110 protein-coding genes and 1 pseudogene (1 of these 111 running past the window's edge) are annotated in these 115,343 nt (G+C 55.1%); 68 read left to right on the plus strand and 43 right to left on the minus strand.

Going from position 1 to position 115,343, the window contains the following annotated elements:
- Positions 1-98: 98 nt before the first annotated feature.
- On the minus strand, positions 99-728 hold the full coding sequence (locus AMM48_RS17905; RefSeq protein WP_102785177.1) for a hypothetical protein: 630 nt from the start codon (positions 726-728) through the stop codon (positions 99-101).
- Between the two features lie 228 nt (positions 729-956).
- On the opposite strand from AMM48_RS17905, the gene AMM48_RS17910 reads away from it, so the two are divergent.
- The 15 genes from AMM48_RS17910 (at position 957) to AMM48_RS17980 (ending at position 13,040) form a co-directional block, all read left to right on the plus strand.
- The gene (locus tag AMM48_RS17910) at positions 957-1,772 is read left to right on the plus strand and encodes a phage capsid protein (protein WP_101302299.1); all 816 of its coding nucleotides are present in this window, start codon (positions 957-959) and stop codon (positions 1,770-1,772) included.
- 161 nt (positions 1,773-1,933) lie between these two features.
- A complete protein-coding gene (locus AMM48_RS17915; protein ID WP_101302301.1) occupies positions 1,934-2,209 on the plus strand; it encodes a hypothetical protein in 276 nt (91 codons plus the stop codon).
- 121 nt (positions 2,210-2,330) lie between these two features.
- Complete coding sequence (locus AMM48_RS17920) at positions 2,331-2,978, plus strand: tail fiber protein (protein ID WP_102785178.1); 648 nt, start codon at positions 2,331-2,333, stop codon at positions 2,976-2,978.
- Positions 2,979-3,070: 92 nt separating this feature from the next.
- Positions 3,071-3,586 (plus strand): tail fiber protein, encoded by a 516-nt coding sequence (locus tag AMM48_RS17925; protein ID WP_158246485.1) that lies wholly within the window; start codon positions 3,071-3,073, stop codon positions 3,584-3,586.
- Positions 3,587-3,638: 52 nt separating this feature from the next.
- A complete protein-coding gene (locus AMM48_RS17930) occupies positions 3,639-4,217 on the plus strand; it encodes a hypothetical protein (protein ID WP_102785292.1) in 579 nt (192 codons plus the stop codon).
- Positions 4,218-4,377: 160 nt separating this feature from the next.
- The gene (locus tag AMM48_RS17935) at positions 4,378-6,318 is read left to right on the plus strand and encodes a hypothetical protein (protein ID WP_102785180.1); all 1,941 of its coding nucleotides are present in this window, start codon (positions 4,378-4,380) and stop codon (positions 6,316-6,318) included.
- Entirely contained in the window at positions 6,318-6,767 is a 450-nt protein-coding gene (locus tag AMM48_RS17940; protein WP_102785181.1) for a hypothetical protein, read from the plus strand. Before AMM48_RS17935 ends, AMM48_RS17940 begins: the two co-directional genes overlap by 1 nt.
- A gap of 52 nt (positions 6,768-6,819) precedes the next feature.
- The gene (locus AMM48_RS17945) at positions 6,820-8,253 is read left to right on the plus strand and encodes a hypothetical protein (protein ID WP_102785182.1); all 1,434 of its coding nucleotides are present in this window, start codon (positions 6,820-6,822) and stop codon (positions 8,251-8,253) included.
- Between the two features lie 280 nt (positions 8,254-8,533).
- Entirely contained in the window at positions 8,534-9,631 is a 1,098-nt protein-coding gene (locus AMM48_RS17950; RefSeq protein WP_102785183.1) for a hypothetical protein, read from the plus strand.
- 36 nt (positions 9,632-9,667) lie between these two features.
- A complete protein-coding gene (locus tag AMM48_RS17955) occupies positions 9,668-9,994 on the plus strand; it encodes a hypothetical protein (RefSeq protein ID WP_102785184.1) in 327 nt (108 codons plus the stop codon).
- 59 nt (positions 9,995-10,053) lie between these two features.
- On the plus strand, positions 10,054-10,920 hold the full coding sequence (locus tag AMM48_RS17960) for a DUF2971 domain-containing protein (protein ID WP_102785185.1): 867 nt from the start codon (positions 10,054-10,056) through the stop codon (positions 10,918-10,920).
- 366 nt (positions 10,921-11,286) lie between these two features.
- Positions 11,287-11,700 carry an MbcA/ParS/Xre antitoxin family protein gene (locus tag AMM48_RS17965; RefSeq protein ID WP_102785186.1) on the plus strand — a complete coding sequence of 138 codons (414 nt, stop codon included), beginning with the start codon at positions 11,287-11,289 and terminating at the stop codon, positions 11,698-11,700.
- Positions 11,697-12,410 carry an RES family NAD+ phosphorylase gene (locus tag AMM48_RS17970; RefSeq protein ID WP_244271290.1) on the plus strand — a complete coding sequence of 238 codons (714 nt, stop codon included), beginning with the start codon at positions 11,697-11,699 and terminating at the stop codon, positions 12,408-12,410. Before AMM48_RS17965 ends, AMM48_RS17970 begins: the two co-directional genes overlap by 4 nt.
- 98 nt (positions 12,411-12,508) lie before the next feature.
- A complete protein-coding gene (locus tag AMM48_RS17975; protein ID WP_102785187.1) occupies positions 12,509-12,754 on the plus strand; it encodes a type II toxin-antitoxin system ParD family antitoxin in 246 nt (81 codons plus the stop codon).
- Positions 12,744-13,040, plus strand: coding sequence for a type II toxin-antitoxin system RelE/ParE family toxin (locus AMM48_RS17980; RefSeq protein WP_102785188.1), 297 nt, complete (start codon positions 12,744-12,746; stop codon positions 13,038-13,040). Before AMM48_RS17975 ends, AMM48_RS17980 begins: the two co-directional genes overlap by 11 nt.
- 97 nt (positions 13,041-13,137) lie before the next feature.
- On the opposite strand, the gene AMM48_RS17985 is transcribed toward AMM48_RS17980, so the two are convergent.
- Positions 13,138-13,584, minus strand: coding sequence for a hypothetical protein (locus AMM48_RS17985; RefSeq protein WP_102785189.1), 447 nt, complete (start codon positions 13,582-13,584; stop codon positions 13,138-13,140).
- Positions 13,585-13,720: 136 nt separating this feature from the next.
- Here AMM48_RS17985 and terL point away from each other — a divergent pair, with 136 nt between their 5' ends.
- The 5 genes from terL (at position 13,721) to AMM48_RS18010 (ending at position 17,217) form a co-directional block, all read left to right on the plus strand.
- Positions 13,721-15,214 (plus strand): phage terminase large subunit, encoded by a 1,494-nt coding sequence (terL, locus tag AMM48_RS17990; protein ID WP_102785190.1) that lies wholly within the window; start codon positions 13,721-13,723, stop codon positions 15,212-15,214.
- A gap of 283 nt (positions 15,215-15,497) precedes the next feature.
- A complete protein-coding gene (locus AMM48_RS17995; RefSeq protein ID WP_022732091.1) occupies positions 15,498-15,803 on the plus strand; it encodes a hypothetical protein in 306 nt (101 codons plus the stop codon).
- A 168-nt stretch (positions 15,804-15,971) separates the two neighbouring features.
- Complete coding sequence (locus AMM48_RS18000; RefSeq protein WP_022732092.1) at positions 15,972-16,265, plus strand: hypothetical protein; 294 nt, start codon at positions 15,972-15,974, stop codon at positions 16,263-16,265.
- On the plus strand, positions 16,262-16,714 hold the full coding sequence (locus AMM48_RS18005; protein ID WP_102785191.1) for a cell wall hydrolase: 453 nt from the start codon (positions 16,262-16,264) through the stop codon (positions 16,712-16,714). The genes AMM48_RS18000 and AMM48_RS18005 overlap by 4 nt, the downstream gene beginning before the upstream one ends.
- A 14-nt stretch (positions 16,715-16,728) precedes the next feature.
- Complete coding sequence (locus AMM48_RS18010; protein WP_102785192.1) at positions 16,729-17,217, plus strand: 3TM-type holin; 489 nt, start codon at positions 16,729-16,731, stop codon at positions 17,215-17,217.
- Between the two features lie 11 nt (positions 17,218-17,228).
- Here AMM48_RS18010 and AMM48_RS18015 read toward each other — a convergent pair whose 3' ends face one another.
- Positions 17,229-18,005 carry a hypothetical protein gene (locus tag AMM48_RS18015; RefSeq protein ID WP_102785193.1) on the minus strand — a complete coding sequence of 259 codons (777 nt, stop codon included), beginning with the start codon at positions 18,003-18,005 and terminating at the stop codon, positions 17,229-17,231.
- A gap of 285 nt (positions 18,006-18,290) precedes the next feature.
- Between AMM48_RS18015 and AMM48_RS18020 the strand changes: the two genes are divergently transcribed.
- The 4 genes from AMM48_RS18020 to AMM48_RS18035 all read left to right on the plus strand — a co-directional run bounded on the left by AMM48_RS18020 (position 18,291) and on the right by AMM48_RS18035 (position 20,557).
- The gene (locus AMM48_RS18020; protein ID WP_102785194.1) at positions 18,291-18,761 is read left to right on the plus strand and encodes a helix-turn-helix domain-containing protein; all 471 of its coding nucleotides are present in this window, start codon (positions 18,291-18,293) and stop codon (positions 18,759-18,761) included.
- Between the two features lie 6 nt (positions 18,762-18,767).
- Complete coding sequence (locus AMM48_RS18025) at positions 18,768-19,343, plus strand: PIN domain-containing protein (protein ID WP_102785195.1); 576 nt, start codon at positions 18,768-18,770, stop codon at positions 19,341-19,343.
- Positions 19,344-19,437: 94 nt separating this feature from the next.
- A complete protein-coding gene (locus AMM48_RS18030; protein WP_102785196.1) occupies positions 19,438-19,797 on the plus strand; it encodes a DUF952 domain-containing protein in 360 nt (119 codons plus the stop codon).
- 169 nt (positions 19,798-19,966) lie between these two features.
- Positions 19,967-20,557 carry an exopolysaccharide biosynthesis protein gene (locus tag AMM48_RS18035; protein ID WP_102785197.1) on the plus strand — a complete coding sequence of 197 codons (591 nt, stop codon included), beginning with the start codon at positions 19,967-19,969 and terminating at the stop codon, positions 20,555-20,557.
- A 16-nt stretch (positions 20,558-20,573) separates the two neighbouring features.
- Here the strand turns inward: AMM48_RS18035 and AMM48_RS18040 are convergent, their stop codons facing one another.
- Together AMM48_RS18040 and AMM48_RS18045 are read right to left on the minus strand one after the other, a co-directional pair.
- On the minus strand, positions 20,574-20,849 hold the full coding sequence (locus AMM48_RS18040; RefSeq protein WP_244271291.1) for a DUF1413 domain-containing protein: 276 nt from the start codon (positions 20,847-20,849) through the stop codon (positions 20,574-20,576).
- A gap of 69 nt (positions 20,850-20,918) precedes the next feature.
- Positions 20,919-22,034 (minus strand): NADH:flavin oxidoreductase, encoded by a 1,116-nt coding sequence (locus AMM48_RS18045; protein ID WP_102785198.1) that lies wholly within the window; start codon positions 22,032-22,034, stop codon positions 20,919-20,921.
- A gap of 202 nt (positions 22,035-22,236) precedes the next feature.
- On the opposite strand from AMM48_RS18045, the gene AMM48_RS18050 reads away from it, so the two are divergent.
- Positions 22,237-22,614, plus strand: a complete 378-nt coding sequence (locus AMM48_RS18050) for a helix-turn-helix domain-containing protein (protein ID WP_033368781.1) — start codon at positions 22,237-22,239, stop codon at positions 22,612-22,614.
- Between the two features lie 9 nt (positions 22,615-22,623).
- On the opposite strand, the gene AMM48_RS18055 is transcribed toward AMM48_RS18050, so the two are convergent.
- Both AMM48_RS18055 and AMM48_RS18060 read right to left on the minus strand, forming a co-directional pair.
- Positions 22,624-23,973, minus strand: coding sequence for a HipA domain-containing protein (locus AMM48_RS18055; protein ID WP_158246486.1), 1,350 nt, complete (start codon positions 23,971-23,973; stop codon positions 22,624-22,626).
- Positions 23,957-24,190 carry a helix-turn-helix domain-containing protein gene (locus AMM48_RS18060; protein ID WP_158246487.1) on the minus strand — a complete coding sequence of 78 codons (234 nt, stop codon included), beginning with the start codon at positions 24,188-24,190 and terminating at the stop codon, positions 23,957-23,959. Before AMM48_RS18060 ends, AMM48_RS18055 begins: the two co-directional genes overlap by 17 nt.
- Before the next feature lie 254 nt (positions 24,191-24,444).
- On the opposite strand from AMM48_RS18060, the pseudogene AMM48_RS18065 reads away from it, so the two are divergent.
- From AMM48_RS18065 to AMM48_RS18080, 4 genes and pseudogenes are all read left to right on the plus strand, one after another.
- A pseudogene (locus tag AMM48_RS18065) lies at positions 24,445-25,491 on the plus strand (quinone-dependent dihydroorotate dehydrogenase); the annotation flags it as partial.
- 403 nt (positions 25,492-25,894) lie between these two features.
- Positions 25,895-26,776 carry a TIGR01459 family HAD-type hydrolase gene (locus AMM48_RS18070; RefSeq protein ID WP_102785201.1) on the plus strand — a complete coding sequence of 294 codons (882 nt, stop codon included), beginning with the start codon at positions 25,895-25,897 and terminating at the stop codon, positions 26,774-26,776.
- An 81-nt stretch (positions 26,777-26,857) separates the two neighbouring features.
- The gene (locus AMM48_RS18075; RefSeq protein WP_146030426.1) at positions 26,858-27,355 is read left to right on the plus strand and encodes a hypothetical protein; all 498 of its coding nucleotides are present in this window, start codon (positions 26,858-26,860) and stop codon (positions 27,353-27,355) included.
- Complete coding sequence (locus AMM48_RS18080) at positions 27,336-27,530, plus strand: hypothetical protein (protein ID WP_102785203.1); 195 nt, start codon at positions 27,336-27,338, stop codon at positions 27,528-27,530. Before AMM48_RS18075 ends, AMM48_RS18080 begins: the two co-directional genes overlap by 20 nt.
- A gap of 209 nt (positions 27,531-27,739) precedes the next feature.
- Here the strand turns inward: AMM48_RS18080 and AMM48_RS18085 are convergent, their stop codons facing one another.
- Both AMM48_RS18085 and AMM48_RS18090 read right to left on the minus strand, forming a co-directional pair.
- Positions 27,740-28,621, minus strand: a complete 882-nt coding sequence (locus tag AMM48_RS18085; RefSeq protein WP_244271292.1) for a DMT family transporter — start codon at positions 28,619-28,621, stop codon at positions 27,740-27,742.
- Between the two features lie 60 nt (positions 28,622-28,681).
- On the minus strand, positions 28,682-29,611 hold the full coding sequence (locus AMM48_RS18090; RefSeq protein WP_181951590.1) for a LysR family transcriptional regulator: 930 nt from the start codon (positions 29,609-29,611) through the stop codon (positions 28,682-28,684).
- 106 nt (positions 29,612-29,717) lie between these two features.
- Between AMM48_RS18090 and AMM48_RS18095 the strand changes: the two genes are divergently transcribed.
- Complete coding sequence (locus AMM48_RS18095) at positions 29,718-30,566, plus strand: SDR family oxidoreductase (RefSeq protein WP_102785205.1); 849 nt, start codon at positions 29,718-29,720, stop codon at positions 30,564-30,566.
- A 94-nt stretch (positions 30,567-30,660) separates the two neighbouring features.
- Here the strand turns inward: AMM48_RS18095 and AMM48_RS18100 are convergent, their stop codons facing one another.
- Positions 30,661-31,515 (minus strand): D-amino-acid transaminase, encoded by an 855-nt coding sequence (locus tag AMM48_RS18100; protein WP_102785206.1) that lies wholly within the window; start codon positions 31,513-31,515, stop codon positions 30,661-30,663.
- 394 nt (positions 31,516-31,909) lie between these two features.
- On the opposite strand from AMM48_RS18100, the gene AMM48_RS18105 reads away from it, so the two are divergent.
- Positions 31,910-32,836 carry an arylamine N-acetyltransferase gene (locus tag AMM48_RS18105; RefSeq protein WP_198413559.1) on the plus strand — a complete coding sequence of 309 codons (927 nt, stop codon included), beginning with the start codon at positions 31,910-31,912 and terminating at the stop codon, positions 32,834-32,836.
- An 82-nt stretch (positions 32,837-32,918) separates the two neighbouring features.
- Here the strand turns inward: AMM48_RS18105 and AMM48_RS18110 are convergent, their stop codons facing one another.
- From AMM48_RS18110 to AMM48_RS18160, 11 genes are all read right to left on the minus strand, one after another.
- The gene (locus AMM48_RS18110) at positions 32,919-36,578 is read right to left on the minus strand and encodes an autotransporter domain-containing protein (protein ID WP_102785207.1); all 3,660 of its coding nucleotides are present in this window, start codon (positions 36,576-36,578) and stop codon (positions 32,919-32,921) included.
- Positions 36,579-37,047: 469 nt separating this feature from the next.
- Positions 37,048-37,569, minus strand: a complete 522-nt coding sequence (locus AMM48_RS18115; RefSeq protein ID WP_102785208.1) for a YfbU family protein — start codon at positions 37,567-37,569, stop codon at positions 37,048-37,050.
- 99 nt (positions 37,570-37,668) lie between these two features.
- On the minus strand, positions 37,669-38,790 hold the full coding sequence (gene ugpC / locus AMM48_RS18120; protein WP_102785209.1) for a sn-glycerol-3-phosphate ABC transporter ATP-binding protein UgpC: 1,122 nt from the start codon (positions 38,788-38,790) through the stop codon (positions 37,669-37,671).
- Between the two features lie 13 nt (positions 38,791-38,803).
- On the minus strand, positions 38,804-39,655 hold the full coding sequence (locus tag AMM48_RS18125; RefSeq protein WP_244271293.1) for a carbohydrate ABC transporter permease: 852 nt from the start codon (positions 39,653-39,655) through the stop codon (positions 38,804-38,806).
- A 12-nt stretch (positions 39,656-39,667) separates the two neighbouring features.
- A complete protein-coding gene (locus AMM48_RS18130) occupies positions 39,668-40,627 on the minus strand; it encodes a sugar ABC transporter permease (protein WP_102785210.1) in 960 nt (319 codons plus the stop codon).
- Positions 40,606-41,874: a sugar ABC transporter substrate-binding protein gene (locus AMM48_RS18135; protein WP_102785211.1), complete on the minus strand. Its 1,269-nt coding sequence runs from the start codon at positions 41,872-41,874 to the stop codon at positions 40,606-40,608. Before AMM48_RS18135 ends, AMM48_RS18130 begins: the two co-directional genes overlap by 22 nt.
- A gap of 49 nt (positions 41,875-41,923) precedes the next feature.
- Positions 41,924-43,123, minus strand: a complete 1,200-nt coding sequence (locus AMM48_RS18140) for a PLP-dependent transferase (protein WP_244271294.1) — start codon at positions 43,121-43,123, stop codon at positions 41,924-41,926.
- Positions 43,107-43,829 (minus strand): FadR/GntR family transcriptional regulator, encoded by a 723-nt coding sequence (locus AMM48_RS18145; RefSeq protein WP_022732118.1) that lies wholly within the window; start codon positions 43,827-43,829, stop codon positions 43,107-43,109. Before AMM48_RS18145 ends, AMM48_RS18140 begins: the two co-directional genes overlap by 17 nt.
- Before the next feature lie 318 nt (positions 43,830-44,147).
- A complete protein-coding gene (locus tag AMM48_RS18150) occupies positions 44,148-44,882 on the minus strand; it encodes a transporter substrate-binding domain-containing protein (RefSeq protein ID WP_244271295.1) in 735 nt (244 codons plus the stop codon).
- Between the two features lie 236 nt (positions 44,883-45,118).
- Entirely contained in the window at positions 45,119-45,913 is a 795-nt protein-coding gene (locus AMM48_RS18155) for an alpha/beta fold hydrolase (protein ID WP_198413560.1), read from the minus strand.
- Positions 45,914-46,190: 277 nt separating this feature from the next.
- Positions 46,191-46,568: a c-type cytochrome gene (locus tag AMM48_RS18160; RefSeq protein ID WP_022732122.1), complete on the minus strand. Its 378-nt coding sequence runs from the start codon at positions 46,566-46,568 to the stop codon at positions 46,191-46,193.
- A gap of 193 nt (positions 46,569-46,761) precedes the next feature.
- On the opposite strand from AMM48_RS18160, the gene AMM48_RS18165 reads away from it, so the two are divergent.
- The 3 genes from AMM48_RS18165 (at position 46,762) to AMM48_RS18175 (ending at position 51,273) form a co-directional block, all read left to right on the plus strand.
- Positions 46,762-47,277: a sigma-70 family RNA polymerase sigma factor gene (locus tag AMM48_RS18165; RefSeq protein ID WP_028791521.1), complete on the plus strand. Its 516-nt coding sequence runs from the start codon at positions 46,762-46,764 to the stop codon at positions 47,275-47,277.
- A gap of 139 nt (positions 47,278-47,416) precedes the next feature.
- On the plus strand, positions 47,417-48,598 hold the full coding sequence (locus AMM48_RS18170; RefSeq protein WP_102785213.1) for a FecR domain-containing protein: 1,182 nt from the start codon (positions 47,417-47,419) through the stop codon (positions 48,596-48,598).
- Positions 48,599-48,852: 254 nt separating this feature from the next.
- Positions 48,853-51,273: a TonB-dependent siderophore receptor gene (locus AMM48_RS18175; RefSeq protein ID WP_102785214.1), complete on the plus strand. Its 2,421-nt coding sequence runs from the start codon at positions 48,853-48,855 to the stop codon at positions 51,271-51,273.
- A gap of 95 nt (positions 51,274-51,368) precedes the next feature.
- Here AMM48_RS18175 and AMM48_RS18180 read toward each other — a convergent pair whose 3' ends face one another.
- The 6 genes from AMM48_RS18180 to AMM48_RS18205 form a co-directional block, all read right to left on the minus strand.
- Positions 51,369-52,301 (minus strand): ABC transporter permease, encoded by a 933-nt coding sequence (locus tag AMM48_RS18180; RefSeq protein WP_198413561.1) that lies wholly within the window; start codon positions 52,299-52,301, stop codon positions 51,369-51,371.
- Positions 52,302-52,305: 4 nt separating this feature from the next.
- The gene (locus AMM48_RS18185; RefSeq protein ID WP_102785215.1) at positions 52,306-53,091 is read right to left on the minus strand and encodes an ABC transporter ATP-binding protein; all 786 of its coding nucleotides are present in this window, start codon (positions 53,089-53,091) and stop codon (positions 52,306-52,308) included.
- Positions 53,092-53,207: 116 nt separating this feature from the next.
- Positions 53,208-54,194, minus strand: a complete 987-nt coding sequence (locus AMM48_RS18190; protein ID WP_102785216.1) for an ABC transporter substrate-binding protein — start codon at positions 54,192-54,194, stop codon at positions 53,208-53,210.
- A gap of 118 nt (positions 54,195-54,312) precedes the next feature.
- On the minus strand, positions 54,313-54,708 hold the full coding sequence (locus AMM48_RS18195) for a VOC family protein (protein WP_244271296.1): 396 nt from the start codon (positions 54,706-54,708) through the stop codon (positions 54,313-54,315).
- Complete coding sequence (locus AMM48_RS18200) at positions 54,698-55,861, minus strand: hypothetical protein (RefSeq protein WP_102785218.1); 1,164 nt, start codon at positions 55,859-55,861, stop codon at positions 54,698-54,700. The genes AMM48_RS18195 and AMM48_RS18200 overlap by 11 nt, the downstream gene beginning before the upstream one ends.
- 238 nt (positions 55,862-56,099) lie before the next feature.
- Positions 56,100-56,768: a TetR/AcrR family transcriptional regulator gene (locus AMM48_RS18205; RefSeq protein ID WP_102785219.1), complete on the minus strand. Its 669-nt coding sequence runs from the start codon at positions 56,766-56,768 to the stop codon at positions 56,100-56,102.
- A 182-nt stretch (positions 56,769-56,950) separates the two neighbouring features.
- On the opposite strand from AMM48_RS18205, the gene AMM48_RS18210 reads away from it, so the two are divergent.
- On the plus strand, positions 56,951-58,105 hold the full coding sequence (locus AMM48_RS18210; RefSeq protein WP_240626417.1) for an efflux RND transporter periplasmic adaptor subunit: 1,155 nt from the start codon (positions 56,951-56,953) through the stop codon (positions 58,103-58,105).
- Between the two features lie 11 nt (positions 58,106-58,116).
- On the plus strand, positions 58,117-61,263 hold the full coding sequence (locus AMM48_RS18215) for an efflux RND transporter permease subunit (protein WP_102785220.1): 3,147 nt from the start codon (positions 58,117-58,119) through the stop codon (positions 61,261-61,263).
- 232 nt (positions 61,264-61,495) lie between these two features.
- On the opposite strand, the gene AMM48_RS18220 is transcribed toward AMM48_RS18215, so the two are convergent.
- Complete coding sequence (locus tag AMM48_RS18220) at positions 61,496-63,094, minus strand: FGGY-family carbohydrate kinase (RefSeq protein WP_102785221.1); 1,599 nt, start codon at positions 63,092-63,094, stop codon at positions 61,496-61,498.
- A 193-nt stretch (positions 63,095-63,287) separates the two neighbouring features.
- Here AMM48_RS18220 and AMM48_RS18225 point away from each other — a divergent pair, with 193 nt between their 5' ends.
- On the plus strand, positions 63,288-64,067 hold the full coding sequence (locus tag AMM48_RS18225; RefSeq protein ID WP_102785222.1) for an HAD family phosphatase: 780 nt from the start codon (positions 63,288-63,290) through the stop codon (positions 64,065-64,067).
- Between the two features lie 54 nt (positions 64,068-64,121).
- Here AMM48_RS18225 and AMM48_RS18230 read toward each other — a convergent pair whose 3' ends face one another.
- Positions 64,122-64,853 (minus strand): FadR/GntR family transcriptional regulator, encoded by a 732-nt coding sequence (locus tag AMM48_RS18230; RefSeq protein ID WP_102785223.1) that lies wholly within the window; start codon positions 64,851-64,853, stop codon positions 64,122-64,124.
- A gap of 163 nt (positions 64,854-65,016) precedes the next feature.
- Between AMM48_RS18230 and AMM48_RS18235 the strand changes: the two genes are divergently transcribed.
- From AMM48_RS18235 to AMM48_RS18245, 3 genes are all read left to right on the plus strand, one after another.
- Entirely contained in the window at positions 65,017-66,003 is a 987-nt protein-coding gene (locus AMM48_RS18235) for an aldose 1-epimerase (RefSeq protein WP_102785224.1), read from the plus strand.
- 95 nt (positions 66,004-66,098) lie between these two features.
- Positions 66,099-66,815 carry a FadR/GntR family transcriptional regulator gene (locus AMM48_RS18240; protein WP_102785225.1) on the plus strand — a complete coding sequence of 239 codons (717 nt, stop codon included), beginning with the start codon at positions 66,099-66,101 and terminating at the stop codon, positions 66,813-66,815.
- 230 nt (positions 66,816-67,045) lie between these two features.
- Positions 67,046-67,945: an SMP-30/gluconolactonase/LRE family protein gene (locus AMM48_RS18245; RefSeq protein ID WP_102785226.1), complete on the plus strand. Its 900-nt coding sequence runs from the start codon at positions 67,046-67,048 to the stop codon at positions 67,943-67,945.
- A gap of 97 nt (positions 67,946-68,042) precedes the next feature.
- Here AMM48_RS18245 and AMM48_RS18250 read toward each other — a convergent pair whose 3' ends face one another.
- Positions 68,043-68,807 (minus strand): fumarylacetoacetate hydrolase family protein, encoded by a 765-nt coding sequence (locus AMM48_RS18250; protein WP_102785227.1) that lies wholly within the window; start codon positions 68,805-68,807, stop codon positions 68,043-68,045.
- A gap of 292 nt (positions 68,808-69,099) precedes the next feature.
- Between AMM48_RS18250 and kdgD the strand changes: the two genes are divergently transcribed.
- The 9 genes from kdgD to AMM48_RS18295 all read left to right on the plus strand — a co-directional run bounded on the left by kdgD (position 69,100) and on the right by AMM48_RS18295 (position 78,921).
- A complete protein-coding gene (gene kdgD, locus AMM48_RS18255; RefSeq protein ID WP_102785228.1) occupies positions 69,100-70,026 on the plus strand; it encodes a 5-dehydro-4-deoxyglucarate dehydratase in 927 nt (308 codons plus the stop codon).
- Between the two features lie 254 nt (positions 70,027-70,280).
- Positions 70,281-71,273, plus strand: coding sequence for a TRAP transporter substrate-binding protein (locus AMM48_RS18260; protein WP_102785229.1), 993 nt, complete (start codon positions 70,281-70,283; stop codon positions 71,271-71,273).
- Positions 71,274-71,409: 136 nt separating this feature from the next.
- Positions 71,410-71,955, plus strand: a complete 546-nt coding sequence (locus tag AMM48_RS18265; protein WP_102785230.1) for a TRAP transporter small permease — start codon at positions 71,410-71,412, stop codon at positions 71,953-71,955.
- Positions 71,956-73,245 (plus strand): TRAP transporter large permease, encoded by a 1,290-nt coding sequence (locus tag AMM48_RS18270; protein ID WP_102785231.1) that lies wholly within the window; start codon positions 71,956-71,958, stop codon positions 73,243-73,245.
- A 34-nt stretch (positions 73,246-73,279) separates the two neighbouring features.
- Positions 73,280-74,074: an NAD(P)-dependent oxidoreductase gene (locus AMM48_RS18275; RefSeq protein WP_102785232.1), complete on the plus strand. Its 795-nt coding sequence runs from the start codon at positions 73,280-73,282 to the stop codon at positions 74,072-74,074.
- A gap of 157 nt (positions 74,075-74,231) precedes the next feature.
- Positions 74,232-74,756: a sigma-70 family RNA polymerase sigma factor gene (locus AMM48_RS18280; protein ID WP_102785233.1), complete on the plus strand. Its 525-nt coding sequence runs from the start codon at positions 74,232-74,234 to the stop codon at positions 74,754-74,756.
- A gap of 89 nt (positions 74,757-74,845) precedes the next feature.
- Positions 74,846-75,937, plus strand: a complete 1,092-nt coding sequence (locus AMM48_RS18285; protein ID WP_102785234.1) for a FecR domain-containing protein — start codon at positions 74,846-74,848, stop codon at positions 75,935-75,937.
- 100 nt (positions 75,938-76,037) lie between these two features.
- Positions 76,038-78,452 (plus strand): TonB-dependent receptor, encoded by a 2,415-nt coding sequence (locus tag AMM48_RS18290; RefSeq protein WP_244271297.1) that lies wholly within the window; start codon positions 76,038-76,040, stop codon positions 78,450-78,452.
- Between the two features lie 82 nt (positions 78,453-78,534).
- Positions 78,535-78,921, plus strand: coding sequence for a hypothetical protein (locus tag AMM48_RS18295; protein WP_244271298.1), 387 nt, complete (start codon positions 78,535-78,537; stop codon positions 78,919-78,921).
- A gap of 54 nt (positions 78,922-78,975) precedes the next feature.
- Here AMM48_RS18295 and fhuB read toward each other — a convergent pair whose 3' ends face one another.
- The 4 genes from fhuB to AMM48_RS18315 are packed head-to-tail and all read right to left on the minus strand — an operon-like array spanning position 78,976 to position 83,664.
- Entirely contained in the window at positions 78,976-80,997 is a 2,022-nt protein-coding gene (gene fhuB, locus AMM48_RS18300) for a Fe(3+)-hydroxamate ABC transporter permease FhuB (RefSeq protein ID WP_102785235.1), read from the minus strand.
- Positions 80,994-81,938 (minus strand): iron-siderophore ABC transporter substrate-binding protein, encoded by a 945-nt coding sequence (locus tag AMM48_RS18305; RefSeq protein ID WP_102785236.1) that lies wholly within the window; start codon positions 81,936-81,938, stop codon positions 80,994-80,996. Before AMM48_RS18305 ends, fhuB begins: the two co-directional genes overlap by 4 nt.
- A 3-nt stretch (positions 81,939-81,941) precedes the next feature.
- Positions 81,942-82,877, minus strand: coding sequence for an iron-siderophore ABC transporter substrate-binding protein (locus AMM48_RS18310; RefSeq protein WP_102785237.1), 936 nt, complete (start codon positions 82,875-82,877; stop codon positions 81,942-81,944).
- 10 nt (positions 82,878-82,887) lie between these two features.
- On the minus strand, positions 82,888-83,664 hold the full coding sequence (locus AMM48_RS18315) for an ABC transporter ATP-binding protein (RefSeq protein WP_102785303.1): 777 nt from the start codon (positions 83,662-83,664) through the stop codon (positions 82,888-82,890).
- 286 nt (positions 83,665-83,950) lie between these two features.
- Here AMM48_RS18315 and AMM48_RS18320 point away from each other — a divergent pair, with 286 nt between their 5' ends.
- Together AMM48_RS18320 and AMM48_RS18325 are read left to right on the plus strand one after the other, a co-directional pair.
- Positions 83,951-84,841, plus strand: a complete 891-nt coding sequence (locus AMM48_RS18320) for an SMP-30/gluconolactonase/LRE family protein (protein ID WP_102785238.1) — start codon at positions 83,951-83,953, stop codon at positions 84,839-84,841.
- A gap of 275 nt (positions 84,842-85,116) precedes the next feature.
- Entirely contained in the window at positions 85,117-86,682 is a 1,566-nt protein-coding gene (locus AMM48_RS18325) for a YbaY family lipoprotein (protein WP_102785239.1), read from the plus strand.
- 95 nt (positions 86,683-86,777) lie between these two features.
- On the opposite strand, the gene AMM48_RS18330 is transcribed toward AMM48_RS18325, so the two are convergent.
- Both AMM48_RS18330 and AMM48_RS18335 read right to left on the minus strand, forming a co-directional pair.
- Positions 86,778-87,284 (minus strand): N-acetyltransferase, encoded by a 507-nt coding sequence (locus tag AMM48_RS18330; RefSeq protein WP_102785240.1) that lies wholly within the window; start codon positions 87,282-87,284, stop codon positions 86,778-86,780.
- Positions 87,285-87,308: 24 nt separating this feature from the next.
- The gene (locus AMM48_RS18335) at positions 87,309-88,442 is read right to left on the minus strand and encodes a type III PLP-dependent enzyme (RefSeq protein ID WP_102785241.1); all 1,134 of its coding nucleotides are present in this window, start codon (positions 88,440-88,442) and stop codon (positions 87,309-87,311) included.
- Positions 88,443-89,024: 582 nt separating this feature from the next.
- Here AMM48_RS18335 and AMM48_RS18340 point away from each other — a divergent pair.
- The 3 genes from AMM48_RS18340 (at position 89,025) to AMM48_RS18350 (ending at position 91,418) form a co-directional block, all read left to right on the plus strand.
- Entirely contained in the window at positions 89,025-90,260 is a 1,236-nt protein-coding gene (locus AMM48_RS18340; RefSeq protein ID WP_102785242.1) for an SLC13 family permease, read from the plus strand.
- Between the two features lie 8 nt (positions 90,261-90,268).
- On the plus strand, positions 90,269-90,682 hold the full coding sequence (locus AMM48_RS18345) for a DUF3830 family protein (RefSeq protein ID WP_102785243.1): 414 nt from the start codon (positions 90,269-90,271) through the stop codon (positions 90,680-90,682).
- A 142-nt stretch (positions 90,683-90,824) separates the two neighbouring features.
- Positions 90,825-91,418: a VTT domain-containing protein gene (locus AMM48_RS18350; RefSeq protein ID WP_102785244.1), complete on the plus strand. Its 594-nt coding sequence runs from the start codon at positions 90,825-90,827 to the stop codon at positions 91,416-91,418.
- 66 nt (positions 91,419-91,484) lie between these two features.
- Here AMM48_RS18350 and AMM48_RS18355 read toward each other — a convergent pair whose 3' ends face one another.
- Positions 91,485-93,131 carry a U32 family peptidase C-terminal domain-containing protein gene (locus AMM48_RS18355; RefSeq protein WP_102785245.1) on the minus strand — a complete coding sequence of 549 codons (1,647 nt, stop codon included), beginning with the start codon at positions 93,129-93,131 and terminating at the stop codon, positions 91,485-91,487.
- Between the two features lie 205 nt (positions 93,132-93,336).
- The gene (locus tag AMM48_RS18360) at positions 93,337-94,119 is read right to left on the minus strand and encodes a DeoR/GlpR family DNA-binding transcription regulator (protein WP_102785246.1); all 783 of its coding nucleotides are present in this window, start codon (positions 94,117-94,119) and stop codon (positions 93,337-93,339) included.
- 89 nt (positions 94,120-94,208) lie between these two features.
- On the opposite strand from AMM48_RS18360, the gene AMM48_RS18365 reads away from it, so the two are divergent.
- The 5 genes from AMM48_RS18365 to AMM48_RS18385 all read left to right on the plus strand — a co-directional run bounded on the left by AMM48_RS18365 (position 94,209) and on the right by AMM48_RS18385 (position 98,843).
- Complete coding sequence (locus AMM48_RS18365) at positions 94,209-94,853, plus strand: TIGR00725 family protein (RefSeq protein WP_244271299.1); 645 nt, start codon at positions 94,209-94,211, stop codon at positions 94,851-94,853.
- Between the two features lie 172 nt (positions 94,854-95,025).
- Complete coding sequence (locus AMM48_RS18370; protein WP_102785247.1) at positions 95,026-95,811, plus strand: ABC transporter permease subunit; 786 nt, start codon at positions 95,026-95,028, stop codon at positions 95,809-95,811.
- Positions 95,811-96,854: an ABC transporter ATP-binding protein gene (locus AMM48_RS18375; protein ID WP_102785248.1), complete on the plus strand. Its 1,044-nt coding sequence runs from the start codon at positions 95,811-95,813 to the stop codon at positions 96,852-96,854. The genes AMM48_RS18370 and AMM48_RS18375 overlap by 1 nt, the downstream gene beginning before the upstream one ends.
- 19 nt (positions 96,855-96,873) lie before the next feature.
- Positions 96,874-97,944, plus strand: coding sequence for an extracellular solute-binding protein (locus tag AMM48_RS18380; protein ID WP_102785249.1), 1,071 nt, complete (start codon positions 96,874-96,876; stop codon positions 97,942-97,944).
- Between the two features lie 47 nt (positions 97,945-97,991).
- Positions 97,992-98,843 (plus strand): ABC transporter permease subunit, encoded by an 852-nt coding sequence (locus tag AMM48_RS18385; protein WP_102785250.1) that lies wholly within the window; start codon positions 97,992-97,994, stop codon positions 98,841-98,843.
- 87 nt (positions 98,844-98,930) lie between these two features.
- Here AMM48_RS18385 and AMM48_RS18390 read toward each other — a convergent pair whose 3' ends face one another.
- The 4 genes from AMM48_RS18390 to AMM48_RS18405 form a co-directional block, all read right to left on the minus strand.
- Entirely contained in the window at positions 98,931-100,451 is a 1,521-nt protein-coding gene (locus AMM48_RS18390) for an alanine/glycine:cation symporter family protein (RefSeq protein WP_198413562.1), read from the minus strand.
- 37 nt (positions 100,452-100,488) lie between these two features.
- Complete coding sequence (locus tag AMM48_RS18395; protein ID WP_022732168.1) at positions 100,489-100,923, minus strand: universal stress protein; 435 nt, start codon at positions 100,921-100,923, stop codon at positions 100,489-100,491.
- Between the two features lie 349 nt (positions 100,924-101,272).
- Positions 101,273-102,502: a M20 family metallo-hydrolase gene (locus AMM48_RS18400; RefSeq protein ID WP_102785251.1), complete on the minus strand. Its 1,230-nt coding sequence runs from the start codon at positions 102,500-102,502 to the stop codon at positions 101,273-101,275.
- Between the two features lie 13 nt (positions 102,503-102,515).
- Positions 102,516-103,181 carry a DUF1028 domain-containing protein gene (locus AMM48_RS18405; protein WP_102785252.1) on the minus strand — a complete coding sequence of 222 codons (666 nt, stop codon included), beginning with the start codon at positions 103,179-103,181 and terminating at the stop codon, positions 102,516-102,518.
- A 242-nt stretch (positions 103,182-103,423) separates the two neighbouring features.
- Between AMM48_RS18405 and AMM48_RS18410 the strand changes: the two genes are divergently transcribed.
- The 6 genes from AMM48_RS18410 to AMM48_RS18435 all read left to right on the plus strand — a co-directional run bounded on the left by AMM48_RS18410 (position 103,424) and on the right by AMM48_RS18435 (position 110,990).
- Positions 103,424-104,992, plus strand: a complete 1,569-nt coding sequence (locus AMM48_RS18410) for an ABC transporter substrate-binding protein (RefSeq protein ID WP_102785253.1) — start codon at positions 103,424-103,426, stop codon at positions 104,990-104,992.
- 77 nt (positions 104,993-105,069) lie between these two features.
- Positions 105,070-106,017: an ABC transporter permease gene (locus tag AMM48_RS18415; RefSeq protein WP_102785306.1), complete on the plus strand. Its 948-nt coding sequence runs from the start codon at positions 105,070-105,072 to the stop codon at positions 106,015-106,017.
- Entirely contained in the window at positions 106,014-107,963 is a 1,950-nt protein-coding gene (locus tag AMM48_RS18420) for a dipeptide/oligopeptide/nickel ABC transporter permease/ATP-binding protein (protein WP_102785254.1), read from the plus strand. Before AMM48_RS18415 ends, AMM48_RS18420 begins: the two co-directional genes overlap by 4 nt.
- Positions 107,956-108,957 (plus strand): oligopeptide/dipeptide ABC transporter ATP-binding protein, encoded by a 1,002-nt coding sequence (locus AMM48_RS18425; RefSeq protein WP_102785255.1) that lies wholly within the window; start codon positions 107,956-107,958, stop codon positions 108,955-108,957. The genes AMM48_RS18420 and AMM48_RS18425 overlap by 8 nt, the downstream gene beginning before the upstream one ends.
- 55 nt (positions 108,958-109,012) lie before the next feature.
- Positions 109,013-109,882, plus strand: coding sequence for an FCD domain-containing protein (locus AMM48_RS18430; RefSeq protein ID WP_102785256.1), 870 nt, complete (start codon positions 109,013-109,015; stop codon positions 109,880-109,882).
- A gap of 43 nt (positions 109,883-109,925) precedes the next feature.
- A complete protein-coding gene (locus AMM48_RS18435) occupies positions 109,926-110,990 on the plus strand; it encodes an osmoprotectant NAGGN system M42 family peptidase (protein WP_102785257.1) in 1,065 nt (354 codons plus the stop codon).
- On the opposite strand, the gene AMM48_RS18440 is transcribed toward AMM48_RS18435, so the two are convergent.
- Positions 110,981-111,397: an acyl-CoA thioesterase gene (locus AMM48_RS18440; RefSeq protein WP_102785258.1), complete on the minus strand. Its 417-nt coding sequence runs from the start codon at positions 111,395-111,397 to the stop codon at positions 110,981-110,983. The genes AMM48_RS18435 and AMM48_RS18440 overlap by 10 nt on opposite strands.
- A gap of 529 nt (positions 111,398-111,926) precedes the next feature.
- On the opposite strand from AMM48_RS18440, the gene AMM48_RS18445 reads away from it, so the two are divergent.
- The 3 genes in view from AMM48_RS18445 to AMM48_RS18455 are tightly spaced (at most 47 nt apart) and all read left to right on the plus strand, a layout consistent with a single transcriptional unit that may run on beyond the window.
- The gene (locus AMM48_RS18445; RefSeq protein WP_102785259.1) at positions 111,927-113,288 is read left to right on the plus strand and encodes an NAD(P)-dependent oxidoreductase; all 1,362 of its coding nucleotides are present in this window, start codon (positions 111,927-111,929) and stop codon (positions 113,286-113,288) included.
- A gap of 22 nt (positions 113,289-113,310) precedes the next feature.
- Entirely contained in the window at positions 113,311-114,588 is a 1,278-nt protein-coding gene (gene preA / locus AMM48_RS18450) for an NAD-dependent dihydropyrimidine dehydrogenase subunit PreA (protein WP_102785260.1), read from the plus strand.
- A 47-nt stretch (positions 114,589-114,635) separates the two neighbouring features.
- On the plus strand, positions 114,636-115,343 hold the 5' portion of the coding sequence (locus tag AMM48_RS18455) for a Zn-dependent hydrolase (RefSeq protein ID WP_102785261.1). Its footprint extends 570 nt past the window's final position; 708 of the gene's 1,278 nt are visible here — the first part of the coding sequence; its start codon is at positions 114,636-114,638; the stop codon falls past the right edge of the window.

Consider the following 115,343-nt stretch of genomic DNA (forward strand, 5'->3'; position numbering starts at 1 on the left):
CCGCGCTACTGGCGGGATCGCGATCCGGTGATTGTTGCCGAAGTACAGGCGGCATTTTCCCGCCTGCATGACTGAAGGATGCGGTTCAGGCAGCGACCTTAGTCGGCTTGCTTTTGTCCGCTGGCCTTAAGGTCGGGCAGGGGTTGATCAGCGGCGGTTGGATAGATCGATACCGGGATATACGCCTGCCCGTTTTGAAGGGCGGCATTGGTCATCAGCATAATGTCGCGCAGATCGTCACTTTCAAGCGGGATGCCCTGCTCGGTCGCACAGCCACCATTAAGGGCGAGGTCGGTTTTTGGGCCATCAGCCGCCCGATTGAGCATCACGGATGCATGTCCGTCACGGTTTAAAAGGATGTCCTTTGCGAGGATGCGGTAATCGCCGTGATAGGCGGAAAGATCGCCGTCGCGCACGACATCGCTGCAAAACGGATAGATTTCAAGCGGGCGGAAACGATCCGCGTCATGGACCCAAAGCGCGACCGCACCATTATCGGTCAGGATTTGCACCGCGACGGGCACCCCGGCGCTCACACCCAGTTTGCTGAGCTTGTTTTCAAGCCGGGCAGGAAGCGGTTCCTGTTCATCGGGTTGGCTGCCAAACAGCAGGCCGATCCGGTGGGTGACATTTTCAAAATAGGCCGGGATCGGGGTGAGAGGCAGCAGGAAATACGCAGCTGTACCGATCCCGATCAGGACAATCAAGGCAAACAGTTTTCCGCGCAACGTCAAGCTCCAACTCAAAATTCAAGGGGGTGGGCAACTGCCCGAAAAACACATCCGGTCTGCTTGAAACCCGACAGATCAAAATACCCCCGAAAAGTCCGGGGGCATCCATTGCACATAACAGCCAAACCTTGACCAAAAGATGACCGGATCGCGGTGGGAATATGACGTGCCTGAATGTCAGGTCACAGGATCAACCACAGGATCAACCAAAGGGGAAATAAACCAATGAGCGATACAATCGATCAAAGCTTTGTCGACCACTTTCAGGCCGATGTGCATCAGGCCTATCAACGCATGGGATCGAAACTGCGCAATACGGTACGGGTCAAAAACAGTGTGAAGGGGGCGACCACCGTTTTTCAGAAAGTCGGCAAGGGAACCGCCACCACCAAGGCGCGCCACGGCAAGGTGCCGGTGATGAATGTCGATCACGAGGCGGTGCGCTGTGATTTGCGCGATTACTATGCCGGGGACTGGGTTGATGCGCTTGATGAACTTAAAATCAACCATGATGAAAAGATGGTTTTGGCCAATGCCGGGGCCTATGCGCTGGGCCGTAAAACCGACGAGCTGATCATTAATGCCCTGACCACAGCCCCCGATATCCTGCCCCACAATACCGACGGCATGACGCTTGATAAGGTGATGATGGCGTTTGAGGGGCTTGGCGATCGCGATGTGCCCGATGACGGGCAGCGTTATGCGATTGTCGGCTGGAAACAATGGTCGGAACTGCTTTTGATCGACGCGTTTTCGCGCTCCGACTATGTCGGCGATGATGATTTGCCGTGGAAGGGAACGCAGGCCAAACGCTGGCTCGGCACGCTTTGGATGCCCCATTCGGGCCTGCCGGTGGCAAGCGGTATTCGGTCGTGCTTCTGGTATCACCGAACCGCAATCGGCCATGCCATTGGATCGGACGTGCAGTCCGACATCACCTGGCACGGCGATCACGCCGCCCACTTTGTCAACAATTCCATGAGCCAGGGCGCGACGCTTGTGGACGGCGATGGTGTGACCTGCTTGCAGGCGCAGGAATAACAGACGTTCCAAACTTTCAGTGAGCATGCGGCGCGAGACCCCCGCCTTCGCGGGGGTGACGCTGCGTAAGGCCGGTGCATGGAACGCATGTCATTCCCGCGAAGGCGGGAACCTCGACCCACAAGCTCACCCCAACATTGACCCAACAACAGGAGCCCCTCATGGCAGAAGGTTTCAAGGCCCGGAACCTAAGTGTTCTGGCCTATGCCAACGGTTTTACCCTTTGGCACTACATCACCCCGGATCTGGCAACCGATGTTGATACGTCGAACTATTTCGTTGATGCCCGCGACATGCTGCGCACCGGTGATTTCATCATCGCCAACACCAACCGCGACGCCACCATGTCAGGCGGCATGTTCGTGGTGGCAAGCTCTGGTGCAGCCGGTGTCGATGTCCGCGACATGACCGCGATTGGCACGGCCAATACGGACTGATCGGCGGCCATCTACCGCCACGTCCCAACCCCACAAGATTCCCGCGAAGGCGGGTGTCTTTTCCTGCCCCCGACAACATCCGTTGCCGGGGTTTTCTTTTGACCAACCAAGGAGACTGCCCATGCAGGGTTCAACCCCGGTGGACTGCGAAGTTCTGAACGTTATTCAGGGTGCAGGAATCTGGCCCGATTGCGAGGATAAAACCCAACTGCTTCAGGCGATCAATACCCTGATTTCCGGCGGCGGTTCTGGCGGTGGCAATACCGTCATCATCGGCAGCGAAATCGGCACCGTCTCAGCCTTCGCCATGCCAACCGCACCGGACGGCTGGCTTGTCTGTGACGGTTCGGCTGTGTCGCGCACCGAGTATGCTGATCTGTTTGCGACCATCGGTACGGTTTGGGGCCGTGGTGATGAAATCACCACCTTCAACCTTCCTGATCTGCGCGGTGAGTTCATCCGTGGTTTTGATGCGGGACGCGGTGTCGATGATGGGCGTGTGTTTGCATCCGCTCAGCTTGATCAGATGCAGCAGATTACGGGCAGTATTGGTGCGGTCAGCCGTTTCAACTCGCCTGAAGGAGTGTTTAGCTATACCTCTCAGGCAGGAACCACCGATGCGACTTCTGGGATTATCAATCAGGATAAGCTTCTGTTTGATAGCGCCAACTCTCCTGATGCCCGTGTCGGTGTCGAAACCCGCCCGCGCAACATCGCGATGACCTATGCGATCAAGGCATTTTATCCGACCGCTCCATCGGGTCAGTAAGTCGTCTAACCAAAATCTTTTTCATCTTCGTTCACCCCGGCGGGTTTGTCCTGCCGGGGTTTTTTATGCCCTACTGCATACAAGGACCAAACATGAGCGAAACAATTACGATCTGTTCTGAAACCGATATCAGTCAGTTTGCCGCGATTGCGGTGCCGACTGGTTCGGTGCTGCCGTTTGCCGGGGCTGTCGCACCGCAAAGCTATTTGCTGTGCGATGGTTCGGAAGTCAGCAAAGAAACCTATGCCGGGCTGTTTGCGGTGATTGGGGATACCTATGGTCAGGCAAGTGAGGAAACTGTCTTCAAGCTGCCTGATATGCGCGGTCGTGTCCCGGTTGGTGCCGGGCAGGGCGATGGTCTGACGGATCGCATTCTTGCGTCGTCTGATGGTACGGAAAAGCACCAGATGACCATCAGTGAAATGCCGAGCCATAGTCACGACCTTATCACGGTTGATGGGCGTGGATCGCTTTACGACTATCCGGTCCGTGAGGACCTTCAGGCTAGTATTGTTAATATGGCTAATCGCATCACTGCAACCGGCGGTGATCAGCCGCATAACAACATGCAGCCGTTTCTGGTGGTGAATTACATCATCAAGGTTTGATGATTTTCGGGGTCCGGTTTTGCCGGACCCCGTTTTTGTTTTGGGGGATCAAATGGCGTTAAGTGATGTGGCCCTGTGTGCCCGCGCGTTGGTGATGATCGGGACCGCGCCGATTTCATCGTTTGAAGAAGATGGTGCGGAGGCCGAAATTGCCCGGATGCTGTATCCCGTGATCCGCGATGGCATGTTGGCGGGGTATCCGTGGCGGTTTGCGGCCAAGGGGTGCTGGTTGGCGCAGGTGACGGCAGGGGAAACATCTGGCGGTTCGGGGGATGGATTAAGCCTGTTTGCCTTGCCGGGCGATTTTATCCGGTTGTTGTCGCTGGAAACGGACGGCGGCCGCGTCACGCGGTTTGAACTGCGTGATCGGGCGGTTTTGTGTGATGCGCAGTCCGCCCATCTGACCTATGTCGGGCGGTTGGCGGAGGCCAGTTTTCCGCCGTGGTTTGATCTGGCGCTGATTGCGCGGTTGGCCGCCGAGTTTTGTTTGCCGCTGACTGAAAGCAGCTCGCGGGCGGAGTATCTTTTTAAACGGTCCGAGGACCAGTTTCGCCAAGCGCGTTTGGCCGATGCGCAGCAATCGACCCCGCATGCGATTGATGATTTTTCGTTGATCGCGGCGCGGGGTTAGGGGCGGAACCTGTTGTGCGAGATTCCCGCCTTCGCGGGAATGACGGCTTTCCATGAGGTTATTTCTTTTAGGCACCGTCATCCCCGCGCAGGCGGGGATCTCGAGTCACATCTCAATAACCTGACTTAACCTGAGTTTGTTGTAATTACAGGAGCCCCATATGGCACGCCGCGTTTTAGAGAAAAACACCTTTTCCACCGGGGAACTGGCACCCGAATTGTGGGGGCGGAGTGACTTGAATGCCTATGCCAATGGGGCGGCGCGGTTGCATAATGTGTTTATCGAACCGTCTGGCGGGGTGAGGCGTCGGCCCGGTGTTCGGCTGGTTGATAAGTTGCCCGGTGCGGTGCGGTTGATCGCGTTCGAGTTCAATACCGAGCAGGCCTATATCCTGGCGTTTGGCGATTATGAGGGGCTGGTGTTTAAGGATGGCGTGGCGACGCACCGGTTTGAAACGCCGTTCGGGGTCGCGCACCATGATCTTTTGAACTGGACGCAAAGTGCCGATACGCTGCTGGTGGTTCATCCTGATGTGGCGCCGATGCGGTTGACCCGCACCAACGATGTGTCCAATCCGCAAACAGGTGGATGGGAAATGTCGAAATGGGCGTGGCGCGAAACGACCTATAGGACCCTTCATCCCTATTACAAATTTGGTGAACCGGCCTTGACTGTCACCCCGTCGGGGACAAGCGGCACGGTGACGATTACGGCCAATGCCGACCTGTTCGTGGCGGGCCATGTTGGGACTTTGTGGCGGATTGCCGGGATTGAGGGCGAAATCATCGCTGTTACCGATGCCCGCCATGCGACCATTACGCTGAAACAAAGCCTGCCAAATACCCATGAAACCAACGATTTCGAAGAACAGGCGTTTTCCGATGTCCGGGGCTGGCCGCGCAGCGTGACGTTTCATCAGGACCGCATGGTGATTGGCGGATCGCGTGATTTGCCCAACCGGTTGTGGATGTCGCGGTCGGGCGATTTGTTCAACTTTGATTTGGGCGAAGGGCTGGATGACGAGGCAATTGAGTTTGCCCTTCTGGCCGATCAGGTCAATGCGATCACCGGGGTGTTTGCCGGGCGGCATTTACAGGTGTTTACCAGCGGGTCGGAATGGATGGTGACCGGTGATCCATTGACCCCGGCCAATATTCAAATCACCCGCCAAACCCGGATCGGCAGCCAAAGTGCGCGTACCGTGCCGCTGGTTAATATTGACGGGGCGACGGTGTTTGCCGGACGGGGCGGGCGTGAAATTCGTGAATTCCTGTTTACCGATGTGGAGCAAGCCTATGGCTCGGCCGATCTGGCGTTATTGTCGCGTCATCTGGTCAACCAGCCAATGGATCAGGCCTATGACGCGGATCGGCGGTTGCTGCATGTGGTGATGGGTGATGGCAGCCTTGGCACCTTAACCCTGTATCGCAGTGAAAACATCACCGCATGGTCATCGCAATCGGTGCAAGACAGTGCGTTTCGCGCCGTGGCGGTGTCGGGCGGGGATGTCTATGTCGCGATCAAACGCGGGGAGGCGTATTTTCTGGGGGTGTTTGATGCAAATTCGGGCCTTGATCTGGCCATTGATCAGGCGCTTGAACCGGAGCAGGTGCCGCGTCGCCACTGGGGCCATCTTGATGCGCTGGACGGGGAAAGGGTGTCGGTGTGGGCTGGCAATCAGTTGATCCATGATCACCCCATTGGCGGAGGCACGGTGACGGTGCCCGATGCCGTGACGGCACTCAGTGTCGGCTTGCCCTTTACCCATGAAATTTCGGCCCTGCCACCGGCTGCATCGGATGGCACGCGCCCGCATGGCGGCAATGCGGTGCGGCTGATTTCGGCCACCTTGCGATTGCAGAAAACCGGGCAGCTTCGCATGGATACCGGGCGCGGATTGCGCGATGTGCGGTTGCCGGTTTCCACCGATGACGCGGATGATCAAGACGGACTTTATAGCGGTGATATCACGCTGCGCAGCCTTGGCTGGCGGCGCGGCAGCGGCGGGACAGTCAAAAGCGGATTATGGGCGATTGCCGGGGACCTTCCCCGGCCTTTTTTATTACTCGGCGTGGCAAGTGAGTTGGGGGTGAATGACTGATGGGTGGATTTTCATCAATTGTGCCAATGGCGGCATCGGCCTTACAAACCGGGCAGCAAATTTCGGCCAATCAGGCCCGGCAGCAAAGTGCCGTGGCCCAGACCGAAGCCCAACGAAAGGCCGATCTTGAGGCGATTGCCGCAACCAAGGCCGAACGCGATGTGGCGCGGGCCGAAGATCTGCGTGTTCGACAAGCCCGTGCGCGTGCGCGGCAAGGCGCATCTGGCCAGATGGCCGGGGGCAGTGGATCGGCCAGTGCGGTTCTGGCGGGATATGAAAAGGCGGCCCTTTCTGATGCCGCCCTTGACGATGCCGCGGCCACGCGCAAACGCAATCAGATCAATCAACGGGCCGACTGGCGCGAAAGGTCGCTGTTGCGATCAGCACAGGATGACACGGTGGCACGGTTAAGTGCGTGGTTTGCACGGCGTGATGGTTGGGGCAGCTAACCAACCATGCGGATCGGATTTCGGTAAATCAGGGGACGGAGGGATCAGGGATATGGGGGCGGTTTTCACCAATCAGGCCACAGCATCCATCGGCTATCAGGGCGATGGCGGGCGGCGGGATTTTCCATTTGGATTTGATGTGTTTGACGTCGGTGATGTGCAGGTATCGGTCAATGGCGCGGTTGTAACCACCGGGTTTCACATTGCGCTGGCCACGCATGACGATGCCATCGGCGGCACGGTGCGGTTTGAAACCCCGCCGGGTGTGGGGGTCGAGATCATTCTGGCCCGGATGCTGAAACTGCGGCGGCTCAGTGCCTATGGCAGTGTTGGTTCCCCACGCGGCGATGCGCTTGATCGCGATCTGGATTATCTGACCGCCGCCCTTGGCGATGTGGATCGGGCCCTTGGCGGGACGTTGCGGTTGGGTGCGCCCGATCTGGATCAGGCCAATATGACCCTGCCCGGTATTGCGCCGGGGCGGGCTTTGGTCTGGAACGATGCGGGAAACGGGTTATCCAATGGGCCAAAGGCCGATGAGATTGCCGGGGCCGGTCAAAACGCCGCCCTTGCGGGTGATGCCGCCAGCCGGGCCGAGGCCGCATTAAGCCGATGCGAAACCGCGCAAAAATCGTTTGTGCGTGCCGATGCTGGGGCGATGATCGACCTTGATTTTCGCAGCCAGAATTTGCTGGGCTGGGAGGATGAGCGCCGGATGCCGGTGATCGATGCGCCAACCAACCGCATCCTGGACATTCGCGAAACCGGATCGCTGGTGCGGCTGTCAAACGGCGCACGGGCAAGTTTGCCGGTGGCGACATTGGCGCGGAATGGCGTGCACTATCGGCTGTTTAATGGCGATGGCACGCAGGTGGATATCACGGCAGCCAGTGGCGATGTGATCACGCCGGTCAATGGGGCGGCGGATAGCGCGCTTTATCCCCTGCCAATCCGGGGCGATGTGGTCGATGTGATTTGTGATGGCGGGGATGGCGGGCGGTGGTTTGCCGTGCCGGTCCATGAAAACGGACCGATTGTAAAATTGCTACGCACCGCCGCACAGGACATGCCCGCCGGTGGGGCGTTTTTGATCGAATGGGATCAGGTGGTTGAGGACAGCCACAGCCTTTATGACAGCGCGCTTCATGGGGTTAGCAGCCTGCCGCCGGGGTTTTACCACGTTGATATCGGGGTGAAATTCCCGGTCACCGATGAGGTGGTGATGGTGAACCTGTATCTTGAGCGTCTGGCGGGGGCCAGTTCTGGTTCAGGTGCCGGGGTTTGGACGACCCATCTGCAATCCTCGGACATTACGGCCATTGGGACGGGCGCTTATCACACCTTGCGATTAAGTGGGGTGGCGCGGGTGAATGTCGGGGCGGCAAACGGCCTTCGGGTCCGGCTGGCGCACAGTGACGCGGCCACCCGCCAAATCAGCGAGAGCAATATCCTGACCTGGTTTCATCTGCATCGGATTGGTGGGTAGGGCTGTTTAAAATCCGTCGTTCGCGCGTCAGGGGGGAAACTTGAAATTTGGGCATGCGAGGCGCGAGGTTCCCGCCTTCGCGGGAATGACATTCGTTTCATGTCACCGTTTTACGTCCCCGTCATTCCCGCGCAGGCGGGAATCTCATGCCCTACGTGCCCAAACGTCGAGATTCCTACTTTCGCGGGCATGACGGGGACGTGCGGGTATCGGGCCGGGGGAACGCCAGAAACTGGCGATTTCCGATATTTTCAGTACTGAATATCAGGAGGAAACGCACATGGGATTGCGGTATCAGCCGCTTGCGGCCTGTATGAAATTTGCGCGCGCCAGCACCAAACTGATCCGGGGGATGGACGGCGTGCTGGCGACCCGGCCCATCGACGCGCCGGGCTATGAATATGATGCCCTTGGCCGGGCGCGGGGGCTTCTTATTGAGGGGGCGGCGACCAATAAGCTTCGCTATTCAACCGCATTTGACAATGTGCTGTGGGAAAAGAATGCCGGGATCAGCATCGGCCCCAGTGCGATTGCCGCGCCCGATGGAAGTGTGAGCGCGATGGCGCTTGATTTACCGGGCGGGGCGGACGGCATCTATCAGAATGTCGGGGATTTGACGGTGGGCGCGGTTTACAGCTTTGCCGTCTGGATGCGGGCCGTTTCGGGCACGGCTGATGTCACGCTTGGCGGGATTGATGGGGCATCGGCGCGTGGATTTATGCTTGATGAGACGTGGCAACGGGTGTCGGTGTCTGAGCCGGCATCGGGCACGACCCGATATCCGAAAATCAGCACGGCAGTTTCGGGAGTGCCGGCATCGGTGCTGATCTGGAATGCGCAGCTTGAAGCCGGGCCGGTTCCCACCAGCGATGTTATCAGTCATGGCATTCCCGCCGCCCGTGCGCCTGATGATGTGCGGCTTGATCCGGGGGACTGGTTTGCCCAAGGGACGGGGACGTTTGTGTTTGATCTGGAATTGCCGCCTGCGTGGGACGGCATTTGGCGGATCGTGCAGCTTTACTCAACCAGCCTGAATGATGATCACCTTGATCTTGGCTATGACAGTGATGCCGATCAGTTGCGGGTAAGCTTGCGCAAGGACGGGGTGGCGATTGTGACCCAGTCGCTTTATGGCACACTGACCCCCGGCACGCGGGTACGCATTGCGCTGGCGTGGGATGATGACGTGGTGGCGGTGGGGGTGAATGGCGGGGTGCTTAAAAGCCCGGATGGCTTTGCCATGCCGCGCACTTTTACCAACATTGTGCTGGGGTCTTACGATGGCGCGGACAAGCATTTAAACGGACATCTGCGCAATCTGGCCTATTGGCCCGAACGGTTGGCGGATGCGCGGCTTTTGGCGCTTTCAGACGTGTAATGCATTTTTTTCGCAAATTAACCCCATGGAGGTGTTTTGAAAAACGATCCAGTGGCGACGTTACGCGAAGACCTGTTGCGCGATTTGCCCGGTGATATCAAACGGGTGCGCAATGCTTATCGCCGGGCGGCACAGCAGGCTGCCCTTCTGCGCGATGCCAAGGATTTCACCGCCCATCAAACGGCGTGCAAGGCCGGGCTTGGGCATCTGGAATGCCTGATCAAGTTGTTGCGCTGGGCGTCGGATGGGGACAAGGGGGCCGATAGCCGGGCCGAGAAAGGCACAGCACGGACGGGGGAGGATGTGGATGTTGAGAAACTGATCAAGGAGGCACGGGGGGCGTTGGCGGCGCAAAAAGATTGATATTCAAGTAAATCAAAATTCCCTACTTTTAGAGGATAAAATTTAGGGGGAGATTGGTTTTGAAGCCGAACATCGAAATACCGAGCCGCCTGTACAAATACCGGGCATTCAGTGATCTGACTGTAAGAATGTTGTTATTGGATGAGCTTTTTTTTGCTGATCCAATAACTTTTAATGACCCATTGGATTCTAGGCCTTGTCTCGAACCAGACTTGAGCGAGGATAAACTTGATGAGTTGTTGGGAAAACTTCAACAGCAGCGTCGTGACGAGGAAGTTGAGAATGACCTAGATTATATAAATTTGAAAAAGCGGAGTGATGGGGAGGGTGAATCTTTAAAGCAAACAGTGAGAAGAGTATTTCAGGAGCATTTTGTTCGAAAAATAGAGGTTGAACTGATCAAAAGGTATGATGGAGGGATTTTTTGTTTATCTGAGCGTTTTGACAGCACATTGATGTGGAGCCATTACGGGGACCAGCACAAGGGTATCTGTCTTGGATATTCTGTCTCTGAAGCTGCCAAGAAAGATATTCATAAAGTCGATTACGAACAAAATGACAGATTGGTTAAAGCCAGTGATGTTGTGGCAATGTTGGCTGGTGACAGAGAAGCAGAGCAACGCATTGATCAAGCAGTTCTTTATCGTAAAGCTGCTGATTGGGAATACGAACAGGAATGGCGCCTGATCGGAAAACGAGGTCAGCAGAAAAACCCTCTTGATCTTGAAGAAGTGACCTTTGGCTTGAAATGCAGTGCCGAGGTCAAGGCTGTGTTGGTGAAGGCGATGAAAGGACGTTCACATCCGGTTCGGTTTTACGAAATGAAAGAAAAAGATTCATCGTTTACGCTTGAGAAATGCGACGTGAATTTAGAGAAACTGGAAAAATTTCCAGTCTGTAATCATCATGAAAGTGTGAGCCTTTAGCGAGATTCCGCAGTTGGGGCTGCTTACGATCATTAAATGAGTCGATGGTATCGACACATCCCACCGACGTGTCGAAATTTTCCGGTTTTATCGACATGACGTGACGTGCGGCTTGAGGTTGCGCGGTGAGATTGGCGTGTGTGGCGCGTCTGTCTGGATTCCCGCCGTTGCGGGAATGACGGTTTTTTGGGGTGGGGTTTCCACGCGTTAGGGGGCGGTTTTGTGGGAAGGGCTTTTCCATTGCTTCGTCACGCCCGCGCAGGCGGGAGCCATGGGGCTGCGGGCTCGGAGGCCAGTTTTGCCGCTATGAGGGGTGATTGCCATTTGGCATAAATATGCTATATATATGCCAAATGGAGGTGCGACATGGAATTCGCGATTGTGGAGCCGGTCGGGACGCGGCCCGATGTGGCGGCGATTACCGAGGATGAGGCGGCGGCATTGGCGCGGGCCACGGTTAATCTGTTTGGGGTTTGGGGCTTAAGCGATCAGGAAGCGCGCGTGTTGCTGGGCGATATGCCGGCCCGCACTTGGGCGCGGTGGAAGAAAAAGGATATCGGGCGGATTGATCGTGATTTGCGCACGCGTATGGCGATGCTGATCGGGATTCATAAGGGGTTGCGATACCTGTTTCGCGATCCGGCGCGGGGCTATGCCTGGGTCCGCAAGCCCAATGCGGCGTTTGGCGGTGCAAGCGCGCTTGAGATCATGATGCGCGGCGAGATTATGGATATTGTTGATGTTCGCAGTTACCTTGATGCGGAGCGTGGTGGTTGGTGAGTACGGCGAAAGAAGGTGGGGATGACATTCCGACCCGGCATGTTGCGTGGCCGCAGTGTATTCGGATGATCCGGTCGATCTATCCGCCGATTGACCTGTTTGAAGACATTGCCGATCCCGCCGACTGGGAAGCGTTGGCATCGGCGGAGGCCAAGATGAACCCGCGCATGCGCGAGAGCATTGGGACGCTGGCCAAGGTGCCGGTCGACCGCCGGGTATCGGGGCCGGGGGCGAGTTATGTGATGGCGCCGTTTGTCCATTGTTCGCCCTATCGTCCGGGGCGTTTTTCCGATGGCACATACGGGCTGTATTACGCGGGCGACAGCCGGTCGGTGGCGATTGCCGAAACCGTGCATCATCATGCGCGTACCATGCGCGCAACCGATGAAGCACCGGGCTGGACATCGCAGTTTCGCGAGTTGGTCGGCAAGATTGATCATGTGTTTGACGATGTGAGCGGGATGGCGGCATTGCTTGACCCGGATGATTACGCGGCCTCGCAAAAGTTTGGTGCCGAACGGCGGACGGCGGGATCGGACGGGCTTTATTGGCCCAGTGTGCGGTATGAGGGCGGCGCCTGCATTGCGGCGTTCTGGCCCGATGTGGTGCCGGTTCCTGTGCAGGGCGATCATTTTTCCTATCACTGGAACGGGGAGGCGGTCGATTACGTCCGCAACCTTGCCAGCGGGGAGACGTGGCGGGTGCTTTAGGCGGGGTGATTTGATATAGGGATTGAGGAACAAGGAATACCAATATATAATACATTTTGGTATTATGTGAACGAGTTTGGACCCTAAGGAGGTTCGTTATGGCACGCAATACATCGGTTTCGCTTGGGGACCATTTCACCGGTTTCATCGAAGGACAGGTCCAGTCGGGGCGTTATGGTTCGGCCAGTGATGTGGTGCGGGCGGGGTTGAGGTTGCTTGAAGAGCATGAGGTGAAAGTCCGTGCCTTACAGGATGCGCTTATAGAAGGCGAGAAATCGGGTGTTGCGACCTCGTTTGACGGCGAGGCATTTCTTGCGCGGATGAATGCCAGACATGGCGGGTAATCCGGAATATCGGATTACCGCCCGTGCGGAGGTCGATCTTGAAGAAATCTGGCTTTATACACAGCAGCGCTGGTCTGCGAGGCAGGCCGATACATACATTCGCGATTTTCTGAATGTCTTTGCCGAACTGGCAAGCGCAACGCGCATCGGGCAGAAATGCGATATTCGCGACGGATATTTCAAAATCGGCTCCGGGGCGCATGTGATTTATTACCGGCAGGCAGGTGACGCCATCGAGGTTGTCCGTATCCTGCATGGTCGGATGGATGTGAACCGGCATCTTTGATCGACATTTTCACGCTTGTTTGTTTCGGAAAAAGCAAGACAGCGGGCTTTGGTTGCTCGGCTGTCTTGCCGATCACCTGCTGTTTTGCAGGTGCTATTTAGTATGACAGTGTCACAAGGCTGCATTTGGCGTTTTTGCTGCCATCATAGTCATAAATGACCCTGAGAGGTTGACCGCCCGAGCTGAGAATAGGCAGATTGATCTGCCAGCGATTTGGGGTGCCTTCTGGTTTTGGGGTGCCCTTGCGGATTTCACTTTCGAGGTCTGACGGTGTGTTGATCCCGGCATCGGGACCACGTTGACGTACGCGTCCATAAAAATGAAATCCGTTATCTTGCCAATTGGCGGACAGCATTTTCGCCCATTGGTTGGGGGTAACGTTGTTCCAGAACTGGTCGGCAACGCTGCCGCTCAGCGAAAAGGTTGTCGGTGCGCAAAATTTGGGTGGAGCCGCATGGGCACTGCCCGCGCCGATGAATGCCATCGCCAGCACAGCCCAAAAGGCCGTCGGGATGAAGCGCCACGCAGAATGTGTCTTCTTCATTTAAGGGGTCTCCTTGGATATTGGAAAGTGTGCCGCCCCGTTTCAAACCGGTCTGGAGCGGGCATGCAGGACTGAAGACGCAGAGCGGTGTATGCAGTGATGAGTTAAACCGAAAATTCCAGAAAAGGAGCGACAGATGCCAATATCGGGCTTTGCCGAATTCGTCTGGATCTGGGATCGGATGCTGGGGCTTGGGGTGCCTGCCCATCATCGCAACATGGCCGACTGGCTGGAGGAATGCTGGATCACCGGGCGGCATGAGTTGTTGTTGATGGCGTTTCGCAGTTCGGGGAAATCAACACTGGTCGGGTTGTTTTGTGCGTGGCTTTTGTATCGTGATGCCAATGTGCGCATTCTGGTTCTGGCGGCCGATCTTGAGCTGGCGAAAAAGATGGTGCGCAACGTCAAACGCATTGTGGAGCGCCATCCGCTTCTGGCCGGGTTGGTGCCGGGCGGGGTTGCCGATTGGGGGACGGAGCGGTTTACAGTCAAGCGGGGTGCGGTATTGCGGGACCCGTCCATGCAGGCGGTCGGCATTGGTGGCAATATCACCGGATCGCGGGCGGACGTTGTGATTTGTGATGATGTTGAGGTGCCCAAAAACAGCGACACCGCCCATAAACGCGCCGAGCTGCGTGAAAAATTGAGTGAGATTTCCTATGTGCTGTCACCGGGTGGCACGCAGCTTTATGTTGGCACCCCGCACAGTTTTTATTCGATCTATGCCGATGAGGTGCGCCCGGAAACTGGCGAGGCCGCACCCTTTTTGAATGGTTTTTCACGGTTTGTGCTGCCCATCGTCAATAAGCACGGGGCGTCAAACTGGCCGGAACGGTTTGACGCAGGTGCCATTGCCGCGATTAAAGCCCGCACGACGGCACGGAAGTTTCAAAGCCAGATGATGCTTGAAATGGTGGCACCTGTCGCCGGGATGCTCGACCCCGCGAAACTGCACTTCTATGACGCGGCGCGTGAGATTGAGCATGCCAACGGGCGGCTTCGGCTGCGCATCGGGGATCGCAATATGGTGGCCTCGGCCTGTCATTTTGATCCCAGTTTTGGATCGGCAACCGGTGACGGGGCGGTGGTGGCGTGCGTTTATATCTGTGATCAGGGCGAATACTGGTTACATGATCTGGCGTGGCTGCGGGCGTCCGTTCTGCCAGAGGATACTGAGAATGCGCGCATGGATGAAGCCAGTCAGCTCTGTGCGCAGGTCGCGGCCTTTATGGCCGGGCATCATTTGCCGTCTGTGCGGGTGGAGACCAATGGCATCGGCCGGTTTTTGCCCAATATCCTGCGCCGCGAACTTAAATCAATCGGATGGGCGGCCAGCGTCGTAGAACATCATGAAAGTACCAATAAGGCGACCCGGATCGAGGATGCCTTTGGCGCGGTGTTGGGGGCCGGGTTGCTGCATGTCCATGACCCGGTCCGCAAGACGCCGTTTGTCCGCCAGATGCGCGAATGGCATCCCGACGGCAAGGATCATGATGACGGGCTGGATGCGGTGGCGGGCTGTATTTTAAGCGAGCCGGTGCGCCTGCCGAGGGTTGATATGCCGCTTAAACGCGCCGATTGGCGGGCATATGGGGGTATTTTCAATGCCGAAAACGCGTTCAATCCGTGAGCGAAGAAAAAACTTTCTCACAATGCCAAGTAGTTAGCGCCGTTGCGTATCACAAATGTGAGATATTCATGGAATTTTCAGATTTGATGCTTACGTTTATTATATCAAAGAATAGTATTGAGAAAAATTTACTATACTAAAGGTGAATTCAGTTAAGGCAGACAGCGGTCTGTCGCCGTAAGGCGGCCCCAATTCATTTTTTGATCAATTTGTTGATCAATTTAGCAGTGCAGGACACCAAGACGCCCCTTTTGGGCGCACCTGACTGCAAGGAGGCCTGACCATGTGGAAAACACTGAGCTTGATTGCCGTGGTGGCAGGTGCCGTTACGGTTGCATCCCCGGCCAATGCCGGGTCCCCGGTTTGCGGTGACCGTGCGAAAGTCATCGACAGCCTGAGTGCGAAATATTCCGAAGAACCGATTGCCGTGGGCGTCACGTCCAATGGCGGGGTGATCGAGGTGCTCAAGGCGCCCGATGGCCAAACCTGGACCATTTTGTTCACCTATCCGTCCGGCCCGAGTTGCCTTGTGGCATCTGGCGAGGCGTGGCAGGAACTGGAAGAAAAGATTAAAGGCCCGGCTGCCTGAGTGCGCTGTCCTCGTTAGAGTTTACCTCGGACCTCCCTTAAGGATGTTTTCTTGTCAGATGACCTCCTGAACTGACCCGCAAGCCGATTGGTTTGCGGGTCTTTTTTTGTCCGAACGCGACTTTCCTGATCCTGACCGATCCTGATTTCCCAAAAATATGAGGCCCCCATGACCCAACCTGTCGATGTGATCTGGTGGATCACGGCGGTCGAAATTCCGGCGGTGGCCAGCCTTTTCTGGCTGCACTGGCGCATGCGTTCGGAACTTCTGACCCGGATTGAACGCATGCGCAGCCGCCATGAAGGCGATGTTGGTGACCTACGCGACGGGTTGGCGGAATTCAAACTCGACGTTGCGCGCAATTACGTTTCGATCCCGTACCTCAAAGACATTGAAAAACGCCTGACCGGCCATCTTTTGCGGATTGAGGCCAAGCTTGAACACAAAGGATATTCCCAATGACGATGGATACTTTTGCCCCCCGAAATGATGTTGAAGCCCTGTCGGAGGCTGAAATTCTGGCGCGCACACTATACGGCGAAGCACGCGGCGAGGAGCTTGCCGGGATTGAGGCGGTGGCGTCCGTGATCCTCAACCGGGTGGCGTTCGCGCGGTCACGCGGGCGCTATTGGTGGGGCAATGACATCAAGGCGGTGTGCTTGAAACCGGGGCAGTTTTCCTGCTGGAACCAAGCCGATCCCAACCGCAAAAAGTTGCTCGCGGTCAACCCGCGCGACCGTGCGTACCGGCTGTGTAAACGCATTGCCAACCGCGCGGTGACGGGCGATTTGCCTGATGCGACCGAGGGGGCGACGCATTACCACACCCATGCGGTTGATCCCTATTGGGCGCGCGGCCATGTGCCGGTGGCCGAGATCGGCAACCATTTGTTTTATCGCGGCATTTCGTAAAAAGGAGCCCGCCCATGATCCCCGCATTGCTTGCCCAGATCGGCCTGCCGCTTTTGATCAAAGCGGTGGGTGCCGGGCTTGACCATATCGACAATCCGATTGCCAAAACGGCGGCGGATACCCTCAAACAGGTCGAAGACGCCGTGACCAAGGGGGATGTCACCCCAACGCAAATTCTTGAAGCCAACCGCCATACCGAACGCATGGCCGAAATTGAGCTGGCGCGCGATACCAAAACGCTCACATCCATCAACCGCACCATCCGCGCCGAAGTCGCCAGCGAAGATGCCTTTGTGCGCCGCTGGCGGCCGAGCTTTGGCTACGCCGTCGCGCTCACTTGGATCATGACCATGGGGGCGATTGCCTACGCCATTATCCTGACGCCGCTTCAAGCTCCGGCGATCATTGCGGCCTTGGTCAATACCAGCCCGATTTGGGGGATTGCGCTTGGTGTGCTTGGTGTGAGTGTTGTTAAGCGGAGTGCGGATAAGAGGTTGGGATAAGTCGGCGTGAACTAAAGTTCAACGATATGTTTCCCTGGAAGCTTTGCAAGCTCTCTCAAGGCGGAATCAAAGTCTGCTTCGCTATTTTGCTGCAGGTAATTCGTTGCTTTCCACTTTAACCACGATATCCATGGTTCATTAGATGTGAGATCGGCAGATCCTCTTAACAATAGATACTTGTCGATTACACGATTAGGAAATGGATAGTCGATCAGGAGATCGCGCAACACATTCTTTGCAATTTCATGATGTTCTGGGCTAAAGGTTTCTGCAAAACACACTTGAAAATCTCTTTCAATTCGCGTTTTGGTGAGGCTACTGTCCAGAGCTTTCAAGCCAGCGCGGGAAAGCCCATCATGCATCATCCAGTGGTCTGGATCGATGAACCAAGCTATCTTGGCGCAAAACGTGATTGTTGATCTTGAACCGATCCAAGCTTTCAACAGTTCTTGCATTTGGACAAAGACCGACAATCCTTCTGTACCCTCTGGAAGTGTATTGAGGAAGTCAGCTACGCTACTGTAGATATTCTCTATCTTCTGCGCTTTGACTTCCTTGCAGGGTTCCTGGGGTTGCAAGACAAGCGTTCGGCCGACGCTATAAAAGTTAGCAAAAAACTTTATGTCATATGAAGTTAGATTTCTCTGCAGTGCTTTTTGATAGAGGTACTCGTCGAAAAAATGCCATCCTCGATTGCAATCAAAGACCGCCCATAACCAAGCAGCACTATGCAAGTTCTCCGGGGTGGCGTTAAATGAGGATGTGCCGAGCTCTCGTATCGAAAACATTGTACGCTCATAATAGTGGTTTCCAAATATGCTGGAAGATTACTATGCGGGAGATGTTCTGGGGAAGTAATAATCGTGTTAGTTGTGTGCGTGGCCGCTTCATACAGCTATGCCCTTGAAGAATTAAAAAAGCATTGGCCTTTTGGTCGGCGTCATATTTCTATCGAATATTGCGTTGGTTTCGAATATTGCGTTTATGGTGTGCAGGCGTTATAAATACAGGCGTGCTTTCCTCCCTCTGGCAAAGGAGGGAGGGGGTAGAAAAGGATAAGCGGAGTTGGTGAAATGTCAGTCTTGAGGAAAGATGACTTTGGTCGGCGTTTGCCGACACAGGTCGAAAGTGCGACGGCGGACCAATTGCGCCAGATTATTGCCTCTCAGGCCAAGGAAGGTGAGGACACACACATCACCGTCACCTCGCCCGAAGGAAAGCCACAGACGATTGCCCTGACACCGGCATTGACCGCCAGCCTGATGGATTTGTTGCGGTTGGTTTCAGGGCGTCAGGGGTTTCAGATGGTCCCGTTAACGGCAGAACTAACCACCCAGCAGGCGGCAGATTTACTGAATGTATCGCGGCCTTATCTGATCAAGTTGCTGGAAGCGGGCAAAATCAAGTTCATCACCGTTGGCCGTCATCGCCGGATCAAGGCCGAGGACCTTTTTGCCTATAAGCATGAGCGCGATACGACACGGGATCAGGCGCTGTCTGATCTTGCCAAGGCGGATGCCGATCTTATCCTGCAGGGATATTAGGGGCATATGACATATCGGGCAGATCACTTTACAGCGCTGCTTGATGCCTGTGTTCTGGCCGGTGTGCTGAAGCGAAACCTGTTGCTGAGCCTTGCAGAAGCCGAATTGTTCCGTCCGCGCTGGAGTGCGCCGATCCTTGATGAGATGGAACGCGCAATTGATCGGATGACAAATGGACAGGCCGATACCGCACGGCAGCGCCAGCAGATGATTACGGCATTTGGGGAAGCCTGTGTTACAGGATTTGAAGTCTATATTCCGTCTGTTGACTTGCCTGATGCCAATGATCGTCATGTTGTGGCGGCAGCCATTTGCACCCATGCGCAGGTTGTGGTGACAGATAACCTCAAGGACTTTCCAGCGGCGGTGCTTGAAACGTACGGGATGGAGGTCAAATCAACAGATGATTTCATCGCCGATACAATCACGCTTCATGAGCAGACCGCCTTTGCGGCCTTAAAGAAAATGCGTGAAAGGTTCGCGAACCCGGCGCTTTCAACAGAGGCTATTATCAACGCCGCGGAAAGTCAGGGATTGCTCAATACAGCACTGTTGATGAAGCGGCATGAGGGATATTGGTAGCCTGTCTTGAGAATTATGGCGGTGATGTTGCAATTGGCCTTTTGGGGCAAAGCGCATATTGCGCAAACATGCGGCGCGTCCTACATTCCCCCTCATGACAAATACAACACATACCACGATTTACCGTGTCCTTGGATCGGACGAATGGGCGCAGGCCTTGTCTGCTGGCCAGTATGACGGTGCTGCGCACGATATTGCCGATGGCTTTATCCATTTTTCGACGGGCGATACGTTGGCCGCGACCCTTGCGCTGCATTATGCCGGGCGTGATCATTTAAAACTGCTGCGCGTGCCGGTCGCCCCGATTGCCGATAAGCTGAAATGGGAACCCGCCCGCGGTGGCACGTTGTTCCCGCATCTTTATGATGTGCTGTCGGTGGAATATGTTACGCGCGTTGATGACGTGCGGCTGGGCGATGACGGGGTGCATGTGCTGCCCGAAGAATTGCGTTAAGCCACCTTATTGCTGATACCGTCAGGGGTGGAACCAAACCACCCCGTCCGACGTTATCAGGATATGCGTATTTACCCTTTTTATAGCTGTTTTTATACCGGTGTCGGGCGTGCGCGCCTTGGAGCTACGATTGTGGCTGGTCCTGTCACGCCTTGGCGGAGCCTCCATCATGGATAAGCCCGATATCACATCGGTGCGCGAGATTGTCGCGCGCCTTGGCCAACGCGGCGGTGATGCCAGCATGGTATCGGTCGGCGATATGGTGTCGGAGTTCGGGCGGCGCAGTCATGGGCCGTCCTTGTTCCTGCCGGCCCTGATCGGGGTGTCGCCATTGTCGGGCATTCCGATGGTGCCAGCCTTTCTGGCGATTATTATCGCGCTTTTTTCCCTGCAAATCCTGTTGGGGCGTGATCACCTTTGGCTGCCTGACGTTATCACCCGGCGGCGCATCGCGGGGGAGCGTGTTCAGCACGCCATGGACCGGGTGACGCCAACGGCACAGCGCATGGACCGCTGGTTTGGCGGGCGGTTGGCCCATCTGACCGGGCCGGTTGGCATCCGGGTGGCGGCCCTTGTCTGTCTGATGCTGTCGTTCACCGTGCCGTTTTTTGAAATGGTGCCCTTTGCCGGGATTATCCCGATGATGGCGATTGCGGTGTTTGGTTTGGCGATTACGGTGCGTGACGGGGCGTTGATGGTTGGCGGGCTTGTACTGACCACCGGGGCGGTGGTGTTTCTGGGGCCGATGGTGTTGGGTTAGAGCTTAATCCAGGTCATCATCCGGCCCAGTGATAAAGCCGTCCGCCATCCTTTTTGCTGCCCGTATCGGTGACACCGGGCAGTTTGCCCGCCCGCACGGCATCCATGAAGGCATGGCCGAGCTTGACCTTATCGCCGATGTAAAGCTGGTCCCAGTTCGGACCATAAATTTCGGGGAAATGAAACGCGCCGGGGGTGCGGGTTTGCAAGGCGGATATGAGGGCATTGATATCAAGTTTTGGCATGGCCGGAAGGTAACATATCGGCAGGTCAACAGTGTTAATATTGCCCAAAAAGCAGCCCGCCGGTAAGTGGCGGGCTGTTTTCGGTTGATGTGGCAAATAGTTGCAGAAGGCTGCGGGTTACACCAGTTCGGCCAGGGTGGCGGGGTTGAAGTCTTCGAGACTGTCAAACGCGCCTTTTTGCACCTTGTTGGTCCACTGTGCATCAGAGATCAGCGCACGCCCGACCGCGATCAGGTCAAACTCACCCTTCTCCATGCGCTCGGTCAGGGCATCAAGACCGGCCTTTTCCGAGGCTTCGCCGGCAAACGCGCTCATGAAGTCCGATGACAGACCAACCGAGCCGACCGAAATGGTTGCCGCCCCGGTCAGTTTTTTGGCCCAACCGGCAAAGTTCAGGCCCTTTTCACCGTCAAGTTCCGGGAATTCCGGTTCCCAGAAACGGCGTTGCGATGCATGGATGATATCGACCCCGGCATCGACCAATGGGCCGAGCCAATCGGTCATTTCATCTGGCGTTGGGGCGAGGCGGACGGCAAAGTCCTGCTGTTTCCATTGGCTCACACGCAGGATGATCGGGAAATCTTCGCCAACGGCGGCGCGCATGGCGCTGACCACTTCGCGGGCAAAGGTCGATCGTTCCTTGATGGTTTTGCCACCAAACCGGTCGGTGCGCAAATTGGTGCCCGACCAGAAGAACTGATCAATCAGATAGCCGTGTGCGCCGTGGATTTCAAAGGTATCGAAGCCGGCATTTTTGGCATCAAGGGCGGCCTTGGCAAAGGCGGCAATGGTGTCGGCAATGTCGGAATCAGACATGGTGGCACCGCGTGGATTATCCGGCCCTTCCAGACCGGACGGGCTTTCGACCGGGGTTTGCGGGACCCATTCGGTCTGAAAACTTTTGACCGAACCGGTATGCCAGAGTTGTGGGCCCATTTTGCCACCAGCAGCATGCACGGCCTTGGCAACATTTTCCCAGCCAGCAATGGCTTTATCACCGTGGAAGAACGGAATGCCCGGATCATTGCGCGATGAAGGGCGGTCAATCACCGTACCTTCAGACAGGATCAGGCCAACGCCGCCTTCGGCGCGTTTGCGATAATATTCTGCGTTTGCAGTACCGGGAATGCCGCCTGGCGCCATGGAACGCGTCATCGGTGCCATGACGATACGGTTGGGCAGGGTCAGGGATTTCAGCGCAAAGGGCTGAAACAGAATGTCTGTGTTGCTCATCGGGAGTCTCCGAAACTATGAAAGTCTATGATGGAGACTAGATATATGATATATACTTGGTGTCAATGAGGCACCTTTATGAAACCAGGTATACTCAAGGAAACCACCGACCCGCTAACGGGTGGGGCATGTGGGACGCAAAGTACGGGGAAGAGGACCGGGAACAGGACCGGGAACAGGACCGGGAACAGGAAATGTGATGATGAAAGAATGTTCGATTGAAAAGTTTAGCGCCGACTGCCCGTCGCGCCTGTTGTTTGATCAGATTGCCGATAAATGGTCGATGATGATTTTGGCGGTGCTGGCCAAGGAGCCGCTCCGGTTTAACGCGATCAAACGCGGGCTTGAAGGCATCACGCAAAAGGCCCTGACGCAAACGCTGCGCAAGCTTGAGCGCAACGGTATCATCGCACGCCACGTGATCGCGACATCCCCGGTCGCCGTCGAATATGAAATCACCCCGCTTGGCCGCACCCTGATTGAGCCGTTCAAAGCACTTTATGCCTGGACCAATGATAACATGCCCGAGGTCGAAGCCGCGCGGGCGGCGTTTGATGCGCGGATGGGGGAGAAGGTTTAGGTCCTGACCTTAGGAACCCATGCCCCAGCCGCCGCCTTGTGCGATGTAGGTGTCGCGGGGTGTTTGTCTGACTGCGACATTGAGTATGTTGGCAAGGGTCGTGATATTTTGCGCGATCATATCCCGGCAGGCTTTTAAGCCGCTTCCTTCGAGTGTCTCCAGATTGTCTTCGATGGCCTGAAGAAGTCCGCCCAATTCATTGAAGTATCGGGTGCGGGATTTTTCGGTGCGCATGATGCGATTAAATCCGATCCCGGAAAGGAAGGCGGCGACATCAGATGGTGTCAGGTCCTCAATCCGTTTGGCCTGACCGATGTGGAACGAAAAATCATGGGTGACTGACTGGTCAAGGACCACCGGGACAATGTCATAGGCCGGGGCGAGGTGCGGTTTTTTGCCGAGAGATGGGTAAAGGATCGCATGATTTTTGGCATGATTGTCGGTATTGCCGACCACCAGATTGAAGATGGATAAAAGAACAAAATTCTGCCGCGAGATAAGCGGAACGTCGGTTTCACCAAGGATGTACGATACGCCCGCTGCGGAAAATTTGTGATCGTCATTGCCGTTGCGTTCATATTTCAGGGTCGGGGCCAGCGAGAGCGCCTGACAGAAATCTTCCTGATGAATGCGATAGATTTTTCCGTTTTCGATTTTGCGATCAAACCGTTCAATCAGAAGGGCCGTACCGCCAGAAACCTCAATCGGGTTCACATTTGCCACGGGCAGGGGCAAGACTTTGGATGCGAGTGTCATCAGGGCAGCTTCCTGATGAACAAGGGCCTCATCACCCTGTTTGGGGACTTTGAGAATATGCGTGGTCGGTGCGCCAGAGCCCGGTTTGGGCAGGCCAAATTGCCCGCTTTCAAGCCGTGTGACCGCGATCTTTCCCTGAACCCCGGCCAAGGGGGATGGATCATTTTGGCCGTCTGGAAGCCGTCGCCGGTCGCGCAGGTTGATCAGGATGTCATCAAGGTCTGTGTCTGAAACCCGATCATAATCACGGGCAATATCACCGGGCATTTTGGCCGGTTTTTCGCCCGCAGGGACGCAGGATATTGCACCGGGACAATCGCGGCCGACGTGATAAAGCAATCCGGCGATGTCATCACGGTCAATGCGGTGTTTTGCCATCACCTGTTCAAGGGAATTGTTTTCCTGCAACAGGTTGGCAAAGAAGCCGCGCGTTTTGTGATCGGTAAAATGTTGCTGTGAGGCGGGCAGCGAGATCGACAACTGGGTGTTCGTGCGCAGAGCATCATCGCTGTAGGCAAAGCCAAGCGATTTGTCGGCAGCGCCGTTAAGATGGCCGATGGGGGTATCGAGCCCTTCGAGATACACATCAAGCCGTGTGGTCATCAGATGCGTCCTCATACCTCAGTTTAAGGCCAAGTTCCCGGCAGACATCCAGCGCCAGACCAACATTGACGCCGGGCATGCCTTTTTCCAGCTCGCCAATCAGTTGCCGCGACACGCCCATCATCGACGCAAGATAGGCTTGTGTCATTTTCAATTGCTTTCGGCGTGCGCGAATGGCCGTGGCAAGGTCATGTGTATCTTTGATAAAGGCTGTCATGCTGCTGTCTAAAATGTCAGGAATATTTGACATTATGCGACAAATGACGGGAAAGTCAATAAATGTCAGGAATATCTGACAAATCTGTGAATTCTAGCGATTGTCCTAGAAATGTTAGGTATAGCTTACATTGCTGGGCAGGCAAGACGTGAAACAGGACATCTGCACAGCGTGGTTTTGCCATTGATCCTTGCTCCGTTCCCGTGCACAGCGTAAGAAAAGAGCAGGTATTTGCAAGCAAAGGGAGCCGTCGCGTGGGGTGGTATAAGTCACTGGTTTTGCCGATTGTCCGCTGGATCGATGCGGAGACCGCACATGGTCTGGCGATCTGGGCATTGAAAAACAATCTGGTGCCGCGCGCCGATGATGCAACCGATGCGACGCCAAGTCTTGAGACCGACGTGTTCGGGCGCAAATTTGCCAATCCTGTCGGGTTGGCGGCGGGTTTTGATAAAAACGGCGAAGTTCCCAATGCCGCGCTTTCACATGGGTTCGGTTTTGTTGAAATCGGATCGGTAACCCCGTTGGCCCAGCCGGGCAATCCCAAGCCGCGTCTTTTCCGACTTTATTCCGACCGCGCGGTGATCAACCGCATGGGGTTTAATAATGACGGGGCGGATGTTGTTGCCGCCCGACTTCGTAAACGCGCACGGCGCGGTGTGCTGGGGGCGAACCTTGGCAAAAACAAATATTCCGAAGATGCCGCGTCTGATTACGCCAAGGGGGTCGAAGCCCTTGGCCCCTATGCCGATTATCTGGTGATCAATGTTTCATCGCCCAATACGCCGGGACTGCGCGCATTGCAAGGCCGCGCGCCGCTTGAAAAGCTGCTGCGTGCGGTGCTTAAGGCGCGCGATAGCTTTGCCAAGGGGATTCCGGTCCTGCTGAAAGTCGCGCCGGATTTGACCGATGAGGATAAATCCGATATCGCGGCGGTGGTGATGAAGCTCAAGCTTGATGGCATGATTGTTTCAAACACGACGATTGACCGTCCGGTCGGGCTGAACAGCTATGATCAGGATGAAAAAGGTGGTCTTTCCGGCCCGCCGTTGATGACGCCATCGACCAAGGTTCTGGCCGATTTTTACCGTTTGACCGAGGGTAAAATTCCGCTGATCGGGGTCGGCGGGATAGCATCGGGCAAGGATGCCTATGAGAAGATCCTTAATGGTGCGTCGCTGGTACAGCTTTATTCCTCGCTGGTCTATCACGGGATCGATCTTGTGGCCGAGATCAAGGAAGACCTTGTGCGCCGGTTGCGCAAAGACGGCTTTGCCAATGTGAGTGACGCGGTCGGTGCGGCCTTCCCGGAAATTTCGGGCAAGGGCATTCCGGTCGATGAGGCGTTGGCGGCGAAGGAAGCCCACGCAGCCAAGAAAGTACAGGCAGAGACCGCGAGCAAGCCTGCGCAAGCGGCAAAACCAGCACAAACGGCCAACGAAACAAAGCCGAAGCAAGCTCCTAAAACACGCAAGCCTGCGCAAGCGGCGAAGCTACGTAAACCGGCGGCCACGACCAAGGCGCGTAAACCGGCAGCTTCCAAGACGGATACGGCGAAAGAATAAGCCTTGCTGTGAGGGGGCCGTCCTCGCCCTTACGGGGATGCACCACGTCACCATGCCCTGTGACCCTATCGTTGTCATGCCCGCGCAGGCGGGTATCCACCGGGACACCCTACTGTTTTTACTGAACTGGAAAATATGAATGCCGACCACGCCTTATAAAATGATCAATGGCCTTTCGGAAGTGATCGGCAATTACGATGCGGTGATCCTTGATCTTTGGGGCGTGGTGCATGATGGGGTGACACCGTATCCAAGCTCCATCCCGGCGATGGAAGCCCTTAAAAAGGCTGGTGTGCCGGTGGCGTTGTTGTCGAACGCGCCGCGCCGATCTTCGGTCGTGACCGCACGCATGGAAGATATGGGCATTGCGCGGGATTTATATGGTCCCGCCGTGGCCTCGGGCGAGATTGCCTATGCCCAGCTGGTTGCGCGGTCTGATCCCTGGTATGCCGAGCTTGGCCGTAAGGTGCTTATGGTTGGCCCGGTGCGTGATATGTCGATGTTTGAACAGCAGGATGTCGAGATCGTCAAAACGATTGAGGATGCCGACTGGGTGCTGGTCACCGGCCCGAACGACGATCATGATCCGGTGTCGAAATACGAAGACCTTTTGCATGCGCTTAAAGCCCGCGATTTGCCCATGCTGTGCCCGAACCCGGACCGTGAAGTGATCCGCGGCGGGGAACGCATCATTTGCGCAGGCGCGATTGCCGGACGGTACGAAGAACTTGGCGGCAATGTTCGCTGGGAAGGCAAGCCATTTGCCAGTGCCTATGATTTTTGCCTGCAAGCGTTTGATAAGGGCCCGGATGCCAAATTGCTGGTGGTGGGTGACAGCATTTCGACCGACATCACCGGGTCGAACAATGCCGGGCTTGATGTCGCCCTTGTCACCGGTGGTATCCATGCCGAAGAACTGGGTGCGCCGCGTGGAACGTTGCCCGATAAAGGCAAGCTGGATGCGCTTCTGGAGGCCACAGGGCGGCATATTACCTATGCGATGGGGGATTTCTGCTGGTGAGCTATGGCGTATCGGAATGATTTCGTCGACGTTCTGAAGTTATTGTCTCGTGCTTTCGATCTTGTTGAAAGTGAGGGGCACATGCGTCCGGTTATCGTGGGTGGTGCTGCTGTCGAACTGTATACTCAAGGGGCAATCGTTTCTGGCGATATTGATGTTGTGACCCCGTGGCAGGAGTCTTTTGAGAAGGCCTTGGAGCAGGTCGGGTTTGCGCGAAGTGTTGGCTTTGGGGCATTTGCACGTGGCTTTCAGCATGTTGAACTTGGTTTTGGCGTTGAGGTGGTTGGGCGTCAGCTTATGGAAGGCCATGCCGATCAGGACCGTGTGCTGATTGTGGACCTTGAAGAAGGAACAAATGTCAGCTTTCTGTCGATTGAAGATCTGATTGCTGATCGTATGGGGCAGTACAATGCTCCACCAAGCATGCGCCACGACATGCTGATGCAAGCTGCAGAATTGCTGAAACTTGCAGAAAACGTCGATAAGTCTTATCTTGATCAAAGGATCAATGATGAAACGGCTAGAGACTTCGGGCTGGCCTTTCTGGAAGAATATATCAATGCGCAGAACAACGCTTAAAGAGCTTGGAGAGTCCATTGAACGGAAAAAGGCCGAACTTGGCTATTCCGGGCAGGATTATGTTGTGCGTAATTCAGGGCAATACCGCACCGAAAGCAAACGGGCGCTGCTCAGAAATATTGAAGCGGCTGCTGCGGAGCGTGGCGAAGAACCGCCGTTCAAGGCCAATTACTGAGGCTGATTTTCAAGTGATGTCTGTTGTGCCCGCTTTCTGATGGAAGGCGGTTTTTTTGTTTTGGGGTGGAGCGTGTGGGGCGAGATCCCCGCTTTCGCGGGGATGACGGTGCCCGGAAGCATCCAGCTTTGCTTCACACCCGCGAAGGCGGGTGTCCCGATATTCGGGCACGTGCGCTGGGAAATGCTGCGTACATAGCTTGGCGGGCGTTAGCTTTGTGCTTCGACCTTGCTTTCGCGGAAGATGATGAAGATGCCGCTTGCGGTGATGATGGCGGCGCCAACAAAGGTCAGGGCATCGGGTGTTTCACCCCAGAAAAACCAGCCAAGCCCGGTGGCCCAGACGAGGGCGGTGTAGTCAAACGGGGCGACTGTGGGTGCCTCGGCAACGCGGAAGGCCTGTGTGATCAGGGTCATGCCGCCGGTGCCAAAAAATGCGATGGCGGCAAACAGCCAGAGGTCTTCGGCGCGGATCGGGGTCCAGAAGAAGGTGACGATGGATCCGGTCAGAATGGCGCTGGTGGCACTTAGGTACAAAAGCAGCGTCCACATGCTTTCGCGGGTATCGACAAAGCGGGCACTGAGCATCAAAAGCGCGTAGGTAAAGGCCGTCGCCACCGGCAGGAGGGAGACCAGCTCAAACGTTGCGGCACCGGGCCGGACAATCACCAACACCCCGACAAAGCCGATGACAACCGCGATCCAGCGTCGCCAGCCAACCGGGGCGATGAACAGGGCGGCAATGGCGGTGATGAACAGCGGGGCGACAAAGGCAATGGCGGTGGCCTCGGCCAGCCCCATGAGGTGGATGCTTGTAAAGAACAGAACCGTTGCGGTAATCCAGATCAAGCCGCGGAAGAAATGCAGGCCAATGCGATGGGATCGAAGGGCACGCCGCCCGCCCATTTTAAGCGCCAGGATCACGGCAAAGGGAAGGGCGATGACATTGCGCAGGAAAATGATCTGGATCGGGGAATAATGATCCATCAGGCTTTTGGCCAGCGCATCATTGATGCACAGCGCGGCCACCCCGGCACACATGAAAAGAATGCCGGTCAGGTTATGCTGGCGCTGATGTGCGTGTGTTTCCAAGGCCTGTTTCCCTGTGGTGCGGCCAGTTTTACTGGATTTATTTAAATTAGGGTCAGGACCCTAAACTTGTCTTTCCAGATAGCCTGTTTGCAACTCATGGTCGAGGGATTTCATCACGTCGATAAACGCGCGCAAGGGCGGCGGTACGCGCCGGTGATCGGGGTAATACAGGAAAAGTCCCGGAATTTCGGGTAGCCAGTCATCCAGTACGGTGACGAGTTCCCCGTCGGCAATGGCGCGCGCGGCATAGATTTCCGAAACATAGGCAATGCCCAGTCCCTGACGGGCGGCATCGACCATCAGATCATGACGATCAAGGGTCAGGGGACCCGAAACATCAATCGAGATTTCTTCGCCGCGCTTTTCAAAATCCCAGTGATAGATCTTGCCGCTGGGGAAGCGGTGGCGGATGCAGTCATGCGCGCGGAGGTCATCGGGGGTGTTGGGCGTGGTTCGTGATTTGAAATATTCCGGCGCGGCAACCGCGAGAAAGCGAAAGGGTGGACCAAACCGCACAGCAACCATATCAAGCGGTACGGTTTCGCCCAACCGCGCGCCAGCATCAAAGCCCGCTTCGACAATGTCGACCAACCGTCCTTCGGTCACCAGATCAATCGATACATCGGGGTAAAGGTTGCGCATTTCCGGGATAACGTGACGGGTCAATAACCGGGCCGCACCATCCGATGCGTTGATGCGCACTGTGCCCGATGGCCCACCAGTGCGAAAACTTTCAACCGCCGTCATGGCCTCTTCAATGTTCAGAACAGCCGGGCGCAACCGATCCAGAAGGCTTTCGCCCGCCTCGGTCAAAGAGACACTGCGTGTCGTGCGATGAAGCAAGCGAACATTCAGGTTCTTTTCCATGTTGCGCAGGGCGTGGCTGAGGGTCGAGGGCGCAACACCCAATTCATCGGCAGCGCGGCGGAAACTGCGATGCTCGGCAACGGCAATGAAAAACCGCATGTCGTTTAAGGACGGCTGGTTCATTGATGGCATATTTTCACTAACCCATCCAAATTAAGCTAGGTTATCACATCAGTCATTGGCTTCTATCTTTCGATCATGTTCAGAGCAAGAAAGAAAGGGTGCTGACATGACAAAGACTTGGCTTATTACCGGCGCGTCATCGGGCTTTGGCCGCGGGATGGCCGAACGGTTGCTTTCCCGGGGCGATCAGGTGATTGCAACTGTGCGCCGTCAGGGATCGCTTGATGATCTGGCTGCGCAGTATCATGACCGGTTGCGGGTTGTGTATCTGGATGTCACCGATACGGACGGGGTGCAGGCAGCGGTCAATCAGGCCTTTGCCGATTTCAAACGTATTGACGTGATTGTCAGCAATGCGGGATATGGCATTCTGGGGGCCGCCGAGGAAACCAGTATTGATCAGATGCGCGAGATCATTGAGACAAACCTGATGGGATCGATGGTGCTGATCAAGGCGGCCTTGCCGCATCTGCGCGCGCAAGGGTTCGGGCGCATTGTTCAGGTGTCGTCCGAAGGCGGGCAGATTGCTTATCCCGGGTTTAGCCTTTATCACGCAAGCAAATGGGGCATTGAGGGCTTTATTGAATCGCTTGCCAAAGAAGTTCAGCCCTTTGACATCGATTTCATGATTGTTGAACCGGGCCCGTCGCGAACGGCCTTTGTCGGGTCCATCGTTCTGCCCGATCCGATCAGCGATTATGACGGAACCCCCGCGCATGACCTTAAAGACGCGGCTTTTGGTGGCGGGTGGGTGATCAAGGGTGATCCGGACCGGATGGTGGATGCGATGATTACGGCTGCTGATGCACCGGTTATGCCGTTTCGACTGTTGCTGGGCAAGGATGCCTATGCCGGGGTGCATGGTGCCTTAAGCGAACGGTTGGCCGTGTTGGAAGCCGGCAGGGACGTGACAGAGGCCGCTGATTTTACCGAGGAAGAGCTTGCCGCGATGTAGGTGCTTTGTCGCTGCCTTGGCGTATGATCAAACACAAAACGCCGCCCGGCATGCACACGGGCGGCGTTTTCCGTTGGGACGGAAAGTCGGACGATCAGATCGCGGTGGCGCGGTTGGCGTCGATGTAAATTTCGCGCAGGCGTTTGGCAATCGGGCCGGGGACACCGTCGCCGATTTTCTTGCCATCAATTTCAGCAACCGGGCAGACAAAGGCCGAGGCCGAGGTTGAGAAGGCTTCTTTCGCGTTCTGCGCTTCTTCCAGGGTGAAGTGGCGTTCTTCGACTTTAAGCTGCAATTCCTCGGCACATTTCAGGACCGATGCGCGCGTGATGCCGTGCAGGATGTCGGTTGAAAGTTCGCGGGTGACGATGGTGTTATCCTGCGTCACGATATAGGCGTTGTTCGATGATCCTTCGGTGATGAAACCATCAAGGAGCATCCATGCATCATCGGCCCCCTTGGAGGCGGCTTCGGTTTTAAGAAGCGACGCATAAAGAAGCTGGGTCGTTTTGATGTCTGACCGGCGCCAGCGGATGTCGGGGAAGGTGACGATTTTCTGACCGCGTTCGGCCAGGGCCGATTTGATCAGCGATTTGGACTGGGTGAACATCACGATGGTTGCCGGGGTTTTCGGATCAATCGCGAAATCACGATCACCAGCCGAGCCACGCGACACCTGAAGGTAAATCAGGCCTTCGGTGATGTTGTTGAGCTTGACCAACTCGCGGTGGGCTTCAAGAAGCTGATCGATGTCGGGCTTGAATTCGAATTTCAGTTCCGAAAGCGAGCGTTGCAGGCGCGTCATATGGCCCTTGAAATCAATCAACTTGCCATCAAGGACCGAGGTCACTTCATACACGCCATCGGCAAACAGGAAGGATCGGTCAAAGATCGAAATCTTGGCTTCGGTTTCCGGCACGAACTGGCCGTTCACATAAACAGTACGCATGGCAAACTTCCCTGTTTGGGCGGCGGATTTTAATTATCCGCAGGTGATCGATGTAAGCGACGTTCCAGCGCAGACGCCCCCGTGGTTTTGCAACGTAAGGCGTGACCTTCTGTTCCGGCACTATTTAGGAAGTTAAATATCACAGTGCGGATCGGATTGTCGCGTGAAAGCTTTATATCTTGCGTGCAAAAGGTGGAAAGTTGCTTTGATGCGGCGCAGATGACGGGTCGATGCAATGATATGCATGGCAATCGGCCTTTATCGTCGCAGATTGTTCAATTTATGGATTGTTGGGTTCAGGCCCTAAAATTTTCTTTTGACCCTAACATAAGTTGAGGTTCTATCGTCCTGTTCCATGAGATGAAAAAACATCGTCAGTCAATGGAGCCTTGTGATGAATAATCCCCTGCCAATCGCTGCCAATAAAGTGCCGGTGCCCGGTGATCTCGACAGTCTGCAAAGCCGGATCAATGCGAGCTGGGCCATGCCGACCGGCCGACCCAAACAGGAAGTCGATCTTGACGCCTATTTCGCGCGGATCGGTTATGACGGGCCACGGGTGGCAACGCTTGAGGTTTTGCAAACCCTGCATGCCCTGCATCCGGCCAATATTCCGTTTGAGGCGATCGATGTGTTTAACGACAAACCGATCAGCATCGCACCGCAGAACATCGACCGAAAGCTGATCCATGACGGGCGCGGCGGATATTGTTTTGAGCATAATTCGTTGTTTGGTCGGGTGTTGCGCAGCCTTGGATTTGAGGTCGAAGGTCTGGCCGGGCGGGTTTTGTGGGGCTTTGGCCCAAATGACATGCCGCGCCCGCGCTGCCATATGGCCAACCGGGTGATGATTGACGGCGACGCATGGCTGGCCGATGTCGGGCTGGGCGGATGTGTGCCAACGGCACCGTTGATGCTGGACATTGCAACGCCGCAAGTCACCCCGCATGACACATACCGGGTGATCAAGGGGAAACATAGTTATCGGGTGGAACTGGAACGTGGCGGGGTCTGGAAAGCGGTCCATGAGATTGATTACGCCCCGGTGGCCGACATCGATTACGAGGTCATGAACTGGTATGCGTCCGATCACCCCGACAGCGGGTTTTGCAAAACCCTGATGGTCGCACGTTCAGCCCCGTTTGCGCGGTTTACCTTGCTCAATAACCGTCTGACCATCCGGCTGGTGACGGGCGAGGAGGAGCAACATACCCTAAGCGTGGGCGATATTTCGCAAACGCTAAAAGACATCTTTGGGATCGAGCCAGACCCGGCATGGCGCTGTGCCTTTGCAAGATTGGTCAATCACAGTCACGGATAAACGACTGTGCGGTGTTTATACCGTCTGTGAATGATCAGGGGCGGGGCGTTTAAGGCGCTCCGCCCCATGATTTTGTCGATGTTTAAAACGCCACCCGGAACCCGGCGGCGAAGGCGTGTTCGGTGCGGGTTTCCGAGAGGGATGGTTGATAGTCGGCGTAAAGGCTCCATCCGTCTTCATCGGCAAGGGCAAAGCCGAGATTGCCGGTCAGGGTATCGCGGTCGGTTTCGCTGCCCGTGACGTTAAAGGAAGATGTCCCGGCAAAGGCAAGCGTGGTGCTGTTACTCGTCGGGCCAAGATGGTGGTCCCAGCCGAGGCGAAATTGCGGGATCATTGTTTTGCCGTTGCCGGTTTCAAACAGGCCCGCCATGCGCAGGCCAAGACGGGCGGTGCCGGTCAGGTCGCTGTTGGCTTCGCGTGACAGGTTGGCCGATCCGGCCCCGGTTTCATTGAAACTGTCTTGATCGTTCCAGAGAACACCCAGCCCGCCATAGGGCGCAATCCGCCAGTTGCGGGCAAGGTCAAACCAGCGTGCCAGTTCAAGATTGGCATTGAGCGCATTGTCGGTGTAATCCGCGGTTGCCGTCCGATTGATGCCGCCAAAATCAAGATTACGGTGGCTGTCATTTGCCGTTCGGGTCCAGCCGGCTTGTCCCGAAAGCTGCACATCGCGGCCAAGATCGTGTGTGCCGTAAAATCCGGCCATGAGATTGTTGCTATCAAGGGTGGCGTTCCGCCCGGACTGTTGATTTTGGGCGTCGGCATATCCGAAATAGACCCCCAGAATGGTGGTGTCGGAAAGCTGTGTGTCAAAGCCGCCAACCATGCCGGTCCATTGGTAATCGGTGGTGTCGGCATTGCCGTCCCCGTCGATCCGGCCGGTTGCTCCGATGGCCTGAAGCCAGATGGCGGATGCGGCCTGTGATGCATTTTCCGAGCCCAGCGAGAGCATGTTTGCGTCACTGGCATATGTTTGACTGTCACTTGCCATCGGGCCGGAACGGGCAAAGCCGGTCAGTGCAGCGGGGGACAGGGTGCTGGCGGCGACAAGCGATCCGCTGGTGGTTTGGGCAATGTTGCGGCTGCGGTTCAGGTCGGCAAGGCGTGCGCCGATCTGGCCGGTGGTCTGATGGGTGATGCGGCCATTCAAGGCGGGGGCGGCGGCGAAGATATCGCCCGACAGCTGTTGAAAGGCGTGCTGTGCCCCGGCATTCGTCAGGCCGAGAATGGCGTTGCTGATGGTGGTCCCGTCCGTGCCTGAAAGGTTGCCGATCTGACCGGCGACGGCTTTTTGATTGGGGGTTGTGGCAATATCGGTAAAGCCGTTGGCGTTGCGCGAAAGGGTTAGGGTGACATCATTGCCGGTGTCGCCCGTGGTCGAATGGGTGGCGTCATAGAAAGCGAGCTTGTTGTCGATGGTTGCAAAATCGCCGGTAATCGCGTCAACACCATCATTTTCAATGATGGTGTAATTATACGTACTTTGACCGGAGAAATTGTTGCCCGATATTCCGGTGATGCGCAGTGTGGCACCGGTGATATCGACCGTGCCATTGACGATTACTTTGTCGGCATTGCCCGCATCATCGACCTCTATCGCCAGGATCGCCCCGTTGCCCAGCACGTAATTGCCATTGACCGTTTGTGTGCCAATCGAATTGCCCGGCGCATGAATGCCGCCGGATTGGACTGTGACGTCATTGGTGGTGCCGGTGCCGCCAAGGGTCGCGCCGCTTTGAACGGTGGCAGCGGAGCTGATCGAGCCATTGACCGCAAGGGTGCCCGCCGAGATGGTCGTGGTACCGGTATAGGTGTTGGCGCCACTAAGCGTCACGGTGCCGGTGCCGGTTTTGGCAAGTGCCCCGGTCCCGGCCAGAACGGTACTGATGGTGCCCGACTGGGTCGCGAAAGTGCCCGATGATGACAATGTGCCGTTTGACACGGTTGCGCCATTGATCGTGATGGTGCCGGTGCGGGTCTGTGTTGTCGTGCCGAGATCAAGCGTGCCGCCATTCAGGTTAAGTGCGCCTGCGGCATCCCCGAGTGTTCCCGATCCTGACAGGGTTAATGTTCCCGCCGAAAGAGTTGTCGCGCCGGTATAGGTGTTGGCAGCACTCAGTGTGACGGTGCCGGTACCGGTTTTGGTCAGCGCGCCAGTTCCGGCCAGAACGGCACTGATGGTGCCCGACTGGGTCGCAAACGTTCCTGATGATGACAATGTGCCGTTTGACACGGTCGCGCCATTGAGTGTGATGGTGCCGGTCCGGGTCTGTGTCGTCGTACCGAGATCAAGCGTGCCGCCGGTCAGGTTAAGTGCGCCTGCGGCATTTCCGAGTGTTCCCGATCCCGACAGGGATAACGTGCCCGCCGAAAGGTTTGTTGCGCCGGAATAGCTGTTGGCGGCACTGAGTGTCAGGGTGCCTGCGCCGTTTTTGGTCAGTGCCCAACTGCCGGTGCCGCCCGATCCAGCCTGATCGGTGATGGTATTGGCAAGGGTTTGCGTGTTGCCGGTATCGGGATTGAAGGTCAGGGTGCCGCTGCCTTGCAGGAAAACACCGTCGCCAAAGGCAGAGCCGTCCTCGGCCGTGCCCGCCGCACCGGTTCCGCCGGTTCCGCCGGTGACGGTGTTGTTATTGACGGTCAGGGTTCCGGCGATGGTCAGGGTTGCGCCATCCATGACAAAGATGGCGCCCCCGGCACCAAGCCCACCACCCCCGGCCGCCTGAGAGGTGGTACCGCTTGATACACCGTCGCCAGCACCAAATCCGCCCTGACCGACACTGGCGACGCTGCCAAGGCCGCCACCCCCGCCGCCGCCGCCAAAGCCGCCATCGCCCCGGAATGCGCCACCCCCGCCGCCAAAACCGCCATTGCCGGCTTTGCTGCCGCCGCCCCCAAAACCGCCATCGGGGTCGGCGGAAAGCGAGCCATCGATGCCGTTGATACCACCTCCGGCCGGGTTCTCGGCGGAACCGCCGCCGCCGCCATTGTTGCCACCCGTACCGCCACCGCCACCTAAATTGGCGCCATCCCCACCGGCACCTTCGCCCTGGGCGATCCCGTCACCACCATTGCCCCCATTTGATCCACCGGTTGCCCCGCTGCCAAGGCCACCGCCACCGCCGGCGTTGCCACTGACAACCGCGCCGCCATCACCCCCCATGCCGCCGCCGCCGCCGGTGACCCCACTTGCGGTTTGTGCGCCGCCATCACCGCCGGTTGCGGCGTTGTTTTGCGCGACAAGATTGCTGATGGTGACAGTCGCCCCGTCCTTGACGAACAGCGCCCCGCCAAGCCCGGCGCCGCCACCTGCAGCCTGACCGGCATCGCCGCCCGAAGCAACGGCGTTTTCAATGGTCAGGTCGTTGATTGCCACGGTGCCGGAATACACAAACAGGCCGCGATACGCGTTATTGCCACTGAGCGTATTACCATTGCCGTTCAGCGTGATGTTGCTGTTTAGCGCGTTCAGATCGCCGCTGGTCAGCGTGATGGTGCCCAGACCATTTTGGACATCGATGGTGTTGGTACCGCCCGCAGCGTTGGCATCAAAAATCGCCTGACGCAGGGAACCGGCACCGCTGTCGGCGGTGTTGGTGACATTGAACGTTGCGGCCTGTGCCGATCTTGTTGGTGTGGTGGATAACAGGATCAGGAGAACAAGGCAGCATCGGGCGTGCGCGGGGACACCGCGCCAGCAGGAGAATTGTCCTGTCAGCCAGGAGGGGGGATGCGGATCCATATGACAGCACGCCTTGGGTCATGAGATTGAATGTTTCCCATTCTCTTGGGTGGTTTCTGTGAAGGCCACAACTGGCAATCTGGGGTGGGCGACTTTCTTGTGCGTAAAGTGGATATCGGGTGACACAAAGTGGATATTCATCAGGGTTTATTAATATAAAAAGACCCTTTGCCCGACGGAATCAGCGCCCCGATTTGGCATCAGCTTCGCGGGTCCGTTCACCAAGACGGAACAGAAGATCGGCAATGCTTTCGGGGGTGAGGGGCATTCAGGCATGGTCAGATCGCCCTGCGACAGGCAAATGCCTTTGGGTCGTGCTTCTTGCGGGTTTTTAACAAACCAGCGTTGACCTAAGGGGTGCTGTGGATGATGGGCGGGGCGTTTATCGCACCCCGCCCTAAATTTGATGAAAGGTGTTGTCTGCGATTTGAGCGCCACCAATCGCATGGCGTGTGAACTTACTAGGGGCTTACTGCAGAATCTCTATAAGGGCATTCTTGTTTAGTACACCAGAGTGCAAATTGGCCGCAAAAGGCTTGTAACGCTCTTGAATCGCTTTATGCTTTTGAAGAGAAATCATATGAGAGTTGATGTCTCTTCCCTTGAAAAGGGCAAAGCGGTGAAGATCATCAATCAAGAACAAGGCCGCCGAATAATGCTCGCTCTCATTGTTCCCATCAAATCCACCAAAAACTGGCTTTCTGCCGTATACAGCATCTACTTCTTTCTTTTCTTCGTTTGAAAGACGTTGATAGCTGTTTTCTATGACGAGCCAAGCCGTGAGAATGCCTGACGTTTCATGAACATACTCAGGAGTAGAAAGCTCTTCGTCAGAGATGAAATTGGCGTACTCCCATGCCAGCGCCCACTCATGCCTGTTTATTACGGCGCTCTTGATCAATTTCGTGTCGATTTCGCCGGACTTCACCGTGGCTTCGTGAATTTCAGCAAGCATTAGCATCATAAGTTTTTCAGCGCCGGTCATAGCCATCTTTGATCTCCCTTAACTTGAATTAGAGAATGGTGATCAATGGTGGTGTTTCTGTCAAAGTAAATATCCTTTAAATTGTTATTCGATTGATGCGGCTATTTACTCAGTCAGGGGCGCGTGCGGTTCGATAACCGGGGGCAGGCGCAATTCGGACTTGGTGTCAAAGACATGCACTTTTTCCATGTCAAAGCTGACGTGAATGGTGCTGTCGACGGCATAGTCCGGGCGGTCCATGGTGAAAATCTTGATCGGTTTGTCCGCCAGTGTGGCATGGACAAGGGTCGAAAGACCCATCGGTTCGATCAGATCGACACGGGCGGCTAAACCCGAATTGGCATCAGATACGATGGTGATGTGTTCGGGCCGTGCGCCAAGGGTGACGGCCTGATGGGTTGTCGCCCCGCGTGCGGGCAGAACCGCAACCAATGATCCATCGGATAAACGAATAGCTGCACCATCAGCGCCATTATCGTCCTTGGTTTCATAAGTGCCTTCGAGGAAGTTCATGGCAGGCGAGCCGATGAAGCTGGCGACGAAGATGTTGGCGGGGTGGTCATAGATTTCGACCGGGCTTCCGACCTGCTGAATGATGCCGTCATGCATGGCGACAATCCGGTCGGCCATGGTCATGGCTTCGATCTGATCATGGGTGACATAAACCGACGTCGCACCAAGCCGACGGTGCAGTTTGCGGATTTCGGTGCGCATTTGTTCGCGCAGGCGCGCATCAAGGTTTGATAACGGTTCATCAAACAAAAACGCCTGCGGTTTGCGGACAATCGCGCGCCCCATGGCAACACGTTGGCGCTGCCCACCCGAAAGTGCCTTGGGGCGTCGTTCAAGCAATGCGCTGAGCCCCAGGATATCGGCGACATTGGTGATGGCGTCAGCGATTTTTTCCTTGGCGGTTTTGCGCAAGGTGAGCGCGTAGCTCATATTTTCGGCCACCGACATATGCGGATAGAGCGCATAGGACTGAAACACCATGGCGATGTCGCGGTCTTTCGGTTGCAGGTCGTTGACGACATTGCCAGCGATTGAGATATCGCCAGATGTGATGTCTTCCAGCCCGGCGATCATGCGCAAAAGCGTTGATTTTCCACAGCCCGACGGGCCGACAAGGACGATGAATTCACCGTCGCTGATGTCAAGATCAATGCCGTGCAGCACATCAACCGCACCGTAACTTTTGCGGGCATTTGCAATTTCAATAGAAGCCATAAAAGTTGTCCTCTTATCCTTTGACCGCACCTGCTGTCAGGCCCTGCACCAGATAACGCTGGATCAGCAGGAAGAACAGACAGGCGGGAATAAGTGCCAGCACACCAGCAGCCATCATCTGGCCGAAATCGACGCTGAATTTCGAAACGAATGACAAAAGACCAACCGGGAAGGTCGATGCGGACTCACTGCTGACCAGCATCAGGGCGAACAAAAGTTCGCTCCAGGCGGCGGTGAAGACAAAGCCAAGGGTTGCCGCCACACCGGGAAGGGTCAGCGGCAAAATGATCGCGCGGAAGGCTTCGAACCGGGTGTTGCCATCAATCATCGCGGCTTCTTCGAGATCCTTGGGGATACCATCAAAGAACGACTGCATCAGGAAGGTGGCAAACGGCACGTTAAAGGCCGTATAGACAATGATCAGCCCGGTCAGGCTGTCGGTCAGGCCAAGCGGGGCCAGAGTTTTAAAGATCGGCGCGATCAGCATGACCAGCGGGAACATCTGGGTGATCAGCATCAGGGCGACAATGATCACCTTGCCGCGAAAGGCAAAACGCGAAAACGCATAACCAGTCAGGGCGGCGATTACGGTTGTCACCGCAGCCGTTGTGCCCGCGACAATCACCGAATTCATGAAATAGTGGGGGAAGTTGCTTTGGGTCAGAACGAATGTGTAATTGTCCCACGTGGTGCGTGACGGCCACATCCGAACACCTTCGGTATAGAGGATGTCGTTTGGCGTCACGGACACCTTAAGCAACCAGTAAAGCGGAAACAGCGCAAAGATCACAAAGGCGGCAATCATCAGATAATGACTGCCCCAATAGAGCATTTTGCGCGTTGATGTGTGTCCGGTCAGGGTCATTTGGGGATTTCCCTAGTTATCTGAGTGCGTCATGGCACGACGCAGCGCAATCACGCTGAGCGCATAGGCCAGCAACAAGACCAGAAGGACGGCGGCAATCGCCGAGGCATAGCCAAAATCAAGGCGGCGGAAGGCTTGTGTGAAGATGTAAGAGGCAACAATCTGGGTGGAATCAGCCGGGCCGCCCTTGGTCATGACGACAATCAAATCGGCGAAATTGGCAATCCAGATGGTGCGTAGCATCAAGGTGATCGCGATGGTGGGCGCGAGGAAGGGTAAAGTGATGCTGATAAACTGCTGGCGCGTGGTTGCGCCATCAATTGAGGCGGCCTCGTACAATTCCTTGGGAATGGATTGCAGGGCGGCCAGCATGGTGATGGCAAAGAACGGAATGCCAAACCAGATGTTGGCAATGATCGGGCCCCACATCGCAAGATCAGGGTCCGACAGGATGTTGTAAGGTTCGGCCATCAGGCCAAGCGATGTCATCCAGTGGGGCAAGGGACCGACCACCGGGTTAAACATCCATGCCCAGTTGAGCCCCGACAGAAACGTCGGCACCGCCCACGGCAGAAACACAAGGGCCTGAATGAGACCACGGCCCAAAAAGGCGCGGTTGAGCAGAAGGGCCAGAATAAGACCAAGGCCAAACTGAAACACCAGTGATCCGAACGTCCACCATGCGGTGTTGGCCAAGGCACCCAAAAACGCCTGATCAGACATCAGGGTTTGGAAATGGGCCATGCCGACAAAGCCGCCGCTAAACGGATTGAGGATACGGATGTCGCGGAAGGCATAGCTTAGGCCCAGGATCAGCGGCATCAACATGACCGCAATGATCAGAACCAGTGCCGGCGAGACATAAAGATAGGGTTCGATGATACCGGAAAGTTTTTTGGAGAAGCCCCCCCGTCTTTCGACGGGGAGTTTTCCGGTTTGCGTTGCCAAAGTCACTGCTTTGCCTGCATCCATTTTTGCTGTGCGGCGGTCAGATATTCTGCCCACTGATTGGCGAGTTCTTCAGGTGTAATCCGGCCGAGCATGGCTTCCTGACTGGTGCGAATGACCAGACTGTCCTTAAAGAAGGCGAATTCTTCAAGGTGGGTCGGCATGACGGTCGGATGGACATCGGGGTCAGACAGTTCGGCAAACCAGCCTTCGAACTGCGGGCTGGCAAAGAACGGATCGCTTTCGGCACCATCATGGATCGGAAGGGCACCGATGCGTTTGTTCCACGCAAGGTTGCTTTCCTTGGATTCAAGATGGGCAATCAGATCCCATGCTTCGTCCTTATTTTCGCTGTTGGCAAACATTGACCAACCGGCATAGCCAATGGTCGGGAATGCCTTGCCTGATGGGCCTTTGGGCATGGTGGTGACACCAAAGTCCTCTTCCTTCATGCGGCTTGAAATCGCAATCAGCGCATCGGGGTCCTGATCAAGCATCGCACAGGTGCCCGAATAGAAACCGGCAACGATTTCGTTAAAGCCCCAGTTCAGGCTGTCTTTTGGGGCCAGACCGTCCTTGTAAATATCCACCAGATATTCAAGGCCGTCCTGCCAGCCATCAGAATTAAAGGTGCTTTGACCGTCTTCGGTAAAGAATTCGTTCGAGCCCGCCGCCGTTGCGCCAAACATCACCCAGCCATTTAAGCCCCCCGGACCACCACGCATGCAGTAGCCGGACTTGCCGGGCAGGGCGGAAACCTTTTGGGCGGCGTCGCGGAAATCTTCAAGGGTGACCGGAATGTCGGTCACACCGGCTTCCTTGAACAGTTTTTTGTTATAGAACATCGCACGCAGATAGAAGCCATAAGGCAGCATATAGGCGGTGTCGTCGGCAGAGCGGGCAAACTCAAGCGCGCGGTCATTAAGCGTTTTGCCACCTTCCCAGTCCTTGATATAGGGCTCAAGGCTTTCAAGTGCGCCATTGTTGGCATAAAGGGTCAGCCACGTATCGGGCATTTCAACGATGTCGGGGGTTTGCCCGGCGGAAACCATGGTGGCGAATTTTTCAAATGCCTGTCCCCATGGTAGGGAGGTGATTTCAACCGTCACGCCGGGGTGGGCTTCTTCGTATTGTGCCACAAGGGTTTTGAGCGTTTCGGTGCGTTCCGGGCTGGTGATGACTTCGACCAGCTTTAAGGTTGTGTCGGCATATGCCTGACCTGTCAGTACAATTGAGGTCACACCTGCCAGTAGCGTTGTTTTCCAGTTCATTGTGAAGTTCCCTGTTTTTTTAAACGTTTGGTGTTCTTCTGCCTTGGTATTACTTCAGGCTCGCCTCGATTGCGGTGGCCAGATCAGACCAGAGGTCTTCGGTACTTTCGAGGCCGATGTGCAGACGGACCAGATTTTCCGGCACGCCAAAGCGCATCGCCGAATTGGGTCCGCCTACTTGCGCCCGCGTTACCAACGCGGGGACAATCAGGCTTTCGTGTCCGCCCCATGACACGCCGATCTTGAAAAAGCGCAGCGCATCAACAAAGGTCGGGATATCGACCTTTGGCGAAAACTCGAATGAGAAAAGTCCGGACGATCCACGCAACCCCGGTGCGGGTGGGGTCATCAGTCCGGGGTAGTGAACTGCGGTAACCTGTGGGTGGTCGGCAAGGTTCTGGGCAATGATCAGGGCGGAGCGTTGATGTTCGCGCATACGGGCCGGAAGGGTGCGCAAGCCGCGCAACAACAGCCAGCTGTCAAACGCAGATAATTTCGCGCCCAGATAAGGCAGGACGTTGGACCGGACTCGCCCGATGAATTCGTTTGAGCCGGCAATGACGCCTGCGACCACGTCGCTGTGCCCGCCAAGGTATTTTGAGGCGGAATGAATGACCACGTCACAGCCAAGGGTTGCTGGCTGACAAAAGATGGGGGATGCCCAACTGTTGTCGATCATGGAAACCGCACCATGATCGCGGGCGGCGTCACATAGCGCCTTGATGTCATGGGTGTGGAAGGTCCAGCTGGTCGGGCTTTCAAGATATAGGATCTTGGCACCGGGAAGGGTGGCGCGCACCGCATCAATATCGCGACCATCGACATACTCGACGGTGACATTCATGTCGCGCAGGAACATTTCAAAAAACCGATAGGCATCGGGATAGCAATGTTCGACCGAGACAATCCGATCACCGGGTTTGACGACCGATAGCACGGCTGACGAGATGGCGGCCATGCCACTGGCAAGGCCAAGGGCGTCTTCGGTTTTTTCAAGGGCGGCGATTTTGTCTTCGAAGGCGCGCACGGTCGGGTTTAGGCCGCGCGAATAGACCGGGCGGATTTTGCGCCCGGCATAGGTTTCGATCATCTCGGCGCAATTTTCGAAGGTAAACAACGAGTTTTGGAAAATCGGTGGCACGACCGCATTGGCAAAGTGGCTTTCGTCATAGGCGACGACACTTTCTGGGGCGGTGACGGGTGCCATGACGGGGGCTTTGGGCGTGGTGGAATTATTGTTGTTCTTCATCAGACATTCTCACGATATCGCGTTCGACGATTTCAAGGATGGCAAGGGTTTGCTGGCGGGCGTCTTCGGCGTTGCCTGCAACAATCGCGTCAAACAGCATGCGGTGAAATTCAAACGATTCACCGGCGAAATCAGGACGGTTGAACGGCTGGGCAAAGAAGCTTTCGAATGCTTCGCGCATCTGGCCCAGAAGTTGTTCAAACAGCGGGTTCCCCGACGCCTTATAGATCGACAGGTGAAAAACCAGATCGGCCTGACCGGCGGTGCCGAACTCAAGATGTTCGGCCTCCATCGCGTCAAGGGCAGTGCGCATTTCGGCGATGTCGTCGGGAGTGGCGCGTTTGGCGGCCAGCATGCTGGCTTCGACCTCCAACCCGCGGCGGACTTCAAGGGTCTGTAAAAGCCCGTCGCGCTGGGTGGCGATGGAGAGCGGCATATACAGGGTTTTTTCAGAAACCGGGCGTTTGAGATAGGTGCCCGAGCCGCGCTTGATTTCGACAATGCCGAGCGCCTGCATATGGCCGATGGCCTCGCGGATGCTGGACCGACCGACTTTCAACCCGGCCATTAATTCGCGTTCCGGGGGCAGTTGATCGCCGGGTTTTAAATCTGACTGCACGATGAAGTGCGTCAGGGATTCAAGGATCGCATCGCGACGCCCTGAGGTTTGTATGGGTCGAATAGTGGCACCTGCCGATTGCGACACATCACACCTTTATCTGATTTCCAAATCGTCTGATCGTCCATTTATCTGGTCAGTTATCAGACGTCAGACCAATTTTGGGATTGAATCGGTTCAAGTCAAGAAAGAATTCAATTTCGGGGGATGTTTTGCAACCGCGAATGGGGACGATCCGGCTTTATCCGGGCGTTTGCGGTTTCGGTGACCGGGCATGACTTTGCACTGCATCCTGCGCGGTATGCGCCGACAGTTTGGTCAAATATCAGCGGATATGGTTGAGAATCGGTGCAGGGATGGGGGCAGTTGACTAAGACCGGCAGCATTGATTAAGGCTGCCTGCCTTTAAAAGCTTAGCACCAGCCCATGCTTGTTAATCAGTTCTGCAAAGGTCCCATTGTTCTTGATTTTCGCGAGTGCGGCGTTGAAGCGCACCAGAAGGTTTGCATTATCGGGATAGTTCTTTGACGCCATAACATGCAAGGGCGCACTGGAAATCAGCGGTTTTTTAAGCGTATAGAAGTTCTCGGCGACCTTGGCCGGGAACAGCTTTTTGATCAAATACCACCCAATTGTACTGGGCAGCGGGGTGAGATCAATCCGGCCGAGCTGCAGGCGTTTGATGTTCTGTTCTTCTGAATGGACGTAATCAACATCCAGACCGGCCTCGGTAAACATCGGGACGTAATAATATCCCTGAATGCCGCCGATGGTCCAACCGTCAAGATCGCTTAGATTTTGATAGGAGATCTGCGGTGCTTCGCCCTTGGGATCATAGGCGAAAAACTTGGCGTCACTAAAATAGATCGGGTCGGAAAAGTCATAGATTTTGTCGCGCTCTTCATTTCGGGTATAGGGAATTGCGCCCCATGCTTCATGGTTTTGAACGGCTTGCGCGCAGCGTTGCCATGGAAGATAGCGAAATTCAAACGTCACACCCATCTGGTCGCCGATTTGCTTGAACAGATCGGGCAGAAAGCTGTGTTTCTGATCCTTCAGGATAAAAGGCGGATAGTCGTCATTGGTTGCGATCACCAGTATTTCTTTGGCGCTCAGTGTGCGGATGGCACAAAAAGTCACCAGTAAAATTGCCAGTAATCTGCAAGCATATGTAAACCTTGGGTGCGGTGTCATCTATGACATATGGGCAAGTTTAACGCATTTATTAGGGGGATGCGCCGGGGATGTCCGAAACGTGGTGGTATCAGCAGTTGCACCGGCAGCTTCGTGCAAAAAAAAGCGCGCCGCATCAGGAATGCAGCGCGCAGTGGGGCATCGTTGAGGGAGGCGGGAGGTATCAAGTAAAGTGTTGCTGATCAGTTGGCGGTTGCGGCCTCAACGATCAGGTCGGCGACGGCTTTGGGGTTGGAGACCATGACGACATGGGATGCGCCGTCAATGACAACCGTTTTTTTCGAATTGGCGCGTTCAGCCATGAATTCCATGGCGGCCGGCGGGATGATTTTGTCAGCCGTGCCAAAGATGTGGAACGAGGGGATGTCTTTCCATGCGGCATCGCCAGACGGTTCGTTGAGCGCAAAGTCAGTGACCGGGCGTTGGGCGACGGCCATCAGGCGGGCCTTGTCGGCCGGGACGTCGGCGGCGAACTGGGCATGAAACTTGGTCGGTTCGATGTACAGATCATTCACACCATTTCCCAGTGGAACCGGGGCGGCCAGGGCCTCGCCCAATGTGCCACCGGGGAATTTTGCCGCCAGTTCACCAATCGTTTCACCCTTTACCGGGGCGAAAGAGGCGACATAAACCAGTGATTTGACATTGGTGGCACCCTTTGCGGCATTGGTGATGACCGGGCCGCCATAAGAATGACCAACCAGAACAACATCACCGGCAATGCTATCGGCCAAGGACCGGGTATAGGCAGCATCGCCAGATACACTGCGCAGCGGGTTGGCAAGGCTGATGACCTGATAGCCTTCGTCTTGAAGGATCGGTGTAACACCATCCCAGCTGTCGGAGGCGGCAAATGCACCATGAACCAGAACAATGGTTGGTTTGGCGTCTTTGTCGGCGGCGAACGCCGGGGCCGGTGCGACCATCAGGCCCGCACCGATGGCTGCTGCTTTGGCCAGATTTTTCAGATTGAACATTTCATCTCTCCTTGTGCCGGGGAGCCGGGGGTCGGCTGCGCTGGCGGTCTGTTGTTGCGATGAATGGTTTGTAGCGATGAAATAATGATCGGGCAATAGTAAATCGTGTACGATTTAATTATGCGCGATCACATCAGCGTGAAGACGCGGAAAAGACGCGTCAACGCCCCGGTTGGCTTGCCCGGGGCGTCATCAAGGGTAAAAGCCGATTGGGAGAGGATTTGGCCGATGACCAATGTTTGCGACGTCGGTGCCGCCGGACGACCCGGCAGGCTGTTTACTTGGCGTTGGCCGCGTCGGTCAGGCTTTCGAAGTAAACCAGAAGATCGGCGATGCTTTCAGGGGTGAGGGTAAATTCCGGCATGGTCAGATCGTCATGCGATACGGAAATGCCTTCGGCCAATGCTTCTTCAAGGTTTTCAAGCGGCCAGCGTTGCCCGAAACTTGCCAGTGCCGGGGCGTCGGTGATGGCCGGATCGGGCAGCGGGTCGCCTTCGAATTTGGTGTGGCAGCGCAGGCAGGTCTGTTCGGCAATGGATTGACCGCGCACCACATCGCCATGTGCTTCGCCCTTGCGCGACATATAATCGCCAACACCCCAAAGGCCTGCGGCGACAACGCCGGTGGCCAGAATGACAAGGCTGATTTTTTGCAACGGTGGTTCCCCCGGATGGTTGTTTCTTGTTTGATCCGTTCTTCTATAGCAGAGCATTGTAACCAATTCCCTAAGCTGAGCGTTTCATTTGTGATGGGGAATTAATAGATATTGATAATCAGTCTCATTTTCGGTAAGTCTCGTATCGCTGCCGGTTCAGGCAGTGATTGCGTCGCCCAAAGGAAGATGCGGCTTGGCCGGAAATTCACCATCCTTAACCCTGTTTATGCGTCAGCGCTCGGCGCTTGTGAGCTATGCCAGTACGATCATCGGCAACCGTGTACAGGCCGAAGATCTGGTGCAGGAAGCATGGCTGCGCTTTGATGAGGCGTCGAAAGGAAGATTCCTTGAGGATGCGACCGGATATCTGTACCGGATCGTGCGGAACTTGGCACTGGATAGCAAACGCAGTGCGGCGCGCGAACGCAGTGTAACCGGTGGCGCGGACTATGACATCGCGGTGCAGACGTCTGCGGCCGACAGTCCCGATCCGGAAACCATCGCGCTTTATAAGGACGACTACGCCAAGGTGATGCAGGCCATGGCAGAATTGCCCGACCGAACCCGCATTGCCTGCGAAATGCATCGTTTTGGCGGGGCCAAACTGCGTGAAATTGCACTGTTTTTAGATGTCTCGGTTCCCTTGGCCCATAAACTTGTGGCAGAAGGCATTGATCATTGTCGCGAACGACTGGGGGGATGGCCATGACGCGCAACTATGACCATCGCCGGGTTTTCGGCGTGAAAGGCAATTGGCCTTCATCCATTTGGGGATATGGCGTGACAAAGGTGTCGGGGAAAAATGCCGCAATGGGGCCGGTTGTGCAGAGCCTAGCAAAGGTAACGTGATGGCAGGAACGCGCGAGCCAGCCAGCGAACGGGTGGCACAAGACGCAACCGATTGGTTGATCCTGTTGCAGGATGCACCCGATGATGCGGACCTGCGCGCGCGGTTTGATGATTGGTATGCGCAAAGTCCAGCCCATCAGAGTGCCTGGGACTCAACCCAAAAGACGGCCCGATTGATGGGGCAGGTGACCGCGCAGCAGATGACATCTTCGCGCAATGGTACCGCGGATGATCCCGCCGATTGGCAGCGTTTTTTGCATGACACGCGGGCACATGACGTTTTGACCGGACAGGATAGCCACCCAGTTCGTGCGGCCAGTTCGGCCCATCGTTCCGATACAGAAAATACGGTTGCCGGGCCTGAAATACAGGATGCGCCCGTCGAAAATACCGTGCCGGGGACTGCGGCAAAGGTTGTTCAGGCACAGGGGCGTTTTGCCCGTCGTGGCAATGGGTCTTGGCGCGGTATTGGTCTTGGCGGGCTGGCGGTGGCGGCATCGTTGTTTGCCGCCCTGTTTGGTCCGAAAATTGCCACCCAGTTACAGGCCGATTACAGTACGGGCACCGGGCAGATCAACACAATCACCCTTGCCGATAACAGCCGGGTGACGCTTGCGCCGGAAAGTGCCCTTCGTGTGACGTTCGAAAATGGCGTGCGGGCGGTTGAATTGCTGGATGGCGAAGCCTTTTTTGATGTAACGCCAGACCCATCGCGCCCGTTTAAGGTTGCGGCTCGTTTGGCCGATGTCACCGTGCTTGGCACTGGATTTGATGTGTCCGAGGGGGCCGGGGTGACACAGGTTGCCGTCGAACATGGCCGGGTGCGGGTGGATAACGCCGCCCATCTTGTCGCACATTCGGAATTTCTGGAGCCGGGGCAAAGTTTACAGGTGCGCGGCGATGGAAATGTTCTGCGCGGCGATACGCCAACAGGTCAGGTGGCGGCATGGCGCAATCATCAACTGATTGCGCAGGATCAGCCGCTTGGCGATGTGGTTGATCGTCTTCGAGGGTACTTCAAGGGCGCAATCATCATCAGCGATGAAGCCCTTGCCGGGCAGGCTGTTACCGGGGTGTATCGCCTGACCGATCCGGTCTTGGCCTTGCGCGCAATTGCGCGTGCGCAAAACGCGGTGGTGCGTGAAGTAACGCCGTGGGTTTTGGTTGTATCCCCGTCATAAGCAAAAATCATCTGAGCCGTGCTGTCTATCTCGTGACGGAAAAGGCAATAAAACCGCCTTTTCACCAATGAGGCGAGACTCTTTCCCCCGGTTCGAGCCGCAGGATTTTGCCGGTTTTCCCAGAAAAGAGTGATTTTCCGAAAGTTTTTTTGAAAAATCCATATCCCCGGTCGTTTTGTTTTGTGTGCGAAATTGAGAAGCGTTTGCATTCTCAATTTAGGTAAGGCATATGATGTGAAACCGGAGACAAAAGAATGACGAATGGGGGAGCAACCACGATGCGCAATCGTGGTCGCGTGGCGCTTGTCGCGAGTGCTTTGATGATGACGACGGCATTGGTGCCAGTATTGTTGGCAACGCCAGTGATGGCACAGCAGGCCGGTCAGAATAGCCTTGAGAACCAGCATGAATTTGACATTCCTGCCCAGTCGCTGACCCGGGCACTGGCGCAGTTTGGCGTGCAGTCGGGGTTGCAGGTGACGGTGGATGGCGCGTTGGTGCGAGGTCTTGAGGGCCGCGCGGTTACCGGCACCATGCGGGCGGATACAGCGCTTGAAGTGCTGCTCGGCGGGACGGGGCTGAATTATGATGTGACCGGCGATGGTACGGTGGTGATCGAAGCGCTTCAGACCGGGGCTGCGGCCGATGGTGAGGTGCTTGACCCGGTGCGGGTTGAGGCAACCGGGGTTGAGCTTTCAGGTCCGAATGATGCAATCACCGACAGTTTCGTTGCCAATCGCAGCCGCACGGCATCCAAAACCGATACGCCGGTTTTAGATGATTCTGCGGCGGTGTCGGTGGTCACGCAGAAGGAACTGGAAACCCGCAATGTACAGGATGTGCAGCAGGCTGTTGCCTACACAGCAGGCGTGCAGGCGGGCGAATATGGCTCGGACGTGCGATATGATTATGTACGCCTGAGAGGGTTCTATTCATTGCTTTCGACGTACCGCGATGGATTGTCGTCGCGTACCTATAACTTCACGACAGCACGTCAGGAACCTTATGGCCTGCAGCAGGTTGATATCCTGAAAGGGTCAACCTCCAGCCTGTTTGGCATGAATGGACCCGGTGGTCTGGTCAATCTGGTGACGAAACGTCCAGAAGATGAAGCCAGTGGCGAGGTCTTTACCACGTTTGGCGAAAATCATCTGCGCGGTGGCGGTGATGTGACCGGCCCGGTTGCCGAAGACAGCAACTGGACCTATCGCCTGACCGGGCTTTGGCAGGATGCCGAACGTGCTCAGGATTATTCGCAGGATGACCGGATTTATATAGCTCCCGCCTTTACCTATGCGCCCAAGGCCGGAACGGAACTGACGTTGCTGACCAGCTACAGCAAACGCGAAAGCAATCTGGGCTATGGTTATCCGATCGGAATTGAAACAAGTCGGGACACTTTTTTCGGTGAACCGGATTTTAACAACTTCGATACCGAAGAAACCAATCTCGGGTACGAGTTTTCACACCAGATTACCGACAAACTCGAATTCCGGCAGAACGCGCGATATACACGTGTCAATCTGGATTACGAGACGGTGTATCTTAATGATACTACCCCTCTAGGTGACCGATATGCCTTTGCGGTTTATGGTGAGCTTGACCGGTTTGCCATCGACAACCAGATGCAGTATGACACTGCGATCCATGACAATCTCGACAGCAAGACATTGGTGGGGATTGATTACAATCGCGATCAGAATAACGAGAGATCCCGCAACGGGACGGCAACAGCCATTGATCCGTATAATCCAGTTTATTGCGGGATTGGCTGCATCAACTTCACCAGCAGTTCGGAAACCGAAATTACTCAGGCAGCATATGGTCTTTATGCGCAGGAACAACTGACCATTGCGGATGACTGGATCGCGACGGTTGGTGGACGTTTCGATTATGTCCAAAGCGATACGGATACGATCAGTAGCGGTACAACGACTGAGCGTGATGATCACAAATATACGTCGCGTTTAGGGATGACCTACAAGGCAACCGATGAAGTGTCGATTTACGGCAACTATTCGGAATCCTTCCAGCCAGTTTATTCTAACCTGGCATCTCGTCCAGAGGGCGTAAAGCCGCAGGAGGGCACGCAGTACGAGGTCGGCGTGAAATATCAACCTGCTGAGATGGATGCGCTGTTCACGGTGGCCCTGTTTGACTTGACGCAGGAAAACGTATCACAGTCACAGCTAAGCGGTGGGAGTTACGTCTATAAGCAGATTGGTGAAATCAACTCACGCGGGGCCGAATTCGAAGGCAAGGTGTCGCTTGATGACCGTACCAACCTCACACTGGCCTATACCTATCTTGATGCAGAAATCAAAGATGATGTTGTGACGGCGAACATTGGCAACCGGCCGGAAATGGTGCCTGAGCATACGGCCTCTGCCTGGATTGATCATACGATCCCCGAACATGGTGTATTTGGCGATTTAACCTTTGGCGGTGGTTTGCGCTTCGTCGGGGCGCGTTATGGTGATAGCGCCAATGACGTTCCTATCGGGTCGCACACGGTTGCCGATGCGATGGTAAGCTACATGGTGACCGACAATGTTAGTGTTGCGGTCAATGCCACCAACCTGTTTGACCGAGAGTATATATCGTCCAATACGTTTGGCAGCCGGTATTACGGCGATGGCCGGACGGTTCTGGCGACGCTGAAATACAGCTGGTAAGTCGATATCAAGTTAAAGCAAACGGCCGCCCCGATTGTGCAAGATTATGCATGCGGGCGGCCGTTTGTCGTATGTGTTTGATGTTCTTGCGAAACCTATTCGCGGAATTTTTCACGGGCCGGGGTGCCACCGGCACCGCGCCCGCGTTTCAGGCTGGGCAGGGCCAGCATGGCCAGAACGAAAAGGCCTGTGGCCAATTTCAAATCGGGTGGGGGCATGCCCGCCGCCAGACACAGCGACACCAGCTGATAATAAATGATCGCGCCGACAAATGGGGCGAGCAACTGACGCCAGACCGATTGTTTGCCAACAACCGCCTCGCCGATCATCAGGGCCGCAAGGCCATTGATCAGGATGCCAAGGCCCATATTCACATCGGAAAAGCCCTGTGCCTGCACCATCAATGCGCCACTTGTGGCGGAAAATCCACTGGCAAGGCCGACACCGATAATGGTCGATACCCAGACCGAAATGCCCTGTGCCTCGGCCATCGCCGGGTTGGAGCCAACCGCACGCAATGCGGTGCCCTTTTCGGTTTTAAAGAACCAGTTGAGTGCGAGAAATACGCCCGCCCCAATCAGCCCGGCGATGATGATTTTGCTAACCGGGAAGCCCGGTGTGACAAAGGGTGCCCAGTTGTAAACCGTGTCAGAGCCAAAGATCGACAGGTTGGATTTGCCCATGATGCGCAGATTGATGCTGTAGAGCATCGTCATCATCAAGATCCCGGCAAGCAGGGTATGGATGCGAAACCGCAGATGAATAAGCGCTGTACAGCACCCGGCCAAAAAACCACACGCAAGGGCAGCAACAATCGCCAATGCCGGATTAACCCCGGCGGCAATCAAAACCCCGCAGACACAACCGCCCAGCGGATAGGCGCCTTCGCTGGTGAGATCGGGGAATTGCAGGGTGCGGAACGGGATCATGATCCCCATCACCACAAAGGCCAGAATAAAGCTTTGCGAGAGTGTGACTGGCACCAACGCCACGTAACTTGTGAAGGTCGAGGATATGAATTCCATCATGATCTTATGCTCCCGCCCCCAACATCATGGCGTCGGTCTTGACCGCAAAATGATCCACCAGTTTTGCCACGGTGACATTGGCTTTTTCGTCGCCGCCGATTTCCAGTTTGACGCGCCCGGCATCAAGCATGATCACCCGATGGCCGTAATCAACCGCGTGGGCCATATTGTGCGTCACCATCAATGTCGTCAGTTTAAAGGTATCAACGGCGCGCACGGTGGCCTGCATCACAAGATCAGCCGTGCGCGGATCAAGTGCGGCGGTATGTTCATCAAGCAACAATAAATCGGGCGATCCACCGACCGCCATGATCAGGGACAGTGATTGACGCTGCCCGCCCGAAAGCAATTCCACCTTGGTGTCGAGCCGGTTTTCAAGGCCGAGACCAAGGGCGGCAAGGCGGTCCTTATAGTCCGACAGACGTTTGGCATTCAGCCCGCGCGACAGGGTGCGTTTGGAACTGCGCAAATCCGCCAGTAGCATGTTTTCCGCAACGGTCATGCTGGCCGCGGTGCCCAGCATCGGGTCCTGAAACACGCGTGCGATGCGTTTGGCGCGCAGATGGACCGGCGTGTTGGTGACGTCATCGCCGTTAATGGCGATTTGGCCGCTATCAAGGGGGAGTGCGCCTGACACGGCATTGAGCATGGTGCTTTTTCCGGCCCCGTTTGAGCCGATGACAACCCCGAATTCCCCGGTTTGTAGGGTCAGGTCAAGGTTATCAAGTGCGACTTTTTCATCCGGTTGACCGGCATAAAAGACTTTTCGTGCAGATCGGATTTCAAGCATCCGTCTTCTCCTTGGGGCATTGTGCCGTCATTCGCGATGGCATAATGCCCGAATGTCATTGGCGCCGACGGGGGCGGACCCTTGCGGCGCCAATGGGTGTTCACGTCAGGGCGAAATTATTCGACAATGCAGCCGCAATCGTCAAACGATGCCGGGATTTCGATCCCGAAGGCGGCGGCAGCAGATTTTGAAATCATCGGCGCGTGGGTTTCATAGGTCGGGGCGGACGGCGGAATGTCTGCCGGTGATTTGCCGTTGAGGATTTCCGCGGCAATTTTACCTGCATTCAGGCCAACTTGCCCATAATCGACCGAGAAACTGGCCGGGACGGTGCCGTTGGCAACCGCGGAGCTGTCAGAATTGACAATCGGAACACCGATCTGGCGGGCAGCAGCCGACACGGCTGCAATCGCAGGCTGGATCAGGTTGGATGCCGGGGTATAGATGACATCGGCCTTACCCGCGACCGATGTGATGCGTTGCAAGATGTCATTGACGTTATCAATGCCAACCGAAACGACGCTAAAACCGGCGGCCGGTGCGAGTTCTTTGACCTTTTCAAGCAGGGCAACGTCGTTGGCCTCACCCGGGTTGTAGGGGATGGCAAGACGTTTGGCATCGGGCAGGAGTTTGCGGGTGAATTCGAGAACTGCTGCGATGTCCTGTAGATCCGAAGCGCCGGTCATGTTGGTGTCACCAGCGTCCCACGACGGGACAAGCTTGGCAGCAACCGGGTCGGTTACGGCGGAAAATACGATGGGAATGTCTGAACCGGCCAAAATCTGTTTGGCGATCTGGGAAACCGGGGTGGTTACGGTATAGATCAGTTTTGGATTTTCGGCCTGCAACTTCGTGATCATCTGGGGCACCAGAGATGCGTCAAAGTTGGTGTGGCTTTCGGAATAGGTGACATCGGTGCCTTCGACAAAGCCGTTTTCGGCCATGGCTTCCTTAAAGCCCGCAATCGCGGCATTGAGCTGCGGATGCTCGCCAAAGTTGGCGATGCCGACCTTGATGGTGTCGGCCGATGCGCTGCTGATTGATGCAAAAAGGCTACCGGCGACGACCAGTCCGGAAAGGAGGCCGGTTTTATTGATCTTCATTCTGAGAAACTCCCTGATTTGCGTGGACCGGCACTTTTGGTGGCCAGTCTCGTCTGCGGATCATGCGAAGTTCCGGTGGGGGCGTCAACAAGATGTATGATTGAAATGCGCTTACACGTTACGCAAACGCCCGGCTTGAGATCGAAACCGAATTGCCCGCCGGGTCTTTCATGTTGGCAAAGCAATAGCCGTCTGCCTGATGGAGTGGCCCGACCTTGATGCCGCGTTCCAGCAAATTACTGCGGGTATGTTCGACGTCGCGCACGTCAAATACCAGCTTGATCAGCGACTGGCCGTTGCGCTGTCCCTTTCCCGCCTGATGGAGCATCAGGATGAGACCGCCATCAGGTGCGATCAGTTCAAGAATTCGATCCCCGTCTTTTTGGGAGGGCTGATAGCCAAAGTGATCGGCATAGAACTGCGCCATCGCATCAATATTCTTGCAATAGATCACAATGCGGTTGCATGGGCCGGGCGAGAACGGGGGCATGGTGGGCTCTGTCTTAACCACCATTTGGCGCCTGATAGACCGTAACACCATTCACCACAATGCGGCCATCGGCCAGAAGCCGCGTGCCATACTGCGTCGTGCCGCCGGGGCCTGGTTCGCCCGATGCCAGTCCATTGACGGCAAATGGAACAAGCGCGCCCAGAAGGGTCGGGCTTTCAGGGGTGCCAATCAAATTTTGCAAAAGGTCCTTGCCCAGAAGGTTGAAGTCCATTTCGCCGGTAAAGCCATATCGGGCGGCATGTTGGGCCAGAAGTTCACCTGTGCCAAGTGCCTCAAGACCGCGTGATTCAATATAAAATTCATCGATTTTGACCGGGGCACCATTATCGGCGGCCTTTTGCCAAAGCGCATTGCCGATTTGCTTGCGGGCCATACGCGGGGCGGTGCCGGTCAGCATATCAAGGAAGCCTTTTTCAATGATCGGCTTGGCCTCGGTCCAGGGCAGGCCTTCGCTGCTGCTTTTGATGCGCACGGTGCGCGGCTGCAAAAGGCTGGGCAGCCATAAGCCATCATGGGCGTAATCAAGGTGGGTTTCACCGTTGTCGCCGGGATAGACAATCAGGCTGGCGGCCTTGGACGAGCCGCGCTTTTCCCGGTTTGCCCCGGTCCATTCCGCACTTTGCCACGAAACACGGGCTTGTTGGGGCAGCCATTGCAGCACAAGGCCGTTCATCAGCCAGTGTTTGCGCGTGACCGGTTCATCACCAATCAAAAAGTCGGCAAACCCGTCAAAGGTTACCGGGGCATTTTTCACGGTGTCCCAGCGAAGATACCCACCGGCATTGCGCATGGTGAGATCGCGTTGGTCCGAGGTTGCCTCGGCATTCATTTTTGCGCGTTCGGGCAGTTTGATGTCCAGATCGACCTGATTGGCCTGATCTGTGTCACGGACAGTGACATGGACGCCATTCATGCTTAGCGTTCGCGGAGTGGAATAGCCGCTCAGGCCCAGCGAGATGTCATCATAGGTCAGCGCTGCGGCACCATCGGATGTGAGCGTGGCATCCGACAGGGTTGCTGAAATGCCGCTTTGCATCAGGATGGCATCCATGACATCGCGTGCTTTATCGGTGGTGATGGCCTGTGCCTGCACTGTTAAGGCAGGCAGGGAAAGTGCCCATAAGCCAATCAATGAAAAAGCCGTACGAATGCGCATGCAGATATCTCCGTTGCGGGCCCGTTGCCGGGGTTTGCAGGGCTGGCGTGGCATGAAGGGTGTCCATACCGGCCCAAAAGCGTTGCCCTAACGTTTACCTCAATTTTGGTAATCATAGGGCAGATATTGCGCAACGGATCACTCTAACTGACAGGATGCTGACAGGATGCTGACAGGATGCTGTCAGGAGGGGGGCTTTAGGATCGGGGATATCAAGTCGCTGACCAGCAGGGGATGGTCAGTTTTTATCATCCGCTGTTTTGCGGTAATTTTCACTGCCGACACCACATAAGAAGACCTCAACCGCACGTAAAACGCGTTTTTCGATCTCGGCGTTACTATATGTTGGGGGATCAATCATTTTGAGGATCTGTTTTTGCCAGTCGCCAATGATCATCGCATTGAACAATTCGGCATCGTGAACCGGATCATCAACCACAATGTGACCAAGGTCATGTTGGCGTCGCAGATACCGGGACAGGCGTGCCCGCGTGCTATCGGGGCCGACTTTCATAAACTTCTCAACCAAAGGTATAAAATGTTGGCCTTCAGAAAACAGAATCTGCGTGAAGCGAATGGCTTCCTCGGTTAGTATCTTTTTGGCCAGTTTTTTACCGAAGTCTGTCAGGGCGTCACGGGGAGGGAGATCGGATTCAAGCGAAATATGAAGCTCTGCGGAAAACTCGATGCATTGCTCTTCCATCACGGCAGCGAGCAAGCCATCCTTTCCGCCAAAAGCTTCGTACACAGTGGTGCGCGAACCGCCAGAACGGGAAATAACGTCATTAAGCGTCACACCAGAGAACCCTTTTTCAAGGAGGAGTTCCCATGCCGCGTCCATCATGGCACGGCGGCGTGCAGACCTTCTAGAGGACTGGTTTTCTTGCTTTTCCGATGTTTCTTTCATCGTTTCCAATTCGTTTGTTATTGGCTCTTGATCGTGCAGTGCACAATGTGTACTGTACCGTACAGTATTTTGAAATGCAACGGCAAAGCGCGTGGTATGCTTTGCTGACGGGACTTAGAAGGAACAGCAATTTGTCCATGCGAACTTGTTTAAAATTTGCGAGCGTCGCAGCGCTTACCCTTATGGTAGCTGCTTGTAGCGAGCAAAATGAAGGTGGTCAGCAACAGGCCAATGCGCAACCGCAGGCAACACCGGTTGGCACCGTAACCCTTGAAGCGCAGACTGTCGGGCTGGTCGAAGAAATGCCGGGCCGTACCGTTGCTTTCCGTAAGGCGGACATCCGTCCGCAGGTTGATGGCATCATCAAGGAGCGCAACTTTACCGAAGGCGGTATCGTTGAAGCCGGCCAGCAACTTTATATGATTGATCAGGATGTTTATCTGGCCCGGGTTGATGCCGCACAGGCAGAACTTTCGCGCCAGCGTGCAAGTCTTGATCAGGCTGTTAAAACCCGTACGCGCTATGACCCGCTGGTGAAATCCCAGGCGGTCAGCCGTCAGACCTATGACGACGCGGTTTCCGCCGAGGCACAGGGCAAGGCCGCAGTTGCGTCCGCCCGTGCGGAGCTTGAACAGGCCCGGATTGATCTTGCATACACGACGGTGACCGCACCGATTTCCGGTCAGATCAGTTCATCGGATTATTCCGAAGGCTCGTTGGTGACCGCCAATCAGGCCGCCAAACTGACCACGATTACCCAGCTTGATCCGATTTATGTCGATGTGACGCAGGCCGGTGGCCGTCTGCTTAAAATCAAGCAGGCTGTCAAAAACGGCCGGATCAAGGGTGTCGATGCCGGTAATATCGAAGTGTCACTGATCATTGATGCGACCGGTGCGGAATATCCGCAAAAAGGAACTTTGCAGTTTTCTGACGTAACGGTGAATGAAACCACCGGCACCGTTCGGTTGCGCGCAGTCTTCCCGAACCCGGATGGCACACTTCTGCCGGGCATGTTTGTTCGTGGTCAGGTGCGTCAGGGGCGTCTTGAAGGGGCCTTCCTCGTCCCGCAGAAAGCTGTGATGCGCCGTCCTGATGGCACGGCATATTCTTATGTCGCTGTCGATGGAAAAGTCGTGTCAAAGGACCTTCAGATCGAACAATCGCAGGGTGAAAACTGGCTGGTTTCTGCTGGTCTGGAAGATGGCGATCAACTGATTGTTGACGGTATCCAACGCATTGGACCGGGTGCCGCTGTCGCGCCGCAGCCGGTCGAGACTGCCGCCGACGATGGATCGGCTAAACCCGCCGATGACACCGCCAAAGCCGCCGAATAGGGACGTATTCAATGGCAAAATTCTTTATTGACCGCCCTGTCTTCGCCTGGGTTATCGCCTTGGTGATTATGTTGGCGGGGGGACTTTCGTTGTGGCAATTGCCCATCGAGCAGTACCCGTCTATTGCACCGCCATCTGTCGAGATTTCGGCAAACTATCCGGGTGCGTCCGCCGAGACAGTCGAAAACACGGTCACACAGGTGATCGAACAGCAGATGAACGGCATCGATTATCTGCGGTATATGTCTTCGAACTCATCGGCCAACGGTCAGGCGTCTATTTCACTGACGTTTGAACCCGAAGCAGACCCCGATATCGCACAGGTTCAAGTGCAGAACAAACTGCAAGGGGCGATGTCGTCGCTGCCAAGCGAAGTGCAGCAGCAGGGTGTCACGGTTACCAAATCATCGGGATCGTTCCTGATGGTTGTTGGCTTTGTATCGGGCGACGGGTCGATGTCGGCTGAAGATCTGTCTGACTTTGTGGTCTCCACGGTCGAAGATCCGCTTGCCCGTGTGAATGGTGTTGGCTCGGTTCAGGTGTTTGGCGCACAGCACGCGATGCGCGTCTGGCTCGATCCGAACAAGATGATTTCCTATAACATGACGGTTTCGGACGTCAGTTCGGCAATCCAGTCGCAGAACACCGAAGTCACCGCCGGTCAGATTGGCGGTGCGCCGTCCGTCCCCGGTCAGCAGATCAACGCGACCATCACCGCACAAAGCAAACTGCAAACGGTTGATGAATTCGCCAACATCCTGCTGAAGGTCAATACCGATGGATCGCAGGTGCGTCTTGGCGACGTTGCCCGCATTGAAATCGGTGGCGAAAGCTATGAGGTTGTTGCGCGCTACAATGCGCAGTCCGCAACCGGTATCGGGATCAACCTTGCTACCGGTTCCAATGCCCTTGATACCGCCGAGGCCGTCAAAGCCCGTTTGGCAGAACTCAAACCGTTCTTCCCGGCGGGTGTCGAAATTGTCTATCCGTACGACACCACCCCGTTCGTCGAAGTATCGATCGAGGAGGTGGTTCGCACCCTGTTTGAGGCGATTGTTCTCGTCTTCCTGGTGATGTTCCTGTTCCTGCAAAACTGGCGGGCAACCCTGATCCCGACGATTGCGGTGCCGGTGGTTTTGCTGGGTACGTTCGGTATTCTTGCTGCGTTTGGCTATTCGATCAACACGCTGACCATGTTTGCCATGGTTCTGGCCATCGGCCTTCTGGTCGATGACGCGATTGTTGTGGTCGAAAACGTCGAACGTGTGATGCATGAAGACGGGCTTCCGCCGCGCGAAGCAACGCGGAAATCCATGAGTCAGATTACCGGTGCCTTGATTGGTATCGCGCTGGTTCTCTCAGCCGTGTTTGTACCGATGGCATTCTTTGCCGGGTCTACGGGGGCGATTTATCGCCAATTCTCCATCACGATTGTGTCGGCTATGGCACTGTCGGTTGTGGTGGCAATTGTTCTGACACCGGCATTGTGTGCGACGATGCTTAAACCATCGCACGCGGATCCGAGCGCAAAGAAAGGTCCGTTTGGCTGGTTTAACCGTGGCTTTGATAAGACCAACCGGTTCTATCAGGGCAGTGTAGACCATGTCGTGCACCGCAAATGGCGCTATCTGTTTGTCTATGTCATTCTGGTTGGTGGTCTGGCGGCGTTGTTCATGCGCCTGCCCGGATCGTTCCTTCCTGAAGAAGATCAGGGCATCATGTTCTCGATGGTTCAGCTTCCCGCTGGTGCCTCGCAGGAACGTACGGTTGGCGTGCTCAAAAAGCTCGAAACCCACTTCATGGAAGCGGAAAAGGAAAACGTCAACGGTATCTTCACCGTTGCAGGCTTCTCGTTCGCCGGGAGTGGTCAGAACGCCGGTATTGCCTTTGTCAACATGAAGGACTGGTCGGAACGTACGCGTCCTGATCAGGCTGTTGGTGCGGTGATTGGCCGTGCCTATGGTGCGTTTGCTCAAATCCGTGAGGCAATGGTGTTTGCCTTTGCGCCGCCGGCCATTGTTGAACTTGGCACGGCAAACGGCTTTGACCTGCAGCTTGTTGATCGTGGCGGTATTGGCCATGACGCCCTGATGGCGGCCCGAAACCAGCTTCTGGGGATGGCGGCACAGGATCCGCGCGTTGTGGGTGTTCGTCCGAACGGCCTCAATGACATGCCGCAGTTCAAGATCAATATTGATCAGGAAAAGGCAAGTGCGCTTAACGTTGATCTGGCCGATGTGAACCGTACGCTGGCAGCAGCGTGGGGGTCGAGCTACGTCAACGACTTCATCGAAAACGGTCGGATCAAAAAGGTCTATATGCAGGCAGATGCGAAATACCGCATGATGCCGGAAGATCTTGATTTCTGGTACGTCCGCAACGGCTTGGGCGAAATGGTGCCGATCTCGGCATTCTCGTCGACCCAGTGGGATTATGGCTCACCCCGTCTTGAACGTTTTAACGGCTTGTCGTCGCTGAACATTCAGGGATCGGCACCTCCGGGTGTGGCATCGGGCGATGCGATGCTGGCGATGGAAGAAATGGTTGCCAAGCTTCCGGGCGGTATCGGCCTTGAGTGGCAGGGACTGTCCTATGAGGAACGCGAAGCAGGCGAGCAGGGACCGGCATTGTATGCGCTGTCGATGATTGTCGTCTTCCTGTGCTTGGCTGCTTTGTATGAAAGCTGGGCAATCCCGATTTCCGTGATGATGGTCGTGCCTTTGGGCGTTCTTGGTGCCGTGATCGCAGCCTTGCTGCGTGGGTTGCCAGATGACGTTTATTTCCAGGTTGCGATCCTGACCACGATTGGTTTGTCGGCCAAGAACGCCATCCTGATTGTCGAGTTCGCCCGCGAACTTTACGATCAGGGCATGGGGCTTCTTGAGGCAACGGTCGAAGCCGCACGTCAGCGTCTGCGTCCGATCATCATGACGTCGATGGCCTTTACACTTGGTGTTGTGCCATTGGCGATCAGTACCGGTGCGGGTGCGGCTGCGCGTGTTGCAGTTGGCACCGGGGTGCTGGGCGGGATGATTGCGGCGACGTTGCTTGCGATCTTCTTCGTGCCGCTGTTCTTCGTGCTGATTGTCGGGACCTTTGCCAAAAGCCGTTCGAAACGCGGTGATGTCAAGGCTGCCCACGAACATCCGGCTGAATAAAATTCAGGGCCGGTCTTATTAAGACCGGCCCTGAAAGGCATCGCGCCGTGACGGTGCAGATATTTAAATCTGCATGATCCCCCGACCCCGCCGTTGCGCGTGCGAAAGAAAGGGCCGATGCAAACGCATCGGCCCTTTTGTTTTGACCCTATCCAAAAGAGCCGTCAAGCAGCTTTTGGATAGGCCGGAGGATCAATGAGCAACCCGTGGGGCCTAATACCCCGGATTTACTTTAGTTTTTACTGATTTCGTCAAGTGCCTGACGCTGGGTGTGCATCATGTGGAAAATGGCGTATCGACGGTCATGGTCCGCCTTGGCCGTTGGGTCGGGGGCGTAGGATGTTTCGTTGCCCGCCATTTTGCGTGCCGCCTTTGCAAGGCCGTCGATGCCATCGGCATCATCAAGCGCACCCGCCGCCAGCATGGCCGACCCCAGCAATACAGGTTCCTGACAATCAGACATCACAACCGTGCATCCGGTGACATCGGCATAAAGTTTGACCAGAACGGCACTTGCCGTATGTCCGCCGCTTAGGTGGATGTGGGTGATGTCATATCCGGTGTCATTTAGCGCATCGATGATGTGGCGCGTACCATAGGCAATCGCACAGGCGGTTGCCCAATACAGCTTTAAAAAGCTTTCTTCGCTTTGATCAAGTGTCAGCCCGGAAATCACGCCAAGTGCTTCGGGGTCGGCCAGTGGCGACCGGTTGCCATGAAAATCAGGCAAAACATGAAGTCGCGGCGCCAGATCGGTTTGATGCCCCATCATCGGCAACAGCTTTTCACCGGCCAGCTTATGCGCGTCTCGGCCCATGTCATGGGAAAACGGATGCATCGCAACAATGTGGTCAAGTAACGCGCCCGTGGCCGACTGCCCGCCTTCGTTCAGCCAAAGCCCCGGTGCAATCGCACCAAAATACGGCCCCCAGACGCCTTTAATAAAGCGCGGTTCGGATGATAGTGCCATGTGGCAGGTTGATGTACCGGCAATCATCGCAAAATGCTGATCAAGGTTGCCATCAAGATATTCGCCAAGTGTGCCAAGTGCACCGGCATGGGCATCAATCAATCCGGCCCCAACCACGCAATTTGTCGTCAGACCAAGATCATTCGCACCTTGTTGCGACAGCGTGCCGATCCGGTCGCCAACCGCAAGCGCCTTGGTATCGATCCCGGTTTTTTTGTTGAAATCATCAAGGCCAATAACCGACAGAAAGTCACGATCCCAAGGATCATCCTGATGGGCAAGGTGGGTCCATTTGCACGTTACTGTACAACATGACCGCGCGGTGTTGCCGGTTGCGCGAAATGACAGGAAATCGGCCAGATCATAGGCCGCACCCATCTTGTTCCAGTGATCAGGGTGGTGGCGTTTAAGCCACATCAGTTTGGGCACTTCCATTTCCGGGGACATGGTGCCACCGATATATTCAAGGACCCGTGACCCGGTGGCGGTGCATTCCTCAGCCTCGCGCACCGCACGGTGATCCATCCAGACAATGACATCCCAGTTATCTGGCCCATTCGGGGTCACGCCAAGCGGGCGGTTGTCCTGATCGCGGACGACCAGTGAACAGGTCGCATCAAACCCGATGGCGGCAATCTGGTCGGCGGAGGAGGCCGATTGGGCCATGGCATCACGAACCGATTGGCAGACGGATTGCCAGATATTTTCCGAATCCTGTTCGACAAAATCGGGCTTTGGACGGTTCATGGCAATCGGGTGGGCTGCACTTCCAAGCAGCTTGCCATTGGTATCAAAGACACCTGCGCGCGCACTTCCGGTGCCAACATCCACACCAATAAAACGGGTTTCGTTGTGGCTCATGTGGGTCTTTTTCCTCCGCTTTTCCCGGCTGACAGACGTTTTGACGGCCGCCGGTTATTCTTTTGGTTTGGCATTTGGCAGCTGATTTGATCAAAAGTTCAGTTAATGGTCAAATGTTCATTTTTGTTGACGGTTAATCGGATCATTCGATAGGCTGATGGCAATCATATAAATGTAACAAGCCAGGTTTAACATGGCCTCAGAAAATGAGACTGGAAACGGTACTGGAAACGAGACTGTAAACGATCAGGCAAGTGGATCTGTTCCTTCGGGGGCAGCGATCCGAGAGCTGTTTGCTGATTGTGATGCCGTTCTGTTTGATTGCGACGGCGTTCTTGTCAACAGCGAGCCGATCTCGCTTGCGACACTTGTCGATGTGCTTGCCCATTTTGGCGCGCCATTGACATTGGCGGAAGTCGCCGCCCGCTTTACCGGGCGGTCAAGTTCAGCCCCGATTGATCATATTCGCGATGAAACCGGCAAGGACATTCGCGATCAGTTCAAGCCGTTTTACTATGACCTGCTGTTTGCCCGCTATGATCATGAACTTGTTAAAATCGACGGGATTGATAGCGTTCTGGCGGCGTTGAAAAAACGTCAGCTTGGATTTTGCATTTCATCAAGCAGTTCCATCGAACGTCTGGGAAAAACCATGGATGTCACCGGACTTGGTCCGTGGTTTGACGGGCGGATTTACAGTGCCGACTTTGTTGCCAACGGCAAACCGGCACCGGACCTGTTTTTATATGCCGCCGATGACATGGGGTATGCTCCCAATCAGGCTATTGTTGTTGAAGATTCCGTTGCCGGTGTGACGGCGGCCGTTGCTGCGGGCATGAAATGCATCGGCTTTGTTGGCGGTGGCCATTATGCCGATGATCGGGCAAGGGCAGCCACCCGGCTTTATGACGCCGGGGCGGATATTGTGCTGTCCGATATGATGGAACTTTCCAATGCCCTTGGTGAAGCTTAACTGCGCTATCTGAAGCTACCCCATTCCTGAGCACTTGGATTTGGGAGTGCAGCCTTATCGCTGGGTCAGAAGTTTCTGATAGCGGGTTTGGCTTTGGCTAAGATGGGCGCGCATTGCTTTGCGCGCACTGTCATCATCACGCGTTGCAATGGCATCATAGATGCAGCGATGCTCCCCCAATATCATCTGCATATAGTTTTTCTGATCTTCGACTTCGGGCGGGCGGCGGCGAAGCTGCGCGCGCGGGATGGTTTTGTCGCCAAGATGTTCAAGAAACTCGGCATAACGGCGGTTGTTGGTGGCCGCGGCAATCGCACGGTGGAATTCAAAATCGGCCAGTTCCGTTGGTTCGCCCCGGGTGGCGGCATCTTCCATCTTTTGCATGGCTTCATAGATTTTTGCCTGCTGTGCGGCCGAGCTTCGGGTGCAGGCAAGGCCAGCGGCCTCGATCTCGACCGCCATGCGCAGTTCGAGGACTTCGAGAACGTCAGATACCTGTGCGTAGTCGACTGCAAAAATCGATTTGTCATCGCCACGCGGTTCGGGGGAGAGGACAAACACACCGGCCCCTTGGCGCGGTTCAAGCAATCCATCGGCCTTAAGTGCCGCGATGGCTTCGCGGACCACGGTTCGGCTGACGCCAAATGTCTGGGTCAGGACCGGTTCGGTCGGCAGTTTGCTGCCCGGTTCGCGCTGGCCGCTTTCAATTTCATGGCGCAGGCTTGCAATGACCTTTTCGGTCAGCGAAACTTTGCGGGGCGTGTTTGACGCACGGGTCTTGTTCATTTTGCGTGTCCGGTAAATCCGGTGTAAAGACAACCGGATGTAAAATGACGGTCTGACGTTAATCTTTGCTTGGCGTGATTTGTTTTACCATCTTCAAATAGTCGAACGTTGTTGGTGATGTAAAGTCATCATATGATTTTTAAACAGAATAAAGGCATTTGCCATGTCCAAAAGGGACGCGCCGGAATATCGTTGGAACAGTGGACCTTTCCAGATCGGGATCGTGCCACAAGGTGGTGCGATATCGCGGATCGACTGGGTGCGTCCCGATGGTAATGGCACGATCAACCTGTTGCGTCCGGTCACCGATCAGGCGCTTAAATCTGGAAACCCGTCTTCTTTGGGCTGTTTCCCGATGGTGCCCTTTGCCAATCGACTGGCATTTTCGCAGTTTGAATTTGATGGCCGGATTGTCAATGTCCCGGCCAACCGCCCGCCCAGCCCGCATGCCATTCACGGGTTTGGTCGTGGATCAGAGTGGAAAATCGAACGCCCGACCGTCGATACCTTGCGGCTCAATCACAAGCATGACGATCCCAGCAGCGGGTTTGTCTATGTTGCCTGGCAGGAGTTCAAAGTCACGCAGGACGATGTGACGATTGAAATCGGTGTGCGTCATCTTGGCCGAACGCCCATGCCCTATGGCATCGGATTGCACCCGTGGTTCCCCGGTGGCGAGGACGCATCGGTCGCATTTGTCGCGGCTGATTGTTTTTCCACTGACGACGATATGTTGCCGACCACACGCACCGTGATCGACCTTGGTCGGGATTTCTCCGACGGTAAAATGATCCGCCATCATATGGGGCTGGATGTGCATTATTCCGGCTGGGAGGGCGAGGCCGAAATGATGTGGGATAATGCGGGGTATCGTTTGCATCTGTCGGCCAGTGACAGTTTATCTAACCTGCAATTTTACATCCCCGAAGACGGCAAGACATTCTGTGTCGAGCCGGTATCACATGTGCCCAATGTCCATAATCATCCCGAATTCAAGGAACTTGGCGATGTGATGGTTCTTGATAAAAATGAAACATTGATTGGTGCTATGACACTGACCCCAAGCCTGATTGAACGTCCCGACAGTGGTCTTGTTGATGACGATGATATCGGTGTTGCGCCAAACCGTGATTATTCACTGGTGGATTGATCGGTACGAACGGCCCTTTACCCGCCTGTCATTTGCCGATAAAACTTACAAGTGAAAATGACAAGATAACAAGTTCAATAGGGGTGGTTCGGGGGATGAACGGTTTGCAACTCAAACTTCAAAAGCGTGAAAAACTTGCAGACCAGCTTTATGGTCAGATCTTGGAACAGATTGTTTCTGGCAATCTGGGCGAGGGGACCAAGCTTCCGTCCGAGAACGAGATTTGCGCATCCTTTGGCGTGTCGCGCCCGGTTGTGCGCGAAGCCTTGCGCAAGCTCCAGTCGGACGGGTTGGTGTATGCCCGCCAAGGGGTCGGATCATTTGTCAAACGCCGCCCCCCGCAAGGGTTGATCGACTTTGGTGGCGTCAGTGATGTTGCAGGGTTGTTGCGCTGTTTTGAAGCCCGCATTGCGATTGAGGGCACCACGGCGCGCATGGCGGCCAACCGTGCCAGCCTGCGCCATCATCGTGACATTCAGAACGCCTTGAAAATGCTTGAAGATGGCATCGCCGCAGGCGATATCGCCGACAAGGCCGATCTTGATTTTCACATGACGATTGCGCGCGCCAGCGGCAATGAAATCTTTGTCACCATTCTCACATCCCTGCATGACGTCATGAGCAAAAGTATGATGGTGGCGTTGAACATCACGCGCGGTGGATCGAAAGAACGTGCGCAAAAAGTGCTCAATGAACATCGTCAGATTTATGATGCGATTGTCGGTGGGGATGGCGATAGTGCCGAGCTTTTGATGCGCTATCATTTGCATCAGGCCCGCCAGCGCGTCACCGATCACGCCCGCGATATTTAGGCGACATTTCGCCGCGCAACACGGGCTGGATATCTTAGAAAATCAGGTCGTATATTATGTTTCGCGGCGTCAAAAGCACGGTGCGCGACGGCAAACTGCGGTCTGTTTTTTCCGTCCGGCTTGTTAGCTCCCCTGTAAATAAAAATTGCTAATTTTGTTGACAAGCTCGGGGTGCCCCGGCAAACCGGATGGCGTCAATGTGATATGATGAATTTCCGGGGAGGGAACAGATGTCAGGTGTAACTGGCGGGCTCAACGAGCCGCGCATTCTGCTTGATGAGACATTTACACTGGGCGAATGCCCGAACTGGGACGCTGCGAATAACCGGCTGTATTGGACTGACATCCTTGATGGTGCGCTTCATGCGCTTGATGTCGAAACCGGCGCGCGCAAGACGTGGAAGTTCGAAAGTGAACTGGGCTGTTTTGGTTTGACCGATCAGGGCCGCATCATCGTCGCACTGCGCAAGGATATCATTTTCCTTGATCCGCAGACGGATGTGCGCACGCCACTGGCGCGGATCGAGGATGGCATTCACAGCCGCACCAACGATGGCAAGATCGGCCCGGACGGGGCGTTCTGGGTTGGGACGATGGATGACAATGCTGACAAGCAGGCGATTGCATCGCTCTATCGCATCACCGCCGATGGCACCGTTGACGAGAAAATCACAGGTTTCAAGATTTCCAACGGTCTTGCATGGTCGCCGGATGGCGCAAAAATGTACCATTCGGACTCCCGTGGTCCATGGGTCAATCGCTGGGACTTTGATGCGAAGACCGGCGCAATTGCCAATTGTGAGCGGTATCTTGATCTTGATGATACGCTGGGGCGTCCGGACGGTGGTGCTGTTGATATGGAAGGTTGCTATTGGTCGGCGGGTGTGTCGGCAGGTAACCTGAACCGGTTTGCCCCGGATGGCACATTGTTGCTGTCAATCGCGATGCCGATGCCCAACCCGACCATGCCGTGCTTTGGCGGGCCGGATATGAAAACGCTCTATGTCACCAGCCATCAGGAAAATTACAGCGCGGAAAAACGTGCGGAGTTCCCCGATGCGGGCAAGATCGTGACATTGCGTGTTGATGTGCCGGGTGTGCCGGTGCATCGCTTTGTTGAGGCAAGCTAAAACGCCAGCGCGCAAGACGTGCAAAGATATCAAAATAAAAGGCCATGCAGGCAATGCTGCATGGCCTTTGTCGGTTCTGTGTGCGGTTCTGAAATAATCAGACTTTTGCAATCTCGGCTGTGACCGTTCCCAACCCGTCAAAGATGGCTTCGATTTTGCCATGCGGGCTGATGGTTGGAGTGGCACAGGCGCCGGTTGTGATGACATCGCCGGGTTTCAGCGCCTTACCACGTTTGGCAAGGAAGTTCACAAGATATGCCAAGCCATTAAAGATTTCCGGCCAGGCAGCGGGATCGCTGTTGGTCGCAAGGATTTCGCCGTTGCTTTTGGTGGTGACGGTGCCGCCGATAAAGTTCATATCGCGCCAGTTTTCAATTTCCGCACCCAGCACGAAATAGCCGGTTGAGTTCAAATCAGCCAGAGTTTGCATTGGGTTTTGTTTTTCATGAAAGCGCCGGTCGGCGATCTCAATCGCCAGATGCACGCTTTTGATGTGATCAAGGATGCTGTCTGGCGTGGTGCCTGCTGCGGGGCTACTTGCCATGACCACGGCAATTTCCGCTTCGATGTTGGGGAAATGCAGGTCGTTGGTGGTCAGATACGCACCGTCGCCAAGGATACGCCCATCGAGCAGCGGGCCAATCAGCGGGCCGTCACTTCCGATTTTTTCCTGTGCCGCGCGGGTGGCGACGGCAATTTTCCAGCCGGCCTGTTTGGCGCCGGTCTGTTTCAGGGTTTCATTCTGAATGTCATAGGCCGCGTCAAAACAGTCGGGGGCAAGATCGGCTGGCAACGGATCAATCAGTTGGTGCGCGGTAAAGGCGGTGGCAAGGATGCGGCTTGCCTCGGTGATGTTGGTCATTCCAGTTGTTCTCGCTGTTTTCGCTGTTTCTTCAGGGCGTTGCGGGGTGACGGAGCTTAAAGGGAATCGACCTCAAAGTCATCATACCAATTTATCCGATTCGGGCGATTAACGGTAAAATTTCAGTCATCATACCAAAGTAGAATGGCCCTAAACCCGCTGAAAATACCGCAAATTTCAAGGTATTCTGCGTTGGAATAGATATCTTGGTAATATGTTTGACAAAGTAATATGATGAATTTATAGATTCGTCATAGTTATTACGCCGTATTAAAGAATTGAAGGACCGTTGATGCATTATCTTGAGATGAAAAAGGCGATTGGCGCCGGGTTATTATCCTTTCCGGTGACGCCTTTTGACGCGCAGGGCGCGCTTGATCTTGCGACCTATCGCGAACATGTCGGCTGGTTGTCGCAATTCCCGGCAACGGCATTGTTTGCCGCAGGCGGCACCGGGGAATTCTTTTCCCTGACCCCGGCCGAGGTTGTTGAAACTGTTCGTGCGGCCAAGGAAGTTGCCGGTGATACACCGATCATTGCCGGGTGCGGTTATGGCACGGCGATGGCGGTTGAACTCGCACAGGCATGTGAAAAGGCCGGTGCGGACGGATTGCTGTTGTTGCCGCAATATCTGATCGGGGCCGAACAGATCGGTATGTATGAACGGGTCAAGGCGGTCTGTGATGCGGTCGATATCGGGGTGATTGTCTATAACCGCGATAATTCGATCCTTTCGGCTGAGACGCTTTCGAAGTTGTGCGATGTCTGTCCGAACCTTGTCGGGTTCAAGGACGGTCACGGCAACATCGAAATGGTGACTAAGGTCTGCACCACGATGGGCGATCGTCTGTCTTATATCGGTGGGATGCCGACCGCAGAAGTTTTTGCCAAGGCCTATAAGGCAGCGGGCATGACGACCTATTCATCGGCAATTTTCAATTTTCTGCCGCAACAGGCGCTGGAATTCTATGACGCATTGACGCGTGATGACCATGCCACCATGGACCGGATCACGATGGATTTCTTCTATCCGTATCTTGATATCCGTAACCGTGGACGGGGCTATGCCGTTTCAATCGTCAAGGCGGGCATGCGCGTCATCGGGCGCGATACCGGTCCGGTGCGCAGTCCATTGACGGACCTGAGCGTCGAAGAACACGACATGCTGGCGGAGGTCATCCGCAAGGCGTTTGGCGATGGGGCTTTGCGCGCGGCCTAGGTCAGGGGCGGGTCCGTTGGTTTAACGGGCCCTTCCTGTTATCCCGGCAGGTGGTTCTGTCGGGGTAGCTATTTGTGACACCACAATAACAATCGGTGCGCAGGAAACGACGGCGGGACTATTAGACTAGTTGTTAATTAACCTTGGACTTGTCGTTACAAGTGACAAATTGTAAGGTTCGCTAACAACAAAAGTTCCTTTTAGGGAAAACAAGGCTTTAACGTACCACGACAAAAAGTCACGGGAGGACTCCAATGAACAACTTTTTGAAAACCACGACTCTTACGATTGCGGCAGCGGCCGTATCGGTCGCACTTGCATCCGGTGCACAGGCCAAAGAATGGCGCGGCTGGAACATTCATCCGCCAGAATATCCGGTTTCGACTGGCATGGAAGAATTTGCCAAGATCATCAATGAAAAATCCGGTGGCGACCTTGAAGCCAAGGTTTACCACGGCGGCGTTCTGGGCGATCAGCCTGATGCGATCCAGCAGGTGCGTCTTGGTGGTCTGGACTGGGCTGTATTCAATCTCGGCCCGCTGGGTGAAGTGGCTCCCGAAGCAAACGTTGTTTCGCTGCCTTTCATCTTTAAAAACGTCGATGCCATGCACAAAGTCATGGACGGTCCGGCTGGTCAGCAGATTGCCGATGGCCTGATCGAAGCTGGCTTGCAGCCGCTCGGCTGGTATGATTCAGGTGCACGTTCGTTCTATAACACCAAGCACCCGATCAACACGCCAGAAGACCTTAAAGGCCTTAAATTCCGTGTGATGAGCAACGATCTGTATGTTCAGATGGTCGCAGCCCTTGGTGGCAACGCAACCCCGATGGCATACGGCGAAGTTTACCAGTCGCTGAAAACCGGTGTGATTGACGGGGCGGAAAACAACTATCCGTCCTATGACAGCTCGGGCCATTTTGAGGCAGCGAAATACTACTCAGTTACCCAGCACCTGATCCTGCCGGAGTGCCTGTGCATCAATAAGGCGCTTTATGACAGCCTGTCGGACGATGAAAAGAAAATCGTCCAAGAAGCAGCAGATGCATCGGTAACGGTACAGCGTGCTGCCTGGGCAGAACGTGCTGAACAGTCCAAGCAGAAAGTCATTGATGCCGGTATCGAAGTCAACGAAATCGCTGACAAAGCGGCTTTCCAGGATGCAATGCAGCCTGTCTATGACGACTTTGCCAAAGCAAATCCGGATCTGGCCGATCTGGTCAAAGCCATTCAGGATGCGCAGAAATAAACCATATGTTTAAAAGCGGGGCGGCGATAACATCGTCGCCCTTCTTTGTTTTTCCTGGCTGCTGACCTTTGGTTTATTCTATTTCTGATTAATCACAATTGGGTGCAGACCCTAATCACATTCTGGCGGCGCATACATGTTTTCCAGTTTCACTAATTTGATGGACCGTCTGGGCGGTGGCATTGCCGGGGTTTTAAACCTGATCGGCGGTCTGGCCCTTGTTGCGTTGATCCCAAGTTTTGCCTGGCTTGTTTTCGGGCGCTATGTCCTTAACGAAACACCGACCTGGGTCGAACAGTTTTCGCTGATCCTGATTGTCCTGATCACTTTTCCGGTGGCGGCTGCTGGCATGCGCGATAACAGCCATTTATCCGTGTCGTTCTTTCGCGATGCCCTGCCGTCAAAGATCGCGGCGATTGTTGCGGGCATAAGCTATGCCGCGATGGCGTGGTTTGGCTATTGGATGTTGATGGGCGGGATGGATCTTGTGGCCTTTAACTGGGCCAAGAAAATGCCGATCATTCACATTTCCGATGGCTGGCGATCCGTTCCGATGGCCGTGTGCGGGGCGGGGATTGTCTTTTACAGTGTGGTCCATATCCTCAAGATCATTGCCCGTTGGAAAGCCATTTCCAAAGCCGAATTTTACCACGATGATTTGCTTAATAAGGACGCTGAATAAATGGGCATGACCATTCTTCTGGGCCTTTTTGCCATTGGTATTATCATTGGCATGCCCGTTGCCATCGCACTTGGCATTGCTGCCCTTGGGGCATTCTTCTTTGAAGGGCTGCCAACCCTGATTGCGTTTCAGCGGATCGGGTCTGGCGTCAGTGCTTTTTCGCTTTTGGCCATTCCGTTCTTTATCTTTGCCGGGGAGCTGATGCTTCATGGCGGGATTGCCAACCGGCTGGTGCAGTTTGCCACAGCATTGGTCGGCAGCCGCCGGGGCGGCCTTGGCATTGTGAACGTGTTTTCATCGATGCTGTTTGGTGGTATTTCGGGCTCAGCCGTTGCCGATACCTCCGCCCTTGGCTCGATCCTTATTCCGGTGATGAAAAAGGAAGGCTACCGCGCCGATTACGCGGTCAACGTGACGGTCACATCCTCCATCGCCGGGATCATGATCCCGCCCAGCCACAATATGATCCTTTATGCGGTGGCCGCTGGTGGGGGCATTTCAATTTCCAAGCTGTTCATGGCTGGTGTGGTGCCGGGCATTATCATGTGTGTGTTGCTGGGCTTGGCGACGTGGCTTGTCGCGATCAAGCATGGTTATCCGTCACAACCATTCCCCGGCTGGTCGGTGGTTTGGCGCACAGCGGTGCGTGCCATTCCGGGCTTCTTTACCGCCGTGATCATTGTCGGGGGTGTCTTAAGCGGTGTGTTCACCGTGACGGAATCGGGGGCCATCGGGGTTGCCTATGCGCTGATTATTACCGGCTTTGTCTACCGTGAACTGAGTTGGGACGGGTTTATTGCCGCCGTCAAACAATCGGCCAAGACCACATCGCTTGTGATGTTGCTGGTCGGCTGTGCCTCGGCCTATGGCTATATGCTGGCGTTTTACCGCGTACCTGATGAGTTGGCCTATGCCATCACGGCGATCACGGACAATCCGATCATGGTCCTGTTGATGATCAATGTCATGTTGCTTGTGGCGGGCATGATCATGGATATGGCGGCCCTGATCCTGATCTGTACGCCGATCTTCCTGCCACTTGCGATGCAGTTTGGCATGGACCCGATCCAGTTTGGCATGGTGCTGATGATGAACTTGGGCCTTGGCCTGTGCACCCCGCCTGTTGGGTCTTGCCTGTTTGTCGGCTGTGCCATTGGCGGGGTTAAAATCGAACACGCGGTGCGCTCGATCTGGCCATTTTATCTGGCGATCCTGACGGCCCTGATCCTGACAACCTATATTCCGGCGATTTCATTGACCTTGCCCAACCTTGTGTTTGGCAGCAATTGATCGCGGATCAAGACGCATATCAAAGAGGAATACGATGAAACGTTTGCTGATTACCGGAGCCGCCGGCAACCTTGGTAAAATCTGCCGCGAAGGCCTTAAAGGCTATGCCGATGTCATTCGCCTGTCGGACCTCGCCCCGATGGACCCGGCTGGCCCGAACGAGGAAGTCGTTCAGTGTGACCTTGCCGACCGTGCCGCGGTGCATGAACTGACCAAGGATGTCGATGGTATCGTTCATCTGGGTGGCATTTCAATCGAGGCCGCGTTTGATGACCTGCTTCAGGCCAATTTGCTGGGCACCTATAACCTCTATGAAGGGGCGCGCAAGAATGGCAAACCCCGCATCCTGTTTGCCAGTTCAAACCATGCCATTGGCTTTCACAAGCGTACCACCAAACTTGATGAGGCCTCCGAACAGCGCCCCGATAGCCTGTATGGCGTGACCAAATGCTATGGCGAGGCACTGGCGAGTTACTATAACGACAAGTTTGATGTGGAAACCGTGTCGCTTCGTATCGGCTCGTGCTTTGAAAAACCACGTAATCGCCGGATGCTGTCAACCTGGATGAGCCCGCGTGACTTTATGTCGCTGATAAAGGCGGTATTTGATGCACCGATGACCGGCCATCTGGTGATGTATGGCGTTTCAAACAACGCATCCAAATGGTGGAGCAACGACCACGCCGCATTTTTGGGATGGAACCCCCAAGACAGCTCCGAGCAGTTCCGTGCGGAAATTGAAGCTGCCTCTGAGGCCGAAGACCGTCATGACCCGGCAGTGATTTATCAAGGTGGACCATTTGCCTCGGCAGGTCATTTCGAAGACTGAGGTGAGAAAAAGGTCCAATCATCTGATTTGGTAAGATGCCCGAAAGGCCCGCACGTGCGGGCCTTTCATCTTTGGGATTGACGATTGTTTCTCATCGACTATAACCGTCATTGAAAATGATAACCGTTATCATTATTGATTATGCCGGTGTATGAGTATGGCGGCCAGTGACCGTTTCTGGGATGGAATTTACCAACAATATCATCCGCGTCTTCTGCGTCAGGTTGAAAAATACCTGCCCACGCGTGAGGAAAGTCAGGACGTGTTGCAGGATCTTTATGTGCAATTGCGCCGCCGGGATGTTGACCCCAAAGAAGTCGAAAACCCGCCGGCCTATTTGATGCGTATGGCAACCAATCTGGCGATTGATGTTCTGCGCCGGAAAAGCCGCAACCCGCTGGAATTTAGCGATCCTGCCTACATCGCCGAGATGAAGGGCAGCGGTGATCTTTACGCGACACCCGAACAAATCAGTTCAGATCGTCAACGACTTGATATCATTGCAATGGCGGTTGAAAGTTTGCCGCCACGCTGTCGCGAAGCGTTTCTTTTCTGCAAACGCGACCATCTGACCCCGGCCGAGGCGGCAGAAAAGCTTGGGGTTAGTCGTAATATGGTGGAAAAGCATTTGCGAACTGCGTTAAAGCATTGTCGGGAAGTCTTGGCGCGTCATGAGAATTAGGGGATTGTTCCTCGATATCCTCATTTCCCCGTTCCGAACGTCATTTAACCAATAAGACACTTTATCAAAGGCCGGGCCGCAAAATTGCCATGACAGAATTCCGTTATCCCGACGATTGCACATCTGACAAAGACATTGCCGATTTTTGGGCCGTCCGGTTTGACGGCGGTGATCTTGACCGCGCCGAACAGGTTGCGTTTGATCACTGGCTGGCGGCATCGCCACAAAATTTGGGGTTGCTCGACCGGGCGCGCCAAACATGGCGCAGTATGGAAATAGTGGCCGCCGACGCCAAAGGCCCTGCCGGGCCGCTTGCGGTTGATCAAAACCGATCATCACATAACCTGTCAAAAGATATGCCGCGTGCGCTTGATCAAACTGATCTTGATGGCATTCGCGATGATCTTGAACGCCTTGGTGCTCTTGGCGGTGGGCCGGGACGGTTGCCGGGCATGCGTCCGGTAAACCGGAAATTCAGACCTGTCCTGGCGGTGGCGACCTTGATGGTGATTGTCGCATTGTTTGTTTTTGGGGCGGTGCGCCCTGATCCCGACCTGATGGCGGAAAAGTCGGCCAATGCCATTTCGCAAATCCATGACTTGCCCGACGGGTCGCAAATCTGGATGGAGCCGGGCACACGGTTAAACATCGATTATACGCCGGAGTTCCGCGATATCACGGTGCTGCAGGGTGGTATTTATATCAAGGTGGCAAAGGACGCATCACGTCCGCTTCGCGTTGGTGTCGGTGATCTGGTGGCGCGTGCGGTGGGTACGGAATTTGCCGCGTCAAACTGGGCGGGTCATCCACGGGTCGAGGTCCGCGAAGGTGTGGTTGATGTTCTAAGCGGCGACCTTCGGTTGGCGCAACTGTCCGCCGGACACGCCGCATGGCAGGGCACACAGGGCGATATGCGCTATGGCGCTTATAGCATTGATCGGTTGGCCGCATGGCGCAATGGGCGATGGATCGCAGAAGACATGCCACTTGAAGAACTTCTGGCAAAAATCACCCCCCTGATCGCCGATGAAACTTATGTTCTTGATCCGCTTTTGGATGATGTCTATGTCACCGGCAGCTTTGACCTCAACAAACCGCAAAGTGCGATTGCCGCAGTGCTCGGTGCTTACGCACTTAAAAAGCAATCCTTCCCGGGTGGCTTCGAAATAATTTCAAAATAATTTCAAAAAAATAGCATAACCGACATCCTCAAAACCCGTCCCCATGCGTCATGAGGATAATAGTGAGTTGCATTATTATTTCTGGCCTTGGGGAAAACGCGTGAAAAACACGAAAATGACAAAAGCACGCATGCTGGGTACCAGTGCGCTGGTTGCCGCCGTGCTGGGGATTTCAACACCAAACGCATCTGCGCAATCTGGTGCAAGCACACCGCAAGTGGTGGCGATCACTGCTGGGGATCTACGGTCGTCACTTGATCAATTGACTGGGCAGTTCGGTCTTCAACTGATTGTTCAGGGCAACCTTTCGGGGCTTAACAGCCCGTCGGTCAGCGGGGAGTTCAACGCACAAGCCGCCCTGACGGCTTTGCTGGCAGGGTCCGGGCATAGCTTTGAATTCATTACCGAAGACAGCGTGCGGGTTTTCCCACTGGCGGCACAGCAAACAGATAGCTCGATGGTCCTTCCTGACATCGTCGTAAGTGCCACGCGGTCGCGCCGTTCCATCACATCGATGTCGCCATCCGTTGTGGTGATTGGTCGCGATCAGATTGACGCCCAACTGGCGAAAACAAGCGACATCACCAACGTCATTCGCAATTCCGTGCCGGGCTTCATGTTTGATGATCAAAGCCTGATTGGCAGTACCGAAACATTCCGGGGGCGCGATGTTCAGGTGCTGGTCGACGGGATTTCGCGCAATACGCCGCTTCGTAATTCAAGCCGCATTCTGTCGATGATTGATGTCGCCCAGATCGAAAGCATCGAAGTCATTCCCGGTTCAAACGCGATGAACGGCGATGGTGCCACGGGGGCAACCATCAACATCATCACCAAAACCGGCGAGGCCGGGGTAAACACCTTTTCGATCGATGGCCATATCAAGGCCTTTACCGAGGATGTTGGTGACAGTTTTGCCCCATCCCTGACCCTGTCGGGAAGTGGCGGCGTTGGTGCGGTGGATTATGCCGCCAGCATCACCGGGGCCAAATCGGAAAACTATTACGATGGCTATGGTAATCAAATGCCGTCCGACGCAATGCTGGGGCAGGGCGGTTTTGACAACGCCGAGGATCTCAATATTTTTGCAAAAACCGGCCTGACGTTGGCTGATGGGCATCGCCTGTTTCTGTCGGGCGAAGTTGTTCGGTTTCGTCAGGACATTGAATATTATCCTGATCTGGCCACCGATCCGATTTCAGTTGATTATAACGCGCCGTATAATGCCCAGCCGCTTGAGGATGAAAGCCAGTATTTCACCGCCGGATATGAATATGACTTTGGCAAGCTTGGCGTTGGCGATCTTAAGCTGTTTTACAATGACAGCTATAAACAGGCCGCGAGCGCGCAATATCACGCGACCTATAACTTTGCACTGGTGGCACTGCCCGGTAACCCCGCAACCGAAGACCCGCTGGGTCAGTCGCTGATCGATACGGTGAAAACTGGGGTGAAACTTTCGACTGATACGTCGCTTGATATGATCTATGACGGCATGACGGTTAGTTGGGGCGGGGACCTGACATATGATGATGTCAAATACCGCACGGTCAGTGGGCGCGATATTGGCGCGCCGATGACGCAGGATGGCAAAGCGGTCTTTGCGCAATTGTCTGCACCGGTGACCGAATATCTCGATCTGTCGGGTGGGGTGCGCTATGAAAAATATGATCTGACGGTCAAGGATTTCACCCGCCCGAACTATATGCGCTATGTCGGCGGTGTCGGGCAGGCCTATTTCGGAACAGCCGATTTTGTTGGCGGCAACACGACCTATGATGCGGTGACCTATAATGCATCGGCAGTGGTGCACTGGACTGATAAAATTGATACCTCGCTGAGCTATAGCGAAGGTTTCTCTGTTCCTGATGTCGGGGCCTATACCCGCCGGGCCGGACTGACCGGCATTCCGCTTGATTTCGCCGATATCGATGTTGAGGCGTCCAAGGTCAAAACCTATGAACTGGCCGCACGCTATGCCGGGACCGATTTTCGCACCACCGGTGCTGTTTACATGAGTACGAATGAGCGCGGTGATAACTTTGATTCGTCAACCAACAAGCTCAGTCAGGAAAAAGAACGCATTCTTGGCGCCGAACTCAGTGCCGAATACGACATCAGCGAAGACACCTTTGTCGGCGCCTTGGCATCCTACGTCGAAGGGCGCTATGACACCAACGAAGACGGTGATCTTGATAGCTGGCTTCCCAATAACCGCATTCCATCGCCGTTCCGCTTTACCGGATATGTCGACAGTTACGTCTGGAATGATCTGAACATGCGGTTTGACGGCACATATACCGCCCCGCGCAATAAAATCGAAGATGCAAAGATCAAATCCAGCCTCGTCTTTAACCTGTCGGCAAATTATCCGATGCTGGGTGGGACGGCGCGGTTTGGGGTCGAAAACATCTTTGACGCCAGCTATGAAAACCCGGCGGCAACCGCCCTGCGTGGCTATTCCGTCGCCGGACATGGCCGAACCGTTATGTTGGGGTTCCGGCGCGAATTTTAACGCCGAATTTTGTTTGATACACGGGCCCGGTGGTTTTCCGCCGGGCCATTTTGATTGGGGAAAGACCGTGTTTAGATCCAGCATGCCTGCACATGATATTGTGCTGTTTGAAGTGATTGATCGGCAAAGCCCCGCTGATGGGGAGGCCTATATCAAGGCCCTTTATGACCTGTCCGAACGCAGCCAGCCGGCACTTTTGATCATGCTGGTCAAAGGCATGACGGAACAGGATCACGAAACCCGCAAACAGGCCGCCGCATGGTTCAAACAAAACCGCAACCGATTGACGGTGTTTGCCAAGGGCGTTATCCGGGTTGAAGCAGACCATGATCATGGGGATGGCCACATCCATAACCATGCAGAAGACGTCGAAAACAGTACGTTTGCACGCATGCTGCCCTTTCCAATGAAGCATGCTTCAACACTGGATGCCGCATTCGAGATGGCCGAAAACTGGCCACCTGCATAAGGCAGGCAGTCTGGCTTTTCGCATTCGGTTCGGCCTTTCGCAGTCGGTTCACACTTATCGTTTGCGTGCGGCGAGAATCAGGAAATAGCTGGTTCCGATCAATGCGGCAATCAGGCCGGTTGGCAATTGCTGTGGATACAGCATGTTGCGTGCCAGCCATTCGGCCACCATCATTACATTGACCCCGATCAAAACCGCCCCCAGCAAATGCCCACCGGCAAGGCGATATCCGGCAACACGCGCCAGATGTGGCGCCATCAGCCCGACAAAGCTGAGCGGCCCGACCAGAAGCGTTGCCGCCGCGGCCAGAATGGCGGCGACCAACATCATGGCGAACTGGAACGTTGAAATGCCAAGGCCAAGTGATACCGATTGATCTGTGCCAAGGGATGCCAGTTCAAGCGGACGGCGCAGGGCAATCGCAACAATCAGCAAGACACTGGTAACACCTGCGACAACCATGACCTCGTCCATATTGGTGAAATAGGTCGTGCCCGCCAGCCAGGACAGCAACATTGATGTCTGTGTGCCACTGCGGGTCAGCACAATGCGCACGATAGCACCGAGAATGGCGGTCAGGGCAAGACCGTTGAGCAACATATAATGCGGCGCATGGGTGAATTTGCGACACAGCGCGAGTAAGACGACCAACGAGATAATCCCGCCTGCGGCCCCGATCATCATCAGGTCGGCCCTTTGACCAAGCCCGAAAACCGTCAATGCGATGATAATCGCAAGGGCTGTGGCCGAACTGACCCCGGTGATTTCCGGGCTGGCCAGCGGATTGCGCCCGACCCGCTGGATCAGGGTGCCCGATACGGCAAGGGCGGCCCCGCAAATCATTGCGGCAAAGGTGCGTTCGGCCCGTCCTGTGAGGATGTCAAAACTGCTGTCGCCCCATGGGCTGGTCCAGCCCAGAACGGCAAAACCATTCCCGTCAAGCGATGTAAACAGCGAGAACACCACGCCAACAATCAGGGTGCCACCAAGAAGGATGCTCAACCCGGTTTTGGAAATGATCTGTTGATCGCTGTGCTGATCATCGCTTTGTTGGCCGGGCATAATCCGGGCTTTGCGCAGGATCAGGATGATAAACGGGGCGCCAAACAAGGCCGTCGCCGCCCCGGTCGGCAGGATGTCGCCGCCAAGCCCGTTAAACTGGCGCACCATGAAATCAATGAACAGCAATGCAAATCCACCGGTAAACACCGAATAGATCATAAGATCGCGCGACCGCGTCAGTCCGGCAATCCGCAAGGCGGCGGGAACAGCCAAGCCGACAAAGCCGATCATCCCGGCGGCTGAAATCACCGATGCGGTGATGAACACGGCAAAGCCAAGGATCAACAGACGCAAAACCGTGACCTTGGCCCCCAGTGAACTGGCGGTATCATCGCCAAGCGCCAAAAGGTCCAATGGGCGTGACAGGGCCAATACCGCAATCATGCCAATCGCAACACGCGGCAGGATAAACAGCGTGGATTCCCAGCCGTTCTGGGCCAGATCACCGGCCCCCCACATAAAGACCGATTGTAAATACTGTTCGTTAAACAACAGCAAAACCTGCGTGCCCGATTGCAGCAACAGATTAACAATCATCCCCGCTAGAATAAGCCACAGCGTCGCATTGCCGCGTTTGGCGGCAATCAGATACACTGCACCCAGCGCAATCATCCCGCCAGCAAGCGCGAAGGCTTCTTGAAATATCGCAAAGGAGGCCGGGGCAATCAGAATGAAAATCGTCAGGGCAAATTCAACACCGGCCCCGACACCAAGGGTCGTGGGGGATGCTAATGGGTTGCGCAGAACCGTCTGGATGGCCGCCCCGGCAAGGGCAAGCCCCGCCCCGCACAGAAACGCCATCGCAAGGCGCGGCAGGGTGCTGTAATGAAACAGGATCTGGTCAAAGTCGGTTTCATCGGGTGACAGGATCACCTGACCGGCAAGGCCGCGTTGCAAAAACGGCCAGAAATCAGCAATCAGCACGCCAATACAACACAGCGCCAGAACGCCAAGCACAATGGTCGGCGTGCGGGGGAATACACGTTTTATGTCCAGACGGGCGGTCGGGCTCATTGCACGGGGCCGCTTTCAAGGCTTTCGGCCAAAAGCCGGGCAAAGCGCAAGCCCGATGCCACCCCGCCATAGGCCCAGACGACCGGTAACTCATAGACCCGCTTGTTGCGCACGAAATCCATGACTTTCCACATCGGGGATGACCAGACTTTCTGATAAATCACATCGGGGATCGGATTGGTATAGACCAGCGTGGTTTTGGCCAGTGGGGCCAGGATTTCAAGCCCGCCACGGGCAAACCCCCATTTTGATACCGGTCCGTCATAGGACATTGGGACATCCATGCGCTTTAAAACCGATCCGGGCAGGGACGGGGCGCCAAACACGCCGATATTGGTTTCTGAATAGAAGCTTGCAATCGTAATCTTGTTGCCGTCGCCAAGAACCGCACGCACCCGCGCACCATACTCGGCAAGTTTTGTATCGACCTGTTTTAAATATGCCTCGCCTTCTGCCTCACGCCCGATGGCCTTGGCGACCTTACGCATCATGGTGCTTGCGGTATCAAACGCGACATTGCCATCATCATAGACCGACAAAACCATCACCGGCGCAATGTCCGAGAGGTTTTCATAGGCCATTTCCAGTTCCTGACTGATCAGGATCAGATCGGGCTTGGCCGCACGCAGGGCTTCAAGGTTTGGCGATCCGCGCTGTCCGATATCGGTGAAATTTTCCGGTAAATCCGGTTTGGCAACCCATTCACGGTAATCGGCCGGATCGGCAATCGCGACCGGATCAAGCCCCAGCGCCATAACGGTTTCGGTAAAGGCCCAATTGGTCACGGCAACTCGTTTGGCCGGGTGTTCAAGGGTAAGCGTACCGCGTTCATGTTCAATGACAATTGGTTCGGCGAATGCAGGATCAATTGGGATGACAGACAAGCCACCGGAAATACCAAGAACGAGCAGGCAGAAAATAAAAGGGCGCAGGATTTTCATTACTCAGGATCCGTTGGCAGCAGTAACCGCATCGGCAAGCTGTTCGGCAAACCGTGCACCAGACAATACCCCGCCAAACGACCAGCTTGACGGGACGTCATAGACATGACCGTTCCGCGCAAACGGCATGGCTTTCCAGATCGCGGAATCAAACAGCTTTGCCTTGGCAGCGGGCGGGACGGGTTCAACATGGGCAAATTGCACATCGCCCAGCTTGGCAAGGTCAGACACATCGCCATTGCGGAAGGCCCAACTGTTGACTTCCCCGGTCCAGGCATTGGCAAATCCCATCCGGTTCAAAACAGACCCGAACAGTGAATTTTTGCCATGGATGCGAAAATGCGCGTCATCAAGAATGCGCACGATGGCAAAGGGTGCATCATCGCCGACCGATGTCCGTATGCGGGACGCCGCGGCCGCAATCCGGTCATTGGCCGATGCGATGACCTGTTCGGCGGTGTCGGATTTTCCGGTCAGTTTGCCGAGGTTGCGCAGCAAGGTTTCGGCGCGATCCATCGCCGGTTCGCCGGTATTTGTATTATAAATCGAATAGACCAGTGTCGGGGCAAAGCCCGACAGTTTGTCATAGGCCATCGCAACGTCCGAGCTGATCAGGATGGCGTCGGGTTTGGCGTCGCGCAGGGCCTCGAAATTGGGTTCGCGGCGGGTGCCAAGATCGGCAAATGTTTCGGGCAGTTCGGGTTCGACCACCCAGGTGCGATAGCCATCAGCTTCGGGGATGGCGACGGGATCAACCCCAAGTGCCAGAAGGCTTTCGGTCAGCGACCAATTCGACGTGGCAAAGCGGGTTGGTGTGACGTCAAAGGTGGCATCCCCCAGTTCGTGGGGGAATGTTTCCGCCCCGGCGGAAATGGGGAAAAACCCGCCCAGCACAAACAGGCAGGTGGCCGCAGCCCGGCCAAACGAGAACTTTTGCATCTTTGCGTTCCTATGCAACATAGCTGACGAAACGGGTGCTGCCCGGCACCGCGATGACGTCGATTTCAGTTTGGAAAATGTCGCGCAGGATCTCGCCGCGCATGAAGTTTTGGGCATTCCCCTGCCAGCAGGTCCGTCCGCCGCGCAAGGCCAGAATATGATCGGCAAAACGCCCAACCATGTCGATGTCATGCAAAACCGCAATCACCGTCAGACCAATGTCGTCTTTAAGCTTGGCAATCAGATGCAGGATGTCGCGTTGATGCCCGACATCAAGGGCCGATGTCGGCTCGTCAAGCAGCAACACCGGCGCATCCTGCGCCAGAAGCATCGCCAGCCAGACCCGTTGGCGTTCGCCACCCGACAGGCTGGCGACCAGGCGGTCGGAAAATTCGGTGACATGGGTCATTTCCATGGCCCGGTCGATCATGGCGTGGTCTTCGGTCCGATACCGCCCAAATGCCCCGCGCCACGGATAACGGCCAAACGCAACCAGTTCGCGCACGCTTAAATGCGGTGGGACCACCGGATTTTGCGGCAAATAGGCGACCTTGCGGGCAAAGTCGCGTGTGCCATGCCCGGCAAGGGCCGCACGATCAAGGTGAATGTCGCCCGATGCCGGTTTGTTTTTGCGCGCCAGCAGTTTAAGCAACGTGCTTTTGCCCGATCCATTGTGGCCGACAATCGCGCTAAATTCTCCGGTCGGGAAGCTGACCGTGATGTCATCAAGCAGCGTTTTGGGATGTTTGCCGTCACTTTTAAAGGTGACGTCTTTCAGATCGAACATGTGCCGGAAACTCGCAAAAACGGGAATGGGGTATGACGGTCTGCGAAGCATGGTCCGCGCGCCTTCCCAATATGAGAATGCCTATCAATTACCTGCGGTAAATGCAACCGAGTTGCGATTGCAAATCTAAAAATACCAATCATCATACAAAATGACTTTTCAGCAATTCCCATTCCGGGTAGCAATATGGGTCAATGATTGTCGATCTTGTTTTCCATGCCGGATGGGTGGGGGCACAGACGATAAAACAAAGCGGAAAACCGCAAGGAACGATCAGGGAGACACCATGTCCGACGTTAAAACGGTCTTGCCAAACTTACGCTGCAGCTTGGGCGAGGGGCCGCATTGGGATGCCAAGGATGGCGTTTTGTATTGGGTCGATATTGTTGGCAAAACGGCCTATGCGTTGCGCCCCAATGATGGGGGGTCGCGCAGCTGGACATTTGATCAGCCGGTGGCAGCAATTGTGCCGCGTGAAAATGACGGACTTTTGGTCGCCTTGGCGGATGGCTTGGCGTTTCTGGATGCTGAAAGCGGGGAAACCACGCCGTTTGTTGCCCCGGATTCCGATCATGCGGGCAACCGTTCGAATGAAAGCCGGGTTGATCCGATGGGGCGTTTCTGGCACGGCACCATGCAAAACAACATCGGCCCGAACGGCGAAGATTTGCCGGTGACGGTTTCAACCGGAACCTTGAACCAGATTACGGCCGATGGTGATGTAACACGATTTGAATCCTATATCGGCATCTCGAACACCTTGCTGTGGTCTGATGACGGTACGAAGATGTTTTTTGGCGATACCATCAAAAACACGCTGAATGTCTATGACTTCGACATGAAAACCGGCGTGCCATCCAACCCGCGCGCATTCTTTGGCCCGCAGGATCGCGGTAATATGGATGGATCGGCGATGGATGGGGATGGCTATATCTGGAATGCGCGCTGGGGCGGGGGATGCCTGATCCGCTTTAACCCGGCCGGGGAGGTTGACCGGATTGTCGAGCTGCCGGTGACCCAGCCAACCAGTTGCGTGTTTGGTGGTCCGGACCTTAAAACGCTTTATATCACCTCGGCCGCAGTCGGGTTGGAGGGCAATGGCAATCCGCTTGAAGGGGCGCTTTTGTCGATCAGGACCGATGTCGCCGGGCAGGCCTGCACGCGGTTTGCCGGGTAAGGCAAACTGGTCCGGGTAATTGTATGAGGATTAAATATCCCGATTTCTGCGCCTAGGATTTCGGGTCCTGACCCTAGGGATGTTTTGAAAGTCAGGGACCATTTCCTGACAGATTGCCAGATGCTTTGTCTCCGTCTTGCTACATGACCAATTGATGTAATTTGGCTGATTTCGGTGCTCGGCCTATTTTTAGCCTTGGTTTTACGTATGTTTGGCGGCACGATTAACGAACTTAAAAAAAATCGCCAGCAAAATACGAGCAAACTGGGGCCAGAATGAAACGACTTTCTTTTACTTGGGGATCGCTGCGCACGATATGCGCCATCAGCATGGTGATGCTGATGGCCGGGTGTGCGGGGATGCAATCAAATACGGCCAAAGTGACCGGGACGGTGACGTACCGGGAACGCATTGCCTTGTCACCCGAAAGCAACACCCTTGTTGTCCGGCTTTTGGATGTGTCGCGCGCCGACGCACCGGCAACCGTAATTGCGTCCGTGTCCAATCCGGTTTCAAACCCGCCGATGGGTTTTATCCTGCCCTATGATCCGGCAAAGATTGATGCGCGCTTCACCTATGTTGTCGAAGCGTCGATCATAAACAAGAACGGCGATCTTGTGTTTCGCAATGATCAGGCATACCGGGTCATTACGGGCAATGCCCCAAGTGACGTCGAGATCATGGTCAAGCAGATCGCACGACCGATGTCAGACGGGGCACGCAAAACGAATGGATCGGATGTATCGCGCGATGTGGCCGCAATCGAAAGCCGACTTGGCGATTTGCGGGTCATCCCCGGTCAATACCGCGATGGCGACAATACGGTCAGCTATCAGGCATATGTCACGACCGACGATGTCCCGGTCTATGTCGAAGAGCATCGCGACCTTGGGAAATATGGTCGTTCGGATGTGAAGTTTTATTATCGCAACGGCACCTTGTTGCGGTTTGCCGAGGACGCCGAACGCACCAATTTTGGCGGGAATACATCAGACAGCGCATTGCAATACACGCTTGAACTTGATTTCGCGATGGGGCGCTTTTCAGACGGCAGCAAAACCATCAATGGCGAAGCAAGTGAACCTGACGAACATGAAATCAGCGGCGCACTTGCCCAAAGCAAGGTCGCATTGTCACGAATTGACGCAAAACTCAGCGAAAGCAGTGCTGTCCCCCTTGCCGGACCACAGATTTTTGTCTGTGAGGACAAGGGTCGTTTTTCCGCCCGATTTGACGATCAGGCCAACACGGTTGTGATTGAATTCCCCGGCCGTGAACCGATCGCACTCGATCAGAAGCGTACAGCATCTGGCTATGAGTACGGCAATGATCAGTACGATTTGCGCGGCAAAGGCCAGGAGGCCACATGGCAAAGCCCGATGGGGACTACCCGCTGTGCGGTTTCGGCGAATGCGATGTCACTTGCCCTGGCGCCGGGCAACTTCCCACTTGTTAAGACCGTTGATTTGAAAAAACCGGGAAACAATGAATGGACCCGTTATTTCGAAGACCTGTGGCCGGCTATCAATGCCTGCATTGTTGAAAATCCGGGGGATCTGGTGTCGGTACTGAAAGCCTGGCCGACCAACCATGGCATGGTCGGGGTGCGTACGGTTAATGGCAATGGCGGACGATATGACTGTCTGGTGCCGTCTGACGGGTTTGGCACGGCCCACACCGAATTGGTCGAGGCCACCACAAACATCCTGCCTGGTGAAAATCAGGTTCTGTTTACCCCGGCCAACGGGGCCTATCCCGGTGGTGACTGTTTCAGTCATGAACGGCTTGAACAGGATGGGGTGTTTATCGGCTGGTTGTCACACAATAGTTGCACAAGCTAGGCCAACGCAATTGGCCGGAACGCAAAAGCCCCGCAGCATCGCTGCGGGGCTTTTTGTTTGGTGTGTTCATCAGTTTAGACGGACTAGTGAGACGCTTAGTGAGCTGTGGCACCGGTTGCGGTCAGCAGCCCCTGCGAATCCGAAAGGGTGTCACCATTGCCCAAATTGATGCCAAGGAACCGATGGCGGTCAAAAGGACCGGGCATCAGAAGTCCATGGGCCGGATCAGCGGTAAAGCCAAACCGGGCATAGTAATCCGGGTCGCCAACCAAAAGAACCGACCGGTGGCCAGCCGACTGGGCGGCATTGAGTGCGGCATACATCAAGCCCGCACCGACACCAGACCCGTTATAGACTTTTTCAACCGCAAGCGGCCCCAGCAACAGCGCAGATCCGCCGTTGCCAGCATTAACATTCCACAACCGGACGGTGCCGATCATGTGGTTGCCGTCAAAGGCAACAAAGGCCAGACCGTCTGCCGGGCGCCGGTTACGGCGCAGCACTTCGGACGATTTGGTAAACCGGGCCTGTCCCATGACGCGGTCGAGCAGGATTTCACGTTCGACGTGGTCAAACTGCCCTTCGCGATCAATCGTGATCATTGTCCTATCGTTCCCAAAAAGGGGTCAGATGATATAGGAGGCCAACGGCGCAAAGCCGTTGAACGCCACGGACGCATAGGTGGTGGTGTACGCACCGGTGGCCTCGATCAGAACCTCATCGCCAATCGTCAAGGCAATCGGCAAATCATAAGGTTTCTTTTCATAGAGCACGTCGGCCGAATCACAGGTCGGACCGGCCAAAACGCACGGGGCAACATCGCCACCATCATGAATGGTCGTGATCGGATAGCGGATGGCTTCGTCCATGGTTTCGGCCAAGCCGCCGAATTTACCAATGTCGAGATACACCCAGCGCACCGGATCATCGGCATGTTTGCGCGAAATCAGCACCACTTCGGCTTTGATCACGCCAGCATCACCGACCATGCCACGGCCCGGTTCGATGATGGTTTCTGGCATGTGGTTGCCAAAATGGGTGTGAAGCGCGTCAACAATGGCGGTGCCATAGGCCTCGGTTTTCGGGATGTCGCGCAGATAACGGGTCGGGAAACCCCCACCCATATTGACCATGCGAAGGACAATGCCCTTATCGGCAAGTGTGCGGAAGATCGTAGAGGCTTCTGAAAGGGCGGTATCCCATGCATCAAGGTTGCATTGCTGCGATCCGACATGGAACGATACGCCGTACGCATCCAGACCCATGTGATGGGCATGCTCAAGAACCTCAAGCGCCATGGATGGTGCGCAACCAAATTTGCGCGACAGCGGCCATTCAGCGCCTTCGCCGTCGGTCAGGATACGGCAAAATACGCGTGCAGCCGGGGCGACACGGGCAATTTTTTCAACTTCTTCGACGCAATCAACTGCGAACAAACGCACACCAAGTTCAAAGGCGCGTGCAATGTCGCGTTCTTTTTTAATCGTATTGCCAAATGAAATGCGTTCAGAGGTCGCACCAGCAGCCATCGCCATTTCAATTTCGGCGACAGAGGCAGTGTCAAAGTTGCTGCCAAGATCAGCCAGCAGGCTGAGGACTTCCGGTGCCGGGTTGGCCTTAACCGCATAGAAAATGCGGCTATCGGGCAGGGCACGGGTAAAGGTTTCGTAGTTGCGCTGAACCACGTCAAGATCGACAACAAGGCACGGGCCTTCTGGTCGGTTCTGGGCAAGAAAATCAATAATACGCTGCGTTGCCATTGGGGCGTTCTCCCATTCCACGTTATGGCAGCTTGCGGTACCTGATGCGTTTTGGCGCGGTGGAGGCGCGTGACGCGGACTACCTGCAGGCTGAATAAGGTTCCGGTGCCTACCGGAACTTGCGAAGTCTGCCTCGCTATGGATCGGGAGTCTCCCGTCCGCACGTGGGCAATGATGGTGTGCCTCTTTAGTGTCGGTGGATTTGGACAACCACCTGAGACCAAAAAAGCCCTACACCGTCGTTGCTTTAAGTAAGTCCTACAGGGTTCTTGAAGTAAGACCACCACAGGCACGTGCGACTTTGGGCAAGTCGCGATGTACGCCCATTGCTTTTTCCACGCAAGTGAAATTTTCAACCCATTTGTCATGAAACAATCGCAGGATCGTCGAAGAAGTGATGTTGCGGCGCAAAAAATGGCTCAAAAGGCCATTTTCTCGGGTCGTAAGAAGTCCAGTTACTGCATTTTGGTATGGGGCATTGCAATTTGTGCATGAATGCAAAGTCAATTGACCGGTTGAAAATGACGCTGTAGCCATGTTCAAGACCTGTGCACTGTGCCGTGGTCATCGGGGGATTTTCGCATGAACTGGCTGATTGCAGTCGTGTTTATCGGTGTTTATATCGGCATGGCGCTTGGCCGTTGGCCGGGGCTTGCGATTAACCGCACGGGCATTGCCGTGTTCGGGGCGGTGGTCCTTTTGCTAAGCGGTGCAATCAGCGGCGAAGGCGCCTTGGCGGCGATTGATTTTGCCACCCTTGCTGTTTTGCTGACATTGATGGTGTTGTCCTCGCAATATGCCGCCAGCGGATTCTTTGACTGGATTGGGAATCGGATTACCAATCTTGGCGGCGGCCCGCGCGGATTGCTGGCCGGTGTTATTGCGGTTTGCGGCATTTTATCAGCGGTAATGACCAATGATGTGGTGGTGTGGGCGGTAACACCGGTTTTGATTTCCGGCGTTGTCGCACGCGGGCTTGATCCCAAACCCTTTGTGATTGCGGTTGCCTGTGCTGCTAATGCCGGATCGGCGGCAACGCTGATTGGTAATCCGCAAAACCTGATGATTGCCGAATTTGGCAATCTGGATTTTGGCAGTTTCCTGATGGTTTGTGGTGTCCCGGCGGCGATTGGGCTTGTCACGGTATATGCTCTGATCCTGCGAAGCCCGATGATGCGTGCCCAGTTGGCCGATGGCGGGGTGATGGCACCTAAGCGAAAAGACGCCAATGCGCCCCAACCCGTTTTGGATAAGAAAATCCTGACCAAGGCCGTCGTTGCGACATTTGCGGTGATTGCGATTTTTGTCTTTGTCGAAGACCGCGCACTTTGGTCGCTTTTGGTCGTTGCTATCCTGCTGCTCAGCCGCCGTTTACCCACCGATCAGGTTTTGGGACGGGTGGACTGGCATTTGCTCGCGCTGTTTTGTGGATTGTTCATCGTGACCGGGGCGATGTCGCAGGATGCAGAAATCGCCAAGCTGTTTCGCGATATTCTTGTTACCTTGCAGATTGATCATTGGGCTGTGCTGGCTGCGGTTTCGCTTGCCGGATCAAACACCATCGGGAATGTGCCCTTGGTCATGATGTTATTGTCGCTTGGCCCGGACTGGAGCCAAAGCATGTTGCATGGCTTGGCCGTTTTTAGCACATTGTCGGGAAATTTCCTGATCGTGGGGTCGGTTGCCAATATCATTGCTGTTGAACAGGCGCAAAAAGCCGGAACGGTGATTTCCTTCGCCGAATATGCGCGCCTTGGCGTGCCGATTACACTGATCAGTCTGGCCCTTGCACTGGGCTGGATGGCCTTCATTTCATAGGATTACCGATGACCAAGATCAAAATCACCGCTGGCCCATTCACCTTTGACGGGGTTCTCGAAACCCAAAAGGCGCCAGAAACCTGCAAGGCCTTTGTTGACCGCATGCCGTTTGAAAGCAAGGCCGTTCATGTGCGCTGGTCTGGTGAAGGGGTGTGGATGCCGTTGGGGGATTATCAGTTTGGGGTGGGCTATGAAAACCACACCAGCTACCCGGCACCGGGCCAGATCATCCTGTATCCTGGCGGGATCAGTGAAACCGAAATCCTGCTGGCGTATGGCGGGGTGCATTTCGCATCGAAAATGGGCCAGCTTGCAGGCAACCATTTCATCACGGTCACCAGTAATCTCGAAGACCTTGAAAAGCTCGGTAAAATGACGCTGTGGGAAGGGGCCCAGCCGATCAAGTTTGAATTGGCGTGAAGCTTGGCAAATGATCCCGTCAGTCTGTCTGGTTTGTTGGTCTTGGGCGTAGTCTTGACTAAGGTGTGATGTGGCACACTGGCCTAATGGATGGCTGTGCTTTAGAACGCGACACCCATTTATCAAGCAGGCGAGTATCGACGTGATAGAAACGATCAATCTGTGGATTCAGGATCATCAGGATCTGGTCTATATCCTGATTTTCACCTATTGCGTCAGCAAAAGCAGCATCTTACCTGTGTTCGTAGGCATTCTGGTTGCATCGGAAAGCCTGCTTTTGGTGCCGTCATTGACCGCGATGATCGCCGGTGGTTTTGCCGGGGACATGTTGCGCTTTGGACTGGGACGGCGCTATGGTGAGGTGATCGTTGCCAAAATGCCAAAGTCCTTTGCAGGGTGGATGGGCAAGACCATGCGCCTGTTTGAACATTATGGCGTCGCCTATATCCTTTTATGTCGTTATCCCAACACCATCCGCATGATTGGGATGTTGCCAGTCGGCATGAGCTCGATGTCGCTGATCCGTTTCTTGCCGCTCAGCACCCTATCCCTTCTGCTTTGGGTCGGGATTTACGTCGCACTTGGGTATAGCTTGGGGGCGAGTATGTCAGAACTTCTCGAACATAATTTGATGTTACTGGGGCCGGTCTTGTTGTTGGTCTTTGTCGCGGTAGGCTGGCTGGCGTTGCGCCGGATTGACAAGCTTGAAGAACGGGCCTTGAAGGCCACGGAATAGGCAAAACAAAACGGCAGCCTTTTAAAGGCTGCCGTTTGTATTTGAGGAGCAAGGTAAGGCTTGTGCTTATTCCGCGGCAATCGTCTTACCGTCACGCTCCAACATCTCACCCTGTTTGCGTTTGGCAAGGACCTCGCGTGCCTTGGCGTAACTGTCATCGTGCCAGAAGATCAGGCAACCGTTACAGCCCCGGCCACAGCACCCTTTGGTGCCAACGCGCGGGGTGCGGAAGGAACGGTCTTTCTGGCGGTCGTCAAGGGCGGTTTGAAGCGCTTCGCGTTTGGCGTCATAGCGCTCTTCGTTGCCCTTGCCCATTTCGATCTTGTGACCTTCTTGGTCAAGTTTCATGCGCTGCCATTCGTCTTCGGTCAGCGCCTTTTCCTTGCGGATGATGGTCATCGGCGGGAAGGCGGTGCGCAGATAGTCGCGGTCTTCAAGTTCCATCAGATCAAACGGAATGCGCACAAGCGGCTTGTTGCCGGCATGCACGGCTTCGCCGACCTTGCCGGTTTTGGCATCAATGAATTCATACATGCGGATGAAAACGGTTTTACGCCCGCGTGGGGGGACGATTTCAATCACATCACCAGCCAGCATGCGGTTTTTGACCGACATGATAAAGGCATCGTCTTCGACGGCTTCGATCTGCCCGGCAAATTCCCAGTCCGACACATTGCCCGATGTGTCATAGCCGTGCGCATAGTTGGTCAGACGGCCATCGTGGAAGGCCAGGGTGTAGCCCCGGTTCGGGATGGTCGACAGTTCCTTCATATAGGTTTCAGCCGACCAGTTTTCCGGATCTTCGTACCAGTCATCAATTGCCATGCGGTATGCACGCGCGACCAAACCCGCGTAATAGGCACTTTTGCCGCGCCCCTCGACCTTGAGGCTATCGACCCCGATTTTCAGGTAATCTTCAAGCTTCGGCATGATGCACAGATCGCGGGAATTAAGGATATAAGACCCGCGCTCATCTTCCTGAATTTCCATCAGCTCGCCCGGACGCATTTCTTCTTCAAGGAAGAAATCAAACATCTCAAGGTTTTCTTCGGTCAGGTGCAGTTCCTTGACCGTGCCGTCCTTGAGCTTCATGTGGACTTTGTATTTCCAGCGGCATGAATTGGCGCATGCCCCCTGATTGGCGCCACGTTCGGACATAAAGTTCGACAGCAAGCAGCGCCCGGAATAGGTCATGCACATCGAGCCATGCACAAATGCCTCGATCTTGATGTCCTGACATTTGGCACGGATTTCGGTCAGTTCCTCGTAGGAAACTTCCCGGCCGAGAACGACAAGCTTGGCCCCGATGCTCTGCCAGAATTTGACCGACTGCCAAGAACAGACATTGGCCTGTGTCGAGACATGCAAATCAAGTTCCGGTGCATGTTCACGGACAAACATAAACACGCCCGGATCGGCGACGATCAATCCGTCTGGTTTGACCTTGCGCACGGTATCGACATATTCCGGCAGCTTGTCGATGTCCTTGTTGTGTGAAAACAGGTTCAGCGTCAGATAAACGCGAACGCCATGTTCATGGGCAAATCCGATGCCCTCAACCACATCTTCAAGTGACATCTGGCTTTTGACCCGCAATGACAGGTCCGGCGTGCCCATGTAAACAGCATCTGCGCCATAAAGCACGGCGACTTTCAGCTTTTCGAGCGAGCCTGCGGGCATCAGCAATTCGGAACGGTGCGATTGATTACTCATCACGTGCGGGTCTTTTCTATTGATCGTCTGCGGGAAATCTCTGTGCCTGATCTCTCATCAGGCGTCTCTCATCAAGTGGGCGCTTCATATCACGAAGCAGCCATGTTGCCGATTAAAATCGCATATTTTCCTGCCCTTGCATAGGTGACCGGATGATCGGCAGCCATGCCCGGTGTGCAAGGCGCGGCCTCAGGGACGTAACCCCTTATTGCGGAACAAGGATGTCGCCGCCAGCCTGCGTCCAAGAACGCCTAAAGGCTTCATCGGGAGTTTGGTCGGTGACCAGAAGGTGAAACGCGCTTGCTTCGTTAATGCGCAGGAACGCTTTGCGGGTCAACTTTGTGTGGTCTGCAATCAGGATGTTCTTTTTGGCGGTACGAGTGGCGGCTGTTTTGACGGCAACTTTTTGCATGTCATGATCAAGCGGGGCGGCATGTTCATCAAAGCCCGAACAGCCGATAATCGCAAAATCCAGCGCAAAGCGCCGAACGGCCTTATCCGTGTCGGGCCCGACCAATGATCCGTCGTTGCCATGCACCGTGCCGCCAATGACATGAATTTCCGAGTGCGATTGCGCCGAGACAATGGTTGCGGACAGAAGGCTGTTGGTGACAATGCGCAGATTGCGGTGATTGCCAAGGGCACGTGCGACGGCTTCTGCGGTTGTGCCAACATCAAGAAAAATGGCGGAGCCATTGGGGATCAGTTTTGCGGTTTTTTCGCCAATAAGCTGCTTGCCCTCGGCGGCGAGCCGGTTTTTCTGCTCATGGCCAAGACGTACCATATTGTTGGGCAGCCCGGCCCCGCCGTGGAAACGCTGCAAAATCCCCTGTTTGCTCAGATCAATGATGTCGCGCCGCACCGTTTGGGTGGAGACATCAAACTTCTCGGCCAGAGCTTCAAGCGTCGCAAATCCTTGATCGCGAACAATATGGACAATGTCGCGTTGGCGTGGGGTTAGTTCTGATTGCGGTTCAGATCGGGTCATTCGAAACTGCCTTAAATCTTTCTCTGGTGTTTTGTTTGTAAATTATATTACACACTCGGCGACTGTTTTTTTACTGAAAGGACGCATCGTTGCTACAGCTTTATATTGATACCCAAAAAAATCAGCTTTGTCGCGGCAATGAGGTATTTGATCCGTGGATGTTGTCTTGGGCCGCATCGGACATGGCTGCAGATGGGGTCGAAGGCGGTTCTTCTGATCGTAAAAATGTTACCCCCGAAGAAGCCATGGGTTGGTTGTTTGCGACCCAAAAAGTGCGTCAGGTGCCCGTGGCTGTGATTGGCGCAAAAGAAGCCAGCCCAGAAGAATGCGAGATGGCCGAAGAGCTGGGCCGTAAATTGGGCGAAGTTGGTTATGCGCTTCTGACTGGTGGGCGGACAGGGGTTATGGAAGCCGCGTCACGCGGGGCTTCGCAGTCTGGCGGTATCGTGATGGGGCTTCTGCCTGGGGACGAATGGGAAACGGCAAACCCCTATGTCACCATTCCGTTGGCAAGTGGAATTGGTCCGACGCGGAACTCGATCATTGCGCGCGCTGCACGTGTTCTTGTTGCTGTTGGTGGCGGGGTTGGCACGATTACGGAGATGGCCTATGGGCTGCACTATGATCGCCCGGTTTTTGCCTTGCCCAGTGCGCCGGAAGTTCCGGGTGTTCAGCGTTTTCAGGATGTTGACACTGTGATGGCCGAGGTTGCTGTGGTCTTTCTGAGGGGCTGATCGTGATTGCCATGCAGTGTGTAAATGCTGTGTCATCAAATGTAATAAAACTTACATTGGTGTAAATTTTGGAAATCTGTAAATTGACGTCACCACACAGGCCGCCGGGCCAGATAGCTGTCTGGGATTTTGGAAATGACCAAGGATACGGTTTGATGATGGGACGAATTTTATGGGGCTGATAACGTTCCTTTACAGCGTTTACCTGCTGGCCCCGATCGCCCTTTTATTGGTGGGGTCATTCGGGGCAAGTTGGACAAACACGTTGCTGCCGACAGGGTTTACCTTTGATTGGTACATAACGGTTGCCGAGGACCCCAGTTTTCGCCGCGCCTTCTTGACCAGCCTTCAAGTTGTTGCCGCGACATGCGTGATCAACGTGCTGCTGGGGGTTCCCTTTGCCTATGCGGTGTTTTCTGCTGCAAATCGCGGGGTTCGATTGGCAGCGCGCATTTTCACCCTGCTTCCGGTTGCGGTGCCTGAACTGGTCCTTGGTTTTGGCTTCATCATTGTGTTTTCCAGTGATGTGTTGCCGTGGCTTGGAACGACGTGGTTGTTGATCTGTGCGCATTGCGTTCTGACCTTGCCGTATCTGGTTGGCACGTTACTGACCGATATGGATCGTCTTGGTATTGCCGAAATGGAAAAGGTTGCTGAAACGCTGAGTGCCGGGTTCTGGCGCCGCTTCATCGATATCGTCTTGCCGTCTATCCGCTACAGCCTGCTGTCGGGCTTGATGATGGTGACCGCAATTTCAATCGGTGAATTTCAAATTTCCAATCTGATCTCGGGCTTCTTGTCGCGCACCTATCCGGTTGTTTTGTTGCAGGCCTTTTATGGTGCAACCGGGCTCGCCTGTGCGGCGACAGTTATTCTTATCGTCTTGGCCCTGTTTGCGGCTGGTGGCGGTGCATTTGGTGCGCGCTTGGCGCGAATGCGTCAAAAGGTACGCGTATAATGATCCGTTTTGAAAATGTGACCTATCGTTACGGCGATGGGGAAGGTGGTATTTCCAACGTGAACCTTCGTGTTGAGAAGGGCGAGTTGCTTGCCGTTATTGGTCCGTCGGGATCAGGCAAAAGCACGTTGTTAAAACTTCTTGCCGGGTTTATGGAACCGCAATCGGGCAGCATCTGGATTGAGGGCAAAGATGTCAGCGGGGTGGCGGCACGCCATCGCGATCTGGGGATTGTTTTTCAGTCCTATGCTTTGTTCCCGCATATGACGGTGCTTGAAAACGTTGCCTATCCGCTGCGTCTTCGTGGTGTAGATCGGGCGGAACGGTTTGAACGGGCGTCAAAGGCGCTTGGCGAGGTCGGGTTGTCATCGGCAACCGATCGTTTGCCTGCCACCTTGTCGGGTGGGCAGCAACAGCGTGTCGCCTTGGCGCGTGCGTTGGTTTACCAACCAAAGGCCTTGTTGCTTGATGAACCGCTTTCGGCACTGGATGCATCGTTGCGCACCGAAATGCGTGATTTGATCACCCATGTGCAGCGCACGGCACAAATTGCCACCATCCATGTCACCCATGATCAGGAAGAAGCCTTGTCGATGGCTGACCGCATTGCGGTGGTTCATCGCGGCGAAATCCTGCAGGTCGCATCGCCCAAGGACCTTTATGACAAGCCGTTTAACGCCACGGTGGCGGCGTTTGTTGGCAAGGCCAATCTTTGGATCGGGGATGTGATGTCATCGACGTGTGTTCGCACCGAATTTGGTGATATCGCCTGCGACGCCAGCGATTGGGGCATCGGCGACCGCGTTAATGTCATGGTCCGGCCCGAGGCGATCATGCCGCTGACCGCTGACCAAAATCCTGAACAAGCCCCGAATTATTTTAACGGCACGCTGGTGCAGGACAGGTTTTTGGGGGCTGTACGCCGCTATGACCTTTCTGTCGCGGGCTGTGTCATCACCGGTGAAACCGGGTACCGCGGTTCACTTTCACGTATTTCCATTCCTTTCGACAGCGTCCGACTTCTTCCCTTGCAGGACGATTAACCCATCAGGAGAACGACCAATGGCGTTTAAGATCAAGGCAGCAGTGGTTGCCGCACTTTCCATGTTGCCCATCACGGCACACGCATTTGACGGGCCGGAACTGTATGACGGCGAAAAAGCCCTGTACGAACAGGCCAAAGAAGAAGGTCTTGTTGTTTCGTTTGATACCGGACCAACGTGGGCCAACTGGGCAGCACAGTTTAAGAACTTTAAGCAACGCTACCCCGGTGTTGAAATGGTCTATAACGACCTTGGATCAGCGGCGACCGTTGTCGCACTTGATAAATCACGCAACCGTCCGCAGGCCGACACCGCGTATTATTTCGCCGGTTCCGCCCTTGATGCGGTTGATCGCGATGTCGTTGCCCCGTTCGAGCCGGTCAATTTTGATAAACTTCCGCCGGAATTGCGCGATGAAGCAGGTAAGTGGTTCACCATTCACAAGCTTGATGTGGCATTTTTGGTCAACAAAAAGCTTGTCAAAAACACCCCGCAAAGCTGGGCAGATTTGCTAAAGCCGGAATACAAGAACTCGGTTGTTTATCTTGATCCGCGTTCGACCGGCCAGGGCCAGGTTGTTGTGTTTGCCGCGGCCTTTGGTAATGGCGGCAGCATGGATGACGTCAAGCCGGGGATCGCGTATCTGGCGGAATTGCACAAATCGGAAAACGTTCTTCGCACCATGGGCACGACCCCTTATGCGCAGTTCCTCAAAGGGGAAATCCCGATTTGGATCGGCTATGAAAACGATGGCCTGAAAGCAAAATACAAAGACGGTATGGGCGACGACATTGATGTTGTGATCCCTAAAGAAGCATCTGCTGCGGCCCCTTATGCCATCAGCATGGTCAAAAATGCCCCGAACCCGTCGGCGGCAAAACTTTGGCTGAACTACATCATGACCGAAGAAGGTCAGGTGACCTTTGCCGAAGGCTATGTGCGTCCGTCTGTTCCAGGAGTGAAATTGCCCGCAGATGTCGCAGAAAAAATGCCCGATGCCCCACAGATCAAGCCGCTTGATATCGTTAAGGCGACCAAGCTTAAAGCGCAAATCGACAGTGGTTGGTCCAAGGCCGTTCTTGGCCAGTAATTGATCCCTGCATCCTGTGCAGGTCCTGACAACGGAGATCAGGTAAAATGATCGGACTTCCTAAACGGGCATTGATATGGCTAGCGCTGCCGGCAACGGTGTTCTTGTTTGCCTTCTTTGTCCTGCCTCTGATCTTTGTTGCGGCGGACTCTTTTTCGGATGGCGGCTCTGCGTATAGCAGGGTCGCTTCCGATCCGGTGTTCTGGGCCGGGTTAAAGGGCAGTTTTGTTATCGGCATTGCCGCACCGCTGTTTTCGCTGGTGGTCGGTTACTTTGTGTCTTTACATCTGGCGGGTAAATCCGAACGGGTGCGGACCTTGCTGATGTTTGGCATTTCTTTGCCGCTGACATTTTCGGGTTTGATTGTGGCTTACGGGTTTATTCTGACCTTTGGGCGGGCCGGATTTGTTACAAGCTTGCTGGCCGGGATCGGTGCAGATCCGGCGGTGATTGGCGGGTTTATTTTCTCGCCGCTTGGGCTTGGATTTACCTATTCCTATTATCTGATCCCGCGCGTTGTCATGGTGCTGTTGCCCCCGCTTGTGAATTTCGACTATGCCCAGATTAATGCGGCAAAATCGATGGGGGCTTCGGGTTTTCGCGCGCATCTCGATATTTTACTGCCCCAACTTATTCCCGGCTTTATTTCTGCATTCTGCCTGACATCTGCGGTGGCATTTGGCGCATATGGCACCGCACTGGCCTTGGTCGGTACGCAGGTGAATATCCTGCCGCTGGTGCTGTATTCGAAAATATCAGAAACCGGAAGCGACCTTCCGGCGGCATCGGCGATTTCGGTTATTTTGATGGCCATTTGTATCTTGATTACAGCCGCTGCTGAAACTGTTTCGGCGCGGAAATCCACCAAAACATCGCGTCGAAAAGTAAGTGTCGCCTAATGGTATTAACGTTGGCATTAAAGCCAAACACCCCTGTCAGCGTCACAGGGGTGTTTGTGCTTTTGTCTTTGGGATATGGAACGCTGTCTATTTGACCTTCTTGATTTCGCCGCGTTCAATCTTGTCCCAATATTGAGTGACCTCGCCGCGCACCACCGACATCAGGAAGTACAGGCCAATGATGTTGGGAATAGCCATGGCAAAGATCATGGAGTCCGAGAAATCAATTACCGGACCAAGGCTCATTGATGCCCCGACGATGACACACAAGCAGAAGAACAGCTTGAAAACGATCTCTTTGCCTTTGCCTTCACCGACCAGATAGGTCCAGCCTTTAAGCCCGTAATAGGACCATGACAGCATGGTTGAAAAGGCAAACAGCACAACCGCCAGTGCCAGGATCAACGGGAACCATGTAAAGGCCGATGCAAATGCAGCCGATGTCAGCTCAACCCCGGTCAGACCGGAATTAAGTTCACCACTGATGGTAATCACAAGGGCGGTCATGGTGCAGATCACCACCGTATCAATGAACGGCTCAAGCAGGGCGACATAGCCCTCGGTGATGGGTTCTTTGGTGCGCACGGCTGCGTGGGCAATGGCAGCAGAACCAATGCCCGCTTCGTTGGAAAACGCGGCACGTTTAAAGCCCTGAATAAGCGCGCCCACAAAGCCACCGGCAACCCCGGCACCGGTAAAGGCCCCGACGAAGATCTGAGTGAAGGCATCGCCGACCATGCTGATGTTGCTGATGATAATAATCATGCCCGCAGTGACATAAATAACCGCCATCAACGGCACGATTTTTTCCGTGACCTTGGCAATGGATTTAATGCCGCCAATAATGACAACGCCAACAATGATTGCCATGACAAGACCAAACAACCAGCCCGATCCGGCCAGGAAGCTGTTTTCGCCCCCGGTGACATTGACAACCTGCTGAAACGCCTGATTGGCCTGGAACATGTTGCCGCCGCCAATGGCACCGCCGATACAGCACACCGAAAACAGGATGGCCAATACCTTGCCAAGTCCCGGTCTGCCCTGTTCGGCCAGCCCCTTGGACAGGTAATACATCGGACCACCCGACACCCGACCATCGGGGTATTCGTTACGGTATTTCACGCCCAGCGTACATTCGGTGAATTTGGATGCCATGCCCAGCAACCCGGCAAGGATCATCCAGAATGTCGCCCCCGGACCGCCAATGGAAACGGCGACGGCCACACCTGCGATATTACCAAGGCCAACCGTGCCCGAAAGGGCGGTGGCAAGGGCCTGAAAATGCGAGACTTCACCAGCGTCTTCGGGGTGGGAATAGTCCCCCTTGACCAGTGATATAGCGTGGCCGAATTTGCGGAACTGCACAAACCCGAAATACAGGGTGAAAATGGTGGCCGCGATCACCAGCCACCCGACAATCAGCGGAAAGGCGGTGCCAGCAACCGGGACGGAATAGAAGATGGTCCCGGCGATAACGTTGGAAATGGGGGCGATGGCTTGATTGATTTTCTCGTCCAGGCTGACTTCCTGCGCGGTGGCGACATGTGGCAGAAGGGCCGACATCAATGCAACGGCGCTTGCCGCGGCTGTCTTTTTCCAGAACATGAAGTTTCTCCGGTTTATCTTTTTTGGTGTGATTGCCTTACGGAACGACCGTGACCGGAACAGGCGATGCCTGCACCAGTGTCAGGGGCAAACTGCCCAGTAACCGCGCACCCAGCGCGGAACCGCCTTTACGGCCAAGAATGATCTGCGATGCGTTCTTTTCTTTTGCGATCGCACAGATCAGCTCGCCGGAATGGCCGTATCGGACTTCCGAAGTCACCGGAACTTTTAGTTTGGCAAGAGCATCGAGCGCGGGCTTGAGTGTTTCCTCTGCGCGCGACAATTCTTCTGTACGGCGTTGATGCCGTTCTTCCAGTTCCTTTGTTGAAAGGAAGCTGTAGGGGGACCACTCAAGAACAAAAACCAGATGAACGGCACAGCCAACGGCTGCTGCGCGTTGACCGGCAAATTCTGCGGCACGTTGTGCTGCATCAGTTCCGTCGTAGCCTACGAGTATCGGCTGGTCGGTCATGTGCTTCTCCTGATCAGAGACGAATTTGTCAGGTAGATTCTCCCACGGCACGCAATGCAAAAATGGTTCTTTTGCACCTTGTCGCGATGGTCAATGACGGCAGGACGACGGTTTCCCCGATATGCATTCCCCCGCCGCCAGTTGAGGCGACACAAAACAAAGGATACATAAAAATGAAATAATTTCGCTAAAAAGTTGATTTAAGGGTATTTCGTATGTGCCTAGGATTGGGTTTTTCGGGGCCAAAACAAAATAAAACGCGCCGAAATGAACTCGGTGCGTCGTAAAATACTGTCTGTTTATCGAAAAAGAGTGAGAAGAACCGGGTGTGCTAGATCGATGACTTGGCCTATAGACCCTTCATCGGGCCAACCATTTGCAGGAAATCGATCAATACGGCTGCTGCGACATCGGCATCCTCGGGCGTGATGGCTTCGTCGGGATGATGGCTGAGCCCATCACGGCAACGAACAAACAGCATGCCGATGTCACACAGATCATGCATCGCCAATCCATCATGGCCCGCACCACTAAACAGGCGGTGGGGGGTGATACCCTGTTCGCCAATGGCCTGACCCAATCCATTCATGATCCAGTCGGCACATTTAACACCTTCTGCCTCATAGGTTTGATCCGCCGAGATTTCGACCCGGCGGTTGCGCGCAATATTGGGCAGGGCCGACAGGATCTGCCCCCGGCCATTGACCCGCACGATACGTTCGGGCGCGCGCAGCTCAATCGTCAGGTCAACATGATCGGGAATGACATTAACCGCATTTGGCGTGACATCGATTTTGCCAACCACACCGACCATCCCCTCGGTGGCCGAGCAAATGGCTTCGACCTGATGAATAACGTCGGCGGCGGCAACCAATGCGTCATGGCGGTCCGCCATCGGGGTGGTTCCGGCATGGCTTGCCTTGCCCTGAATGCGCACGCGGTGGCGTTCGATCCCGGTCAGGGCCGTGACCACACCAACCGGCAAATCCATTTTTTCAAGAACTGGTCCCTGTTCGATATGGATTTCGACAAAGCCGAGAATATTGCCCTTGTCCCGTCTAAGGGTTGGGATGTCATCGGGATTGCAGCCAAAGGCCTTTAGCGCGTCGGCGACGGTGATGCCCTGATCGTCGGTGGCGTTCAATGCATTGGGATCGAATGTCCCGGCAAGCGCACGTGATCCAACAAGAGTTGACTGGAACCGCGTGCCTTCTTCGTCACCAAAGACAACGATCTCAATGCCGAACGGCAATTCAATGCCCGCCTTGGCAAGATGTGCAATCACCGCAATCGGAAGGGCAACACCCAGCATCCCGTCATATTTCCCCCCTGAAACCACGGTGTCCTGATGGGAACCAAGAATAAGGGTCGGTGCACCTGACAGGGCTTTCTGATCGCGCCCGACGATGTTGCCAGCCGCATCAATTTCACTGGCAAGACCCGCCTTGCGCATCCAGTCGCAAATCAGCGGGGTAACCGTACGGTGTTCATCGCTTAAAAACAGGCGGGTAACACCGGGGCCGGGCAGGCTGTGACGGGCGGCATCTTCAAGACGGTCAAAGATCAGTTGGCCAAGCATTATGATGGGAGCCTTAGTACTGGTGGGGCTTGTCGGGTGTCGGAAGTCGGTCAAAGAACATGCGATATTCAGGATCGCGGGTCATATCGTAAAGGCGTTGCAATTCTGTCATCGGATAAGGGTGGTCATCAACCCGAAGATCAAGCGGCAGGGCATTTGGATAGACAACCTTGATCATGGCCGAGGTGGTACCGCGCACATCGCCACCGGCCTCAAACCCGGCAACAAGTGCGTCCAGAAGACAAAGTTCAAACCGTTGCGATGTCTGTGTCAGGGTATGAAATCGGTCACGCATCACATTTGGCACATTGGCATGGGCCAGCATATTACCGCCCAGTACAAGGTCGCGTTCAACAAGATGGGTGGTTTCAGGGCGGTTTTTATCCCCGGTCCAGGCAGCGGTTTCACCATTGCCATCGAGCACCAGCAACTGCCGCCATTGGCGACCATCGTCGGCATTTGTCAGTTCATCACGCACCGAATCGGCTCGTTTACCGGATTCAAGCAAGGTGAGACCGTTAATCCCGTACCAGTAGTTGGTTGAAAACCCCTGCGTCGCAATCACGCCGATACCGGGTTTGAGATGCGGGACAAAGCCACCCACGGCCAGATTTCCCGTCGCACTGGCAATGCCCAGTGCATTGGTTTTCGGGTCTCTGGCGACGATTGTGTAAGTCATGTTTCCTGCCTGTGTCCCAGCTTAGCACGATGGCGGTCTGGAAATTTATTATGATAAATAATTGCCGAATTCGAATTTATCATTATAAATAGGTTTTGCAACCGTCACATCCGAACGCATCGACAACGGGTTCGGAAAACGGGAAACGTCGTTTAAAAAAAAGAACACCACAAAAGCGGTGCGTTGTCGTTCGGTTCGGTTTGAGCCGGGGTAACAGGAAGGTTTCAACAAGGGAGGCTTGAATGAAAAGCCTGTTTAAAGGGGCGCTGACAGCAGCCGCCCTCGCGGTTTGTGCATTCGGGTTCGGCCATGCCGAAGCCCAGACCCCACCGGGTGTTCTGGTGGTGGGTCAGATTGCCGAGCCCAAATCACTTGATCCGGCGGCTGTGACCGCCGTGAACGATTTTCGCATTCTGATGAATGTCTATGATGGTCTGGTCCGCTACAAGGATGGCACGCTTGAAGTTGAGCCTGCCTTGGCGGAAAGCTGGACGATTTCTGGTGACGGGACGGTGTATACGTTCAAGCTGCGCGATGGGGTGACATTCCATGACGGCACCCCGTTCAATGCCGAGGCGGTGAAATACAATTTCGACCGTATGCTTGACGAAAACCATCCCCAACATGACACCGGCCCGTTCCCATTGGCGTTTTTCTTTAGCGCTGTGGAAACGATTGATGTCGTGGACGATCTGACGGTCAAATTTACGCTTAATGCGCCTTATGCACCGTTCCTGTCCAACCTTGCCTATCCGACCGGCCTGATCGTTTCACCGGAAGCCGTGAAAGAATTTGGTGCGGATTACGGTCGCCATCCGGTGGGCACCGGCCCATTCAAATTTGCTGAATGGGAAAGCAATGCCAAGGTCGTTGTCGTGCGCAATGATGACTATTGGGAAGAGGCTGCCAAGCTTGAAGCGGTTGTGTTTCGTCCGATCACGGATGCCAATACCCGTGTGGCTGAACTGATGGCCGGGGGCATTGATCTGATGGTCGAAGTGCCGCCAGATAGCCTGACGCAGCTGTCGGGGGACGACAATTTCAGTGTCTATGAACAGGCCGGACCGCATCTTTGGTTCCTGATCCTGAACATGAAAGAAGGCCCGTTCAAAGACAAGAAAGTCCGTCAGGCGATCAACTATGCGATTGATAAAAAGGCACTGGTTGAAAACGTCCTTCAGGGCACGGCCGAAGTCGCCGCCGGGCCAACCCCGCCCGCATTTGCATGGGCCTATAATGAACAGCTTCAGCCTTATCCCCATGATATCGAAAAGGCAAAACAGCTGATCAAGGAAGCCGGTGCCGAGGGTGCGGAAGTGACGTTCTATGTCACCGAAGGCGGTTCAGGCATGCTTGATCCGATCCCGATGGGGGCGGCCATTCAGGCGGACCTTGCGCAGATCGGTCTGACCGTTGCAATTGAGACATACGAATGGAACACCTTCCTTGGTAAGGTGAACCCGGGTCTTGAAGGCAAGGCAGATATGGCGGAAATGGCCTGGATGACCAATGATCCAGATACCTTGCCATATCTGGCACTGCGCACCGATGCGTGGCCCGACAAGGGCGGGTTTAATTCCGGGTATTATTCCAACCCGGAAGTCGACAAGCTTCTTGAAGCTGCGCGTTCGTCCACCGATCAGGCTGAACGGGCCAAGCTGTACCGCGAAATGCAGGAAATCGTTTATGACGATGCCCCGTGGGCCTTCATCGCGAACTGGAAGCAAAACGCCGTTTCAAGCACCATGGTTGATGGTTTCAAATTGCAGCCATCCTTCTTCCTGCTGCTTGATGACGTTGTGAAAAACTGATCTGATCTTTGATGCCGGGGCGGGCAATGCGTGCCCCGGCATTTCTATTTCCCGCACATAACCAGACGAGCCGCGCCATGCACGTCTATATCCTGCGTCGATTGATCCTGATGATCCCGGTTTTACTGGGGCTGACTGTGATCGTTTTTTTGATTATGTCGCTGATCCCCGGTGATCCGGCGCTGGCGATCCTTGGATCCTATGCCACGCCGGAAAATGTCGCGAAATTGCGCGCCGATCTTGGTCTGGACAAAACCATGATCGAACAATACTGGATCTGGCTGACCAATATGGTTCAGGGCGATTTCGGGCGGTCTTACAGCCTCAATCGTCCGGTTCTTGATGAAATCCTTGAACGGTTCGGGGCAACCCTGATCTTGGCGGGAACGTCGCTTGTGCTGTGTACGATTTTTGGTCTGTTGACCGGGGTTGTCTCGGCCGTGCGTCAATATGGCTGGGCGGACAAAACACTGACCTTTGCGGTTTTGATCGGGATTTCCATTCCAAGTTTCTGGCTTGGTCTGTTGTTGATGATGTTTTTTGCCGTTGAATTGCGGTGGCTGCCAGTTAGTGGCATGTACGCCATTTACGGCGGTGGTGATCTGCCCGATTTGATCCGGCATCTGATTTTGCCATCGGTCACCTTGGCCGTGGTGGCGACCGGGATTATTGCCCGACTGACACGGTCCAACATGCTTGAAGTGCTGCGTCAGGATTTCATCCGCACGGCACGGGCCAAGGGGCTTGATGAAAACCGGGTGATTTATCGCCACGCGTTCAAGGCGGCACTGGTCAATGTCATTCCGGTGATCGGGGTTCAGGCGGGCTTTGTTCTGGGCGGGGCGGTCTATATTGAAACCGTGTTCCAGTGGCCCGGTATTGGCCGCATGCTGGTCAATGCGATTTCAACGCGCGATATCCTGCTCGTACAGGGCGGGGTGGTTCTGGTTGCGGGCAGTTACGTTCTGTTTAACCTGTTTGCTGATGTCATCCAGCATCTGCTTGATCCAAGGGTGAAGGCATGACCAGTACCGCCGTGACAGGCCCAAATTCAAATCCTCATACCAATGCAAAAAAGCGATCCGCGCGCCCCTCGGCGTTCAAGCTTTTGGCGCGCAACCAGCTTGCCCTGATGGGGGCGGTGATTTTGGCGTTGGTGGTTTTAATAGTTATTATAACACCGATCCTGCCGCTGCCCGATCCGGATGCCACGGATCCGGCACAGCGTTTGTTGCGGCCCCTTGCCGACGGGCATTTCCTGGGCACCGATCATCTGGGCCGCGATTTGCTGTCCCGGTTAATTTGGGGCACGCGGGTCAGCCTGGCGGTCGGGATTTCGGCGTCCCTTGTTGCTGCGCTGTTTGGTTCGGCCATCGGGATTATTTCGGGCTATTTTGGCGGGCGTACCGATAATATCATGATGCGCGGCATTGATATGCTGATGGCGTTCCCTTACATCCTGCTGGCTTTGGCGATTGTTGCTGCCCTTGGTCCGGGGTTGATGAATGCGCTTTATGCGATTGCGGTGGTCAATATTCCGTTCTTTGCCCGTAACATCCGCGGTGTGACCGTCGGGATTGCGCACCGCGAATTTGTCGATGCGGCCAAACTTTCGGGCAAAGGACATATCCGCATCATCCTGACCGAAATTCTGCCCAATGTGATGCCGGTGATTGTGATTACGATCTCGACCACGGTCGGTTGGATGATCCTTGAAACGGCGGGGTTAAGCTTCCTTGGTCTGGGCGCACAGCCGCCACAGGCCGACCTTGGGTCGATGCTGGGCGAAGGGCGGAAACTGATCACGACCGCGATGCATCTGTCGGCCATTCCCGGTGCGATGATCTTTGTTCTGGTGATGAGCATCAATTTGCTCGGTGATGGCATTCGCGATGTGCTCGACCCGCGTTTGAAATCGGGTGCATTGGCACGTCCGGCACCACTGACCCGTATTGACCGGACGGACGAGGGGGCAGGCACAACTTATTCCGATGACACGGTTCTGGCGGTCGATGAGTTGCGCACCGAATTTGTTCTGGGCGATGACAGCTATAAGGCGGTCGGCGGGGTCAGTTTCCATGTAGGCAAAAACGAATGCGTTGGTCTGGTCGGGGAGTCTGGTTCAGGCAAATCGGTTACCGCATTGTCGCTTTTGGGGCTGGTTGCCTCACCACCCGGCACGATTGTTGGCGGACGGGTGATGTTTGATGGCAAAGATGTCTATGGCATGTCGGAAGATGACGTGCGCGACATTCGCGGCGGTAAAGCGGCCTATGTTTTTCAGGACCCGTTATCGACCCTGCATCCGCTGTTTTCCATCGGGGATCAACTGGTCGAAGCCATTCGGGCGCATAATGCTGTTAGCTATAAGGATGCGTGGGCCAAGGCGGTTGAGTTGCTTGGTATGGTGCGCATTCCCAATCCGAAAAGCCGGGCCGACAACTATCCCCATCAATTGTCGGGCGGGATGCGTCAACGGGTTGGCATTGCCATGGCGCTGGCCAATGAACCGCGCCTGATCATTGCCGATGAGCCGACCACAGCCCTTGATGTGACGGTACAGGCGCAGATTTTGAAATTGATGAACAATCTGCGCAATGATCACGGCACGTCGGTTTTGTTCATCACCCATGATTTTGGCGTGGTATCGGAAATCTGTGACCGGGTGGCGGTGATGTATGCCGGACGGATTGTTGAAATGGGCACGACCGAGCAAGTGCTTCATCATCCGGCCCATCCCTATACCAAGCGTTTGATTGATTGTGTGCCGCGTTTGGGCGAACCCGACCGCCGCACATCGGCCATTCCGGGATTGCCGCCAGCGGTTAATAATCTGCCTGCCGGATGTGCCTTTGCCGATCGTTGTGACCGGGTCGAGGACGCATGTCGGGTTGGCTCAATTGCCTTTGATGATCTTGGCGAAGGCCATGGTGTGCGCTGTATCAAACCGATGGAGGGTGCAGATGTCTGATGCGACTCATGTTTCTGATGTCGTCTTGCAAACCCGCGATCTGGTGCGGACCTTTGGCGGTGGCCGGACTCTGTTTGGCGGGCAAAAGCCAACCGTCTATGCCGTGCGTGGCATTGATGTCGCGGTGCGTAAGGGGGAAACCCTTGGCATTGTCGGGGAATCAGGGTGCGGAAAATCGACATTGGCCCGGATGCTGGTCGGGCTGGATCGCCCGACAGAGGGCAATATCACCCTGACCGGATCGGATATGAACGATCTGATTGCGCGTGATCGTCATGCGTTGTCACGGCGCATTCAATATGTGTTTCAGGATCCGATCAGTTCGCTTAATCCGCGCAAATTGATCCGTGAGACCCTTGCTGCGCCGTTACGTTATTTGCGCGGACTGTCAGGGGATGCGTTAAATCAGCGCATGGCTGAGCTGATGGATGCGGTTAATCTGCGCTCGGAATTTCTGGATCGTTACCCGCATGAGTTTTCTGGCGGGCAGGCGCAGCGGGTTGGCATTGCGCGGGCGTTGGCCGCAGAACCGGAAATCATTGTTCTGGATGAACCGGTGTCGGCACTCGATGTGTCGGTTCAAGCACAGGTGCTGAACCTTTTGGCCGATCTTAAAAAGAAATTTGGCCTGACATATGTTTTCATCAGCCATGATTTATCCGTGGTCGAAGCGGTTAGTGAACGGGTGGCCGTGATGTATTTCGGGCGCGTCGTCGAACAGGCAAAAGGCCGTGCGCTGTTTGACAAACCCCGGCACCCCTATACCCGCTTGTTGCTTGATAGCGCGCCGGTGCCGGGCAAACGCGGGTTGACGGTTGAGGATGCCAGTGCCGAATTGCCCGATCCATTGGCACCGCCGCCCGGATGTGCCTTTGCGCCGCGCTGTCCGCGTGCGCAGGATGACTGCGTTGCCAAGGTGCCCGATGCGCATTATGGCCTCGAAAATCATGATGCGGCATGTTTTCATCCGCTCAATCCGGTGACATCGGCATAAAATAAACTAATATGTGCCCGACACATAATCTTCAGGGCGCGACAGGAAAAACAGGATGACCAAAAACCCGATCAAGGGTCCGGCAAAGGATATCGAACTTGTGACGCGGCCGCGCAAACGCGACCGTAAACGGCCCGATATCATTGCCGATGCGCTGAAAGATTACATCGCGCAAAAGGGCCTGCGCCCCGGTTCACGATTGCCACAGGAAGCCGATTTGATCGCCCTTCTTGGTGCGTCAAAAGGCACGGTGCGTGAAGCGCTGAAATCCATGGAAACGCAGGGGATCATCACCACCCGTACCGGTCCGGGGGGCGGGGCGTTTATCGACAGCGTGTCCGAGGGGCGTGCGGTTGAGCTTTTGTCGAATTACTTCTTTTTCAAGAACCTTTCGATCCGCGATATCTATGAATTGCGCATTCTGCTGGAACCGGAAATGGCCGCGGCCTGCATCGGGCACTTGTCCGAGGATGATTTTCAGCGTCTTGAAGAAGTGATGACCTGGTATGCAAGCCACCCGCAATCAATCGAAGAAGCCCGGCGCCAACGCCATAAGGAACTTGAATTTCATCTGGTGCTGGTCGAGCTGTGCCCCAATCCGCTGTTATCGTTTTTCTGCCGGTTCATGATTGATCTTTTGATGAATTTGACCGTGTGCAAAAAGATCTATGATCAGCCCAATACCGAATTGCGCGAAACGGGCCGTAATTATCAATTCCGTCTGATCGAAGCCCTGCGCAACGGGGATGGCGAAACCGCACGTGCGGTGACCTATCAGCACATGTGCGCGGCCCAGCGTTTGATGGAAGAACAGGAAGCGGTGGTTGAAAACCGGTTTTTGCGCGTAGGCAATATTGATCTGCCGCGCGATTTACCGCCCAGTGCCGAACTACGCGCCCTTTCGGGTATCGCCACCAAACACTAAGTCTTCTCTACGCTCTCTCAACACGCCATTCAGGACGATTATCATGACAGCTCCCCATATCGACCGCCAATATCTGAGTGCTGTTCTGGCGAAGCTTCTGACGATTGATAGTCCGACGGGCATGACCGACGGGGCGGTGGCATTTGTCTGCGATGAATTGCGCGACATGGGGATTGCGTTTGAGCTGACCCGACGTGGTGCCATCCGGGCCGATTTGCCCGGCGCACGCAAAAGCCCGGATCGGGCGGTGGCGGTGCATCTTGATACCCTTGGCGCCATGGTCAAACAGATCAAGGATAATGGCCGCCTGGAAGTCACCATGATTGGTCATTGGTCGTCGCGCTTTGCCGAAGGTGCGCGGGTGACGGTCTATGCCGATGGCGGCAAGACGTTTCGGGGCACGATCCTGACCATCAAGGCATCGGGGCATACCTATAACACCGAAATTGAAAGTCAGCCGGTAACGTGGGAACAGCTTGAACTGCGTCTGGATGCCCGCATTGCCAATGGTGATGACGTGCGTGCCCTTGGCGTTCATGTCGGCGATATGGTGGCAATTGATACCAATGCCGAATTTACCGACAGCGGCTTTGTCGTGTCGCGCCATCTTGACGACAAGGCCGGGGTGGCCGCCGTGCTTGCGGCTGTGCGTGCCGTGGTCAACGGGCAGGCGTCCTTGCCGGTTGAGTGCCATGTCCTGTTTACCATTGCCGAGGAAGTCGGCCTTGGCGCACCCCATATCCTGCACGACGATATTGCCGAACTGGTCGCGGTTGATAACGGCACCTTTGCACCAGGGCAGAACACCAGCGAGTTTGGTGTGACGATTGCGATGAAGGATATGTCAGGCCCGTTTGACCGCAAGCTAAACCGTCATTTACTGGGTCTATGTGAAACAAACGGCATCGAGCATTCCCGCGATGTGTTTAAATTTTATCGCAGTGACGTCGCATCCGCGCTTGAAGCCGGGTACGACACACGGGCGTCCCTTATTTGTTTTGGGCTGGATGCATCGCACGGGCATGAACGCGCCCATATCGACAGTTTTGTCGCGGTGGGTGAATTGCTAGTGGCCTATTTGCAAAGCCCGCCGATTGATCAGGCCTGATCGTCGGCCTTGGGATCAAGCGGGCGGGGCTGGCCATGTTCGTCAAGGGCGACAAAGGTAAACACCCCTTCGGTGACTTTCTGGGACGTTTCTTCAAACCGCGTTTGACGCCAGGCTTCGACATTGATGCGAAGCGACGTGCGGCCCACATGGGTGATATCGGTAAAAATCGATACTTCATCCCCGACATGGACAGGGCGCAGGAACGACATGCTGTCGACAAACACGGTCGCGGTACGCCCACCTGCACGCCGTGCGGCAGCTGTTCCCGCTGCGAGGTCCATTTGCGACATCAGCCACCCGCCAAAGATATCCCCTGTCGGGTTGGTGTCGGCAGGCATGGCAACGGCACGGACCGACGGTTGCCGGTCGGGCGGGGTGTGCGTTGCATCATCTTGGTGTGTCATTAAAGCGTTCCGAAGTGGACATAACCCATATGACGTTACTGTAATTGATCGCGTGATAGCCAGTAAAAATATCGCCAAATCAGCGGGATGACCCAACTTAGGCGGGCTGACTATGGTGGGGAACGAACGGTGTAGATCGCCGGTTTTCGGGGAAATTTCAGGTGTTTTCGGGGCCAAACAAGAATTCGCATTTTTAATCTTGACCAAATGATCAGGATTGGACATGCTGTATCTGTCAGAGAGAGGCATCTGCACGCGTACTCAACCGGGGATAAACCCGAAAACATAAAGACGCGGCAGATCAAATACTGGGAAACAGTCCGGCGAATGTCGGACGGATACGCCAAGAATGTCCGTACGTGAAGATCAACAGTTGGTCGGGCCCGCCCGTCCGCGTAACGCCATAAATCCATCCTGATCCCGCTTTTGGGGTCATCATTTTGGCTGTTGGTCGATCCGTATTTGCATTCTTGTTTTGTCTCTCGATGACGTCAGGAGAGGACGCCTTTTAGGCAGGGAGACAAAACACATGACCATCTTGCAGGCCAAGCAAGCCCAGAAATCCGGTGCGAACCACAGTGTTGCAGACAGCCACACCGATGACGGTTTTTCCGATCTGCATCCGGCGTATTCCACCCTACAGGCCATGGCAGAAAGCAATCGCTGCCTGTATTGCTATGACGCGCCATGTGTCACCGCATGCCCGACATCAATCGATATTCCAAGCTTCATCCGCAAAATCAGCACAGCCAATCCCGACGGTGCGGCCAAAACCATTTTGTCGGCCAACATCATGGGCGGCACCTGTGCCCGTGCATGCCCGACCGAGGTTCTGTGTGAAGAAGCCTGCGTACGCAATGTCGCCGAAGACACCGCGGTTGAAATCGGAAGCCTGCAACGCTTTGCCGTTGATCATTTAATGGCGCGTGATTTGCCCCATCCGTTCAAACGGGCGGCTGAAACCGGCAAACAGATTGCCATTATCGGTGCTGGTCCCGCCGGACTATCGTGCGCGCACCGGGCCGCCATGCTGGGCCACGATGTGACGGTGTTTGAAGCCAAGGCAAAGCCGGGCGGCCTTAATGAATATGGTTTGGCTGCCTATAAGATGACCGATGATTTTGCCCAGCGCGAAGTTGAATTCTTGCTCGGTATTGGCGGCATTCGCATTGAATATGGCAAGGCGCTTGGCACGGACATCAACCTTCAGGCACTCAAAGATTCCTATGACGCGGTGTTTGTTGGTGTTGGCCTTGGATCAACCAATAATCTTGGGCTTAAGGGCGAAGAATTCCCCGGTGTGGATGACGCGATCAAATTCATCGAGCAATTGCGTCAGACCGAACCAAAATCCGACATGCCGGTTGGCAATAACGTCATCGTCATTGGTGGGGGCAATACGGCAATTGATGCTGCTGTTCAGGCCAAGCGCCTTGGTGCAGCGGAAGTCACCCTTGTGTATCGTCGTGGGCCTGAAAACATGTCAGCGACCGAGTTTGAACAGGATTTGGCCAAAACCAACGGTGTTGTTGTGCGCTACTGGGCCAAGCCCGTCGCGATCAAGGCCAATGGCAAGCTTATGGGCATGTCGTTTGAGAAAACCGACCTTGACGCCAATGGCAAGCTGGTCGGGACGGGGGAAACATTCGAGGTTCCCGCCGATCAGATTTTAAAAGCCATCGGACAAAAAATCAAAACCGATGACCTTGCCGGGATGGAGATATCCGGCGGCAAAATCATTGTCGATGACACCTATCAAACGACCGCGCCCGGCGTCTTTGCCGGTGGGGATTGCATCAAAAGTGGCGAAGACCTGACCGTGCAATCGGTCGAGGACGGCAAACAGGCCGCGATTGCCATCGATGCATTTTTGAAAACCGCCAGCGCATAACGCCAGCACAGGGAGAGAGAACATGGCTGATCTAAGCTGTAAAATTGCCGGGATCGATTCACTAAACCCGTTCTGGCTGGCGTCCGCACCGCCGACGGATAAGAAATACAACGTCGTGCGTGCCTTTGAAGCAGGCTGGGGCGGAGTTGTCTGGAAAACCTTGGGCATTGATCCGCCCGTGATCAACGTATCGTCGCGCTATGGCGCGCATCATGATCAAAACCGCCGTCTTTTGGGCATTAACAATATTGAACTGATTTCCGACCGCCCGCTCGCGGTGAACCTTCAGGAAATCCGTGAATGCCGCAAAGAATACCCCGATCACGTCATCATCGGATCAATGATGGCCCCGATTGAGGAACGTGTGTGGAAGGACCTTGCCCAGCAGATCGCCGAAAGCGGGGTGCACGGGATTGAGCTTAACCTTGGTTGCCCGCACGGCATGTGCGAACGCGGCATGGGCTCTGCCATTGGGCAGGTGCCCGAAATGGTCGAACAGGTCACCCGCTGGGTTAAGGACAGCGTTGATATTCCGGTCTTTACCAAACTGACGCCAAACATCACCAACATCCTGTGGTCGGCCGAGGCCGCCTATAAGGGCGGGGCGGATGCGGTGTCATTGATTAACACTGTTAACTCGATCATTTCGGTTGATATCGACAATATGATCCCCGAGCCGGTTGTCGATGGCAAAGGGACGCATGGCGGTTATTGCGGGTCGGCGGTTAAGCCGATTGCGCTGAATATGATTGCCGAAATTGCCCGGACACCGGAAACCAAGAACCTTGAGATTTCCGGCATTGGCGGCATCACCACATGGAAAGATGCGGTCGAATTCATGGCGCTTGGGTCCAACGCGGTTCAGGTCTGTACCGCTGCGATGATCTATGGCTTCCGCGTGGTTGACGATCTGATTGATGGCATGAGCCAGTGGATGGACGACAAGGGCTATACCAGTGTCGAACAGTTCACCCGTGCGGCCGTCCCGCAGGTTGCCGACTGGAACGAGCTTAACATGAACTACGATACCAAGGCGGTGATCAACACCGATAACTGTATCGAATGTGGCCGGTGCCATATCGCGTGCGAAGACACATCCCATCAGGCGATTACCATGACCGACAAGCCCGAAGGCGGGCGAGTGTTTGAGGTGGTCGACGAGGAATGTGTTGGCTGTAACCTGTGTTACCACATCTGCCCGGTCCCTGATTGTATCACCATGGAACCGGTCAAAACCGACAAGCCGCCAATGACATGGCCCGAACATCCGCTTAACCCGATGCGGGCCGCGGCGGAATAATCCATCAGGCCACCAGCGCCACGTGACTAAGGAAGAAGGACTAGATAATGACCGTTCAACCCAGTGTACGTAACCTGTCGATTGATGGTGATCGCCTTTGGGACAGCCTGATGGAAATGGCCAAAATCGGCAAAACAGCAAAGGATGGCGTGTGTCGTCTGGCGCTGACCGATCTGGACCGGGAAAGCCGTGATTTGTTCATCAAATGGTGCGAAGCCGAAGGCTGTTCGATCCGTGTCGACCAGATGGGCAATATCTTTGCCCGTCGCGAAGGCAAAAATCCCGATCTGCCGCCGGTTGTCATCGGAAGTCACCTTGATAGCCAGCCCACGGGCGGGAAATATGATGGTGTGTATGGCGTGCTTTCGGGGCTTGAGGTGATCCGGACCCTCAATGAAGCCAAATACGAAACCGAGGCCCCGATTGAAGTAGTGTCATGGACCAACGAAGAAGGATCGCGCTTTGCCCCGGCGATGGTGTCATCGGGCGTCTTTGCCAAGGTATTTGATCTTGAATACGGGCATGGCCGGGCCGATGTCGATGGCAAAACCATGGGCGAGGAACTTAAACGTATCGGCTATTTAGGGCCGGATGAACCGACCATTGATGCCCATCCGATGGGGGCCTATTTCGAAGCCCATATCGAACAGGGCCCGATCCTTGAAGACGAAGGCAAGGACATTGGCATTGTTACCGATGCCCAAGGCCAGCGCTGGTACGAAATCAAATTCATCGGTGTCGAGGCCCACGCCGGA

Origin of the sequence: Thalassospira sp. GB04J01 (assembly GCF_000751115.1) — a bacterium.
GTDB lineage: Bacteria > Pseudomonadota > Alphaproteobacteria > Rhodospirillales > Thalassospiraceae > Thalassospira > Thalassospira lucentensis.

Coding starts and splice junctions, on each gene's coding strand:
- AMM48_RS18340 (WP_102785242.1), top strand. CDS start 89,025: ATGAACTGGCTGATTGCAGTCGTGTTTATCGGTGTTTATATCGGCATG.
- AMM48_RS18080 (WP_102785203.1), top strand. CDS start 27,336: ATGCGCAGAACAACGCTTAAAGAGCTTGGAGAGTCCATTGAACGGAAA.
- AMM48_RS18385 (WP_102785250.1), top strand. CDS start 97,992: ATGATCGGACTTCCTAAACGGGCATTGATATGGCTAGCGCTGCCGGCA.
- AMM48_RS18060 (WP_158246487.1), bottom strand. CDS start 24,190: ATGACAGCCTTTATCAAAGATACACATGACCTTGCCACGGCCATTCGC.
- AMM48_RS18125 (WP_244271293.1), bottom strand. CDS start 39,655: ATGACCCTGACCGGACACACATCAACGCGCAAAATGCTCTATTGGGGC.
- AMM48_RS18055 (WP_158246486.1), bottom strand. CDS start 23,973: ATGACCACACGGCTTGATGTGTATCTCGAAGGGCTCGATACCCCCATC.
- AMM48_RS18270 (WP_102785231.1), top strand. CDS start 71,956: ATGGGCATGACCATTCTTCTGGGCCTTTTTGCCATTGGTATTATCATT.
- AMM48_RS18210 (WP_240626417.1), top strand. CDS start 56,951: ATGGTAGCTGCTTGTAGCGAGCAAAATGAAGGTGGTCAGCAACAGGCC.
- AMM48_RS18240 (WP_102785225.1), top strand. CDS start 66,099: ATGAACGGTTTGCAACTCAAACTTCAAAAGCGTGAAAAACTTGCAGAC.
- AMM48_RS18260 (WP_102785229.1), top strand. CDS start 70,281: ATGAACAACTTTTTGAAAACCACGACTCTTACGATTGCGGCAGCGGCC.
- AMM48_RS17980 (WP_102785188.1), top strand. CDS start 12,744: ATGGCGGGTAATCCGGAATATCGGATTACCGCCCGTGCGGAGGTCGAT.
- AMM48_RS18100 (WP_102785206.1), bottom strand. CDS start 31,515: ATGCGTACTGTTTATGTGAACGGCCAGTTCGTGCCGGAAACCGAAGCC.
- AMM48_RS18335 (WP_102785241.1), bottom strand. CDS start 88,442: ATGGCAACGCAGCGTATTATTGATTTTCTTGCCCAGAACCGACCAGAA.
- AMM48_RS18035 (WP_102785197.1), top strand. CDS start 19,967: ATGGATAAGCCCGATATCACATCGGTGCGCGAGATTGTCGCGCGCCTT.
- AMM48_RS18185 (WP_102785215.1), bottom strand. CDS start 53,091: ATGCTTGAAATCCGATCTGCACGAAAAGTCTTTTATGCCGGTCAACCG.
- AMM48_RS18355 (WP_102785245.1), bottom strand. CDS start 93,131: ATGAGTAATCAATCGCACCGTTCCGAATTGCTGATGCCCGCAGGCTCG.
- AMM48_RS17920 (WP_102785178.1), top strand. CDS start 2,331: ATGCAGGGTTCAACCCCGGTGGACTGCGAAGTTCTGAACGTTATTCAG.
- ugpC (WP_102785209.1), bottom strand. CDS start 38,790: ATGGCTTCTATTGAAATTGCAAATGCCCGCAAAAGTTACGGTGCGGTT.
- AMM48_RS18320 (WP_102785238.1), top strand. CDS start 83,951: ATGTCCGACGTTAAAACGGTCTTGCCAAACTTACGCTGCAGCTTGGGC.
- AMM48_RS18420 (WP_102785254.1), top strand. CDS start 106,014: ATGACCAGTACCGCCGTGACAGGCCCAAATTCAAATCCTCATACCAAT.
- AMM48_RS18050 (WP_033368781.1), top strand. CDS start 22,237: ATGAAAGAATGTTCGATTGAAAAGTTTAGCGCCGACTGCCCGTCGCGC.
- AMM48_RS18390 (WP_198413562.1), bottom strand. CDS start 100,451: ATGTTCTGGAAAAAGACAGCCGCGGCAAGCGCCGTTGCATTGATGTCG.
- AMM48_RS18310 (WP_102785237.1), bottom strand. CDS start 82,877: ATGCAAAAGTTCTCGTTTGGCCGGGCTGCGGCCACCTGCCTGTTTGTG.
- AMM48_RS18190 (WP_102785216.1), bottom strand. CDS start 54,194: ATGAAGATCAATAAAACCGGCCTCCTTTCCGGACTGGTCGTCGCCGGT.
- AMM48_RS17965 (WP_102785186.1), top strand. CDS start 11,287: ATGGAATTCGCGATTGTGGAGCCGGTCGGGACGCGGCCCGATGTGGCG.
- AMM48_RS18325 (WP_102785239.1), top strand. CDS start 85,117: ATGAAACGACTTTCTTTTACTTGGGGATCGCTGCGCACGATATGCGCC.
- AMM48_RS18010 (WP_102785192.1), top strand. CDS start 16,729: ATGATCCCCGCATTGCTTGCCCAGATCGGCCTGCCGCTTTTGATCAAA.
- AMM48_RS18265 (WP_102785230.1), top strand. CDS start 71,410: ATGTTTTCCAGTTTCACTAATTTGATGGACCGTCTGGGCGGTGGCATT.
- AMM48_RS18020 (WP_102785194.1), top strand. CDS start 18,291: ATGTCAGTCTTGAGGAAAGATGACTTTGGTCGGCGTTTGCCGACACAG.
- AMM48_RS18090 (WP_181951590.1), bottom strand. CDS start 29,611: ATGAACCAGCCGTCCTTAAACGACATGCGGTTTTTCATTGCCGTTGCC.
- AMM48_RS17925 (WP_158246485.1), top strand. CDS start 3,071: ATGAGCGAAACAATTACGATCTGTTCTGAAACCGATATCAGTCAGTTT.
- AMM48_RS18380 (WP_102785249.1), top strand. CDS start 96,874: ATGGCGTTTAAGATCAAGGCAGCAGTGGTTGCCGCACTTTCCATGTTG.
- AMM48_RS18030 (WP_102785196.1), top strand. CDS start 19,438: ATGACAAATACAACACATACCACGATTTACCGTGTCCTTGGATCGGAC.
- AMM48_RS18105 (WP_198413559.1), top strand. CDS start 31,910: ATGAATAATCCCCTGCCAATCGCTGCCAATAAAGTGCCGGTGCCCGGT.
- AMM48_RS18110 (WP_102785207.1), bottom strand. CDS start 36,578: ATGGATCCGCATCCCCCCTCCTGGCTGACAGGACAATTCTCCTGCTGG.
- AMM48_RS18140 (WP_244271294.1), bottom strand. CDS start 43,123: ATGAAGAACAACAATAATTCCACCACGCCCAAAGCCCCCGTCATGGCA.
- AMM48_RS18075 (WP_146030426.1), top strand. CDS start 26,858: ATGCGTCCGGTTATCGTGGGTGGTGCTGCTGTCGAACTGTATACTCAA.
- AMM48_RS18375 (WP_102785248.1), top strand. CDS start 95,811: ATGATCCGTTTTGAAAATGTGACCTATCGTTACGGCGATGGGGAAGGT.
- AMM48_RS18170 (WP_102785213.1), top strand. CDS start 47,417: ATGGCAGGAACGCGCGAGCCAGCCAGCGAACGGGTGGCACAAGACGCA.
- AMM48_RS18285 (WP_102785234.1), top strand. CDS start 74,846: ATGACAGAATTCCGTTATCCCGACGATTGCACATCTGACAAAGACATT.
- AMM48_RS18400 (WP_102785251.1), bottom strand. CDS start 102,502: ATGCTTGGCCAACTGATCTTTGACCGTCTTGAAGATGCCGCCCGTCAC.
- AMM48_RS18135 (WP_102785211.1), bottom strand. CDS start 41,874: ATGAACTGGAAAACAACGCTACTGGCAGGTGTGACCTCAATTGTACTG.
- AMM48_RS18180 (WP_198413561.1), bottom strand. CDS start 52,301: ATGATGGAATTCATATCCTCGACCTTCACAAGTTACGTGGCGTTGGTG.
- AMM48_RS17985 (WP_102785189.1), bottom strand. CDS start 13,584: ATGAAGAAGACACATTCTGCGTGGCGCTTCATCCCGACGGCCTTTTGG.
- AMM48_RS18025 (WP_102785195.1), top strand. CDS start 18,768: ATGACATATCGGGCAGATCACTTTACAGCGCTGCTTGATGCCTGTGTT.
- AMM48_RS17945 (WP_102785182.1), top strand. CDS start 6,820: ATGGGGGCGGTTTTCACCAATCAGGCCACAGCATCCATCGGCTATCAG.
- AMM48_RS17995 (WP_022732091.1), top strand. CDS start 15,498: ATGTGGAAAACACTGAGCTTGATTGCCGTGGTGGCAGGTGCCGTTACG.
- AMM48_RS18305 (WP_102785236.1), bottom strand. CDS start 81,938: ATGAAAATCCTGCGCCCTTTTATTTTCTGCCTGCTCGTTCTTGGTATT.
- AMM48_RS18095 (WP_102785205.1), top strand. CDS start 29,718: ATGACAAAGACTTGGCTTATTACCGGCGCGTCATCGGGCTTTGGCCGC.
- AMM48_RS18345 (WP_102785243.1), top strand. CDS start 90,269: ATGACCAAGATCAAAATCACCGCTGGCCCATTCACCTTTGACGGGGTT.
- AMM48_RS18370 (WP_102785247.1), top strand. CDS start 95,026: ATGGGGCTGATAACGTTCCTTTACAGCGTTTACCTGCTGGCCCCGATC.
- AMM48_RS18295 (WP_244271298.1), top strand. CDS start 78,535: ATGCCTGCACATGATATTGTGCTGTTTGAAGTGATTGATCGGCAAAGC.
- AMM48_RS17935 (WP_102785180.1), top strand. CDS start 4,378: ATGGCACGCCGCGTTTTAGAGAAAAACACCTTTTCCACCGGGGAACTG.
- AMM48_RS18220 (WP_102785221.1), bottom strand. CDS start 63,094: ATGAGCCACAACGAAACCCGTTTTATTGGTGTGGATGTTGGCACCGGA.
- AMM48_RS18360 (WP_102785246.1), bottom strand. CDS start 94,119: ATGACCCGATCTGAACCGCAATCAGAACTAACCCCACGCCAACGCGAC.
- AMM48_RS18235 (WP_102785224.1), top strand. CDS start 65,017: ATGTCCAAAAGGGACGCGCCGGAATATCGTTGGAACAGTGGACCTTTC.
- AMM48_RS18070 (WP_102785201.1), top strand. CDS start 25,895: ATGCCGACCACGCCTTATAAAATGATCAATGGCCTTTCGGAAGTGATC.
- AMM48_RS18115 (WP_102785208.1), bottom strand. CDS start 37,569: ATGGCTATGACCGGCGCTGAAAAACTTATGATGCTAATGCTTGCTGAA.
- AMM48_RS18045 (WP_102785198.1), bottom strand. CDS start 22,034: ATGAGCAACACAGACATTCTGTTTCAGCCCTTTGCGCTGAAATCCCTG.
- AMM48_RS18215 (WP_102785220.1), top strand. CDS start 58,117: ATGGCAAAATTCTTTATTGACCGCCCTGTCTTCGCCTGGGTTATCGCC.
- AMM48_RS18445 (WP_102785259.1), top strand. CDS start 111,927: ATGACCATCTTGCAGGCCAAGCAAGCCCAGAAATCCGGTGCGAACCAC.
- AMM48_RS18435 (WP_102785257.1), top strand. CDS start 109,926: ATGACAGCTCCCCATATCGACCGCCAATATCTGAGTGCTGTTCTGGCG.
- fhuB (WP_102785235.1), bottom strand. CDS start 80,997: ATGAGCCCGACCGCCCGTCTGGACATAAAACGTGTATTCCCCCGCACG.
- AMM48_RS18440 (WP_102785258.1), bottom strand. CDS start 111,397: ATGACACACCAAGATGATGCAACGCACACCCCGCCCGACCGGCAACCG.
- AMM48_RS18155 (WP_198413560.1), bottom strand. CDS start 45,913: ATGTTCAATCTGAAAAATCTGGCCAAAGCAGCAGCCATCGGTGCGGGC.
- AMM48_RS18415 (WP_102785306.1), top strand. CDS start 105,070: ATGCACGTCTATATCCTGCGTCGATTGATCCTGATGATCCCGGTTTTA.
- AMM48_RS18245 (WP_102785226.1), top strand. CDS start 67,046: ATGTCAGGTGTAACTGGCGGGCTCAACGAGCCGCGCATTCTGCTTGAT.
- AMM48_RS18315 (WP_102785303.1), bottom strand. CDS start 83,664: ATGTTCGATCTGAAAGACGTCACCTTTAAAAGTGACGGCAAACATCCC.
- AMM48_RS18275 (WP_102785232.1), top strand. CDS start 73,280: ATGAAACGTTTGCTGATTACCGGAGCCGCCGGCAACCTTGGTAAAATC.
- AMM48_RS18200 (WP_102785218.1), bottom strand. CDS start 55,861: ATGCGCATTCGTACGGCTTTTTCATTGATTGGCTTATGGGCACTTTCC.
- AMM48_RS18230 (WP_102785223.1), bottom strand. CDS start 64,853: ATGAACAAGACCCGTGCGTCAAACACGCCCCGCAAAGTTTCGCTGACC.
- AMM48_RS17910 (WP_101302299.1), top strand. CDS start 957: ATGAGCGATACAATCGATCAAAGCTTTGTCGACCACTTTCAGGCCGAT.
- AMM48_RS18330 (WP_102785240.1), bottom strand. CDS start 87,284: ATGATCACGATTGATCGCGAAGGGCAGTTTGACCACGTCGAACGTGAA.
- AMM48_RS18005 (WP_102785191.1), top strand. CDS start 16,262: ATGACGATGGATACTTTTGCCCCCCGAAATGATGTTGAAGCCCTGTCG.
- AMM48_RS18130 (WP_102785210.1), bottom strand. CDS start 40,627: ATGGATGCAGGCAAAGCAGTGACTTTGGCAACGCAAACCGGAAAACTC.
- AMM48_RS18250 (WP_102785227.1), bottom strand. CDS start 68,807: ATGACCAACATCACCGAGGCAAGCCGCATCCTTGCCACCGCCTTTACC.
- AMM48_RS18195 (WP_244271296.1), bottom strand. CDS start 54,708: ATGGTGGTTAAGACAGAGCCCACCATGCCCCCGTTCTCGCCCGGCCCA.
- AMM48_RS17930 (WP_102785292.1), top strand. CDS start 3,639: ATGGCGTTAAGTGATGTGGCCCTGTGTGCCCGCGCGTTGGTGATGATC.
- kdgD (WP_102785228.1), top strand. CDS start 69,100: ATGCATTATCTTGAGATGAAAAAGGCGATTGGCGCCGGGTTATTATCC.
- AMM48_RS18425 (WP_102785255.1), top strand. CDS start 107,956: ATGTCTGATGCGACTCATGTTTCTGATGTCGTCTTGCAAACCCGCGAT.
- AMM48_RS18405 (WP_102785252.1), bottom strand. CDS start 103,181: ATGACTTACACAATCGTCGCCAGAGACCCGAAAACCAATGCACTGGGC.
- AMM48_RS18175 (WP_102785214.1), top strand. CDS start 48,853: ATGACGAATGGGGGAGCAACCACGATGCGCAATCGTGGTCGCGTGGCG.
- AMM48_RS18000 (WP_022732092.1), top strand. CDS start 15,972: ATGACCCAACCTGTCGATGTGATCTGGTGGATCACGGCGGTCGAAATT.
- terL (WP_102785190.1), top strand. CDS start 13,721: ATGCCAATATCGGGCTTTGCCGAATTCGTCTGGATCTGGGATCGGATG.
- AMM48_RS18430 (WP_102785256.1), top strand. CDS start 109,013: ATGACCAAAAACCCGATCAAGGGTCCGGCAAAGGATATCGAACTTGTG.
- AMM48_RS18225 (WP_102785222.1), top strand. CDS start 63,288: ATGGCCTCAGAAAATGAGACTGGAAACGGTACTGGAAACGAGACTGTA.
- AMM48_RS17950 (WP_102785183.1), top strand. CDS start 8,534: ATGGGATTGCGGTATCAGCCGCTTGCGGCCTGTATGAAATTTGCGCGC.
- AMM48_RS17975 (WP_102785187.1), top strand. CDS start 12,509: ATGGCACGCAATACATCGGTTTCGCTTGGGGACCATTTCACCGGTTTC.
- AMM48_RS18015 (WP_102785193.1), bottom strand. CDS start 18,005: ATGTTTTCGATACGAGAGCTCGGCACATCCTCATTTAACGCCACCCCG.
- AMM48_RS17940 (WP_102785181.1), top strand. CDS start 6,318: ATGGGTGGATTTTCATCAATTGTGCCAATGGCGGCATCGGCCTTACAA.
- AMM48_RS18395 (WP_022732168.1), bottom strand. CDS start 100,923: ATGACCGACCAGCCGATACTCGTAGGCTACGACGGAACTGATGCAGCA.
- AMM48_RS18280 (WP_102785233.1), top strand. CDS start 74,232: ATGGCGGCCAGTGACCGTTTCTGGGATGGAATTTACCAACAATATCAT.
- AMM48_RS18205 (WP_102785219.1), bottom strand. CDS start 56,768: ATGAAAGAAACATCGGAAAAGCAAGAAAACCAGTCCTCTAGAAGGTCT.
- AMM48_RS17915 (WP_101302301.1), top strand. CDS start 1,934: ATGGCAGAAGGTTTCAAGGCCCGGAACCTAAGTGTTCTGGCCTATGCC.
- preA (WP_102785260.1), top strand. CDS start 113,311: ATGGCTGATCTAAGCTGTAAAATTGCCGGGATCGATTCACTAAACCCG.
- AMM48_RS18410 (WP_102785253.1), top strand. CDS start 103,424: ATGAAAAGCCTGTTTAAAGGGGCGCTGACAGCAGCCGCCCTCGCGGTT.